The 115343-nt window shown below is 38.0% G+C and carries 120 protein-coding genes and 1 riboswitch (1 of these 121 running past the window's edge); of the genes, 89 read left to right on the top strand and 31 right to left on the bottom strand.

The features are described from left to right. Nucleotides 1–78 precede the first annotated feature (78 nt). The 5 genes from ACH6EI_RS14825 to ACH6EI_RS14805 all read left to right on the top strand — a co-directional run bounded on the left by ACH6EI_RS14825 (nucleotide 79) and on the right by ACH6EI_RS14805 (nucleotide 4980). Nucleotides 79–597, top strand: coding sequence for a hypothetical protein (locus tag ACH6EI_RS14825; RefSeq protein ID WP_033578762.1), 519 nt, complete (start codon nucleotides 79–81; stop codon nucleotides 595–597). A 61-nt stretch (nucleotides 598–658) separates the two neighbouring features. Beyond that, on the top strand, nucleotides 659–1135 hold the full coding sequence (locus tag ACH6EI_RS14820; RefSeq protein ID WP_028413651.1) for a glutathione peroxidase: 477 nt from the start codon (nucleotides 659–661) through the stop codon (nucleotides 1133–1135). A 124-nt stretch (nucleotides 1136–1259) separates the two neighbouring features. Continuing rightward, nucleotides 1260–1913: an HD domain-containing protein gene (locus ACH6EI_RS14815; protein WP_028413650.1), complete on the top strand. Its 654-nt coding sequence runs from the start codon at nucleotides 1260–1262 to the stop codon at nucleotides 1911–1913. Further along, a complete protein-coding gene (locus ACH6EI_RS14810) occupies nucleotides 1894–3792 on the top strand; it encodes an ABC-F family ATP-binding cassette domain-containing protein (RefSeq protein ID WP_028413649.1) in 1899 nt (632 codons plus the stop codon). The genes ACH6EI_RS14815 and ACH6EI_RS14810 overlap by 20 nt, the downstream gene beginning before the upstream one ends. Nucleotides 3793–3855: 63 nt before the next feature. Next, entirely contained in the window at nucleotides 3856–4980 is a 1125-nt protein-coding gene (locus ACH6EI_RS14805; RefSeq protein ID WP_028413648.1) for a conserved virulence factor C family protein, read from the top strand. Between the two features lie 30 nt (nucleotides 4981–5010). Here the strand turns inward: ACH6EI_RS14805 and ACH6EI_RS14800 are convergent, their stop codons facing one another. After that, on the bottom strand, nucleotides 5011–5895 hold the full coding sequence (locus tag ACH6EI_RS14800; RefSeq protein ID WP_028413647.1) for a polysaccharide deacetylase family protein: 885 nt from the start codon (nucleotides 5893–5895) through the stop codon (nucleotides 5011–5013). A gap of 240 nt (nucleotides 5896–6135) precedes the next feature. On the opposite strand from ACH6EI_RS14800, the gene ACH6EI_RS14795 reads away from it, so the two are divergent. From ACH6EI_RS14795 to rarD, 14 genes are all read left to right on the top strand, one after another. Further along, a complete protein-coding gene (locus tag ACH6EI_RS14795) occupies nucleotides 6136–6573 on the top strand; it encodes a BrxA/BrxB family bacilliredoxin (protein ID WP_013056693.1) in 438 nt (145 codons plus the stop codon). A gap of 134 nt (nucleotides 6574–6707) precedes the next feature. Beyond that, nucleotides 6708–7487 carry a class I SAM-dependent methyltransferase gene (locus ACH6EI_RS14790; RefSeq protein ID WP_028413646.1) on the top strand — a complete coding sequence of 260 codons (780 nt, stop codon included), beginning with the start codon at nucleotides 6708–6710 and terminating at the stop codon, nucleotides 7485–7487. 380 nt (nucleotides 7488–7867) lie between these two features. Next, entirely contained in the window at nucleotides 7868–8470 is a 603-nt protein-coding gene (locus ACH6EI_RS14785; protein WP_028408800.1) for a YpjP family protein, read from the top strand. A 188-nt stretch (nucleotides 8471–8658) separates the two neighbouring features. After that, on the top strand, nucleotides 8659–8973 hold the full coding sequence (locus ACH6EI_RS14780) for a thioredoxin family protein (protein ID WP_013056696.1): 315 nt from the start codon (nucleotides 8659–8661) through the stop codon (nucleotides 8971–8973). Between the two features lie 90 nt (nucleotides 8974–9063). Then, a riboswitch (cobalamin riboswitch) is annotated at nucleotides 9064–9196 on the top strand. A 259-nt stretch (nucleotides 9197–9455) separates the two neighbouring features. Beyond that, nucleotides 9456–10415 carry an ABC transporter substrate-binding protein gene (locus tag ACH6EI_RS14775; protein ID WP_028413644.1) on the top strand — a complete coding sequence of 320 codons (960 nt, stop codon included), beginning with the start codon at nucleotides 9456–9458 and terminating at the stop codon, nucleotides 10413–10415. An 88-nt stretch (nucleotides 10416–10503) separates the two neighbouring features. Then, nucleotides 10504–11112, top strand: a complete 609-nt coding sequence (locus ACH6EI_RS14770; RefSeq protein WP_028413643.1) for an adenosylcobinamide amidohydrolase — start codon at nucleotides 10504–10506, stop codon at nucleotides 11110–11112. A gap of 4 nt (nucleotides 11113–11116) precedes the next feature. After that, the gene (gene cbiB, locus ACH6EI_RS14765; RefSeq protein ID WP_028413642.1) at nucleotides 11117–12103 is read left to right on the top strand and encodes an adenosylcobinamide-phosphate synthase CbiB; all 987 of its coding nucleotides are present in this window, start codon (nucleotides 11117–11119) and stop codon (nucleotides 12101–12103) included. Beyond that, the gene (gene cobD / locus ACH6EI_RS14760) at nucleotides 12078–13157 is read left to right on the top strand and encodes a threonine-phosphate decarboxylase CobD (RefSeq protein WP_028413641.1); all 1080 of its coding nucleotides are present in this window, start codon (nucleotides 12078–12080) and stop codon (nucleotides 13155–13157) included. Before cbiB ends, cobD begins: the two co-directional genes overlap by 26 nt. Further along, nucleotides 13154–13714 (top strand): bifunctional adenosylcobinamide kinase/adenosylcobinamide-phosphate guanylyltransferase, encoded by a 561-nt coding sequence (locus tag ACH6EI_RS14755; RefSeq protein WP_028413640.1) that lies wholly within the window; start codon nucleotides 13154–13156, stop codon nucleotides 13712–13714. The genes cobD and ACH6EI_RS14755 overlap by 4 nt, the downstream gene beginning before the upstream one ends. Then, nucleotides 13711–14484 carry an adenosylcobinamide-GDP ribazoletransferase gene (cobS, locus tag ACH6EI_RS14750; protein ID WP_028413639.1) on the top strand — a complete coding sequence of 258 codons (774 nt, stop codon included), beginning with the start codon at nucleotides 13711–13713 and terminating at the stop codon, nucleotides 14482–14484. The genes ACH6EI_RS14755 and cobS overlap by 4 nt, the downstream gene beginning before the upstream one ends. Beyond that, nucleotides 14442–15056 (top strand): histidine phosphatase family protein, encoded by a 615-nt coding sequence (locus ACH6EI_RS14745; protein ID WP_028413638.1) that lies wholly within the window; start codon nucleotides 14442–14444, stop codon nucleotides 15054–15056. The genes cobS and ACH6EI_RS14745 overlap by 43 nt, the downstream gene beginning before the upstream one ends. Beyond that, nucleotides 15008–15433, top strand: a complete 426-nt coding sequence (locus tag ACH6EI_RS14740; RefSeq protein ID WP_028413637.1) for a bifunctional adenosylcobinamide kinase/adenosylcobinamide-phosphate guanylyltransferase — start codon at nucleotides 15008–15010, stop codon at nucleotides 15431–15433. The genes ACH6EI_RS14745 and ACH6EI_RS14740 overlap by 49 nt, the downstream gene beginning before the upstream one ends. Then, nucleotides 15430–15999: a cob(I)yrinic acid a,c-diamide adenosyltransferase gene (locus tag ACH6EI_RS14735; protein ID WP_028413636.1), complete on the top strand. Its 570-nt coding sequence runs from the start codon at nucleotides 15430–15432 to the stop codon at nucleotides 15997–15999. The genes ACH6EI_RS14740 and ACH6EI_RS14735 overlap by 4 nt, the downstream gene beginning before the upstream one ends. A 144-nt stretch (nucleotides 16000–16143) precedes the next feature. Beyond that, nucleotides 16144–17070, top strand: coding sequence for an EamA family transporter RarD (gene rarD, locus ACH6EI_RS14730; RefSeq protein ID WP_028413635.1), 927 nt, complete (start codon nucleotides 16144–16146; stop codon nucleotides 17068–17070). Between the two features lie 91 nt (nucleotides 17071–17161). Here the strand turns inward: rarD and ACH6EI_RS14725 are convergent, their stop codons facing one another. Continuing rightward, on the bottom strand, nucleotides 17162–17488 hold the full coding sequence (locus tag ACH6EI_RS14725) for a MerR family transcriptional regulator (RefSeq protein WP_013082852.1): 327 nt from the start codon (nucleotides 17486–17488) through the stop codon (nucleotides 17162–17164). A 294-nt stretch (nucleotides 17489–17782) separates the two neighbouring features. Between ACH6EI_RS14725 and ACH6EI_RS14720 the strand changes: the two genes are divergently transcribed. After that, entirely contained in the window at nucleotides 17783–17941 is a 159-nt protein-coding gene (locus ACH6EI_RS14720) for a hypothetical protein (RefSeq protein WP_013056708.1), read from the top strand. A 32-nt stretch (nucleotides 17942–17973) separates the two neighbouring features. On the opposite strand, the gene ACH6EI_RS14715 is transcribed toward ACH6EI_RS14720, so the two are convergent. Then, nucleotides 17974–18894 carry a CobW family GTP-binding protein gene (locus ACH6EI_RS14715; RefSeq protein WP_014460454.1) on the bottom strand — a complete coding sequence of 307 codons (921 nt, stop codon included), beginning with the start codon at nucleotides 18892–18894 and terminating at the stop codon, nucleotides 17974–17976. A 251-nt stretch (nucleotides 18895–19145) separates the two neighbouring features. Here ACH6EI_RS14715 and panE point away from each other — a divergent pair, with 251 nt between their 5' ends. After that, complete coding sequence (panE, locus tag ACH6EI_RS14710; protein WP_028413634.1) at nucleotides 19146–20075, top strand: 2-dehydropantoate 2-reductase; 930 nt, start codon at nucleotides 19146–19148, stop codon at nucleotides 20073–20075. Continuing rightward, nucleotides 20075–20875: a GIY-YIG nuclease family protein gene (locus ACH6EI_RS14705; protein ID WP_028413633.1), complete on the top strand. Its 801-nt coding sequence runs from the start codon at nucleotides 20075–20077 to the stop codon at nucleotides 20873–20875. Before panE ends, ACH6EI_RS14705 begins: the two co-directional genes overlap by 1 nt. 50 nt (nucleotides 20876–20925) lie before the next feature. Here ACH6EI_RS14705 and ACH6EI_RS14700 read toward each other — a convergent pair whose 3' ends face one another. Then, nucleotides 20926–21237 carry a hypothetical protein gene (locus ACH6EI_RS14700; RefSeq protein ID WP_016763842.1) on the bottom strand — a complete coding sequence of 104 codons (312 nt, stop codon included), beginning with the start codon at nucleotides 21235–21237 and terminating at the stop codon, nucleotides 20926–20928. Nucleotides 21238–21480: 243 nt separating this feature from the next. Between ACH6EI_RS14700 and ACH6EI_RS14695 the strand changes: the two genes are divergently transcribed. The 4 genes from ACH6EI_RS14695 to proC are packed head-to-tail and all read left to right on the top strand — an operon-like array spanning nucleotide 21481 to nucleotide 24255. Further along, nucleotides 21481–22368: a 5'-3' exonuclease gene (locus ACH6EI_RS14695; protein WP_028413632.1), complete on the top strand. Its 888-nt coding sequence runs from the start codon at nucleotides 21481–21483 to the stop codon at nucleotides 22366–22368. 46 nt (nucleotides 22369–22414) lie between these two features. Then, nucleotides 22415–22762: a YojF family protein gene (locus ACH6EI_RS14690; RefSeq protein ID WP_013056714.1), complete on the top strand. Its 348-nt coding sequence runs from the start codon at nucleotides 22415–22417 to the stop codon at nucleotides 22760–22762. 23 nt (nucleotides 22763–22785) lie between these two features. Next, nucleotides 22786–23448, top strand: a complete 663-nt coding sequence (bshB2, locus tag ACH6EI_RS14685; RefSeq protein WP_013056715.1) for a bacillithiol biosynthesis deacetylase BshB2 — start codon at nucleotides 22786–22788, stop codon at nucleotides 23446–23448. Nucleotides 23449–23451: 3 nt separating this feature from the next. Beyond that, a complete protein-coding gene (gene proC / locus ACH6EI_RS14680) occupies nucleotides 23452–24255 on the top strand; it encodes a pyrroline-5-carboxylate reductase (RefSeq protein ID WP_028413631.1) in 804 nt (267 codons plus the stop codon). Nucleotides 24256–24414: 159 nt separating this feature from the next. Here proC and ACH6EI_RS14675 read toward each other — a convergent pair whose 3' ends face one another. Further along, complete coding sequence (locus tag ACH6EI_RS14675) at nucleotides 24415–24813, bottom strand: thiol-disulfide oxidoreductase DCC family protein (protein WP_028413630.1); 399 nt, start codon at nucleotides 24811–24813, stop codon at nucleotides 24415–24417. Nucleotides 24814–24962: 149 nt separating this feature from the next. On the opposite strand from ACH6EI_RS14675, the gene ACH6EI_RS14670 reads away from it, so the two are divergent. Next, nucleotides 24963–25529 carry an RNA polymerase sigma factor gene (locus ACH6EI_RS14670; RefSeq protein WP_028413629.1) on the top strand — a complete coding sequence of 189 codons (567 nt, stop codon included), beginning with the start codon at nucleotides 24963–24965 and terminating at the stop codon, nucleotides 25527–25529. Further along, on the top strand, nucleotides 25526–26287 hold the full coding sequence (locus tag ACH6EI_RS14665) for an anti-sigma factor (protein ID WP_028413628.1): 762 nt from the start codon (nucleotides 25526–25528) through the stop codon (nucleotides 26285–26287). Before ACH6EI_RS14670 ends, ACH6EI_RS14665 begins: the two co-directional genes overlap by 4 nt. Nucleotides 26288–26329: 42 nt before the next feature. Here ACH6EI_RS14665 and ACH6EI_RS14660 read toward each other — a convergent pair whose 3' ends face one another. Next, the gene (locus ACH6EI_RS14660) at nucleotides 26330–26764 is read right to left on the bottom strand and encodes an Hsp20/alpha crystallin family protein (RefSeq protein WP_013082862.1); all 435 of its coding nucleotides are present in this window, start codon (nucleotides 26762–26764) and stop codon (nucleotides 26330–26332) included. Between the two features lie 229 nt (nucleotides 26765–26993). On the opposite strand from ACH6EI_RS14660, the gene ACH6EI_RS14655 reads away from it, so the two are divergent. Both ACH6EI_RS14655 and ACH6EI_RS14650 read left to right on the top strand, forming a co-directional pair. Further along, the gene (locus ACH6EI_RS14655; protein WP_013056721.1) at nucleotides 26994–27374 is read left to right on the top strand and encodes a replication termination protein; all 381 of its coding nucleotides are present in this window, start codon (nucleotides 26994–26996) and stop codon (nucleotides 27372–27374) included. 374 nt (nucleotides 27375–27748) lie between these two features. Next, nucleotides 27749–28027 (top strand): AbrB/MazE/SpoVT family DNA-binding domain-containing protein, encoded by a 279-nt coding sequence (locus tag ACH6EI_RS14650; RefSeq protein ID WP_025752053.1) that lies wholly within the window; start codon nucleotides 27749–27751, stop codon nucleotides 28025–28027. An 86-nt stretch (nucleotides 28028–28113) separates the two neighbouring features. Here ACH6EI_RS14650 and ACH6EI_RS14645 read toward each other — a convergent pair whose 3' ends face one another. Then, nucleotides 28114–29487: an MATE family efflux transporter gene (locus ACH6EI_RS14645; RefSeq protein ID WP_099330871.1), complete on the bottom strand. Its 1374-nt coding sequence runs from the start codon at nucleotides 29485–29487 to the stop codon at nucleotides 28114–28116. 219 nt (nucleotides 29488–29706) lie between these two features. On the opposite strand from ACH6EI_RS14645, the gene ACH6EI_RS14640 reads away from it, so the two are divergent. Further along, a complete protein-coding gene (locus ACH6EI_RS14640; RefSeq protein WP_099330872.1) occupies nucleotides 29707–30459 on the top strand; it encodes an SDR family NAD(P)-dependent oxidoreductase in 753 nt (250 codons plus the stop codon). A 31-nt stretch (nucleotides 30460–30490) separates the two neighbouring features. Here ACH6EI_RS14640 and ACH6EI_RS14635 read toward each other — a convergent pair whose 3' ends face one another. After that, nucleotides 30491–32002 (bottom strand): phytoene desaturase family protein, encoded by a 1512-nt coding sequence (locus ACH6EI_RS14635; protein WP_028413625.1) that lies wholly within the window; start codon nucleotides 32000–32002, stop codon nucleotides 30491–30493. Nucleotides 32003–32138: 136 nt separating this feature from the next. Between ACH6EI_RS14635 and ACH6EI_RS14630 the strand changes: the two genes are divergently transcribed. Further along, nucleotides 32139–33242, top strand: coding sequence for a glycosyltransferase family 2 protein (locus tag ACH6EI_RS14630; protein ID WP_099330873.1), 1104 nt, complete (start codon nucleotides 32139–32141; stop codon nucleotides 33240–33242). Beyond that, a complete protein-coding gene (locus ACH6EI_RS14625) occupies nucleotides 33185–33703 on the top strand; it encodes a glycosyl-4,4'-diaponeurosporenoate acyltransferase CrtO family protein (protein ID WP_226313290.1) in 519 nt (172 codons plus the stop codon). Before ACH6EI_RS14630 ends, ACH6EI_RS14625 begins: the two co-directional genes overlap by 58 nt. Here ACH6EI_RS14625 and ACH6EI_RS14620 read toward each other — a convergent pair. Then, entirely contained in the window at nucleotides 33700–34152 is a 453-nt protein-coding gene (locus tag ACH6EI_RS14620) for a hypothetical protein (protein ID WP_013056728.1), read from the bottom strand. The genes ACH6EI_RS14625 and ACH6EI_RS14620 overlap by 4 nt on opposite strands. A gap of 669 nt (nucleotides 34153–34821) precedes the next feature. Here ACH6EI_RS14620 and ltaS point away from each other — a divergent pair. From ltaS to ACH6EI_RS14605, 3 genes are all read left to right on the top strand, one after another. After that, a complete protein-coding gene (ltaS, locus tag ACH6EI_RS14615) occupies nucleotides 34822–36759 on the top strand; it encodes a lipoteichoic acid synthase (RefSeq protein WP_013056729.1) in 1938 nt (645 codons plus the stop codon). Nucleotides 36760–36924: 165 nt separating this feature from the next. Then, nucleotides 36925–37569 carry a 5-bromo-4-chloroindolyl phosphate hydrolysis family protein gene (locus tag ACH6EI_RS14610; protein ID WP_028413622.1) on the top strand — a complete coding sequence of 215 codons (645 nt, stop codon included), beginning with the start codon at nucleotides 36925–36927 and terminating at the stop codon, nucleotides 37567–37569. Nucleotides 37570–37593: 24 nt separating this feature from the next. After that, the gene (locus ACH6EI_RS14605; RefSeq protein WP_028413621.1) at nucleotides 37594–38739 is read left to right on the top strand and encodes a toxic anion resistance protein; all 1146 of its coding nucleotides are present in this window, start codon (nucleotides 37594–37596) and stop codon (nucleotides 38737–38739) included. A 46-nt stretch (nucleotides 38740–38785) separates the two neighbouring features. On the opposite strand, the gene ACH6EI_RS14600 is transcribed toward ACH6EI_RS14605, so the two are convergent. Then, on the bottom strand, nucleotides 38786–39361 hold the full coding sequence (locus ACH6EI_RS14600) for a hypothetical protein (RefSeq protein WP_028413620.1): 576 nt from the start codon (nucleotides 39359–39361) through the stop codon (nucleotides 38786–38788). Nucleotides 39362–39382: 21 nt separating this feature from the next. Further along, nucleotides 39383–39892, bottom strand: coding sequence for a hypothetical protein (locus ACH6EI_RS14595; RefSeq protein ID WP_028413619.1), 510 nt, complete (start codon nucleotides 39890–39892; stop codon nucleotides 39383–39385). 138 nt (nucleotides 39893–40030) lie between these two features. Between ACH6EI_RS14595 and ACH6EI_RS14590 the strand changes: the two genes are divergently transcribed. Next, a complete protein-coding gene (locus ACH6EI_RS14590) occupies nucleotides 40031–40174 on the top strand; it encodes a hypothetical protein (RefSeq protein ID WP_165573406.1) in 144 nt (47 codons plus the stop codon). Continuing rightward, on the top strand, nucleotides 40175–40942 hold the full coding sequence (locus ACH6EI_RS14585) for a polysaccharide deacetylase family protein (RefSeq protein ID WP_028413618.1): 768 nt from the start codon (nucleotides 40175–40177) through the stop codon (nucleotides 40940–40942). Between the two features lie 39 nt (nucleotides 40943–40981). On the opposite strand, the gene ACH6EI_RS14580 is transcribed toward ACH6EI_RS14585, so the two are convergent. Both ACH6EI_RS14580 and ACH6EI_RS14575 read right to left on the bottom strand, forming a co-directional pair. Further along, a complete protein-coding gene (locus ACH6EI_RS14580) occupies nucleotides 40982–42460 on the bottom strand; it encodes a potassium/proton antiporter (protein ID WP_028413617.1) in 1479 nt (492 codons plus the stop codon). A gap of 164 nt (nucleotides 42461–42624) precedes the next feature. Continuing rightward, nucleotides 42625–44001 (bottom strand): M28 family peptidase, encoded by a 1377-nt coding sequence (locus ACH6EI_RS14575; RefSeq protein ID WP_028413616.1) that lies wholly within the window; start codon nucleotides 43999–44001, stop codon nucleotides 42625–42627. 325 nt (nucleotides 44002–44326) lie between these two features. Here ACH6EI_RS14575 and ACH6EI_RS14570 point away from each other — a divergent pair, with 325 nt between their 5' ends. The 7 genes from ACH6EI_RS14570 (at nucleotide 44327) to ACH6EI_RS14540 (ending at nucleotide 54586) form a co-directional block, all read left to right on the top strand. Then, nucleotides 44327–45610: an ATP-binding protein gene (locus tag ACH6EI_RS14570; RefSeq protein ID WP_397377522.1), complete on the top strand. Its 1284-nt coding sequence runs from the start codon at nucleotides 44327–44329 to the stop codon at nucleotides 45608–45610. A 104-nt stretch (nucleotides 45611–45714) separates the two neighbouring features. Then, complete coding sequence (locus tag ACH6EI_RS14565) at nucleotides 45715–46083, top strand: hypothetical protein (protein WP_013056739.1); 369 nt, start codon at nucleotides 45715–45717, stop codon at nucleotides 46081–46083. Between the two features lie 252 nt (nucleotides 46084–46335). After that, nucleotides 46336–47730, top strand: coding sequence for an L-cystine transporter (locus ACH6EI_RS14560; protein ID WP_028413614.1), 1395 nt, complete (start codon nucleotides 46336–46338; stop codon nucleotides 47728–47730). 175 nt (nucleotides 47731–47905) lie between these two features. Next, nucleotides 47906–50791 (top strand): type I pullulanase, encoded by a 2886-nt coding sequence (gene pulA / locus ACH6EI_RS14555; RefSeq protein WP_028413613.1) that lies wholly within the window; start codon nucleotides 47906–47908, stop codon nucleotides 50789–50791. Between the two features lie 128 nt (nucleotides 50792–50919). After that, on the top strand, nucleotides 50920–52413 hold the full coding sequence (locus ACH6EI_RS14550) for an aldehyde dehydrogenase family protein (protein ID WP_013082880.1): 1494 nt from the start codon (nucleotides 50920–50922) through the stop codon (nucleotides 52411–52413). A 107-nt stretch (nucleotides 52414–52520) separates the two neighbouring features. Beyond that, complete coding sequence (locus ACH6EI_RS14545; protein ID WP_080963438.1) at nucleotides 52521–53807, top strand: cytochrome P450; 1287 nt, start codon at nucleotides 52521–52523, stop codon at nucleotides 53805–53807. Between the two features lie 119 nt (nucleotides 53808–53926). Then, on the top strand, nucleotides 53927–54586 hold the full coding sequence (locus ACH6EI_RS14540; RefSeq protein WP_028413611.1) for a serine/threonine-protein kinase: 660 nt from the start codon (nucleotides 53927–53929) through the stop codon (nucleotides 54584–54586). A gap of 13 nt (nucleotides 54587–54599) precedes the next feature. Here the strand turns inward: ACH6EI_RS14540 and ACH6EI_RS14535 are convergent, their stop codons facing one another. Then, on the bottom strand, nucleotides 54600–54878 hold the full coding sequence (locus ACH6EI_RS14535; protein ID WP_014460422.1) for a hypothetical protein: 279 nt from the start codon (nucleotides 54876–54878) through the stop codon (nucleotides 54600–54602). A 140-nt stretch (nucleotides 54879–55018) separates the two neighbouring features. Between ACH6EI_RS14535 and ACH6EI_RS14530 the strand changes: the two genes are divergently transcribed. From ACH6EI_RS14530 to motB, 3 genes are all read left to right on the top strand, one after another. Continuing rightward, the gene (locus ACH6EI_RS14530; RefSeq protein ID WP_014460421.1) at nucleotides 55019–55162 is read left to right on the top strand and encodes a hypothetical protein; all 144 of its coding nucleotides are present in this window, start codon (nucleotides 55019–55021) and stop codon (nucleotides 55160–55162) included. Nucleotides 55163–55291: 129 nt separating this feature from the next. Further along, a complete protein-coding gene (gene motA / locus ACH6EI_RS14525) occupies nucleotides 55292–56086 on the top strand; it encodes a flagellar motor stator protein MotA (protein WP_013056745.1) in 795 nt (264 codons plus the stop codon). Next, entirely contained in the window at nucleotides 56079–56912 is an 834-nt protein-coding gene (motB, locus tag ACH6EI_RS14520) for a flagellar motor protein MotB (protein ID WP_028413610.1), read from the top strand. Before motA ends, motB begins: the two co-directional genes overlap by 8 nt. Before the next feature lie 35 nt (nucleotides 56913–56947). Here the strand turns inward: motB and ACH6EI_RS14515 are convergent, their stop codons facing one another. Beyond that, nucleotides 56948–57280 (bottom strand): hypothetical protein, encoded by a 333-nt coding sequence (locus ACH6EI_RS14515; protein ID WP_013056747.1) that lies wholly within the window; start codon nucleotides 57278–57280, stop codon nucleotides 56948–56950. A 199-nt stretch (nucleotides 57281–57479) separates the two neighbouring features. Here ACH6EI_RS14515 and ACH6EI_RS14510 point away from each other — a divergent pair, with 199 nt between their 5' ends. Together ACH6EI_RS14510 and ACH6EI_RS14505 are read left to right on the top strand one after the other, a co-directional pair. Beyond that, on the top strand, nucleotides 57480–58433 hold the full coding sequence (locus ACH6EI_RS14510; protein WP_028413609.1) for an NAD(P)/FAD-dependent oxidoreductase: 954 nt from the start codon (nucleotides 57480–57482) through the stop codon (nucleotides 58431–58433). A 19-nt stretch (nucleotides 58434–58452) separates the two neighbouring features. Beyond that, a complete protein-coding gene (locus ACH6EI_RS14505; RefSeq protein WP_028413608.1) occupies nucleotides 58453–59148 on the top strand; it encodes a YqjF family protein in 696 nt (231 codons plus the stop codon). A 3-nt stretch (nucleotides 59149–59151) separates the two neighbouring features. Here the strand turns inward: ACH6EI_RS14505 and msrA are convergent, their stop codons facing one another. Next, nucleotides 59152–60057: a peptide-methionine (S)-S-oxide reductase MsrA gene (gene msrA / locus ACH6EI_RS14500; protein WP_033578792.1), complete on the bottom strand. Its 906-nt coding sequence runs from the start codon at nucleotides 60055–60057 to the stop codon at nucleotides 59152–59154. 323 nt (nucleotides 60058–60380) lie between these two features. On the opposite strand from msrA, the gene nhaC reads away from it, so the two are divergent. Next, nucleotides 60381–61787, top strand: a complete 1407-nt coding sequence (nhaC, locus tag ACH6EI_RS14495; protein ID WP_028413606.1) for a Na+/H+ antiporter NhaC — start codon at nucleotides 60381–60383, stop codon at nucleotides 61785–61787. 179 nt (nucleotides 61788–61966) lie between these two features. Here the strand turns inward: nhaC and ACH6EI_RS14490 are convergent, their stop codons facing one another. Next, entirely contained in the window at nucleotides 61967–62620 is a 654-nt protein-coding gene (locus ACH6EI_RS14490) for a GntR family transcriptional regulator (protein ID WP_034327794.1), read from the bottom strand. 364 nt (nucleotides 62621–62984) lie between these two features. Here ACH6EI_RS14490 and ACH6EI_RS14485 point away from each other — a divergent pair, with 364 nt between their 5' ends. From ACH6EI_RS14485 to ACH6EI_RS14450, 8 genes are all read left to right on the top strand, one after another. After that, the gene (locus ACH6EI_RS14485) at nucleotides 62985–64397 is read left to right on the top strand and encodes an amino acid permease (RefSeq protein WP_028413604.1); all 1413 of its coding nucleotides are present in this window, start codon (nucleotides 62985–62987) and stop codon (nucleotides 64395–64397) included. 297 nt (nucleotides 64398–64694) lie between these two features. Beyond that, nucleotides 64695–65696, top strand: a complete 1002-nt coding sequence (locus ACH6EI_RS14480) for an acyltransferase family protein (RefSeq protein WP_028413603.1) — start codon at nucleotides 64695–64697, stop codon at nucleotides 65694–65696. Nucleotides 65697–65721: 25 nt separating this feature from the next. Next, nucleotides 65722–66597 carry a peptidylprolyl isomerase gene (locus ACH6EI_RS14475; RefSeq protein WP_028413602.1) on the top strand — a complete coding sequence of 292 codons (876 nt, stop codon included), beginning with the start codon at nucleotides 65722–65724 and terminating at the stop codon, nucleotides 66595–66597. 30 nt (nucleotides 66598–66627) lie between these two features. Then, nucleotides 66628–66786 (top strand): hypothetical protein, encoded by a 159-nt coding sequence (locus ACH6EI_RS14470; protein ID WP_155017217.1) that lies wholly within the window; start codon nucleotides 66628–66630, stop codon nucleotides 66784–66786. A gap of 178 nt (nucleotides 66787–66964) precedes the next feature. Continuing rightward, nucleotides 66965–67639, top strand: coding sequence for a response regulator transcription factor (locus tag ACH6EI_RS14465; protein ID WP_028413601.1), 675 nt, complete (start codon nucleotides 66965–66967; stop codon nucleotides 67637–67639). After that, complete coding sequence (locus ACH6EI_RS14460; protein WP_028413600.1) at nucleotides 67629–69056, top strand: sensor histidine kinase; 1428 nt, start codon at nucleotides 67629–67631, stop codon at nucleotides 69054–69056. The genes ACH6EI_RS14465 and ACH6EI_RS14460 overlap by 11 nt, the downstream gene beginning before the upstream one ends. A gap of 376 nt (nucleotides 69057–69432) precedes the next feature. Continuing rightward, nucleotides 69433–70797 (top strand): allantoinase, encoded by a 1365-nt coding sequence (locus ACH6EI_RS14455; RefSeq protein ID WP_098112537.1) that lies wholly within the window; start codon nucleotides 69433–69435, stop codon nucleotides 70795–70797. A 528-nt stretch (nucleotides 70798–71325) separates the two neighbouring features. Beyond that, complete coding sequence (locus tag ACH6EI_RS14450; protein ID WP_028413598.1) at nucleotides 71326–72816, top strand: peptide MFS transporter; 1491 nt, start codon at nucleotides 71326–71328, stop codon at nucleotides 72814–72816. A gap of 29 nt (nucleotides 72817–72845) precedes the next feature. On the opposite strand, the gene ACH6EI_RS14445 is transcribed toward ACH6EI_RS14450, so the two are convergent. Next, nucleotides 72846–73250 carry a hypothetical protein gene (locus ACH6EI_RS14445; protein ID WP_028413597.1) on the bottom strand — a complete coding sequence of 135 codons (405 nt, stop codon included), beginning with the start codon at nucleotides 73248–73250 and terminating at the stop codon, nucleotides 72846–72848. A gap of 498 nt (nucleotides 73251–73748) precedes the next feature. On the opposite strand from ACH6EI_RS14445, the gene ACH6EI_RS14440 reads away from it, so the two are divergent. Together ACH6EI_RS14440 and ACH6EI_RS14435 are read left to right on the top strand one after the other, a co-directional pair. Continuing rightward, on the top strand, nucleotides 73749–75458 hold the full coding sequence (locus tag ACH6EI_RS14440) for an NAD-dependent malic enzyme (RefSeq protein ID WP_034269256.1): 1710 nt from the start codon (nucleotides 73749–73751) through the stop codon (nucleotides 75456–75458). A gap of 143 nt (nucleotides 75459–75601) precedes the next feature. Continuing rightward, nucleotides 75602–76945, top strand: coding sequence for a 2-hydroxycarboxylate transporter family protein (locus tag ACH6EI_RS14435; RefSeq protein ID WP_028413595.1), 1344 nt, complete (start codon nucleotides 75602–75604; stop codon nucleotides 76943–76945). Nucleotides 76946–76993: 48 nt separating this feature from the next. Here ACH6EI_RS14435 and ACH6EI_RS14430 read toward each other — a convergent pair whose 3' ends face one another. Beyond that, a complete protein-coding gene (locus tag ACH6EI_RS14430) occupies nucleotides 76994–77815 on the bottom strand; it encodes a Cof-type HAD-IIB family hydrolase (protein WP_013082899.1) in 822 nt (273 codons plus the stop codon). A 305-nt stretch (nucleotides 77816–78120) separates the two neighbouring features. Continuing rightward, nucleotides 78121–79146, bottom strand: a complete 1026-nt coding sequence (locus ACH6EI_RS14425) for an LLM class flavin-dependent oxidoreductase (RefSeq protein ID WP_108674637.1) — start codon at nucleotides 79144–79146, stop codon at nucleotides 78121–78123. 327 nt (nucleotides 79147–79473) lie between these two features. Between ACH6EI_RS14425 and ACH6EI_RS14420 the strand changes: the two genes are divergently transcribed. From ACH6EI_RS14420 to ACH6EI_RS14365, 12 genes are all read left to right on the top strand, one after another. Then, the gene (locus ACH6EI_RS14420) at nucleotides 79474–80004 is read left to right on the top strand and encodes a hypothetical protein (RefSeq protein WP_028413593.1); all 531 of its coding nucleotides are present in this window, start codon (nucleotides 79474–79476) and stop codon (nucleotides 80002–80004) included. A gap of 10 nt (nucleotides 80005–80014) precedes the next feature. After that, nucleotides 80015–80539, top strand: coding sequence for a GNAT family N-acetyltransferase (locus tag ACH6EI_RS14415; protein WP_028413592.1), 525 nt, complete (start codon nucleotides 80015–80017; stop codon nucleotides 80537–80539). Nucleotides 80540–80565: 26 nt separating this feature from the next. After that, entirely contained in the window at nucleotides 80566–80832 is a 267-nt protein-coding gene (locus ACH6EI_RS14410) for a glutaredoxin family protein (protein WP_028413591.1), read from the top strand. A gap of 69 nt (nucleotides 80833–80901) precedes the next feature. After that, on the top strand, nucleotides 80902–81723 hold the full coding sequence (locus ACH6EI_RS14405) for an amino acid ABC transporter substrate-binding protein (RefSeq protein WP_033578803.1): 822 nt from the start codon (nucleotides 80902–80904) through the stop codon (nucleotides 81721–81723). A 74-nt stretch (nucleotides 81724–81797) separates the two neighbouring features. After that, entirely contained in the window at nucleotides 81798–82496 is a 699-nt protein-coding gene (locus ACH6EI_RS14400; RefSeq protein ID WP_108674638.1) for an amino acid ABC transporter permease, read from the top strand. Between the two features lie 27 nt (nucleotides 82497–82523). Continuing rightward, nucleotides 82524–83234 carry an amino acid ABC transporter permease gene (locus tag ACH6EI_RS14395; RefSeq protein WP_028413588.1) on the top strand — a complete coding sequence of 237 codons (711 nt, stop codon included), beginning with the start codon at nucleotides 82524–82526 and terminating at the stop codon, nucleotides 83232–83234. Further along, nucleotides 83231–84004, top strand: coding sequence for an amino acid ABC transporter ATP-binding protein (locus ACH6EI_RS14390; RefSeq protein WP_028413587.1), 774 nt, complete (start codon nucleotides 83231–83233; stop codon nucleotides 84002–84004). Before ACH6EI_RS14395 ends, ACH6EI_RS14390 begins: the two co-directional genes overlap by 4 nt. A 165-nt stretch (nucleotides 84005–84169) precedes the next feature. Continuing rightward, nucleotides 84170–84892 (top strand): riboflavin kinase, encoded by a 723-nt coding sequence (locus tag ACH6EI_RS14385; protein WP_034327933.1) that lies wholly within the window; start codon nucleotides 84170–84172, stop codon nucleotides 84890–84892. 1 nt (nucleotide 84893) lies between these two features. Next, nucleotides 84894–86216, top strand: a complete 1323-nt coding sequence (locus ACH6EI_RS14380) for an LLM class flavin-dependent oxidoreductase (RefSeq protein ID WP_108674639.1) — start codon at nucleotides 84894–84896, stop codon at nucleotides 86214–86216. 169 nt (nucleotides 86217–86385) lie between these two features. Beyond that, complete coding sequence (locus ACH6EI_RS14375) at nucleotides 86386–86889, top strand: hypothetical protein (protein ID WP_223546550.1); 504 nt, start codon at nucleotides 86386–86388, stop codon at nucleotides 86887–86889. Between the two features lie 96 nt (nucleotides 86890–86985). Next, the gene (locus ACH6EI_RS14370; protein WP_028413583.1) at nucleotides 86986–87987 is read left to right on the top strand and encodes an N-acetylmuramoyl-L-alanine amidase family protein; all 1002 of its coding nucleotides are present in this window, start codon (nucleotides 86986–86988) and stop codon (nucleotides 87985–87987) included. 97 nt (nucleotides 87988–88084) lie between these two features. After that, nucleotides 88085–88264, top strand: coding sequence for a DUF8096 family protein (locus ACH6EI_RS14365; RefSeq protein ID WP_025752091.1), 180 nt, complete (start codon nucleotides 88085–88087; stop codon nucleotides 88262–88264). A 56-nt stretch (nucleotides 88265–88320) separates the two neighbouring features. Here ACH6EI_RS14365 and ACH6EI_RS14360 read toward each other — a convergent pair whose 3' ends face one another. Further along, nucleotides 88321–88701, bottom strand: coding sequence for a plasmid mobilization protein (locus ACH6EI_RS14360; RefSeq protein ID WP_028413582.1), 381 nt, complete (start codon nucleotides 88699–88701; stop codon nucleotides 88321–88323). Nucleotides 88702–89172: 471 nt separating this feature from the next. Between ACH6EI_RS14360 and ACH6EI_RS14355 the strand changes: the two genes are divergently transcribed. Next, complete coding sequence (locus ACH6EI_RS14355; protein ID WP_098112541.1) at nucleotides 89173–91032, top strand: N-acetylmuramoyl-L-alanine amidase; 1860 nt, start codon at nucleotides 89173–89175, stop codon at nucleotides 91030–91032. Between the two features lie 155 nt (nucleotides 91033–91187). Next, complete coding sequence (locus tag ACH6EI_RS14350; RefSeq protein WP_028413580.1) at nucleotides 91188–92090, top strand: GNAT family N-acetyltransferase; 903 nt, start codon at nucleotides 91188–91190, stop codon at nucleotides 92088–92090. Nucleotides 92091–92110: 20 nt separating this feature from the next. Here the strand turns inward: ACH6EI_RS14350 and ACH6EI_RS14345 are convergent, their stop codons facing one another. Together ACH6EI_RS14345 and ACH6EI_RS14340 are read right to left on the bottom strand one after the other, a co-directional pair. Beyond that, nucleotides 92111–92656, bottom strand: a complete 546-nt coding sequence (locus ACH6EI_RS14345; protein WP_028413579.1) for a DUF4825 domain-containing protein — start codon at nucleotides 92654–92656, stop codon at nucleotides 92111–92113. 83 nt (nucleotides 92657–92739) lie between these two features. Then, entirely contained in the window at nucleotides 92740–93471 is a 732-nt protein-coding gene (locus tag ACH6EI_RS14340; protein ID WP_394530672.1) for a ZIP family metal transporter, read from the bottom strand. A 285-nt stretch (nucleotides 93472–93756) separates the two neighbouring features. On the opposite strand from ACH6EI_RS14340, the gene ACH6EI_RS14335 reads away from it, so the two are divergent. After that, a complete protein-coding gene (locus tag ACH6EI_RS14335) occupies nucleotides 93757–94968 on the top strand; it encodes a cytochrome P450 (protein WP_028413577.1) in 1212 nt (403 codons plus the stop codon). A 29-nt stretch (nucleotides 94969–94997) separates the two neighbouring features. Here the strand turns inward: ACH6EI_RS14335 and ACH6EI_RS14330 are convergent, their stop codons facing one another. After that, complete coding sequence (locus ACH6EI_RS14330) at nucleotides 94998–95576, bottom strand: LOG family protein (protein WP_028413576.1); 579 nt, start codon at nucleotides 95574–95576, stop codon at nucleotides 94998–95000. Nucleotides 95577–95884: 308 nt separating this feature from the next. Between ACH6EI_RS14330 and ACH6EI_RS14325 the strand changes: the two genes are divergently transcribed. From ACH6EI_RS14325 to ACH6EI_RS14315, 3 genes are all read left to right on the top strand, one after another. Then, nucleotides 95885–97216, top strand: coding sequence for an NAD-dependent malic enzyme (locus ACH6EI_RS14325; RefSeq protein ID WP_034265658.1), 1332 nt, complete (start codon nucleotides 95885–95887; stop codon nucleotides 97214–97216). 142 nt (nucleotides 97217–97358) lie between these two features. After that, nucleotides 97359–97841, top strand: coding sequence for a PH domain-containing protein (locus ACH6EI_RS14320; RefSeq protein WP_013056785.1), 483 nt, complete (start codon nucleotides 97359–97361; stop codon nucleotides 97839–97841). Further along, nucleotides 97834–99216, top strand: coding sequence for a PH domain-containing protein (locus tag ACH6EI_RS14315; protein WP_223546552.1), 1383 nt, complete (start codon nucleotides 97834–97836; stop codon nucleotides 99214–99216). The genes ACH6EI_RS14320 and ACH6EI_RS14315 overlap by 8 nt, the downstream gene beginning before the upstream one ends. 31 nt (nucleotides 99217–99247) lie before the next feature. Here the strand turns inward: ACH6EI_RS14315 and ACH6EI_RS14310 are convergent, their stop codons facing one another. Continuing rightward, on the bottom strand, nucleotides 99248–100606 hold the full coding sequence (locus ACH6EI_RS14310) for a D-serine ammonia-lyase (RefSeq protein ID WP_108674640.1): 1359 nt from the start codon (nucleotides 100604–100606) through the stop codon (nucleotides 99248–99250). A 162-nt stretch (nucleotides 100607–100768) separates the two neighbouring features. On the opposite strand from ACH6EI_RS14310, the gene ACH6EI_RS14305 reads away from it, so the two are divergent. Both ACH6EI_RS14305 and ACH6EI_RS14300 read left to right on the top strand, forming a co-directional pair. Then, the gene (locus ACH6EI_RS14305; RefSeq protein WP_028413572.1) at nucleotides 100769–100978 is read left to right on the top strand and encodes a cysteine-rich CWC family protein; all 210 of its coding nucleotides are present in this window, start codon (nucleotides 100769–100771) and stop codon (nucleotides 100976–100978) included. A gap of 1 nt (nucleotide 100979) precedes the next feature. Continuing rightward, a complete protein-coding gene (locus ACH6EI_RS14300) occupies nucleotides 100980–101918 on the top strand; it encodes a carbohydrate kinase family protein (RefSeq protein ID WP_028413571.1) in 939 nt (312 codons plus the stop codon). A 24-nt stretch (nucleotides 101919–101942) separates the two neighbouring features. On the opposite strand, the gene cyoE is transcribed toward ACH6EI_RS14300, so the two are convergent. Then, nucleotides 101943–102860: a heme o synthase gene (gene cyoE, locus ACH6EI_RS14295; RefSeq protein WP_013056789.1), complete on the bottom strand. Its 918-nt coding sequence runs from the start codon at nucleotides 102858–102860 to the stop codon at nucleotides 101943–101945. Nucleotides 102861–103251: 391 nt separating this feature from the next. Here cyoE and ACH6EI_RS14290 point away from each other — a divergent pair, with 391 nt between their 5' ends. The 4 genes from ACH6EI_RS14290 to ACH6EI_RS14275 all read left to right on the top strand — a co-directional run bounded on the left by ACH6EI_RS14290 (nucleotide 103252) and on the right by ACH6EI_RS14275 (nucleotide 105774). Beyond that, a complete protein-coding gene (locus ACH6EI_RS14290; protein WP_397377503.1) occupies nucleotides 103252–103866 on the top strand; it encodes a poly-gamma-glutamate hydrolase family protein in 615 nt (204 codons plus the stop codon). A 95-nt stretch (nucleotides 103867–103961) separates the two neighbouring features. Further along, entirely contained in the window at nucleotides 103962–104138 is a 177-nt protein-coding gene (locus tag ACH6EI_RS14285; protein WP_165573411.1) for a hypothetical protein, read from the top strand. Between the two features lie 68 nt (nucleotides 104139–104206). Then, nucleotides 104207–104815: a methyltransferase gene (locus ACH6EI_RS14280; protein WP_028413569.1), complete on the top strand. Its 609-nt coding sequence runs from the start codon at nucleotides 104207–104209 to the stop codon at nucleotides 104813–104815. Between the two features lie 524 nt (nucleotides 104816–105339). Then, nucleotides 105340–105774 carry a MerR family transcriptional regulator gene (locus ACH6EI_RS14275; protein WP_028413568.1) on the top strand — a complete coding sequence of 145 codons (435 nt, stop codon included), beginning with the start codon at nucleotides 105340–105342 and terminating at the stop codon, nucleotides 105772–105774. Nucleotides 105775–105834: 60 nt separating this feature from the next. Here ACH6EI_RS14275 and ACH6EI_RS14270 read toward each other — a convergent pair whose 3' ends face one another. From ACH6EI_RS14270 to ACH6EI_RS14260, 3 genes are all read right to left on the bottom strand, one after another. After that, nucleotides 105835–106047: a hypothetical protein gene (locus ACH6EI_RS14270; protein ID WP_028413567.1), complete on the bottom strand. Its 213-nt coding sequence runs from the start codon at nucleotides 106045–106047 to the stop codon at nucleotides 105835–105837. 129 nt (nucleotides 106048–106176) lie between these two features. After that, on the bottom strand, nucleotides 106177–106323 hold the full coding sequence (locus ACH6EI_RS14265; RefSeq protein WP_098626789.1) for a hypothetical protein: 147 nt from the start codon (nucleotides 106321–106323) through the stop codon (nucleotides 106177–106179). Nucleotides 106324–106463: 140 nt separating this feature from the next. Further along, nucleotides 106464–106772, bottom strand: coding sequence for a hypothetical protein (locus ACH6EI_RS14260; RefSeq protein ID WP_028413566.1), 309 nt, complete (start codon nucleotides 106770–106772; stop codon nucleotides 106464–106466). Between the two features lie 221 nt (nucleotides 106773–106993). Here ACH6EI_RS14260 and ACH6EI_RS14255 point away from each other — a divergent pair, with 221 nt between their 5' ends. Both ACH6EI_RS14255 and ACH6EI_RS14250 read left to right on the top strand, forming a co-directional pair. After that, nucleotides 106994–107353, top strand: coding sequence for a hypothetical protein (locus tag ACH6EI_RS14255; RefSeq protein ID WP_028413565.1), 360 nt, complete (start codon nucleotides 106994–106996; stop codon nucleotides 107351–107353). Between the two features lie 77 nt (nucleotides 107354–107430). Then, on the top strand, nucleotides 107431–107610 hold the full coding sequence (locus ACH6EI_RS14250) for a small acid-soluble spore protein H (protein WP_028413564.1): 180 nt from the start codon (nucleotides 107431–107433) through the stop codon (nucleotides 107608–107610). 72 nt (nucleotides 107611–107682) lie between these two features. Here the strand turns inward: ACH6EI_RS14250 and ACH6EI_RS14245 are convergent, their stop codons facing one another. After that, the gene (locus ACH6EI_RS14245; RefSeq protein WP_028413563.1) at nucleotides 107683–108753 is read right to left on the bottom strand and encodes a DUF3900 domain-containing protein; all 1071 of its coding nucleotides are present in this window, start codon (nucleotides 108751–108753) and stop codon (nucleotides 107683–107685) included. Between the two features lie 160 nt (nucleotides 108754–108913). Continuing rightward, nucleotides 108914–109816, bottom strand: a complete 903-nt coding sequence (gene gltC / locus ACH6EI_RS14240) for a glutamate biosynthesis transcriptional regulator GltC (protein ID WP_013056801.1) — start codon at nucleotides 109814–109816, stop codon at nucleotides 108914–108916. Between the two features lie 134 nt (nucleotides 109817–109950). Between gltC and gltB the strand changes: the two genes are divergently transcribed. Further along, nucleotides 109951–114504: a glutamate synthase large subunit gene (gene gltB / locus ACH6EI_RS14235; RefSeq protein ID WP_028413562.1), complete on the top strand. Its 4554-nt coding sequence runs from the start codon at nucleotides 109951–109953 to the stop codon at nucleotides 114502–114504. Between the two features lie 16 nt (nucleotides 114505–114520). Then, nucleotides 114521–115343 carry the 5' portion of a glutamate synthase small subunit gene (gene gltD, locus ACH6EI_RS14230; protein WP_108674641.1) on the top strand. 659 nt of this gene lie beyond the right edge of the window, so 823 of the gene's 1482 nt are visible here — the first part of the coding sequence; the start codon lies at nucleotides 114521–114523; its stop codon lies off the right edge, out of view.

Genomic DNA, 115343 nt, shown 5'->3' with positions numbered 1-115343 from the left:
AGGTATGTTATGAATTAATTTGGCAAGAAAGAAGAAGAGCTGACTGTTCGTATTTTATAAAAAAAGGAAGTAGTTGAAATGTTTGATCCAATTGTATTTGATAATTTAAAAGTGGTTGTAGAAGGAGAGATCTATGATCTTGACTTATCTGGGCAAGTATCTGTTACAAATCGCGAAGATTTTGTAGACTTAGCTCAGTTTACTCGAACGTACCGCATTTCTTTTCAACAGCATTTTTGCTGTACCGCGTCGCTAACTTTATCAACCGACTTAGATAATATTCATGCGGAATTAACGCCTTCCCGTGTAGAAAAACCAGGTTGTACAGTTTATATTCATTTTCAGCTGAAAAAACAAAAACCGTTTGAAGAAGCTGAGTTTAGAAACATACAGGAAATGTGTGAAAGGATCTGGGGAACAACAAGAGTGGTTAAGCAGCGTATTACTCATGAAGTTGGAGGAAACGAATATGAAAACAATATTGCGGTAACCTTTAACCGATTCATTTACGAAGATCAAGTAGGAGATTTAATCGAAATGATTGATTATATGCTGCAAACGACTGACCAGCTAAAGGTTCTTTACGACAAATCATAAGAGCGTTTCAGTTGTACTCTAGAAATAAAGTGAATTACAATAGAGAAAAGGAGGCGTTTTAATGAGCGTGTATGAATACTCTGCAAAAACAATTAAAGACGAAGACGTATCACTATCTAACTATCAAGGTGACGTACTGTTGATTGTGAATACAGCTAGCAAATGCGGCTTCACCCCTCAATATAAAGATTTACAGGCGCTGTATGAAGAAGAAAAAGAAAACGGTCTAACGGTTCTAGGTTTTCCTTGCAATCAGTTCGGTGGTCAAGAGCCAGGAAGTTCAAATGATATTGAACAATTTTGCGAGTTAAACTACGGCGTTTCGTTTCCAATGTTTGCAAAAGTAGATGTAAAAGGTGAGCATGCACATCCGTTATTTGCATACTTAACGGAACAAGCACCTGGCCTGCTAGGTTCTAAAGCGATAAAGTGGAATTTCACAAAGTTTTTAGTGAATCGTCAAGGTGAAGTCGTGAAGCGATACGCACCTCAAACTGCACCAAAAGATATTCAAAAAGATATAAAAGAATTGCTGTAAAAGCAGGTGGATCTCCATCTGTTTTTTATTTTTCAGCCAGGGTTTTCAAAGGGTGCTCAGCTGTCAGTGAGACGAGCGCCTTACTTTGTGCTAAAATAATGGTGGATATAATTGAGGTGAGCAAATGAACAAAATAGAAAAGACGGAAAAGTGGGTTCAAGCAAAGCTTGCGCATGACACGACGGGACATGACTGGCAGCATATCGATCGCGTGCGTCGAAATGCAGTGCTTTTATATAAAAAAGAAGGCGGCAACCGGGAAGTTATTGAACTAGCCGCGCTTTTACACGATGTGGTAGATGATAAGCTAGTGGAAGATGTTGAAAAAGCGTATGAAGAAGTGCGGGAGTGGCTGAAGAGTCAGCGCGTAGAAGAAGAGAACTGCAAGCATATCGTTCATATTTTACAAACGATGTCATATAAAGGCGGCAACCGTCCGGCTATGGCCACGCTTGAAGGTCAAGTTGTTCAAGATGCAGATCGCTTAGATGCAATTGGTGCGATTGGTATCGCACGTACGTTTATGTATGCAGGTTCTAAAGGCACGGCTCTGTATGACGAAAACATTGCTGTACGAAGTGAGATGACAGAGGAAGAATACAGACACGGAAAATCAACGGCTATTGCTCATTTTTATGAAAAGTTGTTAAAGCTGACTGCGTTAATGAATACTCAAACAGCACGGTCTCTAGCGCAAGAGCGACATACATATATGAAAGAATTTTTAGTTCAATTTAAGAAAGAGTGGAATTATCATTATGAAAATGCTGACTGTTGAAAACTTAACAAAAACATATGGAGAAAAAGAGCTGTTTCATCAGCTAACGTTTACAATTACGGAAAATGAGCGAATCGGCTTAATTGGTGTAAACGGAACAGGAAAATCGACGCTTCTTAAAATTATCGCAGGTCTAGAGCTGGGAGATGAAGGGGATATTATTCATGCTAAAGACTACAGCGTGACATATTTACCTCAGCATCCGGATTTTGATGAAGACTTAACGGTTTTAGAGCAAGTTTTCAGCGGAGATACGCCCCTTCTTAATTTATTAAAAAACTATGAGCTGGCTCTGTATGCGTTAGAGCAAGATTCTGCAAACGAGAAGAACCAGCAGACACTGTATGATTTACAGCAGAAAATGGATGCGATGAACGCGTGGGAAGCCAATTCTAACGCACAGTCGATCTTAACGAAGCTGGGAATTTCAAATATGAGTGCAAAAATTGGTGAGCTTTCAGGTGGACAGAAAAAGCGCGTGTCAATTGCCCAAAGCCTAATTCAAACACCTGATTTATTAATTTTGGATGAGCCGACTAACCACTTGGATTATGAGACGGTTAAATGGCTCGAAGAATATTTATCCAAATATCAAGGAGCCGTATTGCTTGTTACTCATGATCGCTATTTCTTGGATGCTGTTACAAACCGAATTTTTGAGTTAGACGGTGGAAATTTATATAGCTATAAAGGAAACTATGCTGCTTTTCTAGAAGGAAAAGCGATTCGAGAAGAGCAGGAAAAAGCAACTCAAGCAAAATTAAGTAACTTATATCGCAATGAATTGGCTTGGATTCGCCGAGGAGCAAAAGCGCGTACGACTAAACAAAAAGCGCGTATTCAGCGATTTGATGAATTAGAAGGAAAACTCGATTCTTCTGAAAAAGAATCACTAGATTTAAGTTTAGCAGGCAGCCGCCTTGGGAAAAAAGTGTTTGAATTAAAAGATGTGTCTAAGACGTATGAAAATAAAATCATTCTTTCAGACTTTACGCACATCGTGAAAAAACAAGACCGAATTGGAATTGTCGGTAAGAACGGAAGCGGAAAGTCTACCCTGTTGAATATGATTGCAGGACGCATTGAGCCGGACAGCGGTGAAATTGACAGAGGACAAACGGTTAAAATTGCTTACTATACTCAAGAAAGCGATGATATGGACTTGAATCAACGCATGCTTGATTATATTAAAGAATCGGCAGAAGTTGTTCATACGACGGATGGGAAAATGATCTCTGCATCGCAAATGCTTGAGAGATTTCTATTTCCTTCACATACGCACGGAACACCGATTCAAAAGTTGTCCGGAGGAGAGCGCCGTCGTTTATATTTATTGAAATTGTTGATGACATCGCCAAATGTTTTACTGCTAGATGAGCCGACTAATGATTTGGATACTCAAACGCTAACGGTGCTTGAAGACTACCTCGAAGAATTTCCAGGTGTTGTTATCACGGTATCACATGATCGCTATTTCTTAGATAAAGTAGCAGATTACTTACTTGTCTTTGAAGGAGAAGGAAACATTTCGACTTATTTTGGCGCTTATACAGATCAATTAGAAGAAGCGGTGAAAAAGAAGCAGGCAATGGCTCAGCAGGCTAAAGTGAAAGAAGAAAAGCCAAAACAGCCGGAGAAAACGAAAAAGCGTCGCTTAACGTATAAAGAACAAAAAGAATGGGAAGAAATCGAAGATCATATTGCAGCAAAAGAAGAAGAAATTGAACGCTTAACAAGTGAAATTGAACAGGTGGGCAGCGATTATACAAAAGCGCATAACCTATCGTTAGAACAAGAAAAAGCAAATGAAGAATTAAATGCACTGCTTGATCGCTGGGCAGAGCTTTCAGAGCTGATTGAAGAAATTGAAAACGCGTAAACAAGTCGTTAGACTGAGTATAAGCCACATGCTACAATTTTAATGAGAGGAGTACGATACGATATGAACATTAAATCAATTGAGCCAACGCCAAGTCCGAATACAATGAAAATTAATTTAGACGAAGTGCTATCAGGCGGAAAAAGCAATAACTATACGGAAAAAAATGCTGAAGCAGCGCCTGAAGTTGTTCAAGACATCTTGAAAGTAGAAGGGGTAAAAGGAGTCTATCACGTAGCGGACTTCTTAGCAGTAGAGCGAAATGCTAAATATGACTGGAAGCAAATTTTGCCGCAAGTTCGTGCAGCGTTTGGTGAAGATTTGCAGAGTAACAGCGAACAGCACAAAATGAATGAGCATTTTGGTGAGGTCAATGTGTCCGTTCAAATGTTCAAAAACGTACCAATGCAAGTTAAGCTAACGGATGGAAATGAAGAAAAGCGATTTGGTCTGCCTGAACGATTCGCAAAAGCGGTAGCAGAGCTTCAAAGCTTTTCAGATAATGTAGTGTTAGAACGGAAATGGAAAGAACAAGGCGTTCGTTACGGAGAGTTAGCGGCTATCGGAGACGAAGTAGTGGAAGAATTAGCAGCAGCATATCCGCAAGAAAGATTAACTCGCCTTGTAGCCAATGCACAAGAAGAAAAAGAAGGCGGAAAAACGGTACAGCCGCGTAAAACCTATAAAGTTACAGAAGAGATGCTAGAAGACAACGATTGGTCAGTGCGCTATGCCCATTTAGAACAAATGGATCCAACAGAAGCTGATTTAGACGTTTTAAATAAAGCGCTTGATGATGAAAAAGCATCTATTCGCCGCTTAGCTACGGTCTACTTAGGAATGATTGAATCAAAAGCGGTACTGCCTTATTTATACAAAGCATTAAAAGATAAATCAGTCACTGTGCGCCGTACTGCTGGAGACTGCATGTCGGATTTAGGTTTTGAAGAAGGTATTCCGGCAATGTGTGAAGCCCTTGGTGATAAAAACAAGCTTGTGCGCTGGCGTGCAGCGATGTATTTATACGAGGTAGGGGATGAGACGGCTCTTCCTGCATTAAAAGCAGCAGAGAATGACAAAGAATTTGAGGTAGATTTACAAATCAAGCTAGCGATTGAACGTATCGAAGGCGGAGAAGAAGCAAAAGGTTCTGTTTGGAAACAAATGACGGAAAGCAGAAAAGCATAAAAAAAGATCATTCACTTGAATGATCTTTTTTTATGACTGTTTTGCAGCGGGAGTTGGAAACTGCATAGGCTGCATCGTGTTATCAATTTTAATAGGCTGATAACCGGACTGTTTTAAGTAAGTCAAAATAGTCGGTAGAGACTGTGCCGTAAAGGATTTGTCATGAAATAAAATGACGGGTGTTCTTCCGTTGGAGTTAACCCCTTGAATATGAGGTTCAAGGCCCTGAATAATTCTAGGTGCAGAACGAAGTGCCCAGTCTTCACTGTCTACATTCCAGTCCCATAATTTAAAGTGGCTTAGCAACTCTGTACGGTGCGGCTCTTTTAAATAAGGAACGCTGCCGTAAGGAACGCGGATTAACTTACTGTCAACACCGGTTACTTTCTTAACTGTCGCTTGACACTCCTGCATTTCTTTTAACGCGGCGCCGTCTTCACTATACATGACATGAATATCATGAGAGACGCCGTGACAGCCGATGGCATGTCCTTCCTGTGCTACTTTTTTAGCAATTTCAGGGTGAGCGTCAATTTGATACTTTAACATAAAGAAAGTTGCTTTTACGTTATATTGACGCAAAGCATCTAAAATGTGAAGGGTATCAGGCGTTGGACCATCGTCAAACGTAAGGTAAACAGGCTGTGTAAGAGCTTGATTTTGATCGTTCACGGTATTTCCTACATACATATTATGGTGAAGTGTATTAAGCAGCTTCTCAGGTTGTGCTGAAGATGCAGCTTCTTTCAGCGGCAATGCAGTAGATGCTAAGACTTGCTGAGATGCAGCGGATTCACTTCCTTTGGCTTCTGTAATAAAAAATAAAGAAGCGACAATCACTAACACTAAAGACAAAAATGCATAAAATCGTTTGTTTGGCTTAAATCGTTTGTTCGGTTTAAATCGCTGGTTCAATTTGAAAATCCTTTCTACTAAACTACTATTTACTACTATAGTACAAAAAATGGAATATTAATAGTAAAAATCGACATTTTTATGGAAAAAAATTAGATGATATGACCCGGTTTTAATCTTTTTTGTCAAATGAAAAAGGAGAACGGGACAGCGATAAGGATTTGAAGAGTGAGTAGCTAGATTTTTCCTGGTTTTTATAGTATGCTTTTAGCGTGAATGATTGTTAGGAGGAATGTTAATATGTCAATGGCATATGAAGAATATATGCGTCAGTTAGTTAAACCAATGCGTCAAGAATTAACTCAAGCCGGTTATGAAGAATTAACAACAGAGGAAGCCGTAGTTGATTTTATGGAAAACGTAGAAGGAACAACTTTTGTTGTCGTTAATTCAGTTTGTGGATGCGCTGCTGGTTTAGCACGTCCTGCAGCAACGCAAGCGTACTTACAGTCTGAGCAAAAACCAGATCAAGTGGTAACTGTTTTTGCCGGTCAAGATAAGGAAGCAACAGCTAAAATGCGTGAATATTTTGGGGACATTGAGCCTTCATCACCGTCTATGGCACTTTTAAAAGGAAAAGAAGTTGTTCATTTTATTCCTCGACATGAAATTGAAGGTCAGCCGTTAGAAGTTATTTTTGAAAACATTTTAAATGGCTTTAAGCAGCACTGTTCATAAAATGTCCTGCTTTTGTCACATCTAGTATATAGATTTTTAAAGAAAAATCGCATATACTTTATAAGAAAAAGGATGTCTATCGGCATCCTTTTTCTTTATGTAAATAGCCAAACAGTGTAGGGGGAGTTATGAAAGTGATTGTTACGACTGCTGGTCGAACAAATGAACAGATGATTGTAAAAGCCAAACAAGTAGCCGCTGATTTAAGTATACCTTTTGTAACAAGAGAGAAGAAATCTGTTGCAGATCTTCAAAATCTTGAAGCGGCAGACGTGCTGGTTGTCGGTAAAAATAGAGTAGAATTGCACGTCCAAAGTGAAGAAGAACCTATTTTTTTTCATCCAAATTCCGCTATGTTTAGAGTGAAGAGATGGCTGCGGGGAGAACGTGATCCGTTTATTGAAGCTGCTGGTTTAGAAAAAGGAATGAGCGTGCTTGACTGTACACTTGGTCTTGCATCGGATAGTATGATGGCGAGCGTGGCGGTAGGGAAAAGTGGGAAAGTTGTCGGACTAGAAGGCAACCGCTATGTAGCTTATTTAGTCAAACAAGGACTTTTAAATTGGGAAAGTGACGTACAAGAGTTGAATGATGCAATGAAGCGTATAAACGTGGTTCATCAAAATTTTGAATCGTTTTTGGCGTGTTGTGAAGATAATTCTTTTGATGTTGTCTACTTTGATCCTATGTTTCAAGAACAAATTGAGGAATCGAATGGAATTAACGGTATTAAAGCAATAGCACTGTATACCACGCTGACGCCAATGGCTATACAAGAAGCAAAAAGAGTAGCCAAACAAAAGGTCGTGCTAAAAGATCATTGGAAAAGCAGTCGTTTTAAAGAGCATGGATTTACTGTGCAAAAACGAAAAACATCAAAATTTCATTACGGGACAATTGATATACAAAAATAACCAAAAAAGTAAAATTAATTACGCTCATTGAAAAGACTTCCAAAACCTTTTAGGAATTAAAAAGTTTTGGAAGTTTTTTTTATGAATTTCATCTAAAGTTCATAAAAGTATGATATATTTTTGAACATAAAAATACTTTTGTGTTTAAGCATCCAGCAAAAAAGGAATATCTTGTATAGGTTTCCGCTCGGTGTGACAACCTCAAACAGAAGAAGGAAGGTGGTAACTGAAAAGTCGTCAAATGCCCGTAGACAGCATAAATGAATAAGCAAATATAGGTAAAAAATTAATAAGTATGTTACAATACCTAGTGAGTTATGATAATGAATTTTACAATATGAAAAGACCATATGGGAAAAGATGAGAAAGGAAAGATACGAATGCCTAGATGGATAAAAAGAATGCTAATTGTATTTATTACAGTATTTACATTTGGGCTTGTCACTCCACCAGAATATTTATACGTTGATGATGCAAAAGCGGACAAGCAACATAAAGCAGGGTATGTAAGAGAAACAACTCCTGTCACAGCTGTTATAGAAGATATTCATTTGCCATATGAAGAACCAAAATATGAAGACGTTTCATCATTTGTTACGTATGCAATGGAATCAGCTGAAAAACAGTCAGTGGAAAAATTCGGAACAAAAATTGGACCTGTCATTGAAGATGAATTTCGTCTAGCAGTGTTACCTAAAATTGAAGAAGTGCTGACCGACATTGGCACTGAACGTGAACAGTCGATTCAGAATCTCGAGATAAGCGAGCACCCTGCTGCTGGCTACGGTGAAAAGATTTTCCATGTATATGACCGGGAAACCGGTCAGGACTTAATACGGTTTCATGTACGGCGTGAAAATCCTCCAAAAGATGGATACTGGTTTAATTTTCACTATCATGCGGCCGCAGATAATTTTCAAAAGCATTATGATTTAGGGAAAATTTATTGGAACCGAAACATGCCGCCTAAGTGGTTCAGCTGATAATAGACACAACATTCTACAATTTCGAAATGTTAGCTTTTTTAAGCTAGCATTTTTTTACGTCTAAAACCGTTATGGTCTAAATAAGCTGAAACATTAGCACAACGATAAAAAAATCGTTTATAATGAAGTCAGACTTCTTACTATAGAATTGTAGGAAGCAACGAATAGACGCTGGAGGTAACACAATGAAACAATTTACGGAAGAAAAACAATTTCGCGAACAAATTAAGAATGAAACACTAAGCGTTGGGATTTTTACGACAACGTGGTGTCCTGATTGCAAACGTTTGGATATGTTTATTGATGAAATCGTTGACGAAAATACAGATAAAGCATGGTTTAAAATTGACAAGGATGAGTTTGAAGAACTTTCTGCTGAAAACAATGTAATGGGTATTCCTTCTCTTCTTGTATATAAAAACGGTGAAAAAATTGCGCACCTGCACAGTGCAAATGCTAAAACGCCTGAAGCGGTCCGTGAATTTTTAGCAACTCTTTAATTCCCTAAGCTGCGAGAGCATTCTCGCAGCTTTTTTTGTGAGAATGGCTATTTCCATTTTTCGATGAGTGGGGTATACTAGGACAAGTGAATAATCGTAAAGCAATAAGGTCTCAATTTAAAGATTGAGTGAAAAGGGAAGTCTGGTGAAAAACCAGCGCGGTCCCGCCACTGTAAGCGCTTTGTGCGTAAGTCAGGAGACCTGCCTTATTGTTAGCTGTGAAACCTTCGAGGAAGGGTGAAGCAGGGTAATGAACATACATATCAAGTATAGTGAACGGATTCTTTTCCTGCTTATCTTGACGTTACCTGCTTTGCTTTCAATTGAAAGTAAAGCTTTTTTATTTTGAAGCTGCTGCCGAGCAGTATACATAGTCAAAGCGGAAAAAACGGGATAGCGCTGCTTTTTGCATGATCATTTGCTTTTTCTTTAACGTGGAGGTTTCGTATTCACAATGAACAATATATAGGGGGAGTATTTAGATGAAAAAATGGCTTTCGTATTCCATTATTGCGCTGTTAGTCATCGTACTTGCTGCATGCGGTGCAGGCAGCCAAAGCAACAGTGATAAAAAAACGAAGCAAGATACAGAACAAACGTCACAAGCTGCGTTTCCAGTGAAGGTAAAAGACGCGCGTGATAAAGAAATTACGTTGAAAAAACAGCCTAAGAAAATTGTTTCATTAATGCCAAGTAATACGGAGATTGTATATGCCCTTGGCCTTGAAAAAGAATTAGTCGGTGTCACAAGCAACGATGATTATCCTAAAAGCGTAAAGAAAAAAGCGCAGGTGGGAGATATGAACGTTAATGCAGAAAAAGTTATTGCTTTAAATCCTGATTTAGTGCTGGCACACGCTTCAAGTATGGGCGTTTCAGATGAAGTATTTAAACAAATTGAAAGTGCGGGTATTCCGGTATTTGTTGTAAAAGATTCAACAACGTTTGATACGGTTTATGATTCTATTACGCAAATTGGTAAATTAACGGGTAAAACAAAAGAAGCTAATCAAACAATTAAAGACATGAAAGAAAAAGTAGCTTCAATTGAGAAAAAAGCAAAAACGATTTCAAAAGAAGATCGTAAAAAAGTATGGATAGAGGTATCGGGAGCTCCTGAGATTTATACAACAGGAAAAGGTACGTTCATGAACGAAATGCTTACTATGATCGGTGCTGATAACGTAGCGGCTAGTGAAAAGGGTTGGGTTAAGTTTTCTGAAGAGCAAGTTGTTAAGTTAAACCCTGACGTTATTATCGCAACGTATGATGCAGACAAAAATGAGATTATGAAGCGTCCCGCTTGGAGCAGCATGACTGCTGTAAAAGAGGGGAATATTGAAAAGGTTGATCAAAACAAAATCAACCGCTTAGGACCTCGTATTGTAGATGGCTTAGAGGACTTAGCAAAAGCAGTATACCCTGAGGTGTACAATAAATAAAAAGAGGGACCATATTCCAGTTCGAATCGAAAAGGGGATTGGTCCCTTTTCACATCTTAAAATTGAAGAACGGCCTGAGCTTTTAATCATGAAAACCGAGACTTCTTATAAAACATACAGCTCAGGCGTTTTAGGAACAGGCATCACGGAAACGGACACCTTTTACAATCGATTTGTTCATAAAGACTATTATTCAGATACTCCTTCTTTAGAGTATGAGCAATATTTGATGAAAGAAAATGTGCGCCATGAGCAAATCGTAGGGTTGATGACAGCGGTTTGGTTAAAAGAAAGAGCGATTTACTGTTATGAAGGCTACGGAGTAAGAGTAGCTTCCGTGATAACGGCTGGAGTAGGAAACGCAGTGGATATTACAGCTGACGAAGCTGTCCCTTTCTATTCCTCTCCCGGTACAATTAATATGTTTTTTTTCGTGGAAGGCAGGCTTACGGATGCGGCGTTTTTACAGCTTTTTATTGCCGCTACAGAAGCCAAAACAAAAACGCTGTCACAGCTGGGTGTCATAGATCCAGCTACAAAGACGATTGCTACGGGAACATCTACGGACAGTATCTCAGTTGCAGCGTCTCAGCAAGGACCATTATATGAATATGCAGGCTCTATGACCGCTTTAGGTCAAGCGGTAGCCAAGCTGGTAAAAATAAGCTTAGAGCAGGCACTTAAGGAAAAGAGGTGAAGAAATGAGTATTGCACAAGCGATGATTGCACACCTGACAGCCATGACGATTGCTCTACTCATTGACCGAATCATAGGTGACCCAGAAAATTGGCCGCATCCCGTTCGCTGGTTTGGCAAGTGGATTTATTGGATGGATTCCAGATTAAATAAAGGCGCAGGAAAACGATTCAAAGGATTGCTTCTTGTGATAAGTATGGTGGTGCTCGCAGGAGTTATTCCTTTTTTATTCCTTCATGCTTTGTACGGAGTTCATTTTATACTAGGTGTTTTAGTAGAGGGCGTAATGATTGCGACTACTATATCCACTCGTTCCTTAAGCGAAGCTGCTTATAAGGTGCAAAAGCCGCTTCAGCTAGGAGATATGGAGAAAGCTAGATATGAAGTAAGCATGATTGTGGGACGAGATACGGACCGTTTATCAGAAGGAGAAATTGCCAGAGCGACGGTAGAGACCGTGGCTGAAAATACAAGTGATGGTATTACAGCTCCGCTTTTTTATGCATTTATAGGAGGGGGAGCCCTAGCCTTTTTTTACCGAGCTATTAACACATGCGATTCAATGGTTGGGTATAAAAATGACCGCTACTTTCTGTTCGGCTATTTTAGTGCAAAAACCGATGACGTATTAAACTATATTCCAAGTCGGTTAACTGCAGTGGTGATGACCGCTGTTAATGTAGCAAAAAGCCAATATTCTCTTTGGCATGTAACGAGTTTGATTAAGCGCGATGCTAAGAAGCATCCAAGTCCAAATAGCGGATACGGGGAAAGTGCAGTGGCTGCCCTTTTAGGTATTCAACTCGGCGGGCTTAATACATATAAAGGCATAGAATCTAATCGTGCAAAAATGGGCGAACCACTCATTCCCCTGCAACCCGGTCATATTGAACAAGCTGTTTTCATTATGAAAAGGACGGTCTATGCTACGTGGTTATTCTATCTTTTGTTAGGAGGAGTTATTAGTGCTATTACCTACACATGGAGCTAACCCCAATGTCTTTTTAAAAGCAATAGGGGCCGAGAATTTGTCGCATCTAAAAGACTTTAGCGTAAACACAAATCCTTTAGGGGCTCCCCTTGTTCTTCACGAAAAGTGGAACGAATTCAAGGAAGCTGCGTTTAGTTACCCTGATCCTGAAGTAACAGAACTAAAAAATAAACTTGCAGCTCATCATCATGTTTCCGCTGCCCAAGTGCTGCCCACAAATGGGGCCGCTGAAGCTTTTTTCCTTATTGCTTCTTTATTTTCAGGAGAGAAAGCGGGGATTGTACAGCCGACGTTTGTCGAATACGAACAGGCAAGTAAAGCGTATGGATGTGAAGTGACATACGTTCCTTTAGCTGAAGAAAATGGCTGGAGCTGGGATATAGAGTTGATTATGAGTATTCTTCCGGATATAAAAGTACTATGGATTTGTCACCCAAATAATCCAACGGGCGTTATGTATAGTCACGAGGAATGGATGAAAGTAGTAAAAGCTGCTGCTCATCATGGTACATACTTAATAATTGATGAAGCATTTATTGATTTTGTCGAACATCAGCCTTCATTTGATTCTCTTATTCTAAACTATGAACATCTCATTGTTGTGCGTTCGATGACAAAGATGTTTAATATTGCGGGGCTTCGCCTTGGCTATATTTTGGCAAATGAAAAAATTATTAGCAAGATGTCTAAAAAACAACCTCCTTGGAGTGTAAACGGATTGTCGCAGCAAGTAGGGATGATATGTGTAGATGAAAAAGATTTTGTGAAAAAAACCGTACATTATATTAAACAAGAACGAAAACGGATCTTGAGTCAACTAGAAGAATGGGGGCTTTTGGTTTCTCCGTCTCAAACAAACTATTATCTTTGCAGCGTTCCGTCTTCTATTAAAACGCGCGACTGGCTTATCTATTTAGCAAGCCGCGGTGTGGTAGCTCGGCATACTGAAAACTTCCCATTTTTAAATGGACGCTATATCCGTTTGGCTGTGAAAACGAAAGAAGAAAATGACTATTTACTTAACGTAATCAAACAAGGACTCGATGAAATATGATCATCTTTATTAGCGGAGGGGTTCGAAGCGGCAAATCACGTGCAGCGGAGAACATGGTTCAAACTTTTTGTACAAAGCGCGCTGTTTATATTGCCACAAGCCGGCAAACAGATAGTGAAATGCAAAAACGTATCCAGCTTCATCAAACAGAACGTCAAGCGGCGAACACGCCTTGGGCAACGATCGAGCAGTCTGTAGATTTACAACAAATTCTTCCAAACCTTCGAAGTGATGATACTATACTCTTGGATTGTGTCACAAACTGGCTTGCCAATGAGCTTTTTTTAACCGAAAAAAGGTGGCAAACAAAAGAAGGTAAACAAGAGGTTTTTCGTCAGATGATAGAAGCGCTCGATAAGCTGTTTGCGCAGTCTCAGACGGTCGTGCTAGTATCTAATGAACTGTTTGAAGCGGGCGTGTTAGAGGAGCCGACATATAGCTATATGCATATGTTAGGGAAATTACATCAGTATATTGTAGAAAAAGCAGATGTGGCTATTTGTGTAGAAGCGGGACTTTCCCGTTTTAAAAAAGGAAAGGAATGTGTAAGCAAATGAAAGAATGGATAGCCATACTACGAATCTCTCTTCAGTTTTTTACGATCTTACCACTGGCTAAAACCGTTCAATGGACTGAAAAAAGAACGGCACGCTCACTTTTTGTTCTGCCTTGGATTGGCATATTACTAGGTTTAATGTTTTATAGCTTTTTACAGCTGCTTCACTATTCACCTATCACTGCTATTGTTAGCAGTATTTTAGTTTTGCTTTTGCCGCTTGTTTTAACGGGTGGTCTTCATGTAGACGGGTGGATGGATGTAAGTGATGCGTATTTTTCCCATCAGTCAAAGGAAAAGAAACTGCAGATTTTAAGCGATCCGCACGTTGGGTCTTTTGCTATTCTTTCTCTTATTGTTCTGCTTCTGCTGCGCTTTAGTGCAATCTATGAATTAACGTCTCTTTCTTCTTTATCGGTTTGGGCATGTATAACCGTCTTTACACTTCCAAGAATCGGAGCCGCTTTCTTAGTTATGAGAGATAAGCCCGCTAAAGATACGGGGCTTGCTGCTTATTTTCAAAAAGGAGTCACCAAATGGTCTATTTATGCATTTATCGTCATGAGCCTATTCTTAGTTGCTATTTTCATTGTTTTTATAGACAATAAATTCATTATCTTTTTCTTTGCCGGTTTTTTATGGCTCTGGATACGGTTTTATCGTTCGCAGTTTGGTGGCGTAACAGGAGATGTTATAGGTGCAACCATTGAAGGAGGAGAAACGTTTTTATGGATAATTCTTTGGTTATCACATGTATTCGCCATGGCATGACGCTTGAAAATCAACAAAAAAAATATATAGGGTGGAGTGATCCGCCTTTAAGTATAGAAGGGAAAAATGAATTAAAAGAGCTTTCTCTAGAGCCGGAGCTCGTTATTTCCAGTGACTTAAAAAGAGCGCTAGAAACAAGTTCAATTGTTTTTCCTAAATCTCAGGTGATTAAAAGGGAAAGTTGGCGTGAGCTGCATTTTGGAGATTGGGAAGAGAAGACGTATGAAGATTTAAAAAACATACGGGCATATAGAAATTGGATCGATCACTGGGCAGAACATACGCCTCCGAATGGTGAAAGCTTCTCAGGGTTTTCAAACCGAGTTTGGGAAGCTTGGGAAGAAGCGGTCGATTTGGCGGCTAGTCAGCAATTGCGTCACATTGCTATTGTTTCACACGGCGGACCACTGCGTTTACTTGCGTCCCATTTTAAACAGACAGCGTCGCTTTGGGATGTTTCTTTTTCTTATGGAGAAGGTTTTTCAGTAACGTGCACATACAAACAGGCAAAGGAGAGAAGAGCATGCATTTCGTATTCGGCGGTGCATTTACCGGCAAAAGAAAATGGGTGAAGCAGCAGTATGCCAGTAAGTCGATAAAATGGCATTGTTTGTATGAAGACCCCGTTTTACCGGCCATTGAGTTTGAAGAAAGTTACATTGTGCTAGAAGGATTTGAGCACTATGTTAAGGAATTAATACATAGCGAGCTGGAGGCTCCGCATCTTGTTGTTAAAAAGGTCATACAGAAGTGGAGAGACAGCGGTGTATGGGAACAGTTAATAGTGATTGGAACTGAAGTCGGCAAAGGCATTGTTCCTTTAGATCCAATAGAGCGGCAGTGGAGAGATGAATGCGGGTATGCGTATCAGCATTTGGCGGCACATGCCCAGAAAGTAGATCACATTTGGTACGGAATTGCTAATCGATTGAAGGAGGAAATACAATGAACATTTACACAAAAACAGGGGACAAAGGGCAGACAAGCTTGATTGGAGGAAGAGTAAACAAAGATGATATTCGAGTGGAAGCATACGGGACGATTGATGAGCTAAATGGCTTTGTAGGTCAAGCGATTTATCAGCTGGATGAAGCAACATTAAAAGATGTAAAAGAAGAGCTAATTACGATTCAGCATGAGCTTTTTGACTGTGGAAGTGATTTAGCATTTGCAAAAGATGATCATCCGTACAAAGTAACGAATGACATGATAGCAGTACTTGAAAAGCGCATTGATGTCTATATGTCAGAAGCGCCGGCCATTGAGCGTTTTATTTTACCTGGAGGCACACCTGCAGCGACAACGCTTCATATTTGTCGGACGATTACACGCCGCGCAGAACGGCTTGTTGTTGGCGTGCAGCGTGAGCATAAAATTAATGTGGCGGTGCTTCAGTATTTAAATCGTTTATCCGATTATTTCTTTGCTGCGGCTCGAATCGCTAACGCGCGAGAAAATGTACAAGACGTAGAGTATATTCGCAGTGCCAAAGTATTTAAACAACCTAAAAAATAATGTATAAAAAACGGTCGAGCTAAAAGCGATCGTTTTTTTTTTTTTTTTTTTGAGCTATTTCGATAGGCAAAATAAAGCTATAAAAAAGAGGTAAATGCATCTATAATGATAAGAGACAGAGAGATAAAGAAAAGAGGTTGAGAAATGAATCAAGATTCTAAACGAGCAGGTATTGTTTATACAGCCAGCGCTTACGTTATGTGGGGGCTTTTTCCGCTTTACTGGAAGCTTCTTGGCGAGGTGAATGCGAATGAAATACTCGCTCACCGCGTTATATGGTCATTTATTTTTATGCTTTTACTTTTGCTTGTGACAAAGCAAATGAGTTCTTTAAAGAAGACGCTTGGTTTATTATTTCGTAATACGAAACAAGCGGTCATTTTATTTGTGGCTTCAGTGCTAATCAGCATCAACTGGTTCGTTTACATTTGGGCGGTTAACCATAATCATATTATTGAAACAAGTTTAGGTTACTACATCAATCCGCTCGTTAGTATTTTGCTTGGCATAGTCGTTTTAAAAGAGAAGCTTAATTTTTGGCAAGGTGCTTCTGTTGGATTGGCTGCTATAGGTGTTATCGTTATGACAGTTACATACGGACATATCCCATGGGTATCATTAAGCTTAGCGTTTAGCTTTGGTTTGTACGGTCTTGTAAAAAAGACTATTCAGTTAGAAGCAAAAGTAGGATTAACGATTGAAACGATGATGGTTGCACCTATTGCAGTTATTTATTTTATTTTTCTTTTAGTGAAAGGATCTTCAAGTTTTTCCCTTCAGTCGCTTGATGTGAGTGCTCTTTTAATTGGAGGCGGTGTTGCTACAGCTATGCCACTATTGTATTTCGCTAAAGGAGCCCCGCTTATTCCGCTATCGATGGTCGGTTTTTTGCAGTACATTGCTCCTACCATGACGCTTTTATTAGGGGTATTCGTGTATCACGAACCGTTTTCTAGCGTGGAAATGATTGCCTTTTTGTTCATTTGGGGCGGGTCGGTTATGTTCATTTTATCTAAAACTAAGTTCATGAGCTCTCATCAGCCGAAATTCTTTAAAGGGCGTTCAGCTTAACGGACAAAAAAGCGGATATCTTTAGATATGCGCTTTTTTGTCTGCTGTAAAGAAATAAAAACGGAGACGGAAAAGTCACCGTATGTATACTTTATAGCTTCCGCTTGAAATGAGCGTTCAACTGACCTTGAAGCATTTGGTTTTTTACTTCTTTCATTTTTCTCGCTTCATCTTTTTTAGCCAGTTCTGTGCGTATTTCACTCGTTTGAACTCCTTCTTCTATACGATCGGCAATATCCATTAATCGTTCGACGTCTGAAAACGAATATTTCCGGATACCCGTATTGGTTCGGTCCGGAAAGAGCAGGCTTCTTTTCTCATAGTAGCGAATTTGTCTTTCTGATAAACCGGTTAATTCTTTTACAATCCCAATAGACATGACTTTTTTATCTCGATATGACGCTTCATTCGTAGACAATCTCCCTCACCCCTGAGTACGTAGTAGTATGTTATTATAAAGGAAAAAAATACAAAAAATTATAACATGTAATACATTCTAACATATATATGTTATATTTTTGAATTACTATGTGAGAAAAAGTGACATAAATAATGAAATAGGGAAAAGAGTCCTATAAACTAATGATTAACTCGATCCCAAGTGGTTAACCATACAGGATAAAGCCTTGTGGTTAATCACTTGCTTTCAAAATGATGAATAGAAAATAAATGTGAGAATATACATAAATTCTAAAAGGGAAGGGCGTTTTACATGGCTGTGCAACAATTGAAAAAAGAAGAGATTATTGAGCTGGCAAAAGAAATTATTGAACTCGATTTGAAAAGAGATGAAAAATTTGAAGAATTGACAGAGTTAGCCGGAAATCGTGCATATGAAATTTTGCGCAGAGTACAAAATGCCTGTTTATAAGTAATAAAAAAATCCCGCCTAGAGCGGGATTTTTAATGAGATTGCTGTTCAAGATTAAATAATTCTTGTTTCATCTTAGCGTGATCGAGGTTTTCACCTATAAAGACAAGAGTGGTGGGCAGCTTCATCATTTCTTTCATATATAGAGGCATGCCGTATGAATATTGAAACGAATACGTATCATTCGAATGAGTGAAGCGCATGTAGCCTTTAATGCGATAAATGGTATCTGGCATTTGGCGCAGCCAATTTTCAAATAATTCAAGATCCACTTTTTTCGTAAACTCATATACAAATGTTTTCAAATGAAGATGATCTTCAACATGAGCCTTATGGTGCGGCTGTTTTTGAGACAGCTGAGCTTTTTGAATCACATCAAGCTTCACGCGGGAAAATGTCGTTAATAATGTCCTTGCACTAGCGTTAATGGATTGAATCTCAAAAAGAAGGGAAGACTTTTCTGACTCAGACAGCATGTCCGTTTTATTTAATAAAATTACATCCCCATGTTTTACTTGTTCTTGAAGAAGTTTTTGAAGTTGAATGCTTAAGGAACCACGTTCTTTCCATCTTGTCGCATCCAGTGTGGTGATAATACTTTTAATCGTAACTTGATGCGCAAAAAGAGGAGACATACAAGCATCTAATACTTCAATGGGATGGGCAACTCCCGTTGTTTCTATATAGATAGCATCCAATGTGTTCTCCTGTAAAAGTGAATGAAGCTGCGTTTCAAATTGACCTTGAATCGTACAGCACACGCAGCCATTTAGCAATTCTTTTAACGGCGTGTCTTCTTCTACTTCATTTGAGTCAATCGAAACTTGGCCAAGCTCATTCATCACAACAGCAATATTGCGATTACGATCTTTTTCTTGCTGAAGCAGCTGTTTAAGCAACGTTGTTTTTCCGCTTCCTAAAAATCCAGATAAAATGTAGATTTCTGTTTTCATTTCAGTCTCTCCTATGTAAATAACATTATTTAAATCGGAATTTTTCCGATTAAGGGTTGGTAAATCGTATATCCAAGAGGGGATAAATGTCTAAACGTAAATTTTTATGCTTTTTTGTATTCATTATAACAACTTTAAAAGCGCTATGGCTATCTTTTGTAGAAAACTCAAAATACAATGAAATAAGAATATTATAAAATTTCAAACTAGCTGTGCTACAATAAAAGAAAAAGAAAAGGGGAGCAAAAGTTATGCGAATATTAGTTTTAGGCGCAGGCGGCGTTGGCGGTTATTTTGGAGGCAGGCTTGTGGAAAAAGGAGAAGATGTTACTTTCCTTGTCAGAGAACGCAGAAAAAAAGAGCTGGAACAAAACGGACTTGTGATTAAAAGTGCACACGGTGACTTCACTTCACCTGTACAAGCTATTACAAAATCTGAGGTAAAAGGACCTTATGATGTTATTTTGTTCACAACGAAGGCTTATCATCTTACACAAGCAATTGAAGATGTCCGTCCTTTTGTAGGGAATCAGACCGTTGTAATACCTTTGTTAAACGGTATGGCTCATGTCGCTCCATTGCAGGAAGCTTTTGGGGAAGAGAAAGTCATTGGAGGGCTGTGCTTTATTGAAACTACTTTAAACCAAGATGGAGAGGTCGTCCAGACGAGTCCTGCTCACAGACTTGTATTTGGTGAATTTAAGCAGAAGGACACAGAACGATTACAACTGATTGAGCAAGCGTTCAGTGGTACAAAAGCTTCGTTTGTGAAAAGTTCATATATTGAACAGGATATGTGGCATAAGTATTTGTTTATTACGGTTATGTCAGGCATGACTACTCTTATGCGCGCACCTGTTGGACCAGTTTTAGCAGCAAAAGGCGGGCGTCAATTTGTGCAAGAACTTTTTAAAGAAGTGGAAAATATTATGATGGCCTACGATGCACCATTAGCCGAAGGAATCATTGAACAGCATATGAATACGATGGACAAAATGACGTATGACATGAAGTCATCGATGCAGCGCGACATGGAAAAAAGCTCTCAAATTGAAGGAGACCACCTTCAAGGATATTTGCTGAAGTTAGCTGAAAAATCGTCTATACACGTACCGCTTCTTCAAACTGTACATACGCATCTAAAAGTATATGAAGAAATGTTAAAAGGTTATCAAAAATAATGACAGCAAAAATTGATTTAGCAGTCATGCAAGTATTGCAAAAGCTGCTAAGTACAGCAGAAATGGGACAATTACCTTCCGCTCCTGGCATTTATTTTTTCTTTGATGAACCCGGCCGGCTTTTGTATATCGGAACCACGACGGGCTCTCTATCAGAAAGAGTAAGAGCTCACGTTGCAGGAAAAGGTGTTAGCAATACAAAAAAATTCCACAAAGAAATTCATGCGGTTGGATATATTGAAGTTCATGGATTAAAAAAAGAATTAGATATGTTGAGAACGATGCTTGTGAATGGTTATTTTCCAAAATACAATAAACAAGATGTAAAAAGAGAAAATGAATACGACATTTACACCGTTCACGGCAGAGTCCTCAGGGATACAGGAGTTAACAAGAAAAAAGTCTCTAAGCGAAAAACGGTGCTAAAGCCAACGTTAAAAGAGATAGAGATTCGTCAAGAAAACAGCGATATTACATATGCACGAGTCGCAAATATGAATGCTGAAGATCGAGTGAAAAAATTGTGGTCTTGTCAAGAAGCAGGAGCGCAGCTACATCTTCCGGAGTCGAAAGTGTTAGCAATAAGTGACCGGCTCTTAAAAGAACAGTATACATTTCAGCGAGATATGAAAAAGAATATGATGTTTACGATGCGGGATTTAGTTGTTATTCAAGTGTTGTTAAATTTAAATCCGACTCATGATTTGAAAAAGAGAGAAATAAAGGAAGCCATCAGTTTAGTGCGTAAATTTGGCATAGAAGAAGCTCTTCGCATCTCTGAAAAATTACTCAAAACGTAATAAAATCCATGATCATTGTGATCATGGATTTTATCATTTATCATTCGCGCTTAAGCTAATTCGTCAATAACTTTTGGTAGAGCCATAATGGAAATAACGCAAAGTGAACTGACAACTTGATGCATTTCAAAAATGGCAATGATGAATAACATCAGTGATATATATAATTGAAGGCCTTTTAATCCCCACGGCTTGCGATCGAAAAAAAAGTCGCTAAGTACAAATACAAAGAAAATGAGCGAACTGAACAAAATAATCATGGATGTAGACATGGAACGATCATAAGCAATGATAAATAACAAAGCGAGAAGCGACACAACAGATATAACTTTTAATGTTTTAATCATCGTGTTTTTATTCACTTTTTTCACCTTCATTTGTAGGATTGATCTTTCATCCTCATTTTATAGGATAGTCAAAAGTTCTAAAAGTCAAACGAATAAATCATAACAACAATTTAACATCTTTATACTACATTTACATTGAGAGAAAAAAATGGGCGGGTTTTGAGCTTTGTGCACTTCATTGACGCGTGCAAAGAACAAGTGCTATAGTATGTTTGCTCTAAAAGCTAAAGGAGCAAAGTTTTCAAAGGACGTGACTATGTGAACGAAACACTATTAGTAATTGATGGATTTAATTTATTAAGCCGCTGTTATTTTGCTACTTCTTATGGAAGAGATGAAGCAGCGTTGACAAGAAACAGTAAGGGCCAATTTACGAATGCCCTGAGAGTAACGATTCAAAAAATGCATGCATTGATTCACCAATATGAGCCAAGCCATATTTTCGTCGCTTGGGATGTTAAACGCGAGGATACAAAACGTAAAGATACATACGCTTTATATAAGCAAACAAGAGCAGAGCTGCCTGATCCGCTGATTCAGCAGTACGAAACGTTAAAGCAATTTTTTGATACAGTAGGCATTTATCAAATGTCATTGTCTTCTTATGAAGCAGATGATTTAATTGGAGCACTTGCAAGCAAGTGGAGTAAGGAAAAGCAAAGTCCAGGGTACATCTATAGCAACGACCGAGACTTGCTTCAGCTCCTAGATCAACATATTTCGCAAATTATTGCTAAAAAGCAGGTTGGCGATCTTGTTTATGGCTTTAAGCACTTTCAAGAAGAATATAATATTCATCCTCGTCAATGGGTGGACGTAAAAGCATTGCTTGGTGACAAATCTGATAATATTCCGGGCGTTCCAGGTGTAGGAGAAAAAGCCGCACTGCCTCTTATTCAACAATATGGCTCTATCCATGAAATTTATGCACAAATTGAACAATTAGATCCAGCTTTTAATCGTTACAAAAAAAAGCTAGCAGAAGGAAAAGAACTAGGTATGCTTAGCCGTGAACTCGCTGAGATTATTATAGACATTCAAGAAATCAGTATGTTGAATTGGGAAGAATTAACATTTATGTATGATTATGAACGATGGAATAAAGAAATTCAAAGTCTAGAACTAAACATTAGGATTCGCTCCTGATTTTTAGTACAATACAATTTATGAACATGAGAAAGGAGTAACAAGCGTGCAACCAATTCATAAAGAAACAGTTCAAAAAAAAATACAAACATTTTTAAATAAAGACGTATATGTACACCTTGAAACGACAAACGGTGCATATGCTTCACACGTAAATGAAAAAGTAATGACAGTTGGGGCTTTTATTCGCAATGGTAAAGTCACTATTTCAAACGGAAAGATAACTGGAGAAGGTCCTTATCGTGTAGGTCTTCAAATTGATTTAGGATGGATTTATGCAGAGGGATTAACAGATTGGGAAATTGATGAAGAAGGCAGACTTCTTTTAGCAGGGCATGACTTTGAAGGTCGTTTAGCAGTTGCCCTTCAATTAAGTGAACATCCGTTTTCATAACAGAAAAGAGAGGAGAATAGAACATGGAAGAAAGATTATTAATTGTATTTCCGCATCCTGACGATGAAGCATATGGAGCAGCAGGAATGATCACGCAAGCTAGACAAAAAGGAACGCCCGTTACATATGCTTGTGTTACGCTAGGTGAAATGGGACGAAACATGGGTAGACCGCTGTTTGCTAACCGTGAAACTCTACCTCAAATCCGAAAAAAAGAACTTTTAGATTTAGCAAACGTTTTAGACATTCAAGACTTGCGTATGCTAGGGCTTCGTGATAAAACGCTAGAATTTCTTGATATTGATGTTTTTGCAGATAAAATTGAAGAAATTATTAACGATGTAAAGCCGACTCACATTTTAACGCATTACCCTGGCTTTGCAGTACACCCTGATCATAATGCCACGGGAGCAGCTACGATCCAAGCGGTAAAACGTATGCCAAAAGAAAAGCGTCCGGTTGTTTGGTGTCATGCGTTTTCAAAAGATCGTATTGAACATATTGGAGAACCAGATGTTATTTTTGATGTAACAGCGATGAAAGATAAAAAAATTGAAGCGTTAAAAGCCCATCGTTCTCAAACAGAAGGAATGATGAACGCAATTGACTTCGATCGCTTATCTGACTATCCGCAAATGGAACGTCTATTAACAAGAGAAGAATTCTGGACATATAACTGGGAGTAACAGATGAAAAAACAGCGAATTTTATTTATTGGAGCAGGACGAATGGCTGAAGCCGTAGCGGCTGGCTTGGTTACGAGCAGCGCTGATAGTATTGAGGCAGTGGTGATGTCAAACAACGGAGATATCGGTCGGTTACAGCGAGTTGAAAAAACGTACGGCGTACAAACGACGCAAAATTGGCGCCAAGAAGTTGACAATTCGGATGTTATTATTTTAGCGATGCCTCCCGAGGCGCATCCTTCCGTTCTCAAGGAACTTTCGACTCATTTAAATCAGCAATTTGTTGTAACGTTAGCTGCAGGAATTGGTCCGAGTTATTTAGAAAACCACCTTCCTCAGGAAACGCCTGTCGCTTGGATTATGCCAAATACAGCTGCTATGATTGGGCAATCGATGTCCCTGTATACACTTGGAACTTCTGCAACAAAAGAGCATAAAGAAGTGCTTCAAATGATTTTAAAAGGAATTGGTGAAGCGCATGAGTGTTCAGAAAAAGAAGTACATGAGCTAACGGCTGTAACTGGCAGTGCACCTGCGTTTTTATATTATTTTGCAGAATCGTTAATTGATGCAACGACTGCTTACGGTGTGGACGAAAAAACAGCCAAAGATTTAGTTATTCAAATGATGTATGGCTCTGTACAAATGCTGCATGAAACCAAAGATCCTGCGTCTTTAAGAGAGCAAGTAACAACTCCAGGCGGCGCTACTGCCGAAGGATTAAAAGTGATGAAAGAACAAGACTTTTTCTTAACAATGAAGCAGGCAATTGAAGCAACGAATAAAAAAGCAATGGGTGGAAGCTAAAAAAGCTCATACAACCATATGTTAGATAAAAAATCCGAACTATAGTTCAGCATTCTTTCATTAGAATGTTGAATCAGTTCGGATTTTTTTATGAATAGACTTTCTTAACATAAAAATATGCCTCTTTGGAATCGTTTTTTCTCTATGTGCCGAGCTTTTTTAGTCATCGACAAATCGCTTTTTTGTATCAGAAGTTGGGAGCATGCAGTGCTGCTGTTTGCCAAACCACTTATATCGGTTGCGAGCGATCCAGTTGTATACGATATCTCGAATAGGCGCAGGAATGATAATAAGTGCATATAAAAATTTAACGGGTCCATCTAAGCGCTTGGCGATTTTTAAAGCAGCCGTTGATTTTATATATCTTTGTTTTCCATGGATATATACAATGCTGTCTAATTGCTCAGGAAGTAAGCCGTGAGAGGCGAGCTGCTGCTTTCCGAAATCTGATTGAAGAGAGGCGAAAGAAAACAAAGCTTGTTCATCATGTTTAATAATAAATTGAACACTGCTGTTACATAAATTACATATGCCATCAAAAAGAATCAAATGTTTCATTGGACAATTTCGCTCCTATTCCATAAAAAAAGTATAATTACTTGTCATTTTTGAAAAATAAAGGTACGTTTAAAAGATGTGAAAGTGATCCAAATGCAAAGGTAATTCGATTATATAATAAGGACTCATAAGAGTTAAAGGAGAAGGGTATGAAAGAGCAAAACGACGTTGTCTTATACAATAGAATAAAAGAACAAGACAAAAAAGCCCTTGAACTGCTGTATGACAAGTACGAGCGAATTCTTTATTCGTTTGTATACCGGTTAACAAATAGCTCTGATATTGCTGAAGAAGCTGTTCAAGAAGTATTTATTAAGCTGTGGAGAGGAAAGGGAGTTTACAGCGATGAAAAAGGGAAGTTTTCATCATGGCTGTTTACGATTACAAGAAACACCGCGATTGATATGGTGAGAAAAAGAAAAAACGATCCTATTTTCTCAGAAGAAATTTTTGATTTTATTGAAGATGATCATCCTCAGATTGACGAGCATCTTCAGTGGAAAGAAGAACAGCAGAGAGTACGGCACGCTGTATCAAAATTGTCTGAAGACCAAAAAAAGATTATTCAATCCGTTTATTTTAAGGGATTAACGCAGCAAAAAGTAGCAGAAGAGCAGCAAATCCCATTAGGAACAGTAAAGGGTAGGGTGCGATTAGCGTTGCGGAAATTAAAAACATATTTAGGTACCGATGCAGAAGGGAGAGCTGATTCATGAGTATGTGCGATAAACTAATTGATTACTATAATGATCAGTTGACTTCCCATGAGAAAAAAGAGTTTGAAATGCACTTGAAAAACTGTCAAAGCTGTCAGGATGAACTAAAAGAACTGGAGGAAGTTCTTGGAGATCTAACGTATTTGACACCAGAGCAATCTCCTCCTCCAGAAATGAAACAGCGAATACTTGCAAATGTATTCGAAGAAGATCAAGGTGAGACAAAGAGAGAATCAATAGCTTTAAAAAATGAAAAACAATATGCTGCGTCTAAGAAATCAAATAAAAAATCCGTCATTATTGGATTAGCTGCGGCACTTATTTTATCCCTTGTAGGAAACAGCTACTTTCTGTTGAAAGATGGAGACAAAGGCAAACAAGAACCAAATGTTTCGGTTGCTCCTCAAAATGAACCTCTTACATCTGAGAAAACGATGAAGCTGCAGGCAGAGCCGAATGTTTCTGGTGAAGCAACAGCATCTCTGACGAAAAAAGGTGGAAATTTAAATGTGGTCATTCAAGCGAATAACTTGAAAAATGTAAAAGGGAATGAAGTCTATCAGGTATGGCTCATAAAAGGTGATAAGCCTCACCCGGCAGGTGCTTTTGTAACAGATAAAAATGGAAATGGGACAGTGGTCTATACGATGAGCCAAAAAGAACAGAGTGAAAAGTGGGATGTTATGGCCATTACTTTAGAACCGAACGCGAATAATAAGACGCCAAAAGGAAACGTTGTGTTAAGTTCAGCGCTCTAACAAAAACCCTTCTGCTAGCAGAAGGGTTTTTGTTACGTGCAGTTAATCATCTTCAAACTGTATAGCAATGGTTTGATCATTTTCTATCTTATTCAGTCGAATTTCCAATAAACCATTTTTGTACTTAGCGCGAACTGGTTCGTCCGTGTAGTGAAAAGGAAGTTTGACCGTGCGAGAAAATACGCCTGTATGGCGTTCGTTCAGTTTTAGCTTTTGTTTAGATGCTTCATAAGCATAAGGAACGTTCCCTTCAACGGTTAATATATTTGCGTCCAACTTAATTTGAATGTCGTTAGTGGAATGTAGTCCAGGAACTTCAACGACGATAATGCCTTCTTTATCGGTTTCATATAAATCGACGTTTGGAAATCGCTTTGGCAAGATGTGATTTAAATCGCTCCAAAAGTGATTTCCAAGCATATCTTCTACCTTATGCTGAATTGAACCCCAATCAATCTCTTCATATTTTTTACTCAAAGGAACCCCTCCTTATATTCACGTAAATTCCTTCTATATATATGAAAAAAAGAAAATTCAATGCCTGCTTACAAAGAATGAGAAAAATGCGTAAATAAGTGAAAAAATGTGAGGAAAAAAAGAGATTTTGAATGAAAAAGAAGGATTATGTAGAATAAAAAAAGTATAATTACGTATAGAGCTTTCTATTATTCTAAATGAAAGCAAGTATGTGAAGGGGGAAGTTGAGATGAGAGAAAAGCGTACATCCAGTGGTTTTCTATTAAAACAACGTGCTTTCTTAAAATTATATATGATTACAATGACGGAGCAAGAGCGTCTGTATGGCCTTCGGTTATTAGATGTGTTGAGAGATGAATTTCGACCTTTTGGATTCAAACCTAATCATTCTGAGGTATACAAAGCTCTTCATGACTTGATTGAAGACGGTGTCCTCAAACAGGTGAAGCGTAAAAAAGAAGGAATGAAGCTTCAAGAAGTGGTTTATTATACATTTACAAATGAGGGAGAAGAGAAAGCTAAATTATATAAAAAACAATTAAAAGTAGAGCTGGAGCGGTGTGAAGCTATGATTCAAAAAGCTATTCGTGACAACTTCGGGTCCAAATGAACGTGTCTTTAGTTAGAAAAGACACGTTTTTTCTATAGCTGATTTTGTCGTCTTATGTCGGAATAAAAGTTATAAAATGGGTACAAAGTAGTGTAAAAGATGGATATATAGTTATATTATGGATAAAATACACACTTTTAACATATATGGATGAATTCGATTTTAAAGATTATGCACTATTCATAAATAGTGTACGAATTGATATGATACAAAGTGTATATAAATCTATTTAATACGTTATTTGCCATATTTTAAGAACTTATAAACCGTTATCAGACCATCATTCAAGCATTTTGGTTTTAGCAACTCTGACGAATTTGACTAGATTTGTATCGAGAAGATATTATTTGTTTACTATGAAAGGAATGGATTTTATGAAGTCTACAGGAATTGTAAGAAAAGTAGATGAATTGGGTCGCGTAGTAATTCCTATTGAATTGCGCCGTATTTTAAATATCAACACAGGTGATCCAGTAGAAATATATGTTGATGAAGATATTATTATTTTACAAAAGTATAGCCCGTATGGTGCTTGCTTAGTAACTGGGGAAATTACGCGTGAAAACTTAACCTTTGGTAATGGAAACGTTGTGTTAAGTAAAAAAGGTGCGGAACAACTTTTACAAGAGTTAGAGCGTACCTTAAATAAATAAGAAGTTTTAGGTCTTAGTATAAGGAAGAATATCCATCCATCTTTGAACCAAAAAAGAACGTTCTTTTGAGAACGTTCTTTTTTGGTTTAAGCCGTTCGAGAAGATTTATCCTCCTCTAGCAGCTGCTTTTTTTGTATTTTTATCAAACGATACGCAAGTCCTGTTGCTCCTGCAGCGAGCCCAGCAATTAGTCCAACCCAATAGCCAAACGCCTGCAAATCGGTGTATTTTGCTAACACAATGCCTAAAGGTAGACCAATTACCCAATAAGATACCAAGGACATTAAAAAGGTTACATTTACATCCTTATATCCTCGCAGCGCACCTTGAATAGGAGCTTGAAGAGCATCAGAAAGCTGAAAGAAAATTGCATAAATCAAAAAGTGAGAAGTTAATGCCAGTACCTCTGCATCTTTTGTATATAAAGATGCTACGGATTCTCGAAGAGTAAATAAAAGACCTGCGCAAACAAAAGCCATGCCAACAGCAATTGTTATACCAATTCTGCTATAGCTTCGTGCATCCTGATTCCGTTTAGCACCCGCTTCAAATCCTACAACGATTGTTAAAGCCATCGAAATACTCAGTGGAATCATATAGAGAAATGAGGCGAAATTAATAGCTGCTTGGTGAGAAGCGATTGTAATGGTATTATATGAGCTCATAAACAGCGTGACAGCTGAAAAAATACTTGTTTCGAAAAATACGGAAAAACCGATAGGTAAACCAATTTTTAATATTTCTTTCCAGGTAGAAAATGAGATACGGTGAAATTTTTTAAATAAACCGAAGCTAGAAAAAGGCTCTTTTTTATGAATAATTAAAATCGATATGACAAGTATGCACCAATATGTGATGGCCGTTGCATAACCAGAGCCTACTCCACCCAAGTGAGGGAAGCCCAGCTTACCGAAGATTAATACATAGTTTAAAGCCACATTAATCGGAAGCCCTAAAATGGTGACCAGCATAGACGTACGAGTTTGCCCTAAAGCATCAATAAAGTTTCGTAAAACCGTATAAATAAAAAGCGGAATAATACCAAAAGATAAAGCGATTAAATACTGTTTGGCAATGCGCATCACGTTTGCTTCTAAATTCATTCCTTTTAAGATAGGACTAACAACAAAAAAGCCGATTAAAATGATAACAGCGGCCATTAAAATGGAGACATAAAGCCCTTGAATGACAGAGAACGGAACTTTTTTCTTTTGATTAGCTCCCACCAGCTGTGCAACAATTGGCGTAATAGACATTAAAATTCCGCTTAGCCCTGTAAAAACAGGCACCCATAAGCTCGAACCAATTGCTACCCCTGCCAAGTCATCTGCACTAACTCTTCCTGACATCATCGTATCAAAAAAAGTCATTGAAAACATTCCAAACTGGGTGACCAATATCGGAAATAAAATAAAAACGAACTGCTTAACTTTTTGAGACGTTGAAAACGTTTGTTGCATTAAAAAACCCCCAATTTGAAAACATTTACACCAAAAAGCATTATATCACGCAAAGGCTTGTTTTTGCTAAGAGTTCTGATAATAAATTCAAAGAATGTATCCATAAAGAACACACTTTGAAAGGAAGTAAAAGGTAAAGTAGTATATGATTTTAATTTTGAGACGCGGTGGGATATGATAGAAAGTATAGTAGTTATCATTTAACGTGGAGGGATACGTGTGGATTTACAGTTGCAAAGCAAAAATGTACTCATTACCGGTGGATCAAAAGGGATTGGGAAAGCTATAGCTGCTTTGTTTATTCAAGAAGGAGCAAACGTTGGAATTGCTGCAAGAGGAGAGGAAGCATTACAGCATGCACAGTCAGAATTAGAAAACGTACGTACATATACAGCAGATCTAACAAACGAAGCGGATAGAGTTGCGTTAATTAAGAAATTCATTAACGACTTTGGGAGTATTGATATTTTAATTAATAACGCTGGAGGAAGTAATGGAAGCACGGCAATGGAAACAGATTTATCTCTTTTTCAGGAAGCGATGGAGCTAAACTACTTTTCAGCTGTCCACTTGAGTAAATTAGCAGCGGCACATATGACAAAAGGTGGGTCCATCATTAACGTTACCTCTATTTTTGGGAGAGAAAGTGGAGGGAAAGTCACGTACAATAACGCAAAAGCAGCGCTTATCAGCTTTACAAAGTCGTTTGCAGATGAAATGATTTCTAAAGGAATTCGTGTAAATGGAGTAGCGCCTGGAAGCATCTTGCATGAAACGGGTAATTGGAAAAAAAGAATGGATGAAAATCCGGAAAAGATTAAGCAGTTTGTTGAAAATGAAATACCAGCAGGGCGCTTTGGAGAGCCAGAAGAAGTGGCAAACGCCGTTGTTTTTTTAGCATCTTCTCAAGCTTCATGGATAGTAGGTGCGACATTAAACGTAGACGGTGGACAGTCAAAAATGAACTTTTAAAAAAAGTGCAGGAATTTCCTGCACTTTTTCATTATCCAATATCTTTTTGCATACGAGGAATTTGAAAATCTTCATTAATCGCGTCCGCTGTAAGCTGACCTGATAATGTCACCATTGGCACGCCGCCTCCAGGGTGTGTAGAGCCTCCTACAAAATAAAGGTTAGAAAGAAGCTGACTTCTTGCCGGAATTTTAAACCCTCCATTTTTCTTACGGTCAGTTGCTACGCCATAAATGGACCCACCGTTAGCGCCGTAAAGCTCTTGGATATCGTTAGGAGTAAACGTATATTCAAACTCGATGCTGGAACGTAAGTCTTCTAATCCCATTGCCTCAAGCTTTTTTAGTACGACATCACGGTAGCGGTCTTTTAATGCAGCCCAGTCGTCGCCTTCTTTTAAAGGAGGTACATGAGTAAGAACGAACAGGTTTTCTTTTCCTTCAGGAGCTTGCGTAGGGTCTGATTTAGACGATACGCCAATGTAAATTGTCGGATCCATGGCTACTTGACCTTTGTTAAAGATTGTATCAAACTCTTCTTTCTGATCCTTTGAGAAGAAGAAATTATGATGTTGAAGCTGTTTGTACTGTTTGTTAACCCCTAATAAAAGAACAAGGCCAGAAACAGTAGGTTCAAATTTTGCAAGCTGCTGAGTTTGCTTAGCTGCTTGCGCATGATTTTTTAATAAATAGCGGTAAGTTGGAATGGCTTCTAGATTAGATACCACAACATCTGCTGATAGGCTTTCACCGTTTTCTAGTGTAATTCCAGTTGCCTTTGCTCCGCTTGTTGTGATTTCTTTTACCGGCGTATTTAGATGCACAGTGACGCCAAGTTCTTGAAGGAGCTTATCCATCGCTTCAGCAATTTTGTACATTCCGCCTTTTACGTAATAAATACCTAATCCTAGCTGAACGTGAGCAAGCTGTGTTAATACAGCCGGTGCATGATAAGGAGAAGAGCCGATGTACATAATTAAAAAATTAAACAATTGACGCAAATGTTTGTTTGAAAAATATTTGCGTGTAGTAGCATCCATAGATCTCATTGGATCCATTTGAAGCAGTTCTTTTACCGTGTGCATCGTTCGTAAATCGTGCAGTCCAGATAAACTTTTTTTATAAAAACTTTTTAAGTTCGATTCGTACATTTTATTTGCATAAGATAAATAGTCAAAAAAACCTTCAATGTCTTCTGGAGCAAGTTCTTGAAGCTGCTGAAGCATGCGAGGAAGGTCACTGGTCAAATCAATTTGTGTTCCATCTTGGAAAAAAGTTCTCCACTGAGGCTCAATTCGTTCTATTGTCAAGTAGTCGTGGATATTGCGACCTGCACTGTCAAACAGCTGCTCTAGCACCCACGGCATTGTTAAAATAGAAGGTCCCGTATCGAAAGAAAACCCTTTGCCGCTGCGAATATTTAACTTACCGCCAATTCGCTCGCTTTTTTCAACGACTGTTACATCATATCCATCAGCTGACAGACGAATAGCAGCTGACAGACCACCTAAACCTGCGCCTACAACAATTACTTTCTTTTTCATCTTTTTCCTCCTTATAAAACAAAAGCGAGTTGTCAACAATGTGTATAAAATGACTTCACGCAAAATAAAAATAGGTCTACAACTTTTTATTTTGTCCAGTTCGCTAATTTTCATACGTGAAGGAAAGGAGAAAGAGATGTCTTTTTTACTGGTTGCTCTTGTCTTGACAGGTACGCTTGTCATCACTATCCCTACATTTAAACGTGTAAAAATAGTAAGAAACGATATGTCATGTTTGTCCATTATTATTCCAGCTAGAAATGAAGAAAAAAACCTTACCTTTTTATTGCAGTCACTCCAGTTACAGAACGCTGACTTTGAAGTGATTGTTGTAGATGACAACTCAACAGATCATACTGAGCGGGTAGCCAAAGCATTTGGCGTGAAAGTAGTGCACCCGGGGACACTTCCAGCTGGATGGTTAGGAAAGTCATGGGCATGCTGGAATGGAGCAAGAGAAGCAAAAGGCTCGTTGCTTTTGTTTTTAGATGCTGATCTTACAGTAGAGAAAGACGGAATTGAAAAAGTATTTTTCTACTATCAACAGCAAGGGGGGGTGCTGTCGGTTCATCCTTATCATCTTGTTAAGAGGCCTTATGAAATGTTTTCTGCTTTATTTCACTATGTTACGTTTGCATCGATTGGCGCTTTTCACCCCTTTAAAAATTGGAAAAGTCCTTCCGTCGGTTTCGGGCAGTGCTTGCTTTGCAGCGCAGCCTCCTACTTTCAAAGCAGAGGCCACGAAGGGATAAAAAAAGAAGTGGTTGAAAATATGGCACTGGTTGAGAAAATGAGCAAACAAGGTGAATTTATTACGTGTATGAGTGGACAAGGAGCTCTTTCCATGCGCATGTATCCAGATGGTATGAAAAGCCTGATAAGAGGGTGGAGTAAAAGCTTTGCTTCAGGTGCGGGGAAAACGGAAGCCATTTATTTATTTCTAGTAAGTTTATGGCTTACTAGCATGATTAATTATGTTCTTTTTTTACCTACTCTATGGAATCAACATGCAGGCTTGGCAATTAGCAGTTATGTTTGCTATGTCAGTCTCTTATTTAATAGCTTAAGAAAAATAGGTTCGTTTACTTTTTTTTCTTTGTGCTTATTTCCTATTCACGTGCTGTTTTTTCTGGGCCTATTCGTATGGTCTTTCATCCAAACAGCGGTGAGAAAGCAAGTTAAATGGAAAGAACGCAGCATATCTATAGAAGAAGAAAAAAAGAAGAAAGTGATAAAATGACAGGTGCTCAGCTCTTAATTAATATCATGGCATGGTTTGTGATTCACATGTTCATCGCCTACAGGTGCGCAAAAATTTCTGCCTTTTATTTAAAAAAAGACCTTGCGCTGTTTAAGGTTCACAGCTGGGAAACAGTTGGAATATATAAAAAATTCGGGGTGCACCGATGGAAAACCTGGCTTCCTGATGCAGGAAAGCTATTTAAACGAGGGTTTTATAAAAAGAAATGGGAGAGTAGAACGAAGGAATATGCACAGCTTTTTTTAATGGAAACAAATCGAGCAGAGTTAACTCACTGGATCAGCATACTTCCTTCTATTCTTTTTTTTATATGGAACTCTCCTTCTATAGGTGTTTGGATGGTTATTTATGCGATTATTGCAAACGTACCGTTTATTTTGGTTCAACGATATAATCGAATACGGATTCATCAAGTCGTTTTAAAACTCAAACGAAATTAATTAACATGCCTTTGGCTCCGAGTAGGGGCCTCGGTTTTTATCTTTTTCTCCTTATTTGAAGACAATAATTTCTTGGATAAAAGAAAAAAAGAAGCAAAGGCGATATAAATACTAAAAAACACTAAAAATCCCCATAAGCCTGCTATGGCATCATCAAATTCCATGTTGCCCCGGGTAGTAATTCCTTGCTGAATTTCAATAGCAAAAACTAAGACAAGCATAACGGTAAGAGTATAGATAAAAGAAATAGCTGTAATACTAAATTTCCATTTTGACAATAATTTAAAGATCATATAAACGCTTAAAAACGTGAGCAGTCCAATAATGCCAATAATCCAGAAGTGAAGTTCTTTATCTGAAAGAGAAAATCCTAGTAAATAAAAAATATAAATTAATCCATCGTGCAATACATTAATAATATTTGTAATGAAAACAATACATTCTTTCATTTTTTCTCCTTTATAAAAATGTAAGACGTTTAAACTTCTAGGTATACAAGTATACGTAGCCCGTACTCATTCCAATTTTATATAAAAAATGCACTTTCTAGATCAAATATTAAAGAGATCTGAAATTTCAAATAATATTTATAATTTATATTATAAACAAAAAGGTAAAAAAATAAAAATTTTCGATGCAAACTGACACATTTTTTTCATATTTAAAGAAAGAAATAACTCAGAATATGTGGTTTACTGTAGAAAGAAAAGAAAATAAGAGGCATTGATATAACAAATATTCACAAGTGCTTTTATGCATTCTCTTGTAAAGCAGAAGGAAAACTAAGGCAAGTGTTAAATTTATATGTATAGTGGACAAAATAAAAAATAAATATAAAATAGTGAAACCTAAAGAGAAGCTGTCCGTATTAAATAGTGAGAAGAAAAAAGCGCAGGATATATTTGTGTTTGAAAGCCGATAGAGCTGGGAATAAGAAAGTAGTTATTTTCTCACGTTTGGTGAAAATTATACGTAGCGGTGTTGACAATTTTTTTTAAAGAGTTAAAATGTGAAAGAACAGATTAGCTCTCTTACATTTTTTGTAAGGGAGATTTCTTTTTACATTTACTATAAAAATAAAAGTGAGCTTAAATTTCAATAGAGACAGAGGTGGGAATATGAAACAGCTCATGACAAACGGTAAAAATATTTTTTCGAAACAGCTGCCGTTATTTCTAATTGCAGTTTTGTTGTTTTGGATTAAAACGTATACCGTTTATCGTATCGAATTTAACTTAGGGCTAGATAATTTTATGCAAAAGTTCTTACTTTTCATAAACCCAATTGGTTCGGCAATTTTCTTTTTTGCCATTGCATTACTATTTAAAGGGCGCGGAAAAGTACGAGCACTGCTTGGAATGAATTTTTTACTTTCATTCATCCTGTACGCAAATGTAGTGTACTATCGCTTCTTTAATGATTTTATTACTGTTCCTGTATTGACTCAGTCAAACAACTTTGGTCAATTAGGCGGCAGTGCCATGGCTTTAATCAGCCCAACTGATATTTTATACTTCACAGATTTCTTTATTCTTTTAGTTTTAGTACTATGGAAAAAAGTTGACTTACCAGCAACAATTAGTCGACGTACTGTGACAGGTGTATTTTTATCAGGGATTTTATTCTTAAGTGCCAACATTGCACTAGCGGAAATGGATCGTCCTCAACTATTAACGAGAACATTTGACCGCAACTATTTAGTAAAATATTTAGGAACGTATAACTATACGATCTATGACATCATCCAGAGCTCGAAATCTTCAGCACAGCGCGCGCTAGCAGATAGCAGTGATGTGGCTGAGGTAGAGAACTATGCAAAAGCAACGTATGCTGAGCCGAACAAAGAATATTTCGGTCAAGCAAAAGGCAAAAACGTTATCTATATTTCATTAGAATCACTTCAGTCATTTATGATTGGTTATAAGTTAAATGGTGAAGAAGTAACGCCATTCTTAAATTCACTATTAAAAGATCAGAACACAATGTATTTCGATAACTTCTTCCATCAAACAGGGCAAGGTAAAACGTCAGATGCTGAATTCATGATGGAGAACTCATTATTCGGCTTACCTCAGGGTTCTGTATTTACAACAAAAGCAAATAACACCTATCAGTCGCTATCTGGTATTCTAGATCAGCAAGGCTATACAACATCTGTGTTCCACGGAAATGGAAAATCGTTCTGGAACCGTGATGAGATGTATAAATCAATGGGTGTAGAAAAATTCTTTGATTCAGCTTATTACAATATGTCAGACGAAGATACGCTGAACTATGGTTTAAAAGATAAACCATTCTTTAAAGAATCAATGCCGTACCTAAAAGGCTTAAAGCAGCCATTTAGCGCGAAGTTCATTACGTTATCAAACCACTTCCCTTATCCATTAGATAAGGAAGACCAAACGATTGGACCTCATAATACGGGAGATAAGTCAGTTGACCAATACTTCCAAACGGCTCGTTATTTAGATGAATCAATCAAGCAATTCTTTGAGGACTTACAGGCCTCTGGCTTAGCAGACAATACGATGGTTGTGATGTACGGTGACCACTATGGTATTTCTGAAAACCATAAGCGTGCAATGGGCAAAGTAATGGGTAAAAACATCAATGATTTTGAACAAGCTCAACTGCAGCGCGTACCATTATTTATTACTTCACCAGGCCTTAAAGGCGGCGTAAATCATACGTATGGTGGAGATGTAGATGTTCGTCCAACAGTGATGCATTTATTAGGTCTTGATACAAAAGACTATATTGACTTTGGTACAGACTTATTATCAAAAGAACATCAGCAAGTTGTACCTTTCCGTAACGGTGATTTTGTTACACCGAAGGTAACAAAAGTTGATCAGAAAGTGTATGACAACGCAACGGGCAAGCAGCTTTCAGATAAGGAAGCGAAACAGTATGATAAGTATGATGAACTAGTTAAGAAAAAGCTAGAACTATCAGATAAACTTGTTTACGGAGACTTACTCCGCTTTCATACACCAGAAGGGTTCAAACCAATTGAACGTTCGAAGTATGATTACAACAAGCGCGAAGATCAATAAAAAACAGGCAGCTATAAAAGCTGCCTGTTTTTTTGTTTTGTGAAACTTTTAAGGGATTTATCCGTATATAAATTATAACAGTAATCGTTTTAAGAGATGGGAAGACAATGGTATAATATGTATACGTTTAAAAGTTCGGTCACATTTAAGATAGGAGTGAAAGCGATGAAAGTCGTTCGAATCATAAAAAAGATTCTTGCCATTTGGGTAACAGGAGCAGTAGCCGTTCCGGTCAGCTATTTTGGATTCAGTACCACGATGATTCAATCCGTTGGCATTAGTATAGGAGTAATGGTCGTGATGAGCCTGTTTTTTATTATGAGCAGTGCTCGACGTCATTATCAAAATCCATATAGAGAAGAAATTGCATACGTGCGTCATCAAGTAAAAGAGGCAAGAAAGCAATTAAGAACCATTGGAAGCTATCGTTTTAAAATTCGGTCTGTTCATATGTGGACAGAACTTTCTAAACTATACAAAGTAGGCAAAAGCATCATTGAAATGGTAGAAAAAGAGCCCGCACGATATAAAGATGTTCAGCCCTTTTTTACGAACTACTTACAATCAACGGTTACCGTCATTGAAAGGTATATGTTTTTATTATCAAAACCAACGAAAAGCATAGAAGTAAAAGAAAGTCTTCATGAAGCGGAAGACATGCTGCGCGGGTTATCAGGGAAGTATGAGCATTTATTAACAAATGCTCTTTCACAAGATAAGCTGACATTAGATGTAGAGCTTAAAGTGCTAAAGCAAGCATTTGAAGAAGAGCAGCCGTATATACCGACAGCTACTAATCGCACAAAGTAATGTAAATGCAAAGGATGGGATTTTATGATGAAAGAATATGATCAAAATAAATCGTTAGATGCGCTGCTTGATGATCCTTTTGCTTCGCCTACCCCGCAGTTACAACCGGATACTCGCGCTGCAAAAAGAAACACATACGATGATTTGACACCGGAATATCAGGAAAAAGCGCAGAAAATCGCAAATCAAATTGATTATAAAAATCAGCAGGCTATCTTACAGTACGGGGTAGCAGCTCAGTCAGAACTATCTCAGTTTTCTCAATCTGTACTACAGCATGTTCAAACGAAAGATACGGGACCAGTAGGAGACGTTATAGGAGATTTGATGAGTAAGATTCGCCAAGTAAATCCCGATGACTTTTCTTCAAAGAAAAAAGGAGTCATCGGTCGATTGTTTTCAGGAGTCTCTAGGCCTATTCAAAATTTATTAACAAAATATCAAAGCATTAATGTTGAAATTGATAAAATTGCAGATAAGTTAGAGCGCTCAAAACAAATGCTGTATCGAGACATTACAATGTTAGATAGCTTATATGATAAAAATAAACAGTTTTACGAGGCGCTTAACGTCTACATTGCAGCGGCAGAATACAAGTTAGTGGCGCTGCAGAATGAAACGCTGCCCCAGCTTCAGCAAACAGCCTCTCAAAAAAATGACTACTTAATGGCTCAGGAGGTCAATGATTTAAATCAATTTATCAATAGGCTAGAAAAACGAGTGCACGATTTAAAGCTGAGCCGTCAAATTGCCATTCAAAGTGCACCGCAGATTCGATTAATTCAAGAAGTCAATCAGACCCTTGTGGAAAAAATTCAAAGCTCTATTTTAACAGCTATTCCACTTTGGAAAAATCAAGTAGTCATCGCAACCACTTTATTACGCCAAAAGAAAGCAATGGAAGCCCAAAAACAAGTATCTAAGACAACAAACGACTTGCTTACTAAAAATTCAGAGCTGCTCAAGCAGAATACAATTGAAGTAGCTCGTGAAAACGAGGCGGGGATTGTCGATATCGAAACATTGAAAAAAACGCAGTCCGACTTGATTACTACGTTAGAAGAAGTACTAAAGATACAAGAAGAAGGGCGTACGAAGCGTACCGAGGCAGAATCAGAGCTGTATCAAATGGAAAAAGATTTAAAAACTAAACTGTTAGATATGAAATAAAGAAAAAGTCGGTTTACACACTTTGTAAACCGACTTTTTTTCTGATTTATGCATTTTGAAGCGTTCTCGCCATTTCCAAAAGCGGAGTTAAATCCCTTTCGGATTTAGGAGCAAAGATCGTTAATCGGAAAGTAGGGTGTTGATTTTGCTTTCGAACAAGAAAGCCGTATGCATTACTTTTATCATCGGACGCTTTGTACGCAGCTTCTATCTCTAAGCTAGAGTGAATGAGGTGCGTGTCAAGGGAAGCCACTTCCGAAAAGCCAGCTCTTAAAATTTCTTTTGTTTCTTTCTTCAGCTCCTCTACACTTTTATTTGAGGGAAACACTTCAATCCGCATCCACAAAGCATCATTTTTTTTATTGTAAATGACATCTTTTCGGGGCTCTTCTTCTGTAAACTCGTATCCTTCTAGTACGTAAAGCGTATAGTTTTGATTACTGCTTCTTTTAAGATAACCAACATCTGTTCTGCTGCTTCCTTTGTAAGGATAGGTGAAGTTTTGCTGTGGCAAGCGTTCTCTTGGAATTTCTTTTTGTGTGTTGATAAGCTCTTCGCGAAAAGCAGTTGAGCAGCCACTCATCAAACATATAAAACAAACAAGAAATATCTTTTTTTTCATAGCTGGCTTCCTTATCTATTTTCATTCATGCGTTTTTACTGAGTCAACAATTGAAATTAACTTTTTTTCATCATCAGAATTTTTAGCCGTAACCATCGTGATTTTTAAAGCAGGGTGCCCCTTTGTTTCTCTTAATACATATAGTTTTGCCGTTTCTTTTTTACTCCCAGACATAGATGCAAACACAACGGGTTGAATAAATGGGAATGTAGAAGAAATTTTTAACGATTTTCCAAACTGGTCATCAAACAATTCTTTTGAACGACCTAGATATGATTTGCTTGTACTTTCTTTCCCGGAAAGGACTTCAATTCGCATCCACGTATAGGGAGTCTTGGTTGAAAAAAGAATATCTTTTCCATTTTCTTCTTTTTGAAGCGTATATTCACCGGGCAATGAAAGAGAATATCCTTGTTCGCTTACGGTGAGCTGCTGATGTTTCTCGTTGCTTTCACTGATTGCTTTAACAGAAGGCAGTATAACCATGGTTCCGCTTATTATTAACAGAAGCGCTAAATAAAATTTTCGCATGTATATATCTCCTATTCAAAACGCTAGACAGCGTGTAATTGCTATATAAAAATGTTTTGCCATGTGAGAACCCGTAGGTTTATTTTTGACTTTTTGGTAAACCTAAAAACACAATCAATTAGTAATGGAGAGAAGACTATGAAAAACCGTAAATCAACTTCTACAGCTAATCGCCGTCAACAGCGCGTGTGTTTGGGTAATGAACGATTATTTGCAGTTGGTATTAAAGCGTTTATTGACAATACGCATGAATCACACCTAGACAAAAAAGGAGGTCATTGAGTGAAATGGTGCTTGTCAATTATTATTATTGTTTCCATTAATTTCTACGGTATTCAGGTGGATGCTGCAAAGAAGAGCAGATTTTATTATGAAAGAAAAGGAGATATCGTGTGGGAAGTTCCCATGAAAGATGAGAAGTTAATTGCGCTTACATTTGATGATGGACCAGATCCTAAATATACGCCGACTATTTTAAATTTATTGCAAAAGTACGGTGCCAAAGCAACTTTTTTTGTAGTCGGCGATCGAATAACGTCGTTTCCCAAGCTTGCTCAAAGAGAAGTTCGTGAAGGTCATGAACTTGCTAATCATACATATAGCCATTTGAAAGTAAGGGGCCAGGAAGTAGAGAGAATTGAACAAGAAATTGAAAAAGCGGATGAACGTATACAAGCTATTACAGGAATAAAACCTTACCTGTTTCGTCCGCCTACTGGCTATTATGACGATCGGGTAGTAAAAGCTGCTAAAAATCAGCAGTATACGATTATTCTTTGGTCTTGGCATCAAGATACATTTGATTGGAGAAATCCAGGCGTCGATAAAATTGTAAGTCAAGTGCTTAACCATGCCAGGTCAGGAGATATTGTATTGTTTCATGATACGGGAGGAGATCGAACCCAAACCATTGAAGCATTAAAACAAATTTTACCGAAGTTAAAGGAAGAGGGGTATAAATTTGTCACGGTCTCAGAACTTTTAAAACATCATCCCAATTATAAATCTCTTTATTTGATGCAACAGCAAAAACAGCACTCCGTTCAATAAGCGGGTGCTGTTTTTCCAGTAAAAGCTTTAGCCAATCTTTTAACTGGTTTTTCCTTCTCTTTCGTCCCCATCAGACGTATTTTTTTGGAAAAATGCTTTTACTTTATCTCGTTTTTTCTTTGAAATAAGAATATATAATGTATCACCTGCAAAAATTTGTGTATTTCCTCTAGGTGTAAGTAATTTATCATCTCGAATAACAGCAGTCACTAAAATATCTTCAGGGAGGTGAAGTTCTTCAAGCGATTTTCCTGATATATCTGCATGTTCCACGAGCTTCAACTCAATCATTTCATTTTTGGTTTTGCCCATCGAAACAAGCTCGAGACTGTGAGGAACCGTCTCTTTTTCACCTTGAGAAAGGTTTAGAAATTTGGCTAAAGGAGCGATTGTTGCTCCTTGAAGAAGAGCGGAAGTTAAGACAACAAAGAAAACGACGTTAAAAATGAGCGTGCTGTTCTCCAAACCTGCCATCATAGGATAAGTAGCCAATACAATTGGAACAGCTCCTTTTAAACCGGCCCAAGAAATAAACAGTTTTTCTTTGGATGAGTATTTAGCAAACATCATCGAAAGAAATACGCCGAGTGGACGAGCGACAAACATAAGTAAAAGAGATAACAGTATACCCTGCCAAATAATATCTAGCAGTTGATTAGGAAAGACAAGAAGGCCGAGTAAAATAAACATTAAAATTTGCATCATCCATGCAAAACCTTCGTTAAAGCGGACAATTGTGTGACGATAAGTTAGATCTGCATTTCCTACTACCACTGCCATTACATATACAGCAAGTAGACCGCTTGCTTCTACAAATGTGGAAATTCCATAGGTCAAGGCGGCCAATGACAATGTAAGAACAGGATAAAGTCCTGAAGAATCCAAATTAATTCGATTAATAATCCAAACGGATGCTTTTCCAAGTACTAAACCAAGTAATAGTCCGATTCCCATTTGCCAAAAGAAATTAAGGATTAATGAGAGGATTGGAGAGTCTGGATGTTGAATTAATTCAATAATAGAAACGGTTAAGAAGATGGCCATCGGATCATTGGAACCAGATTCTGCTTCTAGCGTGGAGTTTAGTTTTTGGCGGATGTTCTGTGTCCCGAGTACAGAGAACACGGCTGCAGCATCTGTAGAGCCAACGATTGCCCCAAATAAAAAGCCTTCAAGCCAAGTAACGCCTAAAATATATTTGGCAAGTACGCCGGTTAAAACTGTCGTAATGAGGACTCCGAAAGTAGCTAATGAAACGGAAGGGCGAACAACGCGTTTGACATCTTTCCATTTGGTCTGCACGCCTCCATCAAAAAGAATAATGATAAGCGCTAATATTCCGAATCCTTGTGTTAAAAGAGCATTGTCAAAGTAGATGTAGTGGCTAACAACCATTCCTACGATGATAAAAAGTACGAGCGAAGGGACCCCAAGGCGAGTAGAGAACTTTGCAGTAAGTACCCCTATGACAAGGAGAATAGATAATAAAAGAATTGAATGGTCTACCGTAAAATCCAAAAAATACACCTCTTTTGTTCAAAATTTTTATGTAAGCATTAAGCGAGGTTCCTCTATGATAATTGTAGCATAATGGATTTAAAACCTTGAGAAATCTGCTTATCAAAAAAAGAGATGCATAAACATCTCTTTTTTGGTCATGTATGAATAACGGGGATAGATTATTATTTGACATCTTGCTCGTGATAAAGATGAGGTGCTTTAAATGTTGCTCTCTTTTTATCGGAAGAACCTTGTTGATCGGGACGGGAACGATCGTAAATAGCTGTTCCAACAATCTCAGCCACATCTTGAAGTTTTTCTTTGCTTATTTTATCAAGGGTATCTTCAGGGGAATGATACCAAGGTTCAGACGGACTGTGAATAAATAGAGCAGCCGGTATTCCTGCCTCTGCAAAAGGAACATGATCACTTCGGCCGCCAGCTTGGAATGGCGTAGGTGATCCATTTAATCTTGTACTTGAAGCTTGAGCTAATTCTGTGACAAGGTTTGGTGTTCCATCAGCTGTATTCATCACTAAATCTCCCGCATCTCGACTTCCTACCATGTCTAAATTAAACATTCCAACAATACGATTTTTCTCATCTTCAGATAACTCACTAACATAATGCTCGGATCCTAGTAAGCCTACTTCTTCAGCTCCGAATGTAACAAATCGCAGTTCTGTATCAGTAGGAAGACTTTTAAATACGCGAGCTAATTCAAGCACCATTGCTGTTCCAGAAGCATCGTCATTTGCCCCAGGCGCTCCGGCTACAGAATCATGATGAGCGCCTACTACAATAATATCATTTGTTCCTTTTTTCTTAAAAATAGAAGGCTTAGTAGCGGTTACATTATAAGATGTTCGCTCACTTACGACAGCTCCTTCAATTTTTACTGTACCTGAAGGTTTTTCGCCTTTTTGAATAGAAGTAAGAATCTTTTCACCTTCTTCTTTGGTTACAGCAAGAGACGGAATGTAGTTATCATTAGCGCCGCCAAGCGTTCCGTTTAGCTCACCGTCTGTATTATTAAAAATAATGACGGCTGCAGCCCCTTTTTCAGCAGCATTTAATACTTTTTCACCAAAAGTAATAGTGCCTCGCTGAACTAATACAATTTTACCTGTCACATCTTTGTTTGCTAAATTATCTTTTGTACCCAGTCCTCCATCTACAATTTCAGCTGTGACATTTCCATTGGTGGTATAAGTAAAAGTTGTTGGAGAGTAGCTGGTACCGTTTACGCTTAGTGAAAAACTAGCTGCTGGTGTGTAACCGGTAAATGTAAAAGGCTCTACTGCGCTCTCATAGCCTAGTTTAGACAAACGCTTTTGAACAAATGTAGCAGCTTCGCGTTCAGATTCAGTTCCTGCCACACGAGGTTTTTTTGAGAGATACGCAATGTCTTGATAAATTTTCTCGGAATTTACTTTTTTTAATACTTTTTGTTCAGAACTTTGATTGTGAGAAACATTTGCAGAAGTAGAAGCTTGTACACTTGTAAAAGATAAAGTCAAACTTGTTGCTACAGCCAAAGAAATCACGGTTTTTTTCATTAAAATCCCCCTAAATTTATCGATGTAGTTGGTACTATTCGAATTTACAATATTAAGAAAATACAAAAAAGAGCATTATTACCTAAATGTTCCAGAGTATTCCATATCTAAATTCCTATTTTGATAGAAAAAATAATTCAAATAAAATGAAAATGCGGAAACAAATAAAGGGGATAAAAGAAACTGTGTCAAAAGTAATAAAAAAAGGTATTAGATAAGAATAAAAAAATAAGGTAAACTAGTTTAAAAGTAAGAAGAATGTTCAGAACTTAATTGATGAGACATAGAGAGTGTTCACGTAAAAAACAAAGGCTGGTGGGAAATATTGATAAAAAATAGGGAGGGTGTACGAAAAGCAGCGGCGGTTGCTGGTCTTCTGGTTGTAGGGGTGTACATCGTCTTTCAAACAATGGCATTTTTTAAAGGAGCATATGCTCTTAGCAGTTTGATAAAAGATAGTTTACTAGTGGGCATAACGGCTGGCACGTTTTATTTACTTCATAAGCGTTCGGTTCATACACAGGTGTCTGATGAACAGTATCAGCTTGCTACATTAATAAACTCAATGCCAGATTTTATTTGTTTTAAAGATGGAGCTGGCAAATGGTTGGCGGTGAACGATTTTGGAAGAGAACTTTATCATTTAAAGGGTATTGATTACAGGGGTAAAACCGATGCAGAACTTGGAGAGCTTGTGCCGTTCTTTCAAGCCGCTTTCTTACACTGTATTTCATCGGATGAAGAAGCTTGGAGAAAAAAGGAAAAGGTACGCATGGAAGAAGCATTTGAAATACCAAACGGCGAGGTCAAAACATTTGATGTTATTAAAGTACCTGTGTTTTTTGATGATGGCTCAAGAAAAGCTCTTATCACGATTGGACGAGATATCACTCAGCAAAAGCTTGCAGAAGCGCTTCTGATAAAAAAGGAAAAGCTTTCTGTAGTAGGCGAATTAGCTGCTGGAATTGCCCATGAAATTAGAAATCCGCTTACGAGTATTAAAGGGTTTGTTCAGCTCATGAAAGAAACAGACCGATCCGCGGTAGGGTATGCTAATATCATGCTTGATGAGCTGGAACGAATTAATGGTATTGTCAGTGAAATGCTCCTGTTGTCAAAACCTGAAAGTGAACATTTTCGCGTGTTTTCTCTTACAGAAGCGGTTAAGTATGTAATGAGTTTAACTTCCCATGAAGCTTTATTGAAAAACATTGACTTCTTATACGATGAACAAACAAGTAAAGCTAGTGTGTATGGAAATAAAAATCACCTTATTCAAGTATTACTTAATGTTTTTAAAAACGCAATTGAAGCCATGGATAAGCCTGGGAATATTTACATTACAATCAAAACAGCGCAGGATGACCATATTTTTATAGAAGTTAGAGATGAAGGAGTAGGAATTTCTAAAGACCGTCTAGAACATATAGGAGAACCGTTTTTTACTTTAAAAGAAAAAGGAATGGGGCTTGGATTAACAATCAGCTCCAAAATTATTCATGATCATCACGGTACCCTGCGGATTGAGAGTGAACAGAACAAAGGGACGATTGTTAAAATCCGACTGCCTCTGTATGTAAAAGATACGGCGGTTTTTGCAAGCAAATGAAATGTTGTAAACGAAAAGTAATGAAAACGTCATCCATTTCTTATTGCTAAACGCAGCCGTACATGATGTAATAAAAGAAACGAACATGTCAGGAAGGTAGCAAAATGAGACGTGCAGATCAAAAAATTATATTACCGTATACACCGGAAAATTTAAGAATGCTATTGCTTCAAGTATGTGACGGAGAAAATCCGTTTTCCCATCAAGACCTTGCGTATTGGTGTGATAAATATACTCTCCATTATTATGAGTATGAAGCGGATGAAACGCAGTGGATGAATGATATGCAGCAGACAGATAATAGGCAAGATCTAGCTAAATCTTATGCCATTGCTAAAGATATTGGCTGGCAGTGGTACTTTTATATGGCTAGAGGAACGACGCTATCTGATATTCAATATGTCGAGCTTCACGAACTAGAATTACCTAGACATTTGTTTGTAAAATGGCTGAATGAATTATATGAAATGTAATCCTATATATGAATTGTAGTACATCCGGTCTGATGAAAGAAAGGCCATCTCTGGTAACGGAGCAAAAGACCACTGAAGTACATACAAGCGTAAAATAGAAAGCTAAGGAAAATCCTTAGCTTTTTTGTTTTGTCAAAATTATTCAAAAAAACTGTCTTTAGGAAAAAATACAAAACCTAGTTGACTTATTGGTATTGTTGTATTATAAGTAATAGAGACATAAATTATGGAAAAATCACAGGGGGAACATCTATGAATAACTTATTAGTCATTCTAAACATCCTTATTATGCTGGCACTGCTTGCGGGGCTGTTTATGATGCAGAAAAAACATGTATCATTTTCAAAGCGTGTGTTTACGGCGCTTGGACTAGGGATTATTTTTGGCTTTGCTCTTCAGTGGGTGTATGGTCCGACTCATGAAGTAACGATAACGACCGCCGATTGGTTTAGCATTGTAGGAAGCGGATATGTGAAGTTTCTTCAAATGATTGTCATGCCGCTTGTATTTGTGTCGATCGTAGCGGCATTCACTCGCTTAAAATTGACGAGCAACATTGGAAAGATTAGTAGTTTAATTATTGGCATTTTGCTTGTTACAACAGCGATAGCAGCTGCTATTGGTATTTTTACAACGACGAGCTTTAATTTAGAATCTGTCCAAATTACAAAAGGGGAAGCGGAACTTCAGCGCGGAGAGGACTTAGAAAACAATTTATCTAGTCTAGAAGCAAAAACAATCCCGCAGCAAGTAGTAGAATTATTACCAGCTAACCCGTTCCTTGACTTAACAGGCGCACGTTCAACTTCCACGATTGGCGTTGTCATCTTTGCAGCATTTGTGGGAATTGCATATTTAGGCGTGAAGCGTAAAAAGCCAGAGGAAGCAGCGTTATTTTCAAAAATTATTGATACGCTGTATGCAATTGTGATGCGTGTAGTGACGCTAATTCTTCGTTTAACTCCTTATGGGGTACTTGCAATTATGACCAAAACAGTAGCAACGAGTGATGTTGATGCAATTGTTAAACTTGGAAAATTTGTTGTAGCATCATATGTCGCATTGGCAGCTATGTTTATCGTTCACTTAGTTATTCTAACAATCATCGGTGTAAATCCGATCACATATGTTAAGAAAGTATTTCCTGTATTGGCGTTTGCCTTTACTTCTCGTACGAGTGCTGGAGCATTGCCTTTGAATGTTAACACACAAACAAGACAGTTAGGGGTTCCAGAAGGAATTGCGAATTTTGCAGGTTCATTTGGTCTTACAATCGGTCAAAACGGATGCGCTGGAATATATCCAGCTATGTTAGCCGTTATGATTGCACCAACGGTAGGTATTGATCCTTTAACGCCTTCATTTATTTTCACGTTGATTGCCATTGTAGCAATTAGTTCGTTTGGCGTAGCAGGGGTTGGCGGAGGAGCGACATTTGCGGCTTTACTTGTATTATCTTCTATGAATTTGCCCGTAGCGCTAGCAGGCTTATTAATTTCAGTAGAACCACTGATTGATATGGGACGTACGGCACTTAATGTAAGTGGAAGCATGACAGCCGGAGTCGTAACTAGTAAACTAACAAAAGAGTTAGATACAAACGTATACAACGATCAAACCATCTCACCTGAAACAGCAGAAGTGTAAAAGAGATACGGCATCCATAGTTAACATTGTTAACTATGGATTTTTTTTCTTTATCCGCATAAAATAGGAAAAAATACTTATGATAACGCTTTCAAAAAAGGTTATAGTGAAAAATGTGTACGTACTTTATTTTACGGGAGGGTTTTAATTGAAACGTAGTTGGACTAAATATGCAATGGTACTGACGGCTTTACTCTTACTAGTAAGCTCTTTTTTTAGCCCGTTTATGCAATCGTTTGCATCTGCAGCGGATACCACAAAACTCACGATTCACTATCAGCCTGCTTCAAACGATACAAAAGAATGGGGATTATGGGTTTTTCCTGAAGGAGGAGAAGGGAAGCCTTACGCATTTACAGGGGAAGATCAATTTGGAAAAGTAGCGGAAGTTGAACTACCCGGTACTTATGACAAAGTAGGTTTTATTGTACGAACCGAGTCGTGGGAAAAAGATGGAGGAGACCGCTTCGTTTCAGTGGAGAACGGTGAAGGAGAAGTATGGGTAAAAAGTGGAGATGAACATACATATACGTCTCCTCCTGACGGTGAATATCGAGATTTACCGGAATTTGATAAAGTAAACGTTACCTTAAACTATCATCGGTACGATGGAGATTACAGCGGGTGGAACATTTGGACATGGCCAGGTGATGAAAAAGAAGGCAAGCAAATCGAATTTACGGAAGACACGAATTTTGGGAAGAAAGCAACTTACACAATTAACAGTGGAAGTGGTAATTTATTTGACAAAATTGGTTTTATTGTACGCCATTCTACTAGTGATAGCGATTGGGAAAATAAAGACGGAGGAAACCGCTTTATTACCAAGGTTGGGAAAGATGGGAATGTAGAAGTATGGATTGTTCAAGGGCAAAATCGAATTTATTATGATAGAGCTGTAGTAGATATCACTCGGAAAATCACGAAAGCGACTATGGATGCATTTAATCAAATTACATTAGAAACAAACGTACCGTTCGATTCTTCTAAGAGTGTAGGAGACATTGAAATTGACGGAGCTCAAATTGAGAAAGTGACACCTTATAAAGAGGGAGGAGACTCTGTTACTACTAAAGTTAAAATCATAACAAAACAGCCTCTGGACGTTACAAAAACGTATAAAGTTAAGCAAAAAGGATACGGATCAGCTGATGTAGTCAATGGAAATGTCGTGCGTACGAAAGAATTTGACGAAAAGTATGCATATAGCGGAAACGATTTAGGAAACACATATTCTAAGAAACAAACAAATTTTCGCGTATGGGCTCCAACTGCAAGCGAAGCCAAGCTAGTGACTTATTCGTCATGGAACTCGAAAGCTTTAAAAGAAATTTCTATGACTAAAAGTGAAAAAGGAACGTGGAAAGCGGAGTTAAAAGGAAATCAAGATGAACTAATTTATACGTACAAAGTAAAAATTGGGAACGTCTGGAATGAAGCGGTTGATCCATATGTACGAGCAACAACGGTCAATGGAGATCGCGGAGTCGTCGTAGATTTGGCTAAAACAAATCCGAAAAAGTGGAGTACAAATAAGCCGAAATTTAAAAATCCAGAAGATGCCATTATCTATGAACTGCACGTACGAGATTTATCGTCTCAAAAAGAGAGCGGTATCAAAAACAAAGGAAAATATTTAGGCGTAGCGGAGTGGAATACGAAAGGACCAAATGGAGTAAAAACAGGACTCAGTCATATTAAAGATTTAGGTGTAACGCACGTCCAGTTCCTGCCTATTTACGATTATCGTACGGTGGATGAAACGAAATTAAACGAGCCGCAGTTTAACTGGGGATATGATCCGAAAAATTATAACGTCCCAGAAGGCTCCTATTCAACAAACCCATATAATCCTAAGACTAGAATTATTGAGCTCAAACAAATGATTCAAACGCTTCATGACAAGCAGCTTCGCATGGTAATGGACGTTGTTTATAATCACGTGTATGCAGTGAGTGAGCATAGTTTTGATAAACTAGTTCCAGGCTACTACTTCCGTTATAAAGAAGATGGAACTCTATCCAACGGAACAGGTGTTGGAAACGACACGGCGTCTGAACGGAAAATGGTTCGGAAGTTTATCGTAGATTCTGTTGCGTATTGGGCAAAAGAGTACCACATTGACGGGTTTCGGTTTGATTTAATGGGGATTCACGATACAAAGACAATGAATGAAGTGAGAAAGAAATTAGATGAACTTGATCCTTCCATTATCGTCTTAGGAGAGGGCTGGGATCTAGGAACCGAGCTTGACGCTAAGCTCAAAGCTAACCAGAAAAACGCTCAGGATATGAAGCGCATCGCTCACTTTAATGACGGTATGCGGGATGGTCTTAAAGGCAGCGTATTTTTTGATCATGACAACGGATTTGTGAATGGAAAGCAAGGACAAGAAAAGCTCATACAGCAAAGTATAGCAGCTGGAATTGATTATGATCGTTCAACTGCCACGTATGAAGATCCAGATCAAGTTGTTACGTATGTAGAAGCGCACGATAACCATACGTTATGGGATAAGCTTCAGCTGACGAACCCTGCTGACACCGAGCAAACGAAAAAGCAAATGCACAAGCTTGCTTCTTCTATTATTTTAACATCTCAAGGAATGAACTTTATACATGCAGGTCAAGAGTTTATGAGAACAAAAGGCGGAGACCATAACAGCTATCAGTCACCCGATTCTGTCAATCAGCTAGATTGGAAGCGCCGAGCAGCTTTCAGCCAAGAAGTAAATTACATGAAGGGACTTATTGCGCTTCGAAAGCAATATTCGTCATTTAGAATGACGAGTGCACAGGCTATTCATCAAAATTTACGCTTTGTTGATGCACCAGCAAACGTAGTAGGTTATACGTTAAATGCTAAAGCTAATAAAGATAAAGCAAACGAAATAATGGTGATTCATAATGCAAATAAACAAGCTCAAACGGTTCATTTGCCTTCTAACAGAACGTGGAGATTACTTGTTGACGGCGAGCGGGCCGGAACAAAAACGCTCCGTACGGTGAAAGGAAATACAATAAACGTTTCGCCTCTTTCGACATTTGTACTAGTAAGATAAGTTTTAGATAGCTAGAATGCATGTAGAAAAATTCAGAATATTGTATGCAAAATTGTTGATTTTACTAGATAACATGGTAAAATATTCATTGTTAGCGTTTTCAAAATTCGTGGGGAGGTATGTATTTGATGCAAAATCTTGGAGCGAAAAAAGTTGAAATGAGTCCGAAAGTAGTGGAGTTTTTAAAAGGAGTTAAACAGCTATACATTAATGGCGAATGGGTAGACTCTGTTTCAGGAAAAACGTTTGAAACAGTAAATCCAGCAACGGGTGAAAAGTTGGCAGATGTAGCTGAAGCAAATCCAGAGGATATTGATCGCGCCGTCAGAGCGGCTAGAGAAGCCTTTGATCATGGACCTTGGACAAAGATGTCAGCAGCTGAAAGAAGTCGACTTATTTATAAATTAGCTGATTTAATGGAAACACATCAATTGGAACTTGCGCAGCTTGAAACGCTTGATAACGGAAAACCAATTCGTGAAACATCAAATGCAGACATTCCATTAGCCATCGAACATTTCCGCTACTTTGCAGGGTGGTCAACTAAAATGGTTGGACAAACTATTCCTGTGCAAGGAGCGTATTTTAACTATACGAGATATGAACCAGTAGGAGTTGTTGGCCAAATTATTCCGTGGAACTTCCCGCTTTTAATGGCCGCTTGGAAGCTCGGAGCCGCTTTGGCAACTGGATGTACAATTGTGCTCAAGCCAGCCGAGCAAACGCCTCTTTCTGCACTTTACTTAGCTCGACTAGCCGATGAAGCAGGATTCCCAAAAGGCGTGCTAAACATTGTGCCAGGCTACGGGAAAACAGCAGGTGAACCGCTCGTTCATCATGATCTTGTCGATAAAATTGCTTTTACAGGATCTACTGCTGTCGGAAAAGCAATTATGAAACAAGCTAGCGACTCTTTAAAGCGTGTGACGTTAGAGCTTGGAGGAAAATCACCAAACATTATCCTCCCGGATGCAGACTTAACAAAAGCTGTTCCTGGTGCGCTTTCAGGTATTATGTTTAACCAGGGACAAGTATGTTGTGCTGGAAGTCGTCTGTATGTCCAAAAAAGCTTATATGATAATGTCGTAGCTGATTTAGTTTCTCAAACGAAATCTATTAAACAAGGAAATGGATTAGCTGATGAGACAACAATGGGTCCGCTTGTATCTGCGCAGCAGCAAAAACGAGTGAAAACCTATATTGATAAAGGAATTGAAGAAGGAGCGGAAGTACTCGCAGGAGGAAACATACCGTTTGATCAAGGCTATTTCGTAGAACCGACTATCTTTGCAGATGTCGATCATTCGATGACGATTGCTCGTGAAGAAATCTTTGGTCCGGTTGTAGCTGCTATGCCGTTTGACGATCTTGATGATTTGATTGCCAAAGCAAATGATACAGCATATGGTCTAGCAGCAGGCGTCTGGACACAGGATTTAAAGAAAGCACACTATATTGCTCATGGTATTAAAGCGGGTACAGTTTGGGTGAACTGTTACAACGTATTTGATGCAGCAAGCCCGTTTGGAGGTTATAAGCAGTCGGGAATTGGTCGTGAAATGGGAAGCTATGCGCTTGATAATTACACTGAAGTGAAAAGCGTATGGATCAATATGGAATAATAAGTAAGATTTTTTGTGAAAATCAATAGCATATCTTTGTGTGAAAAAGAGTAGTCTTTAGTGGACTACTCTTTTATTTGTTTAAGTCCCGCATTTTTAGAAAAGGAGTGATAACATTGCCGGTTATACAGGGCCCCTCGTCGTATAAGCTTACCGGTCACCTGCAAAAGTTTAGAGAGAACCCATTGGGTTTTTTGGAAAACTTGACTCAGTATGGAGAAATTGCAACATTTAGAGTTGCGCACAAACGCTTTTATGTAACGAGAGACCCTCAACTTATTAAAGATGTAGTCATTACAAACAGCAAGGCGTTTCAAAAAATTAAACTAACGCATATGTTTAAAACGCTGCTGGGTGAAGAAATGTTATGGACAGATGAAGCATTATACATGAGCCCCATTCAACCCTCACAACTTAAACAACATCTAACTTATAATAAGGAAGCAATCGCAAAAATAATTGAAAAGCATACGGAAACGTGGGAAGAAGGGCAGCTTCGAACGATAGTAAAAGACATAAGACAGATAGTCGTAGCTGTACTCCTTCAACTTGTATTTGGCATTTCGATTGAGGATAAAGACAAAATTCACTATGTTCAAGCGCTTATGAGAAAAAAAGAAAAGTTAGGCAAAATTTATATTCGTCTACCCTTGCACCAGCCTGACTCAGATGAGCAGCTAGAACAACTCCTTTTTGAACGCGTTCAAATGCGTGTTCAAAACAAAACCGAAGGAAATGACTTACTGCAGTGTGTATTAAATTCTCACGGGGAAGACATCGATGAAAGAGAAATATACGAACAGCTAAATTCTATATTCCTTTCGATGTATGAAATGATTACGCACGTATGCAGCTGGTCTATTCATTTACTGTCTCAAAATATTAGGGAGCACCTTCAGCTGCATAAAGAAATTCAAGCCTATGCTAGCGGTGAATCACTTTCAACCAAAAATTTGACCTATATGCGCAAAATAATTGCTGAAAGCATGAGGCTGTATCCGCCTCTTTGGCTATTTGGGCGTCAAGCACGTGAAGATATACAAATAGATGGTTACAGCATTAAAAAAGGGGAGATTATGTTAATTAGCCCTTATATGATGCATCGCCATGAAGATTATTTTTTAGAGCCAAGTGAATTTTTACCTGACCGTTTTGAAAAAGGAGGATCCATTGATGTCCCAAGCTATATGTATATGCCGCTTGGGATTGAGCATCAAGCGGAAAGAGGCATGGACTATATCACTGAAATAGTAACTATTTTTCTGTCAGAAATGACAAAGCGCTTTTTATTTCAACTGACTAAGCCCGAGCCTATTGCTCCGATGGCGGGCGTTATGCTGAATATGAAAGAAGAACTGGATGTGAATGTTCACAAAGTTCACACGCAGTCTTGAATGAACGGGAATCCTTTCCCTCTTTATATCAGGCTGTCAATTTATTGACACATCCTGCATTGAGATTTATCATAGGATAATATTTGATAGAGATTACTGAAGGATTTTTAGAGGGGACTATGGATAAAACAATTAAACAGTTAGTGTCGCTAGTTGAAACATCATTACTAACGCAAGTTAAGATTCAAAGTGAAAGTGACTATGATCCAGTTGAAGTTACGAACAAAACAAAAGAGTGGGTACTTATTGGTAAAGGAAACTATGCCGGTGTGTTTACGCACGAGAATTATCCTGAATTTGTCGTAAAAGTATACGGAAGAGACGTTTATGGTGTAAAAAAAGAAGCGCAAGTGTATAGAAAGCTGGGCGTTCACCCAGCTTATTCTCAACTTTTTCATGAGGGAAAGACGTACTTGATTTTAAAAAGACTTACAGGTGTTACTTTGTATGATGCTGTACAGCGGGGAATAAAGATTCCAGAACAAGTCATAAAAGATGTGAACAAAGCTTTGGACTATGCAAGAAGCCAGGGGTTAAACCCGTATGATGTGCATGGCAAAAATGTCATGATGAAAGATGGAAGAGGATATGTGGTGGATATTTCTGACTTTTATAAGGAGGGTATTGATAAAAAATGGACAGACCTTGTAAAAGCTTATTACACCTTTTATCCGTTTATTGATAAATACCATATCCGCTTGCCGTATCCGCTTTTAAACGTTATCAGAAAAGCATATCGTCTATATCGTAGAATCAAATCAAAAAGGAGTTTCCGCTAAAGGGAACTCCTTTTTAAGATGAAATACAGCGCAGTACGTGCTGCTGTTCAAAAGTTGGTTTTAATTTGAATAGAATGGTTTGTAGTATTTCAGATTGATAGACAAATTTCAGCGTATGTTTAAGGGAAAGAGGATGTAAGAAAGAACGTATTCTTTTTTCAGCATAACGTATCACCTGTTCTTCATAAAATAAAGTACGTGCGGAGATTTTAGCGTGAATATCTTTTGTTAGTTCGATTGTAAACTGGATAATCATTAAATCAGTGTCTTTACAGTATTTTTCTAGTAGCATAATATCACCTCCATTTTGTCAACTCATTTACATAATCTTAATATAAAATTTACAAATGTCAATAAAACACGGAAAAATAAATGGTAAGACTGTTCTTTTTATATGTTGAATAAACAACAACGTTACAGAGGTGAGTAAAGTTGAATATTAACGTCGGGTTTGCAATTTTAGCTGATATTGATAATAAGATGACGGCTGCTATTTATGTGGAAAATCAAATTGTAGCGATTATAGCTGGACCTTCAGATATTCTGTATGAAAAGTTGAAAAAAGTGTTTTTATAATAGAGAAAAGATGTAATTGTAAATATGATTCATAAAAAGCTTAAAAATTCTATGAAATAGTCGAAATAAAAGATGAGGATAAAATACACAAAAAGAAAGAACAGGAAGTTAAGGATAGGAGAATTACATATGGATAAAACATCTTTTATTGGACTGATTTTAGGAATAGCCTCTCTTATTGTAGGCATGTTTTTCAAAGGGGTTAATCCATCTGTGTTAGGAAATCCGGCTGCTATTTTAATTATTATTGTCGGAACCGTCGGAGCAGTAGTGATTGCATTTCCTTCAAATGAAATCAAAAGAGTCCCAAAACTGTTTGGTGTCCTGTTTAAAGAACAAAAAATGCTGCAGCCCGTTGATTTAGTATCCATGTTTTCAGAATGGGGACAAGTTGTTCGAAAAGAAGGGTTACTATCACTTGAAGCCCAAATTATTGATGTAGATGACCCTTTCTTAAAAAATGGTTTGAATTTAGCTATTGATGGTCAAAGTGCGGATTATATACGAGACGTGTTGTCTGAAGAAATTGATGCTATGGAAGAGAGACATCAAACGGGTGCAAGTATTTTCGCTTTAGCAGGTACATATGCTCCAACTCTGGGTGTACTTGGAGCTGTTATAGGGTTAATTGCTGCGCTTGGGAACATGGAAGATACGGATACGCTAGGACATGCGATCAGCGCGGCGTTTGTTGCTACGCTTCTTGGTATTTTTACTGGGTATGTACTATGGCATCCGTTTGCAAATAAACTGAAGCGTAAATCGAAACATGAAGTAAAGGTAAAGTATATGATGATCGAAGGAGTGCTTTCACTTCTAGAAGGAGAAACACCGAAAGTAATTGAGCAAAAGCTGGCTTCCTATTTGCCAACAGCGGAACGTAAAAAGCTTCTTCAAGAAAGCGAAGTGGGCATAAATGAGTAGACGCAGAAAACGAAAGCATGAAGAGGACCATGTTGACGAAAGCTGGCTGCTTCCTTACTCAGATTTGCTTACACTTTTACTTGCTTTATTCATTGTATTGTTTGCAATGAGCTCAGTGGATGCGCAAAAATTTAAAAACCTTTCCCGCGCATTTAATGAAGCGTTCGTTGGAGGAACGGGCGTGATGGAATTTCAATCTCTGCAGGAATCTGAAGAAGCGGTTCAGCCTTCAAATACTCCTGCAGCTAAAAGTACGGAAAAAACAAATGAAGTAGAGACAGCTCCCAATCAGTCTCCTGCTTCTTCACAATCGTTAACGAGCGAACAAAAGGAGCAAACCATTCGAGAAGCTGATCAAGAAGAGCTTCAGCAAATTCAATCTAAAATTAATGCGTATATTCAAAAGAAAAACTTAACAAATCAATTGCAGACTTCGCTAACAGATGAAGGTCTCTTAATTTCCATTCGAGACAATGTATTGTTTGATTCGGGAAGAGCACAAGTTCGGAGTGAAGATACAAAAATCGCAAATGATATTTCAGAGCTTTTGGTGATTGATCCTCCTCGTAATATTATTATTAGCGGTCACACCGATAACGTACCTATTCGGAACGCTGGTTTTGAATCCAACTGGGAGTTAAGCGTGATGAGAGCCGTTAACTTTATGAAAGCTATCTTAAAAAACGATAAGCTTAATCCAAGCATGTTCAGTGCAAAAGGGTTTGGAGAGTTCAAACCCGTGACATCTAACAATACAGCAGAGGGGCAAGCGAAAAATAGAAGGGTTGAAATATTGATTACTCCTCGTACAATTAAACAGCCGTAAAAGCAGGACTGCTTTTACGGCTGTTTTTCTATGTGTTATAAAGCTAAGAGTCTTCTCTTCTCAAAGTTTCCTCGTACTAGTTTGAGATCCATTCCATCTAAAATCAAATCAATGAGAGCGCCTTTAAAGACATCCGCTGTTTTTTTCTTATCATTGGACTGCAAATATTGCACGCGATACCACTTGTCTTCAACTTGAAAGTACATAAAACGACCGTGTGTAAAGTCAATCCAGAACTTTGTAGGTTGTCCATTGAGATTTTTATAAACATATCCCCAGCTTCGTCCTTGGTGAGCGTCCTTCATTTTAGGGCGAGCTGTATTAAATACTTCGTAATATACTTTGTGCTTAATATCATAGAGCATCATGTGACGGTCCTCCTATCTATAGACGTGCTAGCAGGTAAAGATATATTTGTATACAACAAGTATATTAAGATGAAAAGAATCGTAGACTATTTTTTTGAGACAAGCAGGAGCGAAGGTAAATGAAAAAGACAGTTTAAATTAGCTCAATTATTCCGCTTTTTTTATACTGTAAGTAAATGAGTTAAATAAGGAGGAAAAAATGAAACGAGTAGGAATAGTAGGTGCAGGAATGACCGGCCTTACAGCTGCGGCTGAATTACAAAAAGCAGGAATAGAGGTCTTTCTTCTTGATAAGGGCAAAAGTGTAGGGGGACGAATGGCTACACGAAGAGTAGGGGATGGAAAAGCAGATCACGGAGCTCAATTTTTTACAGTGAGATCCGATGAATTTCAGCAAGCCGTAAATAAATGGATAGCTGATAGAAAGGTTAAGAAGTGGTTTGGTGAGCATCACCCTCGTTATCAAAGTATAAATGGCATGAATGCATTAGCTAAATATTTAGCAAAAGATCTACGCGTATACTTGAATCGAAAAGTTCAAACCATTGACTTTCAAAACGGAAGGTACCAGCTGTATACAGAAGAAAATGAGATTTTTGAAGCGACTGATATCATTCTTACACCTCCGTCTCCTCAGGTTATTGAGGTATTTAATAATAGTAAGCTGCAAGCGGACCAATCTATTCTTAAAACACTTAAATTTAGTCCCTGCTTGGTTGCTATCGTGGAGCTTTACACAGAGATGCTGTATAGTGATCATGGTCAAATCACAAATCCATCTAGCACAATCCAAAGAATTGTTAATCATGAGCAAAAAGGAATATCAAAGACGCCCGTTCTTAGCATATATATGAATAAAGACTGGTCAGAAAAACATTTTGATGAACATGAACGTGAGTTGCTGCCGATGATAAAAAATGAAATAAAAGAATGGATAGGTGCAAATCATATTAAAAGCATCCAGATAAAGAAATGGCGCTATGCAGAGGTTGAACAAGTTCTTCATCAGCCCTTTGCTAAAATTATGCCGTCGCTACTGGTGGCAGGAGATGCTTTTTTAAGAAGGGAAGACGAGACGAATCACTCACGGTTAGAGAGCGCATATTTGTCAGGCAAATCGGCAGCCGCTGAATTAATGGAAAAGAACATCTAGAAAAAGGAGGGACCAAGAAGTGAAAAATAATTGGATAATGAAACAAACGTGGAAAGATTTACTGTTTATTCATTGGCCTGTAGATCCGGCATTTTTGGCTTCTTTATTGCCGAGTCAGTTAGAGCCTGACACCTATAATGGTCAAGCGTGGATTGCGCTTGTGCCTTTTACGATGACAGACATTCGATTCAAAGGAACGCCCGCCGTGCCCATCTTTTCACGGCTATATGAGCTAAATGTGCGTACCTATGTTACATATAAAGGGGAAAAAGGCGTTTATTTTTTTAGTTTAGACGCAAGCAATCCACTAGGAGTATGGATTGCTCGTCAGTTTTTTCACTTGCCTTATTACCACGCTGCTATGACATTCAACAAAACTCAGAACTATATTTCTTTTCAGTCAGTTCGAACGCACAGAGACTCAAAAAAAGAGCGAGTAAAGCTTACATATAGAGGTACTTCTCCCTCCTATCGCAGTAGAAAAGGAGAATTAGCTCATTGGCTTACAGAGCGCTATTGCTTATTTACCACTCACCAAGGAAATGTCTACAGAGGAGACCTTTATCATGATCCTTGGGAGCTGCAAAAAGGAGAGTGTGAAATAAGAGATGATTCTATCACTCAGCCTTTTTTGCGTCCGGCGGACTATCATAATTTAACTGTACACTACGCAAAGAAAGTAACTGCTTATTTTTACCCGTTTAAGAAAGTATAGGCATCAAAATAAAATTAAAAAATCTTCATAGCCTTCTTCTTTAAGCTTCTCTTTTGGAATAAAGCGAAGAGCCGCAGAATTTACTTGATAGTATTCGCTGTTTTCTTCTGTTAAAAGTAAACCAAGATAGTTATCTCCTTCTTTGCTTTTTAGCGCTGTTGAATGCTGAGCCGGCACTTTTTTTATGTTTCCGTATAAGATAGGACGCTTAAAAATGGGCCAGCCTGTATGAGAAGGAAGCTGATCTGACGTTTTGAACAGTGCTTCTCCAGTTAGAAGGTCAACGTAAATTCCTTTTTTTTTGTTATTCCAATATAAATTTGTAAAAGGGGGTTCGGTTCCGTTTTCCTGCGTAACAAAATATTGCATAGGCGTTAGGAACTTTTTAAGGTAAGAGCGGTCCTTGGGCCAATGCTGCGTCAGAAAATCAGTTCGCCCCGAGCCTTCTTTGTATAATTTATAGTGAAATGCATTTTTTCGATAATAATCCTGCTGCTGTTCTTCTGCTTCGTAAAAAGAAGAAAAAGGTAAAATAGGTGTGACGATAGGGTTCTTAAAACGTCCGCTTTGGGCGAGCTTTCTTTTAGAATCGAGAGCCACTTCTTTTTGCTTTTCGTTATGATAAAAAATAATGGCTCGATACGATGGTCCGCGGTCTGAAAACTGTCCGGCGGAATCCGTAGGGTCAATTTGCTGCCAATACAGGTTAAGCAGCTCTTCAAACGTAATTTGAGAAGGATCCCATACAATTTGCACGGCCTCTACGTACTCGCTTTCCTGTTTAGCTTCAGAAGCGATTTGTTCATCTCTAGCGTAGCCCGAGCGGATACTAATGATTCCTGTAAGCTGATCAAAAGGAGCGACCATGCACCAAAAGCATCCTCCTGCAAACGTTGCATATTCTTTCATGTTACTTTCCTCTTTTCGTTGAATAAAATAAATGAAAATATATTTATATATTAAAATGTATAAACAAACAGAAAGCGCTTTATAACGTGTCTTGTAAGAAAGCACACTCTTATGGTATTATGACCACTGGATAAAAGAAAGATGGCTTATTGTTTACGCGAGTATCCTTATTTTATGTTCTTAAAAAGATGCAGTTTATTGTTTAAGTACTCATAGAAATACATACGTTGGAGCAGTAAGAGGAACAATTAAAAAATAAGGACGTTTTGCTCTTAAACGATACCACATTCCAGAATCTACATACCAGTTTAGGAGGAGCTAGTTTGAACACAACCCGTTTACCATCTATGTGGGAAATAATGATTGTGCTTGCTTTATTTTTAGCTGTTGTTATTTCGTTTGCAACTGTTTTTGATTTACCTATTCAGCTCGCTTTATTTATTTCATGGTTTATTGTTATGGCGCTAGGAGTACGACTTGGGTATACGTATAATCAGCTGCAAGGGGCCATTACAAGAGGAATATCAAACGGCTTAGAAGCTATTTTAATTTTATTAGCCGTCGGTACGTTAATTGGAACATGGATTGCCGGAGGAGTTGTTCCTTCTCTTATTTATTTTGGATTAGAGTTTATTAATCCAACATTCTTTTTACTTGCTACACTTATCATTTGCTCTATTACCTCGATTTCAACAGGAACATCTTGGGGAACGGTTGGTACAGCCGGAATCGCGATGATGGGAATCGGACAAGGCTTAGGTATGCCGCTTCCTTTAGTAGCTGGAGCCGTGATTTCAGGAGCTTATTTTGGAGACAAGCTTTCTCCTCTTTCTGATAGTACCATTTTATCTGCGTCAATGGCCCGAGTGAACGTTATCGATCACGTAAAAGCAATGTTAGTATTGGATATTCCTGCTTATCTCATTACGGCAGTATTATTTACGGTAACAGGGTTTATGTATGGGGGAAAAGATTTTGATGCTGGACGGGTAGAAGAATTAAAATCTTCGCTGTTGGATACATTTCACATCAGCGGGTGGATGCTGATTCCGGCTTTGGCTGTCATTGTCCTTTTAGCATTAAAGAAACCTTCTCTTCCAGCAATTGCGGTTGGTTCATTATTAGGAATTATATGGGCAGTTGTCTTTCAACATATGGATGTGGCGAGCGCATTTAATACGGCTTATGAAGGATTTAAAATTAATACCGACAACACATTTTTAAGTGAGCTATTAAATCGTGGCGGAATTTTAAGCATGGTCGGTTCTATTATTGTCATTATTTTTGGACTAGGATTTGGCGGGTTATTAGATGAGCTCGGCGTCTTAGAAGTCCTGCTATCTAAATTTGAAAAAATTCTTGTCAATTCAGGAAACGTTACGGCTTCTACTATTTTCGTTGGATTATTAGGAAATATATTTGGTTGTGCGATGTATGTTTCATTAATTTTAACACCGAAAATTATGGAGAAAAGTTACGATAAGTTAAGAATACAGCGTCTAGTGCTTGCCCGTAACTCAGAAGTAGGGGGAACCTTAACTTCTGGAATGGTTCCGTGGACGGATAACGGTGTATTTCTAGCTACAACGCTTGGGATCTCTACATTCGCTTATCTGCCGTTTATGTGGCTCAGTTTTGTCTCTATTATTTTGGCGATTGTTTACGGATATACAGGGAAATTCATTTGGTACGTAAAAGAAGAAAAACAGCGTTCTGCTATAGCAAAATAAAAGAGGCTGGGACAAAAGAGTTTTAGTTGAAGAAAAATCCGAACGATGAATTGAGATTCTTAATGAAGAATCAACTTCGTTCGGATTTTTTCATTGGTATGATAAACGTAGGTTTCATGTATTTCGTTTCTTCTAGCTGTTGATCGAATTGATTTAGTCATGTCTCGAGTTCTTTTTGATCAAATCATTTCTGGGTATTCGATTTTCCAGTGAACATTTTGAAGGTAAAGCTGAACATCGGCCTTTTTTTTCTGCTGCAGAAGTTTTAGAATATGGCGGTGATGTTCATTCATTACGCGTAAAATGGCGTATAGCTCTTTGGTGTCATCGCTAAAGTACGTTTGTCTGATGAATCCGTCTTGTAAAGACATAAGCTGTTCTTTTAAGGTCACATTATCGCATCGGTTCAAATATACTCGATGAAAATACGTTTGATATTTTTGATAATCCTGATAATTTTCTGATTCAATCGAAACATCGATTTTTTTAATAAGCTCATCCATCTTCGTAAAATCTTCTTCAGTTAAGTGATCAATCGACAAGGCAGCTGCCAGACCATCTAAAGCACCGACGATTTCAAATACTTCTAGTTTTTTGTGTGTATCAATTTCCTTTACAGTAAACCCTCTGCGCGGTCTGTATTCTAATAGGTTGTCTGAAGCTAATTTAATAAGCGCTTCTCTTACAGGCGTTCGGCTGACATTCAGCTGAGAACAAATACTGGCTTCATTTATTTTGTCGTTAGGCAGCAGTGTACCGTCTTGAATTTGACTTGCTATGTAGTTATATACATGATCCTTTAATGAATGATAAATCATAGGCCCCTTGTTCATTGTTTCCCCCTAAAATAAATATCGCATCAGCCGTTCCTTCTCTTCATGTCATGGTGACGAAAGAGTATAAAAATAGCATGAAAGAACGTACGGGTGTAAAAATAATCATATCATATCACTTCATTTAATCTTAGTTAGAATATAAAAAATAGAATTATTGAAATATTTTTTACTATTCATTGTTGTAAAAAATCTGAAAAATGATATAATCGTAAAAAGATTTAAGAAGTGTATATTGTATACAATATACAAAATTCGTACATATCGAAGAAATAGAGCCTATTCCTGAAGAGAAGAGACTATAGAGAATATGTAAAAAAACCAAGTTTTTGGATGGGTTTACTATAAAAAAAGGAGGTACATAATGGGTGAGAATACAACATCTATGAATCAGTTACAAAGAAAAATGAAAAGCCGTCATTTATTTATGATTTCCCTTGGCGGTGTTATCGGTACGGGGTTGTTTCTTAATTCTGGCTATACAATTAATGCAGCAGGTCCTGGGGGAACGCTCCTTGCTTATTTAATCGGTGGATTAATTATGTATTTAGTCATGATATGTCTAGGGGAGCTAAGCGTAGCAATGCCTGTGTCAGGATCATTTCAAGTATACGCTACAAAGTTTATAGGGCCGGGAACTGGTTTTGCGGTGGGCTGGCTCTACTGGCTGACTTGGGTAGTATCTGTCGGTTCGGAGTTTACAGCGTCTGGGCTGCTTATGCAAAGATGGTTTCCTGACGTTTCGGTTTGGATATGGAGCGCGCTGTTTGCTCTTTTATTATTTGGTTTAAATGCAACATCTGTACGTTTTTTCGGCGAAACAGAATTTTGGTTTTCAAGTATTAAAGTATTAACGATTATTGTATTTATTATTTTAGGCGCAGCAGCGATGTTTGGATTCATTCCCCTTAGCGGTCATGAAAAAGCGCCGATGCTTTCTCATTTTACAGGAGAGGGCGGTTTATTTCCAAATGGACTTATGCCTGTATTAATTACGATGGTTTCCGTAAGTTTTGCTTTTTCAGGAACAGAATTAATTGGTATTACGGCGGGAGAAACCGAAGATCCAGAAAAGAACATACCTCGAGCCATTAAAAATATCATTTGGCGTACATTCTTCTTCTTTATCGGCGCCATGTTTGTACTATCTGGGTTGATCTCATGGAAACAAGCAGGAGTGTTAGAAAGTCCTTTTGTGACGGTGTTTGATCAAATAGGTATTCCTTATGCAGCAGATATTATGAACTTGGTTATTTTAACAGCTTTACTATCAAACGCTAATGCAGGCTTATATGCATGCTCGAGAATGCTCTGGTCATTATCCGATCAAAAAATGGTTAGCAGCTGGCTAGGGAAAGTAACGTCTAAAGGAGTTCCATTTAATTCGTTGCTTATCAGCATGGGAGTGGCTTGTCTGTCCTTGCTGTCAAGCGTGGTTGCACCAACTACTGTTTACTTAGTATTAGTTTCTATTTCTGGATTTGCGGTGGTAGCTGTATGGATGGCTATTGCAGCTTCTCATTTTATGTTCAGAAGACGCTATATTAAAGAAGGAAATGATGTATCAAAGCTTGTTTACAAAGCTCCTTTATATCCTCTCGTTCCTATCTTAGCATTCGTTTTATGCTTTGCTGCTTGTGTAGGACTTGCTTTTGATAAGAGTCAGCGTATCGCATTATACTGCGGTATCCCATTTGTCCTTTTTTGTTATCTGTTTTATTATTTAAAAAGTAAAAAAGAAAACGGAAAAGGTGACAGTCAGCCTATAGCAAAATAAAAAGCAGAAGACCTAGGTCTTCTGCTTTTTTTTGCATACAAAAACACCCTATCCATCCGTACTGGTTAAGTGTCCCGCAACAAGCGAAATTGAATTGGATAGGGTGCGTATCTATATAGTAGAGAAAGAGGCGCCATTTGTCAAACTTATTTAGCGGCGCCTTATTTAAAAATAGAAAAAAGAAAAGTTTTCACTGTTTTTTCATTTTCACTATGTATAGTAAGGGATGTAAAGAAAAGATATTCGCAGCAGCACGTCGTACAAATCCATAGAACGTAAAAGAAAGGAGGAAGTCAAATGGCTAAGCGGGATGCGTATTTTGATAACGTGAAATTTATCTTAATTGTACTGGTAGTGTTTGGCCATTTGTTAACTCCCTTCATTAATGATGAACAGTGGTTACGAACACTCTACATATTTATTTATACTTTTCATATGCCAGCGTTTATTTTAATAAGCGGATATTTTGCAAAAGGATACCGAAAGAAAGGATATATGTGGAAGATGGCGAAGAAAGTATTACTTCCTTATATTATCTTTCAACTTATCTATGCGGTATATGATTATAAACTGTATGATGAATCGTCATTTGAAGTTTCAGTATTTCAGCCAGCTTGGTCACTGTGGTTTTTACTAAGTTTATTTTGTTGGAATGCGATGCTGTTCATTTTTACAAAGATCAAATATCCTTTAGCTGTCGCGGCAGTTTTAGGAATTATGATTGGCTTATGTGAACCGCTAGAAACAACGTTAAGTCTTTCTAGAACATTTGTATTCTTCCCCTTCTTCTTAGCAGGGTTTTATATGAAAAAAGAACATTTTAAAAAGTTGACGTCTGTTTCTTGTAAGAAAATAGCTGGAGGCACATTGCTCATTATTGCTCTGTGGATCCAGTACGTAGCACCGGATTTTGAGAAGGAGTGGCTATTTGGTTCAAAATCTTATGCCTCCTTAGGTGTAAATCAAGTAGAGGGAATGATCATTCGTACACTATTTTATAGCATCAGCTTAGCAATGACGGTTTCCTTTTTAGCTTTGACCCCTACACAGACGATGTCTTTTACATCTCGAGGTGCTCAAACCTTTTATGTGTATTTGCTACATGGATTTCTGATTAAATATATTCGCTTATCTTCTTTTGGAGACTGGATAGAAAGTGTACAAGGATACAGCATTCTTTTGATTGGAGCTTGTGGAGTGGCGTGGCTGTTGTCGAGTAAATACGTATCTACGATTGCAAGGCCTTTAATTGAGCTTAAACCGTTACCAACGCGCAAAAGTTTAAGTTTAGGTAAGTAATGAGAAATGGAAAAGGAGTTTAATGATGTCTAAAAACAAAATAATTATGATTATCGCAGCCGTTGTCATTATTGCTGCAGTAGCTATTGGTGCCGTAGCAATGAATAAATCAAAGGTAGTTGCTACCGTTGGTGATGAAAAAATCACAAAAGATCAGCTGTATGATGCTCTTCTTGCTCAAGGAGGATCAAGCGTCCTTGATTCACTAATCGAACAAAAAGTCATTTCAAAAGAAGCAGCTAAACAAAATATTAAAGTAACCGATAAAGAAATTAATGCTGAATTAGAAAACCTTAAAAGTCAGTACGGTGGAGAAGATGCACTAAATCAAGCATTAGCATCTAGCGGTGTAAAATTGTCAGAGCTGAAAAAAGATTTAAAGACGAATATTGAAGCAAAAAAAATGGTCGAGTCGACTATTAATATTAAAGATAGTGAAATAAAATCGTACTTTAATCAAAATAAAGATTCACTAGCTACAGAAGCACAGGTAAAAGCTAGTCATATCTTAGTAGCAGACGAAAAAACAGCAAAAGAAGTAAAGGCAAAGCTTGATAAAGGAGAAGATTTTGCAAAGCTAGCAAAAGAATATTCAACGGATACAGCTTCTAAATCAGATGGCGGAAACCTTGGATACTTCAAAAAAGGCGATATGGTCGAAGCTTTTGCCAACAAAGCATTTTCAATGAAGGTAAATGAAGTAAGTGATCCTGTTAAAACAGAATACGGTTACCATATTATTAAAGTAACAGGCAAAAAAGAAGCGCAAAAAGCAACATATGAAAACAGCAAAGCAAAAATCAAGCAAACGCTGCTTGATCAAAAATACCAAACAGAGTATCCAACATGGTTACAAAAGCTAAAGAAAAAGTATGATATTACAAACAAACTTGATTCATAAATAATACCTTAACGAAATGAGGGGATGGATATGAAACAAACAGCGTCTTATAGCAAATTAGAAAAAATCGTCGAACAATTGAAGCACAGAGGTGTACGAGCTGAAATATGCCGGCGTGTTGTAAAGGTCACAGAAACTGTTAATGGATCAAATCCTTCATATTCAAATCAAATCGTTAGTCATTCATAAAAGTACAAAAGACGCGAACGGCTGAACAGCAGTTTGCTCTCGTTCTTAATACAGGTAGGGAAAATTAAAATGAAAAGAGATCAGTAGAGGCAGCTTGTTTCTGCTGATTCTTTTTGTATAATAAAGTAAACAAAAGGATGCAGGGAAATGTATCAAACGAAGGAAGGAGTTACGCAGAATGAACGTACTGCTAGCAGAAGATGATTTGCAGCTAGGTGAATTAGTTAGTTATATGCTGAAGAAAAAAGGAGGCTATAACGTCGAATGGGTGACGGAAGGGAATGATGCATATGACTATGCATCTGAAGCACATTATGATGTGTTAATTCTTGACTGGATGATGCCCAATGGAGACGGAATCGATGTATGTAAACGTCTAAGAAAAGAAGGATACGCCGGGGCCATTCTTATGTTAACAGCAAAAGATGCGGTTCAAGATCGTATACAAGGCTTAGATGCGGGAGCGGATGATTACGTTATTAAGCCATTTGAAATTGACGAGCTGCTTGCAAGGCTTCGCGCTTTGGCTCGTCGTAATTATGCACCAATTTTAGAAGAAGAAGTAGAGATTGCCAGCATGATATTAAAAAGAGCAAGTCAAACCGTGCAGTTTGACGAGGAGTTTATTCAATTAAGTCCTCGTGAATTTCAACTGCTAGATTTTTTAGTAAAAAACAAAGGACAAGTTCTTTCCCGGGATATTATTTTAGACAGGGTATGGGGATATGAATCAGATGTTTCGATTAAAACGATTGATGCGACGGTTAAACTTTTGCGAAAAAAACTAGAGAAATTTAACAAACAAGATCTTATTCAAAGCATTCGCGGAGTAGGCTACAAAATTGAAAGCTAAACTTCTTACGAGGGCTAAACAGAAAGTAAAACAAAAAGTAAAGCAAGATTTATTCAGCCAGACGCAAAATCGTTTAACATTCCGATACAGCGCATTGCTAATGCTGTTTCTGCTTTTATTCGTATTTATTGTTTATGCATTGGTGTATGTGGTTGTATCCAATAGTCAGCAGCAAAACTTAAATAGCATGTTAAAACAAGAGTCTCGAATTGTCCAAAGCATCTTAATTAAACAAGCGGTAAACAGTTCGAATCAACAGTCGAAAGAAGAGTATAAAAACATTGTCGTAGCCGGTGAAGACCAGTTTTTTTATTATGTCATCAGTCCTGAAGGGGACCTTATTATGGGCAACGAAGCGAGTGAGCGTCTTCGCTCTAACTTGTTAGATTTAATTGATGGATGGATCCCTATTGAAAACGAAGTGCGAAAAGAACGAATAAAAGCCCCGCGTCCTAGTTTTGAGCACATCGAAGGAGTAAAAGGGCAAAACGGGGAAGGCAAAATAGATATTGATTTAATGATGGCGGGGGAACCTATTTTTTATAAAGGCCAATTTTTAGGGATGCTTTATATTGGAAAAGACGTTTCGTTTCTTTATCAGCTGTTAAAGTGGCTCCTCATTATTATGCTGAGCCTTACGGTACTGTTTGTAGGAGTAGCCATTTATATCAGCCGCTTAATGTCAAAACGTGCCATGGTCCCAATTGAAACAGCTTTCCAAAAGCAAAAAGAATTTGTGGCGGATGCATCCCATGAGCTAAGGACACCGCTTAGCGTTATGCTTTCTTCTATCAACGCTTTAGAAATGCAGGAGGAAGTAACAGAAGATCCCTTCTCTAAAAAATTAATTAATAATATGAAAGCTGAAGTGAAGCGGATGACGAGTCTCGTCAGTGATTTACTTACGCTTGCACGCTCAGACTCTAATAAAGTAGAAAAAGCAATGATGCCATTTGATATTACAGATGCGGTACAAAAGGTAATGGAATCGGTTGAAACTCTAGCGATTTCTAAACATATTGATTTGCAGCTGGATACGCCTGAAAAATTAGTCGTAACTGGAGATCAAGAGCGTCTCACTCAGCTGATTTACATTTTGTTAGACAATGCGATTAAATATACGACTCCTCATGGAAGTGTAAACATTCAAGTGGTTCAGCACGGGAGTGAATGTACATTAAAAGTACGTGATACAGGGGTTGGAATTCATCCCGACGAAAAGGATCGAATCTTCGACCGCTTTTATCGTGCTGATAAATCCCGATCCCGTCAAATGGGAGGTCACGGGCTAGGCCTAGCAATCGCTAAATGGATCGTAGAAACACATAAAGGCAAAATTGATGTAGAAAGTGAACAAGAAAAAGGAAGTACATTTACAGTAAGGTTGCCAATGTCACAAAAAGTAAAAAAGAGTTAAAAGAGACTGTGACAAAATTAGTTGAAGGAAGATCCGAACGAGTTTGATTCTTGATGGAGAATCAAACTCGTTCGGATTTTTTTATGGTTAGAGTGGAGGTAGGTTTCATTTATCCAATTTGTTCGTCCGTTGATTTAGTTATGTCTCCATCTCTTTTCAGTTAGTGAAAGTGACCAAATGAAAAAGAAAAGTTTAGACAAAATGGCGAATGAAAAAATCGGATAATTCAGTTATATTAACTGGCGTAATAATCAGTCTGTGTGTCAGGGTTCTTTACAATGATAAAGACTTTTTAAAGGAAACAGTGCATGATAGAACAATAGCAGACTACTTCGTTTAACAAAAAGATGAAGTAAGTAAAGGGGAGTTTGATAATATGTACGATTTAATTATTCGGGATGGTTCGGTCGTATTAGAAGACGAAATAGTAAAAGCGGACATAGGTGTTAAAAAAGGAAAGATTGCAGAAATAGCGCAAGGTGTTAGCATACCAGCAAAAAAATACGTAGATGCTAAAGGCAAATATGTTCTGCCTGGAATGATTGATATTCATGTGCATTTTGATGAACCGAGCCGAGACCATTGGGAAGGGTTTGACTACGGTTCAGCATCTATGGCCGCAGGAGGCTGCACTACATATTTTGATATGCCTTTAAACGGCGTTCCTCCTACCGTAACAGAAGCAGCGCTGTGGGAAAAGAAAAAGCTGGCTGATCAAAAGTCAGTAGTAGATTACGGTCTATGGGGAGGGTTGGTTCCTGGTAATAAAGAAGAATTAGCCAAAATGGCTCATTCGGGTGTAATAGGTTTTAAAGCATTTATGTCAGAAGCAGGTTCTGAATTTGATTTCTCAGATGACCTCACATTATACGAAGGAATGAAAGAGATTGCAAAACTAAATAAAGTGCTTGCCCTGCATGCTGAAAGAAATGACTTAATACAAAAGCTTGAACAGGCTAAACAGAAGCAAAAGCAAACGGCTATTAAAGATTATTTAGAAACGCGACCGGTTGTAGCAGAAGTAAACGCAGTAAAGCAAGCGCTTGAGTACGGTGAAGAAACGGGATGTCCGCTTCACTTTGTACACATTAGCAGCTATGAAGCAGTGCAGCTTATTACGGAAGCAAAGAAGAATGGAATGAACGTTACGCTGGAAACTTGTCCGCATTATTTACTTTTTACAGAGGAAGACTTTGAAGAAATTGGCGTAACGGCTAAGTGTGCACCTCCTCTTCGCAGCAGGAGTCAAAAAGAAAAATTATGGGCATGTATTCAATCAGAAGAAGTAGATATGATTTCTTCGGATCATTCTCCTTGCCCGATTGAGTTAAAAACAGCTCATCAGAATGATTTATTTAAAGTTTGGGGTGGAATATCAGGCGGTCAGTACTCTTTGCAAGCAATGATTAGTGAAGGAGCGATCACTAGAGGGATTTCTCTTTCTCACATTTCAAAGCTTGTATCAACCAATCCAGCTAAACGATTCGGCTTATATCCCAAAAAAGGAAGCATTTTGCTAGGAGCCGATGCGGATTTGGTTATCGTTGATCTTAATCAAACTGAAAAAGTGACAAAAGAAGGAATGGTTTTCAAACATAAGCACAGTATATATGAAGGAACGGTATTTAATAGCGTTATTTTAACTACCATTAATAGAGGAACGATTGTATACACTAAAGAAGAAGGTGTGTTTCCTCTTCACAAAGGACAAATGGTAAATGGTGAATACGTAAAATTGTAGGCACAGTGAAAAAAGAGATGAAAAATAAACCTTTTATCTCTTTTTTTACATAAAAAAATGAGGATGACTTATATTAAAAGTATTACATAGGTGAAAAAAGAGTATCTACTATAACAAAAGAGACATTTTTAAAGAAGGTTTTATTATTTTAAAAAAGTATATTTTTGATTGAGGGAAGCATAATTTAAAAAGAATAAAGCTTCTTTTTAAATATAAAGAAAAATTTCCCAAAAAGAAAAATATTATCTGGTTGTATGAAAAGTAGATAATCAGATGCTTTGTAATCAAGGGTTTTGTATAAAAAAATTTTCAAAAAGATATTTTAAGAAAGGAAATCTTGATTTAAAGCTTTTTATAGGTGCAATTTTATAATGAAAAACCGTATATTATGCACTCATTGTAAAATTCTGATATTGACAGAATCATTTTATAAGAATAAAATTTTCTTGTTTCTATTTTTTTATATCATCATAATTTTTTGACAGTTTTGTCTATGGTGGTTTACGGTTGAAAGAGAGGTTAAGGAATATGTCAGTAGAGAGAGAAAAAGTGTATGAAACAGTTCCTCAAAAAGGATTCTTCGGACATCCTAAAGGTTTATTTACCTTGTTCTTTACAGAATTCTGGGAGCGTTTTTCATACTATGGAATGCGTGCGCTACTTGTATTGTACATGTACGATACAATTGCAAACGGTGGATTAGGAATGGAACAAGGAACCGCTTTAGCGATCTTTTCTATTTATGGTTCTCTTGTTTATATGTCTGGAATTATTGGCGGTTGGATTGCAGACCGCATTTTAGGTACGTCTAATACGGTGTTTTACGGCGGTATATTTATTATGCTCGGACATCTAGTGCTTGCATTGCCAGCAGGTGTAACGGCGCTGTTTATTTCAATGTTCTTGATTATCATTGGAACAGGTTTATTAAAACCAAACGTTTCAAGCGTTGTGGGCGATATGTATAGCCCGACTGATAACCGTCGAGATGCTGGATTTAGTATCTTCTATATGGGTGTAAATGCTGGAGCATTTATCGCGCCGCTAGTTGTTTCAACAGTAGGTGAAAAGTATAACTACCACTTAGGTTTTGGAATCGCGGCAGTAGGAATGCTTTTAGGCCTAATCGTATTTATGGCTACACGAGGTAAAAACCTAGGGCGTGCAGGTAGACAAGTTCCAAACCCTTTAAAACCAGAAGAGCGCAAAAAAGTTTTTGGTACTATTGCACTTGCTGTAGTTGTACTTGCTATCTTTATTGTACTGACTTCTTTAGCAGGTATTTTAACAGTTGAAGGCGTTATTTTATTTGTAAGTATTTTAGCGATTGTTATTCCAATTATTTACTTTGTGGTTATGTATAAGAGTCCCAAGACAACAGCTGATGAGCGTTCACGCGTATTAGCTTATATCCCTCTTTTTATTTCTGGAGTAATGTTCTGGGCAATTCAAGAGCAGGGGTCAACAATTTTAGCAACGTATGCAAAAGATCATACACAGCTAACGTATGGCGGCTTTAAAATTCCAGTTGGCTGGTTCCAATCGTTAAATCCGTTATTTATTATTATATTTGCCCCAGTTTTTGCAGCAATTTGGGTGAAATTAGGAAACAGACAGCCTTCTACACCAAAGAAGTTTTCATTAGGACTTTTATTTGCAGGGCTTTCTTTCCTTGTCATGGTTATCCCGGCTAGTATTCATGGAAACGAAACGTTAGCGAGCCCGCTATGGCTAGTATTAAGCTTCTTCTTAGTTGTAGTTGGAGAGCTTTGTTTATCACCAGTAGGGCTATCAACTACAACAAAACTAGCACCTGCAGCGTTTTCTGCTCAGACAATGAGTTTATGGTTCTTAACAAGCGCAGCGGCGCAGGCAATCAATGCTCAGCTTGTTCAATACTATGAAAACATTTCGCAAGTTGTTTATTTTGCTGCATTGGGCGGAGTGTCGGTCATTTTAGGTGTAATTGTACTAATGATTTCGCCAAAAATTCAGCGTTTAATGAAAGGTGTTCAATAAAAAAAACCGTCCTTAAGGGCGGTTTTTTTTTATGATTTATTTGAAAAAATATTCATGAAGGAGGCGTATGTCTGATCGTCCTCACCCTCATAGAACGCAAGATTTAAAAGTCTGTTAAGTTCGTTTGTTGATTTTTCAGTTTCTGCAATAATTTGATGCATATGAGCAATCTTAGACATGGATCCGTTGCCATAAGCATTTTTAATTTGATTTAATGTTAAATGAAGCGATAAGACCTCTCGGCGAAGAGCTTGTCTTAATTCAGAGGAAGCAGGGATAAAAAAGCGTTTATAAAAATAACTGGCTTCTTCAAACACCAATTCTCCATTCTCTAGCTCTTTAGCCGCAATTTCTTTAATCTCTTGATCGTCTAATCGACTGGCCGCTTCTTCGATAAGAAATCCAAAAATAATAGCTGTATCTGGTTTTAACATATAATAACCTCCATTATTATAAAAAAGAACTATGTAGTTTATATGTATAGATAGAAAGGAAAAAATATTCATAGTAATTCACTAATCAGCATAGACAAAAAAATAAAAAATATTCTTTTATAGGCAAACTAAAATTATTTCAAAATAAATTTTTTATAATTAAACATTTTTTCCATATTAAAGGATTATTTTGACTTTCCAAAAGAGATGAATAGAATAAAGAGGGTTCTTAGTACCTATATAAAAAGAAAATTGATAAAAAATATTAAATTCAGAAATTTCTACCTCTTTATAACTAAAAAATTGCTCTACTAAAATAGTTGACAGCAGAAATAGATAGGCATAAAATATACTATTGTCAAATGAATTAGCAAGCTATTCATAAAAAGTTAACGGACATTTGAATAATATGAGTAATATCCATATAAGGTATCAATTACTTAAATCTAACCAACTTGTATGCTTGTCATACAAGTCTACAGAAAGGAAGATAGTCGTATGCGTAACGTATTTTTTACAGATAATGAAACAATTGAAACGACTTTACGTGGGAAAGAAATTTTAGGAGCTCCAATGTTAAACAAAGGAGTAGCTTTTACAAAAGAAGAGCGTAAAACGTTAGGATTAGAAGGTTTACTTCCTCCAATGACTTTAAGTTTAGATGAGCAGGCAAAACGTGCATATGAGCAGTTTTTAGCTCAGGCAGATAACCTTGGTAAGAATGTGTATTTAAACGATTTACAGAACCGTAATGCTGTATTATTTTATCGTTTATTGCAAGATCACTTAAAAGAAATGCTTCCGGTTGTTTATACACCAACAGTTGGACAAGCAATCCAAGAATACAGCCACGAATATCGCCGTCCGGGTGGCGTATACTTGTCAATCGATAATGTAGAAGGCATTGAAGAAGCTCTTAAAAATATCGATGCAAATAGTGAAGACATTGATTTAATGGTTATTACAGATTCAGAAAGTATTTTAGGAATTGGTGACTGGGGCGTTGGTGGTATTAATATTGCTATCGGTAAATTAGCCGTGTACACAGCTGCAGCAGGAATCGATCCAAGCAGAGTACTTCCAGTTGTTCTTGATGTAGGAACAAACAATGAAAAATTATTAAATGATCCTTTATATATCGGAAACCGCCATGAACGTATCCGCGGTGAGCGCTATGATCATTTCGTAGATCAATTTATTTCAAAATCTCTTGAAATATTCCCTAATGCACTGTTACACTGGGAAGATTTCGGTAATGTAAATGCTCGTAATATTATTAACAAGTACGGAAAAGAAATTCTAACGTTTAATGATGATATTCAAGGCACAGGTGCCGTAACGCTTGCCGCTATTTTCTCAGCAGTTCAAGTGTCTAAAATGCCACTTCGTGACCACCGTGTTTTAATCTTTGGACCAGGTACAGCAGGTATCGGTATTGCAGATCAAGTACGTGATGCAATGGTATTAGACGGGATCACAGAAGATGAAGCATACAAAAACTTCTGGGCAGTCGATTTCCGAGGCCTTTTAACAGATGACATGGACGACTTATTAGGTTTCCAAACGCCTTATGCACGAAAAGCAGAAGAAGTGAAGGACTGGAACCGTGAAGAAGACAAAATTTCTCTTTTAGAAGTTGTCAGACAAGTTAAGCCAACAATCTTAATTGGTACGTCTGGTGTAGCAGGCGCATTCTCAGAAGAAATCGTAAAAGAAATGGCGAAGCATGTAGAACGCCCAGCTATTTTACCAATGTCAAATCCAACTCCGCTTGCGGAAGCTACTCCTGAAAACCTATTAAATTGGACAGAAGGAAAAGCACTTGTAGCGACTGGAAGTCCGTTTGAACCAGTTAACTACGATGGTGTGGAATATGAAATTGGTCAATCTAATAATGCTTTTGTTTTCCCTGGTCTTGGTCTTGGATCAATCGTGGTAAAAGCAGAAGTTATTACAGACAGCATGTTCGCAGCATGTGCACACGCTGTAGCTCAAATGGTAGACAGCAGCAAACCAGGAGCTTCATTACTACCACGCGTAGAAGAATTACGTGAAGTATCATATAACGTTGCTTTAGCGGTTGCTAACGCAGCAATTAAAGATGGCGTTGCAAAAGAAGTTCCAACAGATGTAAAAGCGGCAGTAAAAGCAGCAATGTGGGAACCAACATACAAAGAAATTAAAGCTTTAGAAACGGTAAATGCTTAATTTTTAGATAGAAAAAGCACAGCTTCTGAAAAAAGAAGCTGTGCTTTTTTTAGTTACAAAAAGAATTCTTAAGTTACATAACGTATATAGTTTTTTTAAACTTGTGTATGATTCTCTATATTAGAACCACAGGGGGTTATGAGATGAATACAGCACGTAAATTGGAAACGTTTACTCAAGATTCACAGCCTGAAAATAAGGGTTTTTGGAACCGAATCAACAATATTAAAGTAGGAGTTATTCCTCTACCGCTATACGTTTTACTTGCATTAATTGTATATGGCGCGGCCGTTTACAACGAACTTCCTCCAGATATGATTGGCGGATTTGCGATTATTATGGTAATGGGAATGCTGCTTGGTGATTTAGGATTAAAAATTCCGATTTTAAAAGATATTGGCGGACCAGCTATTTTATCACTGCTTGTACCTTCCGTATTAGTTTTTTATAATGTTTTAAATCCCGCGTCTATGGAAGCGGTAACAACTTTGATGAAAACATCAAACTTTTTATACCTTTATATTTCTTGTTTAGTAGCCGGAAGTATTCTGGGCATGAACCGTAAAGTTTTAATTCAAGGCTTTACACGTATGTTCGTACCGCTTGTGTTAGGTACGCTAGCCGCTGTAGCTGCAGGCGTAGCCGTTGGGATGTTATTTGGTTACGGAGCAAAACATACATTTTTCTATATTGTTGTACCAATCATTGGAGGAGGAATTGGTGAAGGTATTTTACCGCTTTCACTTGCTTATTCTCAAATTTTAGGTAGTTCAGCAGAATCTTTTGTGTCGCAAATGATTCCAGCTGCTGTTATTGGAAACATCGTTGCTATCGTATGTGCTGGCTTAATGAAACGTCTAGGAGAGAAAAAGCCAGAATTAACAGGTAATGGAGTTCTTGTGAAGACAAAAGGCGGAGATGGCATCTCAGAAGATACAAATATCAAGAAACCAGTAGATTTTTCGTTAATGGGCGCAGGTCTTTTAATTGCATGTAGTTTCTTTATTTTTGGAGGCTTAGCACATAAGTTTTTAGGAATTCCAGGTCCAGTTTTAATGATTGTAGCGGCAACGCTAGTCAAATGTTTACAAGTAATGCCTGCTAAGATGGAGCAAGGTGCTTACCATATGTACAAATTCATTTCTACGAGCTTGACATGGCCGTTAATGGTAGGCCTAGGAATTTTGTATATTCCTCTTGAAGATGTAGTGAAAATTGTGACACCAGGTTATGTAGTCGTATGTGCAGCAGTTGTTATGGCTATGGTAGCAACCGGTTATTTTGTAGGTAAAATGATGAAAATGCATCCGGTGGATGCAGCAATTGTAACCGGCTGTCACAGCGGTTTAGGAGGTACGGGAGACGTAGCGATTTTATCAGCTTCCAACCGTATGTCACTTATGCCATTTGCTCAAGTAGCAACAAGACTTGGAGGCGCTTCCACTGTTATTTTAGCTACGCTTCTTATGAAACTTTTAGGAGTATAAAATCAAAACAAAAAAGCAGCTCGGTTCGTACGAGCTGCTTTTTTTGTCTTATGAAACACTAACAGGTTTTAAGATGAATTCTTCCACAACTTTTGCCACACCGTCGTTCATGTTTGTATCTGTTACGTGGTTGGCTTTTTCTTTAATATCTTCAGGAGCATTTCCCATTGCTACGCCAAGTCCAGCAAATTCAATCATGGCAAGGTCATTATAACTGTCGCCAATAGCAATCACTTCATCGCGTGTAATGCCAAGCTGCTGAATTAATAAATGTAAGCTTGTCCCTTTTGTGACACCTTCTTCTGTGAATTCAAGGAAGTATGGTTTAGAGCGCATTACGCTTAGCTCTCCTTGAAGCTGCTTTTGAAGTTTCTTTTCAACGTGAACCAGCATTTCCGGTTCTGCAAGCATGAGTACTTTTACAACAGGTTCTGTAACGGCATCAGTAAAAGATGAAACAACACGGATCGGCAGACCTGTAATGTCACTTTCAATATCCGTAAATTTATTTTCTACTTCTGTTATAATTTCATCTCCAACGTACGTATGAATTAAAACTCCTTCTTCGCGGCTAATATCGTCGAGACGTGCAACGGTTCTCGGAGATAATGTGCTGCTAAATAGCTCTTCATTTGTTAAGCAATTAATAATTTTCGCCCCGTTAAACGATAAAATAAAGCTTCCGTACTTTTCTAACTCCAGTTCTTTGGCGATGTGAACCATTCCGTAAGTTGGTCGGCCAGAAGCAAGTACAACTTTTACTCCCGATTCTTGCGCCTTCATTAATGCTTCTTTTGTGCGCGGAGAAATAGTGTGATCATCGCATAATAGTGTATCATCCAAATCTAAAACAATCATTTTGTAAGGCATAATTTTAAATTCCCTTCTTCTACTAGACTCATATCTTCATATGGTACTATAAAAAAACGTTTGATTCAATTTAATGATTTTTTGAAAAAAAGAAGCATGCGTATACTTTGTTTGAACGCCTCGTAAGTAGATGAAACAAAGAACTTGAGACATAGCTAAAACAGCCCAATCAATAGCTAAAAGCAATTAAACACATGAAAGCTACGTTTACCATGACAACGAAAAAATACGAAGTAATAATCAATCATTTTGATTATTACTTCGTATTTTACTTCGACTAAAATTCTTTTAATTCAGCCTCTTGATTAGTAAGCTGCTAGAGTTTGATTCGTTTTCTGAGCATCTCCTTCACTGAAAGCTTCTTTTAAGAGCGTATAAGACCGCTTTTTTTGTTCAAAATCTTGAAGAGCAGTAAGAATAATAAATTCATCAATAGAAAATGCCTGTTTCAAAGCTTGGAGCTTTTGACGAACGGTTTCTTTTGTACCGTATATGACGTTTGATTCTTTTTCTTCAATTCGATAGCTTTCTTTAGACTGCTGACCAAATTCTTCCGCTTTTTCTTTGGTGCCTATTGTAGCGGATTTCCCATTTTGTAAGTATACTTTAAATATTTTTGTGCTGGATGCTAATGCTTTTGCTTCTTCTACGGTATCCGCTACGATGACGGAAAGGGCAACGAAAAGCGAGCGTGCATGGGATGAAACGTGCTGATTATAGACGGAAATCGCTTCTTCTAGCACTTTTTGATCACCATTAATGAATTGAGCAAATACATAAGGAAGATTTAGAGATGCCGCTAGCTCTGCGCTTGAAGCACTTGCTCCCAGTAAAAACATATCTGCTGCTTTTTGGGGCCTTGGATAGGCTTTTAAACCGTAAAGAGGGTGATCTTCCGGCAGCGTATCGTTTAGGTATTGTTTAAGTTCTATCAGTTTGTCTGTTAAGGACTTAGTGGGCTGAGAGTTTTGTTGCAAGGCTTGAGTAGAATGAGGTAGTCCTCCTGGTGCTCTGCCGATTCCAAGATCGATGCGATTTGGAGATAATGAGGCTAAAACGTTAAAATTTTCTGCTACTTTATAAGGGCTGTAGTGTTGAAGCATAACACCGCCTGAGCCGATACGGATATGATGTGTTTTGGCGAGCAGGTGAGAAATTAACACTTCGGGTGATGATCCTACAACATGTTCAGAGTCATGATGCTCCGCTACCCAAAAACGGTGGTAGCCAAGTTCTTCTGCTAGCTGAGCTAATTGAATGGTATGCTGAAATGCATCTTCAGCACGCTCACCTTCATAACGCGGGCTTTGATCTAAAATACTTAATTTCACTGAAAACACTCCTTAAAGTTGATAAAAAAGGTAAGAATAATTGGGATTAATTTTAGCAAAGGACTTTCCAGATGAAAAGAGTTTTTTTAAAGAAAAATATTTTTTGAAAAATAAGTTGACTTTGCCATTTTGAGGCTATATAGTTGAATCATCAAATAGAAAAGCCGATAAAACAACTTGGATAAATAAGAATTGAGTGAGTATGTTTCAAAGACACTTCACTTCATTCTCCGGTTTTATCAAAGAAACAGTTAAAGCTGATTGGTCTACCAAAGGCTCCTGAGGAAACTCTAGGAGCCTTTTTGCTGTAAAAAGGAGGGGGAAAAGGTGAGCGATGTATGTATTTTATATAACGGAAGCTCTCATAATTATCAACAAATAGCCTCAGTGAAAGATGAGCTAGAAGCTTGCTTAACCTCAAAAGGAGTGCACGCCGAAGCTATCTCGTATCATGATGTACACGCTTTGAAGCAGGAAGCGCAGAAAGAAGTAAAGGCATTTATTTCAAAAATGAACCAAGCTAAAAGCATTGTCGTTCTGTTATCGGGAGTAAATGAAACATACGTAGAATCTTTTGAACGGCTAACAAAAATATTGCCAGAAGATTTATTGTATAAAAAAATACTTCTGCCAATTCTTATTGGTGAAAATGTGAATTCTTTACTAAAAGCTAAGTATGATTTAAAACTTTTAGCGTCTTTTTTAGGTAGACCTTACTGGCTCAGCAGTCTTTTTCTACTGCATGAATACGTCTCTTTTACAGGTATTAACAATGCGAATGCCAAAAGTCGTTTAAAGGAAGCGGTGGATGAGCTGATTTACAAAGGTAATCTATCCCTTCAAACATTTATAAAATGAGGTGAAGAAAATGAGTGAATTATTTCGATTAGCTACCGTAGAAGATGCTGAAGAACTGTTGGATTTAACGCTTCGAGCATATGAGCCGATTCGAAAGCTAGGAATTAAATTTCCTGCTGCGACGGCAACGATTCAACTTGTAAAAGAAAACATTCAAAACAGCCGCTGCTACGTGCTGGAAAGTGATGAAAAAATCGTAGCTACGATTACAGCAAGAACGTATAAAGAAATAACGAACTGGCCTTTCTTATGGTGGTTTGCGGTAGATCCTTTGCTTAAAAAGAAAGGAGTAGGTTCTAAACTCTTAACGTGGGTTGAAGAAACGGTTATTCGAGATCAACTGGGGGCTCCTGCTGTTACATTAGCTACTTCTGATCGACACCCATGGCTGATTCCTATGTATGAAAGAAAAGGGTATGAACGCTTTTTTGAAGTCGATCAAGGAGAAGAAGGAAAAGGCGTATTCTTAAGGAAGATCTTACATCCCGAAAGATATGAGTTAGAAAAACACAAGGAGTTACAACAAGCTAATTAATCATTTAAAAGAAAAGAGGAGAAACCATGTCAGTAAAAATTTTATTATGGAATCGAAAAGGTTGTCATCATTGCGAAGAACTAAAAGCATATTTTCATGAAAAAGGCCATCAATATGAAAGTATCGATGTAGAAGGAAAAGATTATTTGCGAGATCTACTTGAAATTAAATACGGTATTCGTCATGTACCGGTCGTTGAAATTGGAGATAAGGGGCAGTTTAAAGGAGTTATTGAAAAAGATTATGAACAAATAGAAAAGTTGATTGAAGACTATTCACCAATCGTTAAATAGCTGCAACATCCATTTTATTAACTCGTTAAAACAATAAATTATTTTGAGACATAGTGAGGGACCAAACACATGAAAAAACTACAGCTGACAGCTATCTTTTTATCACTTCTTTTATTATTAGCCGCTTGCGGAACACCCAATAAAGAAACAGCAGCTAACGCAAGCAAAGACAAAGTGCAAAAAATTATTGTAGGAACGGGTACGCAATTTCCCAACATTTGCTTTCTTGACAATAAAGGAAATCTAACGGGGTATGACGTAGAGCTTGTTAAAGAAATAGACAAACGTCTTCCAAACTATAAGTTTGAATTCAAAACGATGGATTTTTCTAATTTACTTTTGAGCTTGGAATCCAACAAAATTGATTTAGTCGCCCATCAGATGGAAGTGAATGAAGAAAGAAAACAAAAGTTCCTGTTTAATAAAGAACCTTATAATATCTTTCCGCTACATGTAGTTGTAAATGAAAAAAATACGTCAATTAAATCAATTAAAGATTTGAGCGGTAAAAAGGTAATTGTAGGAGCAACGAGTAACTCTGCTAACTTAATCGATAAGTACAACAAAGAACATGGAAATAAAATTGATATCGTTTATTCAGGTCAAGGATCTGATGATACAAAAACGCAGCTAAAAACAGGACGTGCGGACGCTACAATTAGTACGCCGTTTGCAGTTGACTTTGTCAATAAGCAAGCGGACGCAGAGCAAAAAGTTGTGGGACCTGCTATTTCAAATTCAAAAGTATATTTTATGCTTCGAAAAAATGAAACAGGTTTACAAAAAGATGTTGATAAAGCGCTAAAAGAAATAAAAGAAGACGGAACATTGACAAAATTAAGCAAAAAATGGCTAGGAGAAGATTATACAAAAGCAGCTGGAAATAACTAAATCACTTACTGTGACCCAAGCCTTGAACTTGGGTCCTTTCGCTACCTGTAGAGGGAAACAAAGGAGAGAAAAAGATGGGAAAAGCATTTGATATAGAGCTGATTTTCACCTCTATTCCTCAATTATTATCTTATTTGCATATTACAATTTGGATTTTGGTTGCTTCACTTTTGATTGGCAGTACCTTGGGATTGTTTATTGCCCTGCCTCGTATTTATAAAGTACCGGTGTTAAGTCAATTAGCAGCAATTTATATTTCTTTTATGAGGGGGACGCCTATTTTAATTCAATTATTTTTAGTTTTTTACGGGGTACCTGCCCTCTTACAATTGATTCATATTGACGTTTCTAGAATGGCTCCGCTCGTATTTGTGATTATCACATATTCACTGAGCACGGCGGCGTCTTTTTCTGAAATGATGCGCGGTGCCATTAATAGTGTAGATAAAGGGCAAACTGAAGCAGCGTATAGTGTAGGAATGACCGGAAAACAAACGTTCACTCGAATTGTGCTGCCGCAAGCTCTCGTTGTAGCATTTCCTAACTTTGGAAACCTTGTGATTGGTTCCTTAAAAGATACGTCTTTAGCCTTTACCATTGGTGTCATGGATATGATGGGAAGAGGAGATACCATTATCGCAGCAACGGCTCATGCAGTTGAAGTATATATTGCACTTGCCATTATTTATTATTTTGTAGCCATTATATTAGAGAAATTTTTTATGAAATCCGAACAGAAGCTGCAAAAACACGATCAGCCTGTTCATGTATAAAACGAGCTTACTAAAAGAGGTGTAAACATGATTATTGACGTACCGTTTATATGGACAGCATTTGTAGAAATTTTGAAGGCATTACCTTTAACACTCCTTATTACCATCTGTCCATTACTAGGCGGATTGCTTATTGGTATTGCTGTTGCGGCTGTGAGAATTAATTCAGTAAAAATAATAACGCCTATTGCCAACGTATACGTATCATTTTTTCGAGGAACGCCTGCCATTCTTCATATTATGGTTATTTATCTAGGGTTCCCGCTATTGATTAATAAACTATCAAGCTACTATGGGTGGGGCTTCAATGCAAACAGCATTCCTATTGTCGTATTTGTATTAATCGCTTTGTCTTTTACAGCGGGAGCTTATATGTCAGAGATCATTCGCTCTGGTTTGTTAGCGGTAGAAAAAGGACAAATTGAGGCTGCGTATTCCATTGGAATGAATCGTTTTCAATCGATGAAACGAATTGTTTTCCCTCAGGCGTTTGCTTTATCTTTACCAAATTTATGCAATATCTTCATTGGCTTTTTGCATACGTCTTCTATCGCATTCATCGTCTCACAAAAAGAGTTAAACGGTGCAGCTAATATCGTAGCTTCAAATAATCTTAAGTTTTTAGAAGCCTATATTGCTGCTGCCCTTATTTATTGGATGCTGACGATGTTAATAGAAGGAATAACAGCGCTGCTTGAACGAAAATTAACGGTTTATAATCGAGGAGGGGTTGTATGATTACATTAACAAATATTAAAAAAACATTTGGTCAACATACAGTATTGGACGGTATTGATTTAGTTGTTAAAAAAGGGGACGTTGTGACCATTTTAGGGCCGAGTGGCTCTGGAAAGACTACGTTTTTACGCTGCATTAATTTCTTAGAAAAAGCAGATGAAGGAGAAGTTTCGATCGATCAATTTACGGTGCAGTGCCAAAAGCCAAACCGCAAAGATATTTTAACTCTTCGCCAAAAAACAACGATGGTTTTTCAGCAATACAATTTGTTTAAACACAAAACCGTTATTGAAAATATTATGGAGGGGCTAGTTATTGTTCAAAAGCTGCCAAAGGAAGAAGCAAAACAACGAAGTTTAGACGTCCTTGAAAAAGTTGGGCTTGCTGAAAAAGCAAATGCGTATCCAAGTCAGTTATCAGGAGGTCAACAGCAGCGAGTGGGTATCGCTAGAGCGCTTGCTTTAAATCCTGAAGTCATTTTATTTGATGAGCCAACGTCTGCTTTGGACCCTGAACTGGTGGGTGAAGTACTGTCTGTTATTCGTAAAATTGCTGAAGAAGGAATTACGATGATTATTGTTACGCACGAAATGAGTTTTGCCCGTGAAGTCTCTAATCACGTGGTGTTTATGGACGGAGGAAAGATTGTCGAACAAGGTCATCCTGAAGAAATATTTTTAAACCCAAAAGAAGATCGAACAAAGCAATTTTTCAAGCGTATTAACCCAACGCATTCGCCTTACTCTTATGTTTATGAAAAAACAATCTAATATTTTAATTTAAAACCCACTTGACTCATAGGAATAATAAGTATATGATAAAATCATCAAATTAAACAAACCGACTAGATCACTAGAGGTTCTTTGCACAATGTCACGCATTGTGCAAAGAACCTTTTATTTTTAACTAGACTTAAGGGAAGAAGGGTGAACGTAGTGAATAGAGGAGCATTAAAAGCTAAAACAAGCAAAAAACTTATTATAAAAGGCCTGGTTGTACCTGGACGGCAGCAAGGAAGACATTTGGGTTTTCCAACAGCTAATATAGATACTCAGCATGAGGAATTAAAAAATGGCGTGTATGGTGTCCTCGTTCATCTGCGGGGACTTGATCATATAGGAGTTATGAATGTAGGCGTTAAGCCGACATTTGGATCGGAACTATCTAAAACATTTGAGGTTCATATTTTGGATTTTAACGACGTTATTTATGGAGAGACAGTTCAATGCGACGTGATCTTTCGGGTGCGAGGAGAGAAAAAGTTCCCTTCTATTGAGTTTTTAAAGCATCAAATTAAAGCGGATACGCTGCAAGTTAAGCAAAGATTTCAACATATGGGCTATGTATCTAGTGAACATACAGCTTCCAAGCTAGGGCAAGCGCGGTATTTAAATCTTCCTGATCTACAGTTTTTTAATTGGTGCCACAGTCAATTCAGAGTCAATAAAGGGATTTACAATACAATTGATCAATGGTTTTATGACGCAGGAATTGAAAATATTCACCCTAGAAGAGTTCACGTTATTGCTTTTTTGCAATTTGCACAGGAAGGAAATGAAAGAAAGACCGAAAAAGAAGGAGTCCTTCGCTTTGGAGCAGGTGGTTTGACCAATCAATTACGAGAATTTATGAATGGATATGAAAAAGGAGAATGGTAATATGACAATAAAAAGACAATTAAAGATAGGGGCTATTATTCATGGAGTGGGAGGAAACATGGGGGCATGGAGACACCCTGAAATTTTGTCAGATGCCAGCGTTAATTTCGGTTTTTACAAGCAGCAGGCTCAAAAAGCGGAAGAAGGAAAATTTGATTTAGTGTTCATTGCCGATGGGTTATATATTAATGAAAAATCGCTTCCGCATTTTTTGAATCGTTTTGAACCTCTCACTATTCTATCAGCACTTGCTTCTGTCACTTCTCATATTGGTTTAGTTGGCACTCTATCGACTTCGTATAGCGAGCCGTTTACGGTGGCTAGACAATTTGCTTCACTTGATCATATTAGCAGCGGCCGAGCAGGGTGGAATGTTGTAACATCTCCATTGGAAGGATCTGCGCTTAACTATGGAAAAGAGCACCCCACTCATGATAAACGTTATAGAATAGCTGAAGAGTTTCTAGAGGTAACGAAGGGATTATGGGATTCTTGGGAAGATGATGCATTTATTCGAAATAAAGAAACCGGACAATTTTTTGAAGAGAAAAAGCTGCATCGCTTGCACCACAAAGGGGAATTTTTTTCTGTAGAAGGTCCGTTAAACATTGGCCGCTCAGCTCAGGGGCAGCCCGTAGTGTTTCAAGCAGGCTCCTCTGAAAGCGGAAAAGATTTAGCAGCGAAAACGGCTGACGCAGTGTTTACGGGACAAGATAATTTAGAAGAAGCGAAAGCTTTTTACCAAGATGTAAAATCAAGAGCCGTAGCGCAAGGACGCAATGAAAACGAACTTTTAATTTTCCCGGGAATAGGTCCTATCATTGGCAGTACAACCGAAGAAGCCGAAAGAAAATATGAAGAACTTGCTCAATTGGTAACAATTGAACATGCGCTCAACTATTTAGGACGTTTTTTCGATCATTTTGATTTTTCACAGTTTCCATTAGATGAGGCGTTTCCTGATTTAGGGGATATCGGAAGTAATAGTTTCCGCAGTACAACTGATAAAATCAAAGAAAACGCTAAAAAACATAAGTGGACACTGCGAGAAGTGGCGCTGCGAATTGCTACACCTAAAACACAATTTATTGGGACGCCAGAGCATATCGCTAATTTGATGCAACAGTGGTTTGAAGAAAAAGGAGCTGACGGCTTTATTATTCATTCAAGCGTTCCGCATGGCTTAGATGACTTTGTTGAACACGTCGTACCGATACTGCAAGAAAGAGGCCTGTATCGTACAGAATACGAAGGGAGTACGTTAAGAAGTAACTTGCAATTGAATGTTCCTAAAAATCGTTACACACAGGTGAAAGTTAACTGAAGTGGATTAAAAGAGACTCGAAGGAGTCTCTTTTTTTAATATTTTTAATATTAAAAATATGGTAAAATTATTTTTGTAGGTTATTCGTTTCAGTTCATAAGGCCTAAAGGGTTTTGAATACCCGGAAAGGAGTCAAATGGAAAAAAGACATAAAAGTAAGAAGAAGCGTATGATCATTTCGATATCTTTATCCGTTCTTTTAGTCGGAGGAGGAGCGACAGGATGGATATTGTACCAAAACGGAAAAATTCCTTTTTTATCACAGCAAAGTATAAAGGCAAGTGCCATTAAGGTGAATCAACAAAAAGTTGATAAGCTGGAAAGCAGCGATCAGCAGGCAAAAGATTTTATAGCTGAACATCATGACGTACTAAATGATTTGACGGGGTGGAGTGCCATTGAGCACCCAGACTGGCCTGCCGTACAAGAAGAAGCGGCAGCCATTAAAAATACCATTGGCACGATTGAAGTAAAAGATTCTGTTTTAAAGAAAGACTTTCAGCATATGGAGAAGCTTGCTGGACAGCTAGAGCAGACGAAAGATCAAGCAATGTTAAAAGAACTTCATCGTTATTTTCATGACTTAGATGTTGTGATCAATGAAGACGATGGATCAAATACATATTTTGATGTTACCAGCTATGGTAAATCAGTTGTAAAGACTTCTAAATGAGCCATAGCAAAAAGCTTTATACATAAAAGTAGTTTTGTATAACAAACGTCTTCGCTTATTTATGCATATGCTAGGAATAAGGAGGAGACAGGTTATATGAAAAAAATTTATTTAGATGCAGGTCACGGAGGGGCAGATCTAGGAGCCGTAGCCAGCGGGTTATATGAAAAAGACGTAGTGTTAGCTGTTCAACAGTACATCATCTCTTTTCTTTCTACTCACTATCAAGGATTTTCTCTTTGCACAACGCGTACAACCGATGTGTTTTTGTCATTAAATGAACGGGTCAACAAAGCCAATGTGTGGGGGGCTGATATATACTTATCTATTCATATAAATTCAGGTGGCGAAACGGGATATGAAGATTTTATTTATAGCAAAAATATAAATAACCAAACCATTGTGTTACGAAACGATATTCACGATCATGTGAAATTTGTTCTCGCTAAATACAATCACTCTAACCGAGGCAGGAAATTAGCTAATTATAGTGTGTTAAGGCGTTCATATATGCCGTCTGTATTAACTGAAATTGGGTTTATTGATACAGAACACGATGCAAAGCTCTTAAAAAATCCTCAATTTCTAAAAGATATGGGGGTGGCATATGCAAAAGGGATTGCGCAGTTTTTAAACTTAGAGCCTAAATCTACAAATTCTGTGGGAGATCCTGACGAGGAAGGGTTTCTAAAGCCTACTTTTTTATATAAACCTTTATGGATAAAAACAACCGAGGATAAGGAGACGTATAAGTATATCAATATGTCAGAGAGAACAGGTTATTTAAAAAAGAATACCCTCTTTCAAGTTTATAGTGAAACGCATGCAGCCTGGATAATTGATGGAGAACATTTTATTGAAAAAAAAGATACAATCATTGAAGGAGAAACTATCACAACTGCGGAATTAACAAAAGAGAATATGGAAACATTAAAAGTGTTTGTGACGAAAGAAAAGTTAGAAACAGCGGTAACCTTTTCTGAAGAAGGAGCTGCGGTAGCCATCTTTACACTTCACGATAAAAAAATATTGAATGTAAAAGCATTTTTAGATAGAGAAAAATGGTGGTACAAAGCTGAACGGATAAAAACATCGTGAAGAAACCTGCTTGTTTTTTTGAAGCTTTCACCCTAGTAATTTTACTTATTTTTGATAGAATATAAAGAGCTGAATCGTAAAGATGTATAAAGGTGTGATGGAGATGGAAGAGCAACAAGAAGCGATTGATTTAACAAAAGTATATGTATATGAGGAGTTTCCGGATAAAGTTGCAGGCAGATGCGATAACTGTGGACATGTGAAATTTAAAAGCTTAGTAAAAGACTTTATTTTTATCCGTACATGCGCAAAGTGCGGCATGAAAAAAAGTATTTAAATCCCTACTTCTTTATAAAAAACGCTCTTTTCTAAAATGAAAAGAGCGTTTTTTCTCTATTTAACGTATAAATGATCGCTAAGCTGCTCTGAAATAGTTTCTACATCTTCTTGCACATGTTTTTGTTTTTTCATCATTTCTAACAGGATTTGTTCAAGGTTCTGTGAATGATTTTGCTTATCTTTTGGTTTATGTAAATACTTTGCGATTTGATGCATATTATTGCTTAGCCGGCTTAGCTCAGACTCAATTTTTCGCAGGTTAACTAATAGTTCCACACCTGCTTCTTTGCCGATTAAAGGCGGCTTAACTTTTCCATCCATAATAAATTTTCGAATGAGAGACGTTCGTTTTAAATTATAGTGTTCAATAAGTTCCTCTAATTTTTCTTTTTCTTCTTCATTCAACTTAATTGCTGGAATGCTGTGTCCTCTCATAAGGTATCTCCTTTCAAGAGCAGTTCTTGCTGCGTTCAATCATATGTAAACATTCTCTTGTCTTTAATAATAGCAACCTTTTCCATGGTTAACTATGGTGAAAAGTTACTAAAATGTCGAACGTACAGTCTGTTAAAAAACTGGTAAATTAAGAAATTTGGTTTAGTAATAGTTGAATTATAGAAGTAATGTCATTATCTACAATATTGCTGCTTTATTAAAAAGGCAGCCAAAGGGATGAATATACCGCCTTTGTACTCACCATTTTTGAAAGCGCAGCTTTAAAGAAGAGGGATGGTTTTTATCATTTTTTCCTCCTACCACATCTTTCCTCCTAGTAACTCTGTCGAATCTTCTAGACTATTGTCTCAAGGGAATAGAAAGAAAGAAGACGAAATGGTTGAGAACGAGGTAAAGTCATATTATGTCTTTATTTACCTCATTTACATACTTTACGGGGGAGGAATACGTTTGAAACTAAAAAAACGATTTAAACTAAACAAGATAGGGGCAGCCATGCTTGCGGCTGGGGTGATATGTACAGGTTATACGCCTATTCATATGCTACAAGCGCCTCTAGTCGCTCAGGCTGCAGAGAATCAGTCGGACTCTTTGGAGCTAGCATTTGCACAAGCATCTAAAGAATTTGGTGTGCCAGCTTCGCTTTTAAAAGCAATTTCCTACAACAAGTCGCGCTGGGAAAGTCATAATGGAAAACCCAGCGCAGCCGGGGGATACGGCCTGATGCATTTAACAGACATCCCTTCTTTAGAAGATGGAAAAGGAAATGGAGCTGCGCCTTCAAAGCCAGCATATGACAAACAGCAAACGCTCTCCTTAGCTGCTAAGCTGCTTAAATCAGATAAAGAAAGATTAAAAAATGACCCTGTGCAAAATATTCGTGGTGGCGCTGCTGTACTAGCTTTTATTGCAAAGGACAAAAATGGAAACGTACCGTCTACTGATCAGAAATGGTACGACGCAGTCGCCGCTTACAGTTCTTCTCAAGATAAAGAAAACGCTCAAGTATTTGCCGATGATGTATATGAAACGCTGGAAAAAGGGGCAGAGCGTACAACATCAGATGGACAGCATCTTAAAATTTCTCCTCAACATATAGGTATGTCGATTCCTCGTGCTGAAAATTCCAATACGAATAAAGCGGATTGTCCGGCATCTTTAAAATGTGAATATATTCCTGCTTTTTACGGGAAATTCAGCGAAAGTCCTTCAGATTACGGAAACTATGATATTGCAAATCGTCAAAAATCAGATGTTCGCTATATTGTTATTCACGATACAGAAGTAAGTTATGACGGAACCATTGATTTGTTTGCTAACCCTAATAGAGCAGCTGCAAACTATGTCATACGTTCAAGTGATGGCCACATTGCACAGATGATCCATAACAAAGATGTAGCATGGCATGCAGGAAACTGGTATTTTAATACGCACAGTATTGGAATCGAACATGAAGGGTTCGCCCTTGAAGGATCCACGTGGTTTACAGAAGAAATGTACCGTTCTTCAGCAAGACTCGTACGCCACCTTGCCAAAGAATATCATATTCCATTAGACCGAGCTCATATTATCGGTCATGACGAGGTACCGGGTTTGTCTCCTAAGGCTCAATCAGGTATGCATTCGGATCCCGGGCCGTTTTGGGATTGGGGGCACTATATGGATTTAGTAGGAAGCCCAGTCGAGCGCCAGCATACAAGCAAACTAGCCGTTACAATTAATCCCGTCTTTGAAAACAATCAGCCAGAGGTATCAGATGCACCAAAGCAGCCGGCCAACTTTGTGTATTTGCATCAAGCTCCGAGCAATGATTCACCGCTACTGAATGAGCCTGCAGCTTCAGGGCCAGGAACGAAACAAACGTTAGACTGGGGAAGCAAAGCTGTAACGGGCCAAACGTACGCAGTGGCTGAGACAAAAGGAGAATGGACAGCGATTTGGTACGGAGGACAAAAAGCCTGGTTTTACAATCCGCATAATAAAAATACGAGTAAAGGTACGGGCATATTATTAACGCCAAAAGCAGGAAAAGAAGGCATTCAAGTGTACGGAGGAGCTTTCCCGGAAGCTTCAGCCTATCCTTCTGATATCCCGGTTAAAGACATGGTCCCACTTCAGTATACAATCTCTCCGGATCAGGTGTACGTAGGGGTAGAAAAAGTAAGGAGTGACTATTACTATGCACCCACTTTTACAACAAATCCAAACGATCACAAAATGATTGTGGGAAAAGATGAATATTATCAAATTTATTTTAATCACCGCTATGCGTTTGTGAAAGCTTCGGATGTAGAGATTAAAAAACAATAGAATAGAGTGTTAAAAGAAAGGAAGAGACAGGGTGTATAAAGGGTTTGTTTCTTCCTTTCCTTTTTAAAACCACAAAAATTCAGAATGTTATTGATGATTTTTCCTTATAATGGTTTTTTAGCTTATTATCTTTTTAAAAAAGGAAGGAATGTCCTGTGATTATAATTAAGCCTTTAAGTCAGTGTTCTTTTTCTGATGCGCTAGAAGCATTTAATAAGGGTTTTGAAGATTATTACATTCCGGTTGAGATGTCACTAGATCAATTCATTTGTAGGTTTGGTGTGGATCGTTTATCTGTCGAGCATTCTTTTGTAGCTTTTTATAATGACACACCAGCTGGAATTATGTTAAATGGAATAAAAAGAGTCAAAGGAAAGAAACATGCTTGGAATGGAGGTACAAGTGTAGCATTCCTTTACCGAAAAATGGGAATTGGTGAAGCCTTACTAAAAGCTACACTTGAGAAATATCAGCAGCAAGGAGTAGTGGAAGCCAGTCTGGAAGCATTTACAGTCAATAAAAAAGCCATTCACCTTTATGAGAAATATGGATATGAAATTGTAGATACGCTTTTCTTTCTAAAGCATAGAGGTAGTTTTCCCGCTTCTTTACTTAAAAAGAAGAATCAGCTTGCGTATTCGTTAAAGCGAAGGCTTGCAAAAGATATTCAGAACCTACCCTTTTATACATACGACGTTCCGTGGAAAAATCAATTTGACTGTATTTGTGATGGAGAATCGTTTATTGCGTTGAATGAAAGAAACGAAGAAGTTGGCTATCTATTATTTCAAAAGAATTTTTCTTCCATAGGCATCGTGAATTCCGTTACTTTTTATCAAGGAAGCGTTAAGGAACATATCTCAAATTCAGAGGACGTTCTGGCCTTTTTATTAGCAACCATTTTTAATATGTATGGACCAATTGCTTACAATACACATAATGTACCTGAAAAAGGAAATAGCTTACTCGTGAAAATGTTAAAATCATTTGGTTTTCAAGATTTATATACAGATGAAGGAATCAAACTTGAGCAGGTGTTTATGAAAAAACAACTTTAAAAAGCGGCAATGGGCCGCTTTTACTGCATTTCCGTAATTGGATGTGCATCATAAAATTCCTCGATTTTTTCTTGCTGCCCTTCGTATTTTGCTTTCCATGCTTGAGTCCCGTCCTTATAATTGCGCAGATCTGTTCCGTAGAAGTCGGTTAACTCTTTTCGAGTAATCGTGATTGTCTGAGGAACAGTCGTGTTAATAGTAAAGTGAACGCTGTCAACATTTTGTACGGCAGAAAGTAAAATGGTTGCGTTATGTAAAAGTGTACGTTTAGTTTTAACAGACGTCCAGCTTTTTTCAAACGCATGCTGATTATCTGTTGCAGCGTAGTTAATTGCTAAGTAGTAAGGTTTTTGCGCATTTTGAAAAGTTATACCTTTTAAATAAACGTGTCCTGGAAGTTTATTTGTTATTTCTTCTATTGAAGTATCACGTTTTAAAGAAGAAGTATGATGAATAGAAGAAGCAGAGACTCTTTCAGCAGACAGATTATTATGAGGTGCATAGGCACACCCTGATAGGCAAGTGAGCACTATACAAAGTGTAAGAGAAGCATCTATTTTTTTCATAATGGTAACTCCTTTTGTTTATATCTACTTGTAAAGACGAAAGACCTACACTTTTTGTTTCATACAAAATATAAATTTATTCATTAAAAAGACAGATAATCCAAAATAATAGAAGTTAATAACCCTAATGAAGCAATAAAACCAATAACAGGACCACCTTCTTCAAAAGCTTCCGGCAACATCGTAGAAGCAACCATGGCCACAATTCCACCACCGGCAAATGAGGCAATAAAGCCCATCATGTTTGGGGTAGCGTCTTGAAGAAATAGATATCCAATCCAAGAGCAAAGAGCTGATATAAAGAAGACCGAAAGCCATAATGAAAAAATTTTCTTTCGCTTATATTGGCTTTTTAGTAGTCCGCTTGTCCCGGAGATTCCTTCCGGTATATTGCTGATAAAAATAGAAACAACAAGCACCCAGCTAACGTGGTGCTGTTCAATCAAACTTGCGCCAATCATTAGTGATTCAGGTATAGCATCCATAATGGTACCAATAAAAATGGCTAGTCCTGAGCTAGCTGGGACAAGGTGGTTTGAACGTTTTCTTTTGTGAGCACCTTTTTTAGCTAAAGACATATCAAGAAGAGTAAAAAGTGCTGCGCCTGTTAAGAAGCCTAAAGAAGAAGCAATAATTCCCGCTTCTTTTACCGAATCTTGAATGAGCTCGTAAGCAGCAGCTCCTAACAAAACGCCCGTGCCAAAAGCCATAATATAAGCAGTCAACTGTTTTTTTAAAGGTACAAAAATAGCTATAATAGCTCCAATTAATACAGCTGAGCCTGAGACACCACCCCACATAAGGGCATCTATCACATGAGATCCCTACTTTCTTGCGTACTTATTTGTAGTGTAACCATCTATGTGATTATTATGAAACAAGATAAAAGAACTAAAAAAATGGAAAAGAATCACTGATTTAGACCTTAAATAAAATAAGTCTTCTGTATAATTGACAAAATTTTCTGATTATGTCCGTTGAAAGTGAAAAAACCTTGTGATAGTCTGATCAAAAGATATAAAGATGGAAAAAAATTCTTTCATCTGTAGAAGGTCAAAAAACTTAATGAGGTCACTTTTAAACGAAAGAAGGAAGACGAGATGAATCCAAAAGCAGTGAAAAGAGAAAATCGTTATGCTAACTTAATTCCTATGCAAGAAATTAAATCCGTTGAACAGCAGCTTTACCCATTTGATATTTATAACAGTCTGCGTCAAGAAGCACCTATTCGTTACGATGAAAGCCGAAACTGCTGGGATGTATTTGATTATGAAACAGTAAAGTATATTTTAAAAAACCCGTCGCTTTTTTCATCCAAACGAGCAATGGAAGAACGCCAAGAAAGTATCTTAATGATGGATCCTCCAAAACACACAAAATTACGAAACTTAGTGAATAAAGCTTTTACACCAAGAGCTATTCAGCACTTGGAGGGTCATATTGAAGAGATTGCAGATTATTTATTAGATGAAGTAAGCAGCAAAAAAAAGTTTGATATAGTAGAAGATTTTGCTGGACCACTGCCGATTATTGTAATAGCTGAGCTGCTAGGAGTACCTATACAAGATCGAGCGCTGTTTAAAAAGTACTCCGATGACTTAGTGAGCGGTGCTGAAAATAATTCAGACGAAGCTTTTGCGAAAATGATGCAAAAGCGTAATGAAGGGGTGCTTTTTTTACAAGGGTATTTTAAAGAAATTATCGCTGAGCGTCAGAGAAAGAAACAAGAAGATCTGATTTCGCTGCTTTTAGAAGCAGAAATTGACGGCGAACATTTAACAGAAGAGGAAGTACTAGGGTTTTGTATTCTATTGCTAGTAGCAGGCAATGAAACAACAACAAACTTAATTACGAACGGAGTCCGGTATATGACAGAAGACGTAGACATACAGAATGAAGTTCGTCAAGACATATCCCTAGTTCCGAATCTCGTGGAAGAAACGCTCCGCTATTATCCTCCTATTCAAGCGATTGGACGCATAGCCGCTGAAGATGTAGAACTTGGAGAGTGTAAAATTAAAAAAGGGCAGCAGGTAATTAGCTGGGCAGCAAGTGCAAATAGAGATTCAGCTAAGTTTGAACGGTCTAACACTTTTGTCGTGCGTCGTAAAACGAATCCTCACGTAAGCTTTGGTTTTGGCATCCATTTTTGCTTAGGAGCACCGTTAGCAAGAATGGAAGGGAAAATTGCCTTTGCTAAATTACTAGAAAAAGGGGAATTTTCCAAAGTTCAGAATCAGTCTTTAAAGCCAATAGATAGCCCTTTTGTTTTTGGGGTAAAAAAATATGAAATTACTTTTGACAACGCCTGAAAAGCGAGCGCAAATGATGCGCTTGCTTTTTAGCGTTCAGTCTTCCATTTTTGGTCCTCTGAAGGAGACGTATAGGTGTCCATTGAAGAGATAAGCTGTTCGGGAGTATCAGAAATATTGATGAGACGAATAGCAGAATCCGTAGAAAATCCTTCATCTACTGCATGCTGAACCATTTGCATAAGGGGGTTGTAGTAGCCGTTTACATTTAATAACCCCACTGGTTTTTTATGTATGCCAATTTGAGCCCAGCAAAGAGCTTCAAACAGCTCTTCAAATGTCCCGAAACCTCCAGGAAGGGCAATATAAGCATCTGCTAACTCGTGCATAGTTGCTTTTCGCTCGTGCATGCTCTCTACTTCGATGAGTTCTGTCAGCGCGGTATGAACAATTTCACCGCTAAACAAACCGCGGGGCATAATACCAATGACTTCGCCCCCATGTTCAAGCATTTCATTTGCGACTTCTCCCATCAGGCCCATTCGTGAGCCTCCGTAAATCAGCCGGTAGTTTTCTTGGGCCATGTAGCGTCCTAGCGAGACGGCGGCCTCTTTATATTCTGTTTTTATTCCTGCGCTTGATCCTGCAAACACACAAATTGATTTCAATTTCTTCACTCCTTTGTTTCTTCTCTATATAAGTCTTTTCTGTTTATGAACAACAAAATCCTTCTTAATAATTTATGAATTTTCACAATGTCATCGCTTGATTATTCTAAAAACTTTGCTTATAATCAAAGCGAAACATCTGTTTGAAAGCGTTATCTATTTCTTTTCTTTTGATGAAAAAGAGAGTACGCATAGATCTACTTGTAAGATAAGTAGATAATATGAACTTATGGGAGATTGGACCGTTTTAAACGCTTCATTAGTAAGTATACGTACTTGCAGGATTAGGACAAGGGGGATATGGGGATATGATGAATAATTTAATACGCACATTAATGGTACAAACACCGACTGTACCAGGAAACTTAGGAAGAGTAGCAACAGCCATTGGAAATGTTGGAGGAGACATTGGCGAGGTTGAAACCGTTAAAGTAGGACATAACTACACGATGAGAAGTATTACGGTTCAAGTAGAAAGTGAAGACCAGCTTGAGGAATTGCTTGAAGCGGTTCGCAGTTTAGAAGGCATTACTTTACATACAGTATCAGATGAAGTTCTTCATGCGCATGAAGGCGGTAAAATTCAAATGAAAAGCAAAATGAAAATTGAGTCGATCGCTGACTTAAGAAGAGTATATACACCAGGTGTAGCAAACGTTTGCCGTGCTATTCAAGAACAGCCCGACAAAGCTAAAATTTATACGAGCATTGGAAACACGGTTGCGATTGTAACGGATGGTACCGCTATACTAGGACTAGGGAATATTGGTCCAGTTGCAGGAATGCCTGTTATGGAAGGAAAAGCTGCGTTATTTGATCAGCTTGCCAGTGTAAACGCTATCCCTATTTTGTTGAATGTAAATGAGCCGGAAGAAATCATTCAAACGGTTAAAAATATTTCACCAGGATTTGGCGGTATTTTACTAGAAGATATAGGGTCGCCTCACTGCTTTGAAATTGAAGAACGTTTAAAAGAAGAGCTAGATATTCCAGTTATGCATGATGATCAACACGGAACAGCAGTTGTGACGCTAGCAGCAGCTATCTCAGCTTGTCGCAGCACAGGTGTGAATTTGAAAGAAGCAAAAGTAGGGCAGATTGGTTTAGGAGCTGCTGGTATCGCTACTTGCAGAATGTTCATGGCTTACGGTGTCAAACAGGTGATAGGAGCTGATAAGTCTCCTGAAGCGAATGAGCGCTTGGTCAGCTACGGTGGAAAAGTAGCGGATTCATTAGAAGAGCTTATGGAGAACTGTGATATTGTTATTGCGACAACAGGTGTACCTGGCTTAATACAGAAAGAATGGATTCGAAAAGGGCAAATCATTTTAGCACTTTCTAATCCAAAACCAGAAATTGAACCTGAAGATGCTCTTGAAGCAGGAGCTATTTATGCTACTGACGGAAGGTCAGTGAATAATGTGCTTGGATTCCCAGGTATTTTCAGAGGAGTATTAAATGCGGGAGTGCGTGATATTACGCATACGATGCTTGTAGCTGCAGCTGAAGCCATTGCAAATTCAACGCGTCCAGGCGATTTAGTTCCTCACCCTCTTAATCTAGCTGTACACGAAGCAGTATCTGAAGCAGTTGAAAGAGCGGCTGTTGCACACGGAGAGAAAGACGGCGTTTATCGATAACAAACAAGGCTGCCTCGAAATAGGCAGCCTTGTTTGTTTTTTATCAAAAAATAATAAGAAAATAGTAAACGATGAAACTTTTTTCCTTTTTTAACGTAATATAGTAATAGAAATAGTAAAAAAGGTAGAGAAAGGAGTTTTTATGGAGTTTGAACATTTAAAGGGCAAATTGCCCCTCGAGGCTAAAAAAGCGATGCGCTGGCAATCCATTTTTACGCATAGCCTGTGGCTTCTGGCAACAGCGGGTTATTTTCTACTCGTTCATTTTTTTGATTGGTGGTCAATTATTGGATGGATATCAGCTGGACTATTAGTCGTGAGCTTTATCATATATACAATTATAGCTCCAAATGTATATATGAATGTATATTCATATGAAGTAACAGATACTCAAATTGATGTGCAAAGAGGGCTCTTCATCTGGTATCATACGAAAATTCCCCTTGTGAAAGTACAGCACGTTGAAACGTTGACAGGGCCGATTTTTCGAAAATTTGACTTGGCATCTGTTAAAATCATCACAGCAGCTGGAAGCGTCGAAATTCCTGCACTCGTACAAAGAGATGCTGAAGCACTGCGAGAGTATATTGCTAGACTAGCAGAGGTAGATGATGAAGATGAGTAAGCGGCTGCATCCGCTATATATTGCAATAGCATTTATTGAACATATAAAAAATAATATCCTGCCTTTTGTGTTTGTATTTATCGTCAATCGGCACCTGTTGTTTACATATTGGTGGGCAACGCTATTAGCGGGAGGCGTAGTCGCTTTATTTGCTTTTTTTACCTGGAGGGAATTTCGTTATGAAGTAACGGAAACGGAAGTGCGTCTGTATAAAGGGATTTTTAAAAAAGAAAAACGATTTATTCAACGAAATCGCATTCAATCGATTCAGTTAGATCAGCCGTTTGTCTTTAGAATTCTTCGCTTAGCCCGGCTTCGTATTGACACGGCCAGCAGCGGTACGGATGCTGAAATTGATTTATCTGGTATTTCACTAAAAGAAGCGCACCATCTTAAAGATACGTTAAAGCTGTCAGGGAGTCAGCCGGAAATAACAGAAAAAAGTCCTGAACGTATGATGAAAGTGTCGGTGAAACAGCTGGCGTTAGCTGCTGCGTTTTCCGGGAATTTTGGCTATATATTTGCTGCTCTTGGTTTTCTCTATCAGTATATTGATACGTATATCAACCGCTGGGTGAAGACAGCTTACGAAGAAGTGATTCATCAATCGATGCTTGGTTTATTTGTATTAGTCGCTGCAATTGTGGTGCTTGCTTATTTGTTGTCTATCGTTTTATATGTGATACGATTTGGCGGTTTTACAGTGGAACGCTACGATCATTATCTACATATTAAATACGGACTATTAAATAAGAAATCCCTTACGATTCCTTTTCATAAAATACAGGCTGTTACGATAGAGGAAGGGTTGGTTCGACGCTTATTTGGATGGTCTTCCGTTTCGTTAAATGTCGTAACCTCTGATTTAAAAGAAAAGGTCTATTTACACCCGTTTATCCAGCAAAAAGAGATTTCATCGTTAATGAACGTATATGTCCCGCACTACGAATATATAAAGTGTCCAAGAAATACAGCTATTCAATATGCATGGTACCCATTACTATTACCGCTCTTGTTATTTGTAGCGGCAGGGATTGGCATCAGCTTTTGGAAATCAATGTTCGTGTGGGTTATTGCTGTGCTATGCCTTGCATATGTACTTATTCACTGGTTGGGCTATCGCCAAGGCGGCTTAATGATGAACGAGGTATTTGTCGCTATTCGCTCACAGTTTTTAACACGAAAAACAACGATTATTAGAAGGAAGAAAGTGGAGCAAATTGAGGTGTTTGCAGGCACCTTTTTATGGAAAAAAGGATACAGGAAAATAAAAATTTCAACTATGGGTACAAGCGGCAGCTATAAATCGGGATATTTTCCATTTGAAATTTGGCATCCTATCTTTCTGCAAGCTACTTCTTCTAAAAAGGCATGAAGAACATCATTGTTCTTCATGCCTTTTGACGTTATCTATTCATTAAATTTTTTCCTTGCTCGTAATAGCTATTCATCACGTCAGCGGGCACCATACTGCCTCCAGTTGACCATACAAGGTGAGTAGCTTTTGACATATCGTTTTCTAGTGCTTGCGCTTGTATATAGGAAGACCCGCTTTCCATCAGGTGAAGAGGCCCTTGTAAACCAGCCGCTGCTGAAGGTTCTATATACATATTTTCACGATTGGCTAGCTCATAAATAAATCGGAAAAGCTGATCATCTTCTACAGTATAAATTCCGCTAATAAGCGATTTTATCGTTTCGCCTACAAAGCTAGATGGCCTTCCTACAGCTAGTCCATCGGCAGCTGTTATGTTATCAAGTCCAATATCGGTAACGGAAATGCCATCATGCAGCTCGGTCATTAATCCGAGCAGCATGCAAGGAGAGTGAGTAGGTTCAGCAAAAAAGCAGTGAACATGATCACCGTATATTGCTTTTAATCCAAACGTAATACCGCCAGGACCTCCCCCTACTCCGCAAGGTAAATAGACAAATAAAGGATGTTCAGCGTCTACTTGAATTTGCAGCTCGGCTAGCTGCTTTTCCAAGCGTAAGGCAGCGACGGAATAACCAAGAAATAAATCTCTAGACTGCTCATCGTCAATAAAATGACAGGCGGGGTCTGCTTCGGCTTGCTTTCGTCCTTCTTCCACGGCTTTTCCGTAGTCAGACTGATATTCAATAACGGTTACGCCTTTCGAACGAAGCAAATCTTTTTTCCATTTCTTCGCATCGGCTGACATATGGACGGTGACGTTAAAGCCGAGAGCGGCGCTTATAATACCAATGCTTAAACCTAAATTACCGGTAGATCCTACTGCAATAGAATAAGAAGAAAATAACTTTTTACATCGTTCTTCAGCTAGAAGAGCATAGCTGTCTTCTTCGGTAAGCAGCCCTTCTTTGGTAGCAAGACTTTCAGCAAATTTTAATACTTCATAAATGCCGCCTCTTGCTTTAATAGAACCTGATATAGGAAGATCGTGATCGCATTTCATCAATAATTTTCCTTGCAGCTCGTTATTCATTTGTTGATTTAAATAGTCTTTCATGTATGCAATTTCTTGAAGAGGTGATTCAATGATTCCTTTTGATGCTTTTAGCTCCGGAAAAGCGATTTGAAGAAAAGAAGAAAAGCGAGAAAGTCGCTCTTTTGCATCTTTTATATCTTTGGTATGTAAAGAAAGAGACGAAAGTGCTTCTTGAGCAGGTTTTAAATAAGGATTTATCCAAAGTATTTCCTGTTTATTGATTAAAGGTGTTAATAAAGGATATTCACGCATCCATGTAGCAAGGGGTTTTTGGTGAAATAAATGTATCGTCATAAAGGCTCCTTTCTCAATATGTTATTTCCTTTATATGTATAGTATCAAGAATAGAAGAAGTTGAAAACGAAAATATCAAAAAGCAGAAAGCGCATTTTAACTGCCTCTTGTATACTAATAAAGATAACTTATACAACTGCATAGAAAAAAGGAGAGGAATTTATGGCATTTTCAGGCGATGATAGCAGATGTCCTATCTGCGAAGAGAAAAATAACTGTGCTTCTGTACAAGGCAGAGAAATAGAAAAGTGTTGGTGCATGCAGAAAGTTTTTACTCCTGATTTGTTTAAACAAATTCCTTTGGAAAGCAGAGGGAAAGCGTGTGTATGCGTCAAATGCGTTGCGAGACAGAAGGAAGAAGGTGGGGATTAACGTGAAAAAAGGAATTATTTCATACGGTGAGGCATTTATTGATTTTATCGCTAAAAATGAATCTAACACTGACTTTGACCCTTTTTTAGGAGGCACAACCGTTAATGTAGCAGTTGGAGTTCAGAAGTTAGGAGCAAAAGCATCTTATATCTGCAAGTTAGGGAGTGATGAAACAAGTGATTTTGTAAGAAAGAAGCTTTTAATTGAAGGAGTAAACCAAAGCGGCTGTGTAACTTCGGTGACGAAAAAAGTTTGTGAAGTGTATGTACATAAAAGTAAAGAAGGAGATCGTTACTTTCATTCCTACATAGATTCTACCCCTCATGAGCAAGTGTATAAATATGAGCTGCAGGAAGCTCTATTTGAGAAGGCAGCGATTTTTTATTTTGGATCAGGCACTTTGTTTCATCCGATTTCCCAGGAAACTACAAGAGAAGCTGTGAGGCTCGCAAAAAAATATCTTATGCTGGTAGCTTTTGATCCGAATATTCGAATGAAAAGATGGGAAAGTGAAGCAGCATGTAGAAATATTGTAACATCGTTTTTGTACGAAACAGATATTTTGAAAATCTCTCAAGATGAGCTCCTATTTTTGATGAATTCAACAGATCTGGCAGAAAGCCTAGAAAAACTGAGAGCGTATCATATTCCGTTCGTATGGGTCACTCAAGGAGAAAAGGGCGCAGTAGCCGTTACTGCAAATCAAATGCTTCATGTGAGTGCAAAGAAAGTACAGGCGATAGATACAACAGGAGCGGGTGATGCATTTATGGCAGGAATTCTCTGGTGTATTCATGAAAAAGGTTTGCCTGAAAGTGAGGAGTCATGTAAGCAGTACACAATGTTTGCCAACGCGTTAGGTGGAGCAGTTTCGGCGAGATACGGAGGAATGATTTCGCTTAAAGCAAAAGATGTATCTAATATAAAAGCAGGTAGCTGATAGCTACCTGCTTTTGAGCATTTATTATTTAAAAAATGACAGTATAATCATAAGGGCAAAAATAATCGTAAGATGGTTCAATGAGAACACAAACATTAAAGTAGCCCATTTTGTATCTTCTAATTTTTTAAATCCAACAATTCCAAGAAGCATCCACACGAGTGTTAAACCGAACATTGTAAATGCGATAATTTTACTAAACGATAAAAATAAGAACGATGCCGCTAGTAAAATAACTAGGTATACAAGCGTTTGGACTTTGGAACGACGGATACCTTTTACTACAGGAAGCATTGGTACACCTGCGGCTTTATATTCCTCAAGTCTTCTAATCGCAATAGCGTAGAAGTGAGGAGGCTGCCATAAAAACATAAATACAAACAATCCAATTGCTACCGGATGAAATAAGTCTGGTGAAATAGCGGCCCAGCCAATGATTGGAGGCATAGCTCCAGAAATACTTCCGACTTCGGTATTATAAATGGTTGTACGTTTTGTAAGCATAGTATAAGGCACTACATAAAAGAAAAATCCTAAAATACCCATAATGGCGGCCATGTTAGAAACTAAAAATAAAATACCTACACCAATAACAAATAAAGCCAGTCCTAACCATAGAGCAAATTTAGGGTTGACCGCTCCTGTTACCGTCGGTCTGTCTTTTGTACGTTTCATGATTGCATCGATATCACGGTCATAGAAGTTATTAACTGCCCCAGCTCCTCCTACGACAAAGGATGTCCCAATTAAAGCCAAAATAATGATAGGAATTTGTGTCACAAAGCTTAAGTCATTAACAGCAATTGCGAGACAAAGCCCAGCAACCATTCCTAGTGAGTTCGATTTAATAATCCCAGTTTTTATAATAGCACTGATTACTTCCCGGGAAAAATACTGATTGATAGGAAGTGATTCCTTTGTGATAACTTCGGTATTTTTCACAGCAATTCTCCTTTTTGAGCTTATTCTTACATGAATAAACCTAATCTTTATTAATCAACTAAACTATTTTAACAAAAAAATATCGTAATTACATCAAGGTTGCTCGTAAAATTTGTTAACATTCCTTGAACTTTTTTAAAAAACAAAGAAAAATGTCGAATTTCCGACTGAAAATAAGTACATCCTTTATTATAAGATAAAAATGGAATGCTTAAAAACGAAAATTTTGACTATCTGGTGAACTTTTAACGAGCAAGAAACTCGAACTTAATCGTACCATATTTATTGGTAATTGCAATCACATAGTATGTGATGAAAGAAAAGATGTGGTACATTAAAGAAAGAACTAATAAGTTTATTTACTATGTCTTATTCACAAGGAGGATATATGATGCCAGATAAATATGCTAGCTTCTCTGAACTTGCCTCTTATGAAGTATACAACCAAGACTACAAAATTCAATTTGAAATCAGACCTTCTAACATTATTATGCTCGCGATACACGGCGGAGGTATCGAAACTGGAACATCCGAACTTGCTGTTGGCCTAGCGGGCAACGAATACTCGTACTATTTATTTGAAGGGTTAAAGAAATCAGGAAATGCCGATCTTCATATCACATCCACTCATTTTGATGAACCTCATGCGTTAACGATTATATCAAAAGAAGACTATGCAGTATCTTTTCATGGATACAACGACAAAAGTGAAAAGCATACTAAAATCGGCGGTGCTGACAAAGCGTTAAGGTCCAAAGTACATGAAGCGCTTGTTTCTAAAGGCTTTAGTACAGAAATTTTATCAGATCAAGATCCTGTTTCCGGTACCAGCCCTAGAAATATAACCAATAAAACAGCTAGGCGGATGGGTGTGCAAATTGAGATAAGTAAAGGGCAAAGAGAAGCTTTTTTTTCAACTAACACGAGAAATGAACGTAAAAATTCGAAAACCCAGGAATTTTTTGAGTATATATCAGCTATTAGAAGTGCATTTCCTCTTAGATAAATCAGATACGTTTAGTATTTATTAAACAGGTTAGATTTATTACGGACATGTTTGTGGTATACATATAGTAACTACATAAACTGGAGGAGATAATCATGAAAAAGTTTGACCAAGAAGATACCCTAGAACGACTTAAAGCCTCTTATCGATATTTAAAAAGCATAGACATACCAGAAATCAGCACATTAGATGATCAAAAACGAGCGGAAGCTGTGCAGTTAATCGAAGAGATTGGTCTTAAAATATCAGAAATGCGCGTAAAAGTAGAGTGAGTAAAAAGAGAAAGAAGGACATCTGTCCTTCTTTCTCTTTTTCGACAACTATAAACAGGAGATTGGCCATGAATGAACAATATTATGACGCTTTATTAAATATAAAAACAACGGGAGAACAAAAGGGATTTAATGATTCATTTCATTACCATCGTTATGAACCCACGCCTTATAGTGCATTAGAAGCACTTTTCAGTCAGTATGAGCTAACAAGCAGCGATAGAATTGTCGACTTCGGGTGTGGGAAAGGAAGGCTGAATTTTTATGTGAACTACCTATGTAATGCCACCGCTGTAGGGATAGAAATGAATGAGCACTTCTATGAGCAGGCCATAGATAATCAGAGGCGCTATTTAAAAAAAGCCAAGGGCCGAAAAAGTCATATTTATTTTCAGTGTTGTTTAGCCCAGGAATATAAGATTCACCCACTAGACAACTGCTTTTATTTTTTTAATCCTTTTTCAGTTCAAATTTTTATCCAAGTAGTGAACAATATTTTGCTTTCGTGGGAAGAGAATAAGCGCGAGATTGATTTAATTTTGTATTATAGTTCAGAGGATTATCTTCATCATCTCGAAAAACACCCTTCTTTCATTTTAAAAGAAGAGGTAATGCTGCCAGAGTTGAATCGTAAAAATCCATATGAACGGTTTTTGATTTATAAAGTAGCTTATTAAGACGACTTATTTACTATTTCATAAAGGTGTATCGTCGCTCGTTCTATTTAACAAATCAGCAGGGGCTAGAAAAAGACCTGCTGATTTTATTTATAACTTTTTAGAAATTAAAGCATAACACTTTATTATGTAAGCGCTTTCTGTTATAATGAAACTAGGTTGGATAGCATGCGTGGCTATCGGTGTACTCAGCGCAGGCGGGGCTAGTACAGAAAGAGAAGGCTACATACAAGTTAATAAACATTTAGTCGATAGAAATAAGAAGTCTCAAAAACAAATTTATTAATTTGTATGCTAAATCGTAAATTAACAGAAACGGCATTTATGATAAGGTTTTAGAGAAAAGAACCCAGCATATACTGTATAAGCAATTTTTTTACTCTAAAAAAGGGTGAAGAAATTGCTTATTTATTTTTAAATAAGTGCACAGCTGTTCAGATTTGTTTTGAGATATCTAGCGTTAGTGTATAATAGTAAAAAGTACGAAAAGTTGACATTGTTAATTGATTAAAGGGGATTTAAAAATGAGTGAACTAAAAATAGATGATGTAGCGAAGCAAAGCGGTTTAACAAAACGTACGATTCGTTATTATGAACAAATTGGACTGATGCCAGCACCTCCAAGAAGTGAAGGTGGATTTCGTCTGTACACGGAAGAACACGTAGAATTCTTAAAGAAAATTACGAATGCCAAAGAAGTCATGGGTTTTTCACTTCAAGAATTACAGGAATTTCTTGCTTTAAGTGATACTCTTGAAATACAAAAGATGGATTATAGGCAAGTGAAAGGAACAAGTCAACAAAAAGAAAAGTTAGAGCGAGTGTTACATACGGTAGAAGAGCAGCTCAAGCTGATTGAACAGAAAAAGAAAAACATCTTAAAAGTAGAGTCTGACCTTCTGTCACTGAGAGATCGTGCTAAGGCTGCAATTGTAAAATTCGAGCAGGAAGAATCATAAAAAGCAGGCGCATTCACCAGAAGAGTGCGTCTGCTTTTATGTGTTTTATAGGGAATTTATTTATGATTGTGAAGAGTTTTCTTCTAGCTGTACCCCTAAAAGAAGTAGAATAGCCTGTATCCCGTCGGCTTTTCCGCTGTGAAAGCTTCTTGTTTCAGCATCCAAAGCTTCATTTACAGATTCCATCATATTTGATTCGTATAAGTCTAAAATCAATTGTTTTCCTTCCGGACTCAAATGCAGCTGCCCGCGTTCCTTCATTTTAAACTTCAACTTCTTCAACTCCCTTTCCCATAATACTATCAGTATACAAAATTAATAACATTTACGTAAACGTTAATTTTTGTATGTGGACAGAAGAACGTATTAAGTATAGGTACTAAGTGAGGGGAGAGATACTGGTTATCCTTTGCTTGTTTTAATGTTTGTCAGCTTATAGCCGCAAGCTGAGCATATATAGATAACGTTTTGATTGGACTGAGCAGTTAAAACGGTAGCGAGCTCTTTTTGAGAATGACAGTTAGGACAAATAACAACAGGGGATTTCATGTGATTTTCTCCTTTTCTTTTTTATAGTCGAATTTTATTTTATGTAAAGTTTAATCAAATATCCTTCGTGCTATCAAAAACGACGGAAGATATGTAAAAAGCATTCTCGCTCAAAAGAAACGGGAATGCTTAAGGTAAGTTTAAAATCCGTCCTGGCTTGCTGTAAATGGAATGTTAAGTCTTCTTTCTACATTGCGTAAGCGCTGATTTAATCTGTTTATACGGTCAGTATGTCGCTCCACAATTCGATTTAAACGAGTAATTTCTCTGACTTGCTCCTCATTTTGTCTCTCAAGAGCACGAATTCTTCGTTCAAATCCTCCAAGATTTTGAAGCTGCTGTCTTTCATCGTATTCTTCATGCTGTGGTACGTAAGGGGGATAGTATTGTTGAACTGAGTAATCAACTTGCTGAGGAATATATCCAGGGTTGAAATAATAAGGGTTCATTAGGGCACCGCTCCTTTTAAATAGTAACTTCAAATCAAACACGATATAACGTATGCGAAGATAAGAAAAATGCTATAGGCACATACCTAAAGACATTCTGTATTTTAAAAAAGGAAAGTATTTTTAAGAGGAAAAAGGAGATAGCAAACCCTTTCTTGAATATGCAAAATAGAAAAGCTTCTTTTTTAGACACTTTATTTAAGAAAGAGGGAAAGTGACCGATGGCTCAAGGGAAACAAAAACCAGCACCTAAAATAGAAGAATCAAAAGCTCCGCCTGCAAAGAAACAAAAGCCGAAGAGCCGCAGCACCAAAAAAGCTCCGCCTCCTACATCGCCCTGGGTAAAAGCTGCTTCCATTTTATCTAACATTGATTTCATTCGTTTGTTTCGCGTGCTGTTTCTTGCTTTGGCGGTTGGTTTTATTGTGTATCAATATATTTTACTTACAAAAGGGGTCTTCATCAAAACATACGTAGACCTTTGGCATCATCACAAAATGATCTTGCTAGCTGGAGCTGCATTTATTATCTATACTTCTTTCATCTTTTACCTTGGCTACCGCACCGCTAAAAAGCGCTAGAACGATTATAAACGGCGAATATCATCCATTCTTTAAGCAAACCTTATATGTATATCAGCATAGAGGGGGGAAGAAACGTGGACAAGCAGCGAGCAAAACAAATTGCTGATTCACCCGTTATGGCTAACGTTACGTATAACGATACGGCCGTTTATATTCAACATGTAAGCGAAGAAAATGATACGGCAAGAATTTATCCGCTAGGTCAGCCGGAAAATGAACAAAATGTTGCGGTGAGTCAATTAGTAGAGAATTAAGGTGGATAAATAGAGCTACTAGTTCAGTTAAATAAAAGGAAGAGAGCAGATACACAGCTCTCTTCCTTTTATTTATTCTTCCCATTTCTTACTGTTAATCTTCTCAATAATCCCGTGCAAATCACCAGGCTTATGAAACTCAATCGGAGACGCGCCTTTTTCAAACAGAATCGATTCCGCTTCAATTAACGCCACGTAGCGTCCGTTCACTTTCGCTAAGTGAATATTCTCCCCAAAATCAGCTAACAGTCCTTTAATCTCGGTTTCGCCAAGCTTCATTTTTAGCTCGGCATCAGGCGTATGCTCGACGATATGAGCAGCGGCTTCCATGACTTGATGGGTATCCAAACGTTCTTGAAGCTCACGCTTTTCGCTTGTTGCCCACAGTTCCATGTCTGATTCAAACTGTTCAAGCTCTACGCTTTCTGCTTCAAGCGTTTCGCTGACGTGTTCACGCACCATATCCATCACTTGTGTTTTCATAATCTCAGGCATGGGCTCGTTGTAATCAATGAATTTCAAAAAGTCTTCAAAATAACGGGCGTGAGACGCTTGGTGGATAACGAGTTCGCTTTCTTCCACCATGCCTTCTTCAGGCATGTATGGGTATTGAATGGATTTCATGTTTTTAGTAGTAATCGCCATTTCTACGTGACGAATAAGGGTTGATTCATCTGAAATTGAAGCCACTTTTGGTTCGAAGTCACATTTTAAAATAAACACAAAAGCATGATCAAAATATTTTCTTGGAACAGCAGATACCACTAAAAATGCTCCTCCTCGAACGGCTGCAGTATCAAGGTACGCATTGATAAACTGTTCGCTGTTTTCTTCAAATTCTTCTTTGGTTGTGGCAAAACGAGTGCGGTGAAATAAATTATAATTAGGGTTTGAGTCGAGAGCGTGTCCCGGTTCAACTATAAAATACCCGAGCTTTGTAGGCACTTGTTCTGCTTTGGGGTGTCGCTCTACTTTGCGCTTTACAATTTTTTTAAATTCACCGTCTAAAAAATCTTTAATGGAACTTTCTTCATATTCTTCCGTATCAAGCGTTTGAAAATGCTTATATTGTTTAGAGGCCTGTTCTTCTTTTCCTTCTACTTGTATTACGTAAAATGATAAAAAATTAATTTTAAAATCCATAGCAGTCACCTTGTTTCTTTTTAGTCAGTTACTTCAGTATAAGAAAGAGTCTGGTAAGCGTCAATGCCTGTTAGCTTTAGGGGAAAAAGATCTATTTATACAATTGATCAGCTGAGGAATAGTGTGTAAAGCAAAGAATAGGAGAGGCAGGGGGCCTCTCTTATTTATACTGTTCCAAACGTTCAAAAAAGGTTTTGACAAACTTATAAAAAATTTTATCAGAAGGTGCTAAATCACGATTTCTAGGAATAATCATTCCGACTGTCCGCTGAAGCTGCGGCGTATGAATAGGAAGTTTAGTCGTAAAACGAGGAGTCGTTTCAGACACTGTACTTTCAGGAAGAAGCGTCACGCCAATTCCTGCAGATACAAGACCTTTAATCGCATCTAAATCTTCTCCTTCAGATGAAATATTGGGCATGAATCCTGCTTGTTTGCAAGCGTCAAAGGCCATTTTATGTAAAATGAATCCTTTTGGAAATAGCACAAAATCTTCATTTCTTAAATCCCGCAGCCGAATGTTATCCCGTTCAGCGAGCGGGTGATGAGAAGGAACAAGGGCTAAAAGATTTTCAGTGAATAGAATATGCCCTTCAATACTCTGATCTTCTACAGGTACAGGGCCTAAAAAAGCGATATTGATATCTCTTTTTTTAACCGATTCAATTAAAAATTTGTACGAACCTTGTCTAAGATGAAAAGCAACATTTGGGTGTTCTTCTTTAAAGGCTGATATAATAGTAGGAAGAAGGTGACTAGCAAGACTTGTTGGAAATCCGATTTTAATCGTTCCTCTTTCGGGATCCAAGTATTCATCAATTTGTTCTTTCGCATAGTCAATAGCTTTCATAGCCGTCTCCGTATGCTCAAGAAAGACTTTTCCTATTGCTGTTAACTTGACATTTCTTCCTTCACGTTTGAATAAACTAACACCTAGCTCAGATTCCAGGTTCGCAATTTGACGGCTGATTGCTGATTGAGCTACATGCAGATATTCTGCCGCCTCAGATACGTGTTCTCTTTTTGCAACTTCCATAAAATAGCGTAATTGACGCAGTTCCATAAGCATCCTCCATCTATATATATCAAAATTAGATTGGTTTTATCTAAATTATATATTGTTTATATTGATTTGAAAACTTACAATGTAAACAGGTGATCTTAAAAAGATAAAGAAAACGAACGGGGGAGAAGAAGATGACATACAATCAAATGCCAAAAGCTCAAGGTCTCTACCGTCCTGAATTTGAGCACGATGCATGTGGAATCGGACTATACGCTCAATTGAAAGGCGTAGCGTCACATGATATCGTTAAAAAAGGACTAAACATGCTTTGCCAGCTTGACCATCGAGGCGGACAGGGAAGTGATCCGCTAACAGGAGATGGAGCTGGATTAATGGTACAAATTCCACACGCGTTCTTTAAAAAGACATGCGTTGAACTGAACTTGCCAGAAAACGGTCGTTATGGAGTTGGAATGATCTTTTTCTCAAATAATGAAGACGAGCGTCGAGAAATTGAAGCTTATATTAATAAATTAATTGAAGAAGAGGGACAAACGTTATTAGGTTGGAGAACTGTGCCTGTAAATGTCGGAAAAATCGGAAAAGTTGCAAAAGAAAGCTGTCCATACGTACGACAAGTATTTATTGGGGCAAATGACAGTATTCAAGATGACTTAGCGTTTGAGCGCAAGCTATATGTTATTCGTAAGCAAGCGGAAAATTGGGCGCAGGCACGTCAAAACCGTTTTTATTTTACAAGTCTTTCAAGCAGAACAATTGTGTACAAAGGGTTGTTAACACCTGAACAAGTGGATGCTTTTTATCTTGACCTACAAGATGAAGACTTTACTTCAGCGTTTGCTTTAGTGCATTCTCGCTTTAGCACAAACACGTTCCCAAGCTGGGAAAGAGCACATCCAAACCGTTATTTAATTCACAACGGTGAAATCAATACGCTTCGCGGTAATCAAAACTGGATGAGAGCGCGTGAACAGCAGTTTGTTTCGGACGCATTTGGTAAGGATTTGCCGAAGGTTCTTCCAATTTTAGATGCTGAAGGAAGCGACTCATCCATGTTAGATAATGCGCTAGAGTTCTTTGTATTGGCCGGCCGCAAGCCAGCCCATGCAGCGATGATGCTTATTCCAGAGCCTTGGTCTGAGAATCCGCACATGTCAAAAGAAAAACGTGCTTTCTATGAGTATCATAGCGCATTAATGGAGCCATGGGATGGTCCGACTGCTATTTCGTTTACGGATGGAAAGCAAATCGGTGCTATTTTAGACCGTAACGGTTTACGTCCAGCTCGCTATTATGTTACAAAAGATGATTACATCATACTTTCATCAGAAGTAGGCGTCATTGATGTTGAAGATGAAAATGTGTTATATAAAGATCGTTTAAGCCCAGGTAAAATGCTTCTAATCGATTTAGAAGAAGGCCGAATTATTTCAGATGAAGAAATTAAATCTGAAATGGCACAGGCTGAGCCTTATCAAGAATGGTTAGATGAACAGCTGGTAACGTTGCCAGAAGTGCAGGAAGAAAAATCTGAATACTTCGATGATTTGGTCATTCGCCAGAAGTCATTTGGCTACACGTATGAAGATATTCATAAATATTTAGTTCCAGTTATTACAGAAGGAAAAGATCCGCTTGGTTCAATGGGTAATGATACTCCATTAGCCGTGTTGTCTGATCGTCCTCAATCGCTGTTCAATTACTTTAAGCAGCTGTTTGCTCAAGTAACGAACCCACCGATTGACGCTATTCGTGAACAGTTGGTTACATCAACAATGACGTTGCTTGGTGCAGAAGGGAATTTACTGCATCCAACCAAAGAAAACATTCATCGAATTCAGCTTGAGACGCCGGTTTTAACAAACAATCAAACTCATCAGCTGAAGTCTGCCATTCATCCAGATTTCAAAAGTGCTGTTATTTCTGCGGTGTTCACAAATGATTTAAAAGAAGATCTTGATCGCGTATTTGCTGAAGCTGAAGCGGCAATTAACGCAGGCGCTAGCATTCTTGTTCTGACAGACCGTGAAGCGGGAGCTCACTCTGTAGCCATTCCAGCTTTATTAGCGGTCAGTGGGCTGCACCAGCACCTAGTGCGAAAAGGAAACCGTACAAAGGCGAGCATTGTAGTGGAAACAGGAGAAGCGCGCGAAGTGCACCATTTTGCAGCACTGATTGGTTACGGAGCAGACGCAATTAATCCATATCTTACTTTTGCAACATATCAAAATGAAATTAACGCAGGTACGTTGAACGTATCGTATGACTATGCTGTTGAGAAATATGTAAAAGCCGTTACTGAAGGTGTTGTAAAAGTAATGTCTAAAATGGGCATTTCAACGGTGCAAAGTTATCGGGGCGCACAAATTTTTGAAGCAGTTGGAATCAGTGCAGAGGTTATCGAGCAATATTTTACAGGTACTGCCTCGCAACTTGGCGGTATCGGTTTAGATGTTATTGCAAAAGAAGCGAAAACGCGTCACGACAATGCTTATGTTGAAACAATTGAGCAAACGTTAGAGTCAGGAAGCGACTTCCAGTGGAGACACACGGGCGAGCATCATGCGTTTAATCCAAAAACAATTCACACGCTGCAGTGGGCTTGCCGTAAGGGAGATTACAGCTTATTTAAAAAATTCTCTGAATCGGCTAATGAAGAACGCATCGGTTTCTTGCGCAACCTATTCTCGTTTAATGGAACGCGTTCATCTATCTCCATTGATGAAGTGGAATCAGTTGATTCGATTGTAAAACGTTTTAAATCAGGTGCTATGTCGTTTGGATCTTTAAGTCAAGAAGCTCATGAAACATTAGCGATTGCGATGAACCGTTTAGGCGCACGCAGTAACAGTGGAGAAGGTGGCGAGCACCCTAGCCGCTACACTGTGGATGAAAATGGAGATAATCGCCGCAGTGCGATTAAACAGATTGCTTCTGGCCGTTTTGGAGTGAAAAGTCATTACCTTGTGAATGCGGATGAGCTTCAAATTAAAATGGCACAAGGTGCAAAACCCGGAGAAGGCGGTCAGCTTCCAGGAAACAAAGTATATCCATGGGTAGCAGATGTGCGTGGATCAACGCCAGGAGTAGGCTTAATTTCACCTCCTCCACACCACGATATTTACTCGATTGAAGATTTAGCACAGCTTATTCATGACTTAAAAAATATAAACCGTGATGCACGAATCAGCGTCAAACTCGTTTCAAAAGCAGGAGTAGGAACGATTGCTGCCGGAGTAGCAAAAGGAGTAGCGGACGTTATCGTTATTAGCGGCTACGACGGAGGTACGGGAGCATCTCCAAAAACAAGTATTAAACATACGGGACTACCGTGGGAACTGGGCTTAGCGGAAGCTCATCAAACGCTTATGTTAAACGGTCTTCGCGAAAAGGTAGTGCTTGAAACAGACGGGAAATTAATGACGGGTAAAGATGTAGTCATGGCAGCACTTTTAGGAGCAGAAGAGTTTGGTTTTGCTACGGCGCCTTTAATTGTTTTAGGCTGTATCATGATGCGTGCGTGTCACTTAGATACATGTCCAGTTGGAGTGGCGACGCAAAACCCAGAGCTTCGTAAAAAGTTCCTAGGAGAAGCGGATCACATCGTTAACTATATGAAATTTGTTGCACAAGAAGTACGCGAAATTATGGCTGAACTTGGATTTAAAACAGTAGATGAAATGGTTGGACGTACAGACGTATTAAGCGTTAGCGAACGTGCAAAAAATCACTGGAAGGCGCAGCACTTAGACTTAACAACTCTTTTATATCAAGCTGAAGGTGTACGTACTTTTAAAACACCTCAAAACCATAAAATTGACGAATCTCTTGATATGCAAAAAATCTTGCCAGCGGTACAGCAAGCAATCGAGCATAAGTATCAAGTCGAGTTAGAACTGCCAATTTCTAATATTAACCGTGTAGCTGGAACAATTGTAGGAAGTGAAGTTACAAAACGTTACGGTGAGAAAGGTCTGCCAGAAGATACGATTACTCTTCGATTCACTGGCTCTGCAGGACAAAGTTTTGGTGCATTTGTTCCAAAAGGAATGTCTATGTATCTAACTGGAGATGCAAATGATTATATCGGAAAAGGGTTATCAGGAGGTAAAATCATCGTTGCTCCACCTAAGGAAACAACAGCTGTGTCAGGTGAAAATGTTATCGTCGGGAACGTGGCATTTTACGGTGCAACAAGCGGTGAAGCTTATGTTAGCGGGCTAGCAGGAGAACGTTTTGCGGTTCGTAACAGCGGTGTGAACGTAGTGGTTGAAGGAATTGGCGATCATGGCTGTGAATATATGACTGGCGGACGCGTTGTCGTATTAGGTGATGTAGGTAAAAACTTCGGTGCGGGAATGTCTGGCGGTATTGCTTACGTATTTGCTGATGATCAAGAAGCATTCAAAAACCTTTGTAATAAAGACATGATTGGGTTTGAGAGCTTAAAAGGCGAAGAAGCAGAAGAAGTAAAAGAGATGATTGCAAATCACCTAAAATATACTGACAGTCATAAAGCAGCATTTGTATTAGAAAATTGGGAAGAATCGCTTTCGAAATTTGTAAAAGTGATTCCGAATGATTATAAACGCATGATGAATCGCATTGAAGAGCAAAAAGCAGCTGGGTTAACGGAAGAAGAAGCAGCTATGAGTGCGTTTGAGGAAAATGCAAAACAAGAAAAGAAAGCATCGGCAAAACAACAAGAAGCGGTAGCTCAGTAAGAAAGGGGAGAGTACGATGGGAAAACCAACAGGATTTATGGAAATCAAACGTGAAAAAGGGAAGGAACGTGACCCGTTAAAACGTTTAGGTGATTGGAAAGAGTATGCTGCTCCTTTATCTGATGAAGCGCTAAGCCGTCAAGGAGCACGATGTATGGATTGTGGCACACCTTTTTGCCACATGGGAATGGATATTAATGCTTTTACTTCTGGATGTCCAATCTATAACTTAATTCCAGAGTGGAATGATTTAGTTTATAAAGGACGCTGGAAAGAAGCTTTAGAGCGTTTAATGAAAACGAACAACTTCCCGGAGTTTACAGGACGCGTTTGTCCTGCTCCGTGTGAAGGTTCCTGTACGCTTGCTATTTCAGATCCAGCGGTTTCGATCAAGAATATCGAACGCGCTATTATTGATAAAGGCTTTGAGAATGGGTGGATTACTCCGCGTATTCCGGAGAAAAGAACAGGCAAAAAAATTGCTGTTATTGGCTCTGGGCCAGCAGGCTTAGCGAGCGCAGATCAGCTGAATCAAGCGGGTCATTCAGTAACGGTATATGAAAGAGCAGATCGTGCCGGTGGTTTATTAACATATGGAATTCCGAATATGAAGCTAGATAAAGAAGTAGTGGAAAGACGTGTTCGCTTATTGACACAAGAAGGTATTGATTTTGTAACGAATACGGAAGTTGGAAAAGACATTACTGCTGAAGAGTTAAAAGAACAATATGATGCTGTCATTTTGTGTACAGGAGCTCAGAAGCAAAGAGATCTAGTATTAGAAGGCCGTGAAGCAAAAGGAGTTCACTTTGCAATGGACTACTTAACAACTTCAACAA

It is taken from the genome of Priestia sp. JSM ZJ58 (genome assembly GCF_044383985.1).
Lineage (GTDB): Bacteria > Bacillota > Bacilli > Bacillales > Bacillaceae_H > Priestia > Priestia zanthoxyli.
Note: the sequence above shows the minus strand (reverse complement) of the source record. Positions and strands in the feature narration are given on the sequence as shown.

Bases quoted from the DNA above. Each gene is read 5' to 3' on its own strand.
- ACH6EI_RS14825 (WP_033578762.1), top strand. From the start codon at position 79: ATGTTTGATCCAATTGTATTTGATAATTTAAAAGTGGTTGTAGAAGGA.
- ACH6EI_RS14820 (WP_028413651.1), top strand. From the start codon at position 659: ATGAGCGTGTATGAATACTCTGCAAAAACAATTAAAGACGAAGACGTA.
- ACH6EI_RS14815 (WP_028413650.1), top strand. From the start codon at position 1,260: ATGAACAAAATAGAAAAGACGGAAAAGTGGGTTCAAGCAAAGCTTGCG.
- ACH6EI_RS14810 (WP_028413649.1), top strand. From the start codon at position 1,894: ATGAAAATGCTGACTGTTGAAAACTTAACAAAAACATATGGAGAAAAA.
- ACH6EI_RS14805 (WP_028413648.1), top strand. From the start codon at position 3,856: ATGAACATTAAATCAATTGAGCCAACGCCAAGTCCGAATACAATGAAA.
- ACH6EI_RS14795 (WP_013056693.1), top strand. From the start codon at position 6,136: ATGTCAATGGCATATGAAGAATATATGCGTCAGTTAGTTAAACCAATG.
- ACH6EI_RS14785 (WP_028408800.1), top strand. From the start codon at position 7,868: ATGCCTAGATGGATAAAAAGAATGCTAATTGTATTTATTACAGTATTT.
- ACH6EI_RS14780 (WP_013056696.1), top strand. From the start codon at position 8,659: ATGAAACAATTTACGGAAGAAAAACAATTTCGCGAACAAATTAAGAAT.
- ACH6EI_RS14775 (WP_028413644.1), top strand. From the start codon at position 9,456: ATGAAAAAATGGCTTTCGTATTCCATTATTGCGCTGTTAGTCATCGTA.
- ACH6EI_RS14770 (WP_028413643.1), top strand. From the start codon at position 10,504: ATGAAAACCGAGACTTCTTATAAAACATACAGCTCAGGCGTTTTAGGA.
- cbiB (WP_028413642.1), top strand. From the start codon at position 11,117: ATGAGTATTGCACAAGCGATGATTGCACACCTGACAGCCATGACGATT.
- ACH6EI_RS14755 (WP_028413640.1), top strand. From the start codon at position 13,154: ATGATCATCTTTATTAGCGGAGGGGTTCGAAGCGGCAAATCACGTGCA.
- cobS (WP_028413639.1), top strand. From the start codon at position 13,711: ATGAAAGAATGGATAGCCATACTACGAATCTCTCTTCAGTTTTTTACG.
- ACH6EI_RS14745 (WP_028413638.1), top strand. From the start codon at position 14,442: ATGGATAATTCTTTGGTTATCACATGTATTCGCCATGGCATGACGCTT.
- ACH6EI_RS14740 (WP_028413637.1), top strand. From the start codon at position 15,008: ATGCATTTCGTATTCGGCGGTGCATTTACCGGCAAAAGAAAATGGGTG.
- ACH6EI_RS14735 (WP_028413636.1), top strand. From the start codon at position 15,430: ATGAACATTTACACAAAAACAGGGGACAAAGGGCAGACAAGCTTGATT.
- rarD (WP_028413635.1), top strand. From the start codon at position 16,144: ATGAATCAAGATTCTAAACGAGCAGGTATTGTTTATACAGCCAGCGCT.
- ACH6EI_RS14720 (WP_013056708.1), top strand. From the start codon at position 17,783: ATGGCTGTGCAACAATTGAAAAAAGAAGAGATTATTGAGCTGGCAAAA.
- ACH6EI_RS14715 (WP_014460454.1), bottom strand. From the start codon at position 18,894: ATGAAAACAGAAATCTACATTTTATCTGGATTTTTAGGAAGCGGAAAA.
- panE (WP_028413634.1), top strand. From the start codon at position 19,146: ATGCGAATATTAGTTTTAGGCGCAGGCGGCGTTGGCGGTTATTTTGGA.
- ACH6EI_RS14705 (WP_028413633.1), top strand. From the start codon at position 20,075: ATGACAGCAAAAATTGATTTAGCAGTCATGCAAGTATTGCAAAAGCTG.
- bshB2 (WP_013056715.1), top strand. From the start codon at position 22,786: ATGGAAGAAAGATTATTAATTGTATTTCCGCATCCTGACGATGAAGCA.
- proC (WP_028413631.1), top strand. From the start codon at position 23,452: ATGAAAAAACAGCGAATTTTATTTATTGGAGCAGGACGAATGGCTGAA.
- ACH6EI_RS14675 (WP_028413630.1), bottom strand. From the start codon at position 24,813: ATGAAACATTTGATTCTTTTTGATGGCATATGTAATTTATGTAACAGC.
- ACH6EI_RS14670 (WP_028413629.1), top strand. From the start codon at position 24,963: ATGAAAGAGCAAAACGACGTTGTCTTATACAATAGAATAAAAGAACAA.
- ACH6EI_RS14665 (WP_028413628.1), top strand. From the start codon at position 25,526: ATGAGTATGTGCGATAAACTAATTGATTACTATAATGATCAGTTGACT.
- ACH6EI_RS14655 (WP_013056721.1), top strand. From the start codon at position 26,994: ATGAGAGAAAAGCGTACATCCAGTGGTTTTCTATTAAAACAACGTGCT.
- ACH6EI_RS14650 (WP_025752053.1), top strand. From the start codon at position 27,749: ATGAAGTCTACAGGAATTGTAAGAAAAGTAGATGAATTGGGTCGCGTA.
- ACH6EI_RS14645 (WP_099330871.1), bottom strand. From the start codon at position 29,487: ATGCAACAAACGTTTTCAACGTCTCAAAAAGTTAAGCAGTTCGTTTTT.
- ACH6EI_RS14635 (WP_028413625.1), bottom strand. From the start codon at position 32,002: ATGAAAAAGAAAGTAATTGTTGTAGGCGCAGGTTTAGGTGGTCTGTCA.
- ACH6EI_RS14630 (WP_099330873.1), top strand. From the start codon at position 32,139: ATGTCTTTTTTACTGGTTGCTCTTGTCTTGACAGGTACGCTTGTCATC.
- ACH6EI_RS14625 (WP_226313290.1), top strand. From the start codon at position 33,185: ATGGAAAGAACGCAGCATATCTATAGAAGAAGAAAAAAAGAAGAAAGT.
- ACH6EI_RS14620 (WP_013056728.1), bottom strand. From the start codon at position 34,152: ATGAAAGAATGTATTGTTTTCATTACAAATATTATTAATGTATTGCAC.
- ltaS (WP_013056729.1), top strand. From the start codon at position 34,822: ATGAAACAGCTCATGACAAACGGTAAAAATATTTTTTCGAAACAGCTG.
- ACH6EI_RS14610 (WP_028413622.1), top strand. From the start codon at position 36,925: ATGAAAGTCGTTCGAATCATAAAAAAGATTCTTGCCATTTGGGTAACA.
- ACH6EI_RS14605 (WP_028413621.1), top strand. From the start codon at position 37,594: ATGATGAAAGAATATGATCAAAATAAATCGTTAGATGCGCTGCTTGAT.
- ACH6EI_RS14600 (WP_028413620.1), bottom strand. From the start codon at position 39,361: ATGAAAAAAAAGATATTTCTTGTTTGTTTTATATGTTTGATGAGTGGC.
- ACH6EI_RS14595 (WP_028413619.1), bottom strand. From the start codon at position 39,892: ATGCGAAAATTTTATTTAGCGCTTCTGTTAATAATAAGCGGAACCATG.
- ACH6EI_RS14590 (WP_165573406.1), top strand. From the start codon at position 40,031: ATGAAAAACCGTAAATCAACTTCTACAGCTAATCGCCGTCAACAGCGC.
- ACH6EI_RS14575 (WP_028413616.1), bottom strand. From the start codon at position 44,001: ATGAAAAAAACCGTGATTTCTTTGGCTGTAGCAACAAGTTTGACTTTA.
- ACH6EI_RS14565 (WP_013056739.1), top strand. From the start codon at position 45,715: ATGAGACGTGCAGATCAAAAAATTATATTACCGTATACACCGGAAAAT.
- ACH6EI_RS14560 (WP_028413614.1), top strand. From the start codon at position 46,336: ATGAATAACTTATTAGTCATTCTAAACATCCTTATTATGCTGGCACTG.
- pulA (WP_028413613.1), top strand. From the start codon at position 47,906: ATGGTACTGACGGCTTTACTCTTACTAGTAAGCTCTTTTTTTAGCCCG.
- ACH6EI_RS14550 (WP_013082880.1), top strand. From the start codon at position 50,920: ATGCAAAATCTTGGAGCGAAAAAAGTTGAAATGAGTCCGAAAGTAGTG.
- ACH6EI_RS14540 (WP_028413611.1), top strand. From the start codon at position 53,927: ATGGATAAAACAATTAAACAGTTAGTGTCGCTAGTTGAAACATCATTA.
- ACH6EI_RS14535 (WP_014460422.1), bottom strand. From the start codon at position 54,878: ATGCTACTAGAAAAATACTGTAAAGACACTGATTTAATGATTATCCAG.
- motA (WP_013056745.1), top strand. From the start codon at position 55,292: ATGGATAAAACATCTTTTATTGGACTGATTTTAGGAATAGCCTCTCTT.
- motB (WP_028413610.1), top strand. From the start codon at position 56,079: ATGAGTAGACGCAGAAAACGAAAGCATGAAGAGGACCATGTTGACGAA.
- ACH6EI_RS14515 (WP_013056747.1), bottom strand. From the start codon at position 57,280: ATGATGCTCTATGATATTAAGCACAAAGTATATTACGAAGTATTTAAT.
- ACH6EI_RS14510 (WP_028413609.1), top strand. From the start codon at position 57,480: ATGAAACGAGTAGGAATAGTAGGTGCAGGAATGACCGGCCTTACAGCT.
- msrA (WP_033578792.1), bottom strand. From the start codon at position 60,057: ATGAAAGAATATGCAACGTTTGCAGGAGGATGCTTTTGGTGCATGGTC.
- ACH6EI_RS14490 (WP_034327794.1), bottom strand. From the start codon at position 62,620: ATGAACAAGGGGCCTATGATTTATCATTCATTAAAGGATCATGTATAT.
- ACH6EI_RS14485 (WP_028413604.1), top strand. From the start codon at position 62,985: ATGGGTGAGAATACAACATCTATGAATCAGTTACAAAGAAAAATGAAA.
- ACH6EI_RS14480 (WP_028413603.1), top strand. From the start codon at position 64,695: ATGGCTAAGCGGGATGCGTATTTTGATAACGTGAAATTTATCTTAATT.
- ACH6EI_RS14475 (WP_028413602.1), top strand. From the start codon at position 65,722: ATGTCTAAAAACAAAATAATTATGATTATCGCAGCCGTTGTCATTATT.
- ACH6EI_RS14470 (WP_155017217.1), top strand. From the start codon at position 66,628: ATGAAACAAACAGCGTCTTATAGCAAATTAGAAAAAATCGTCGAACAA.
- ACH6EI_RS14465 (WP_028413601.1), top strand. From the start codon at position 66,965: ATGAACGTACTGCTAGCAGAAGATGATTTGCAGCTAGGTGAATTAGTT.
- ACH6EI_RS14455 (WP_098112537.1), top strand. From the start codon at position 69,433: ATGTACGATTTAATTATTCGGGATGGTTCGGTCGTATTAGAAGACGAA.
- ACH6EI_RS14450 (WP_028413598.1), top strand. From the start codon at position 71,326: ATGTCAGTAGAGAGAGAAAAAGTGTATGAAACAGTTCCTCAAAAAGGA.
- ACH6EI_RS14445 (WP_028413597.1), bottom strand. From the start codon at position 73,250: ATGTTAAAACCAGATACAGCTATTATTTTTGGATTTCTTATCGAAGAA.
- ACH6EI_RS14440 (WP_034269256.1), top strand. From the start codon at position 73,749: ATGCGTAACGTATTTTTTACAGATAATGAAACAATTGAAACGACTTTA.
- ACH6EI_RS14435 (WP_028413595.1), top strand. From the start codon at position 75,602: ATGAATACAGCACGTAAATTGGAAACGTTTACTCAAGATTCACAGCCT.
- ACH6EI_RS14430 (WP_013082899.1), bottom strand. From the start codon at position 77,815: ATGCCTTACAAAATGATTGTTTTAGATTTGGATGATACACTATTATGC.
- ACH6EI_RS14415 (WP_028413592.1), top strand. From the start codon at position 80,015: ATGAGTGAATTATTTCGATTAGCTACCGTAGAAGATGCTGAAGAACTG.
- ACH6EI_RS14410 (WP_028413591.1), top strand. From the start codon at position 80,566: ATGTCAGTAAAAATTTTATTATGGAATCGAAAAGGTTGTCATCATTGC.
- ACH6EI_RS14405 (WP_033578803.1), top strand. From the start codon at position 80,902: ATGAAAAAACTACAGCTGACAGCTATCTTTTTATCACTTCTTTTATTA.
- ACH6EI_RS14400 (WP_108674638.1), top strand. From the start codon at position 81,798: ATGGGAAAAGCATTTGATATAGAGCTGATTTTCACCTCTATTCCTCAA.
- ACH6EI_RS14395 (WP_028413588.1), top strand. From the start codon at position 82,524: ATGATTATTGACGTACCGTTTATATGGACAGCATTTGTAGAAATTTTG.
- ACH6EI_RS14390 (WP_028413587.1), top strand. From the start codon at position 83,231: ATGATTACATTAACAAATATTAAAAAAACATTTGGTCAACATACAGTA.
- ACH6EI_RS14380 (WP_108674639.1), top strand. From the start codon at position 84,894: ATGACAATAAAAAGACAATTAAAGATAGGGGCTATTATTCATGGAGTG.
- ACH6EI_RS14375 (WP_223546550.1), top strand. From the start codon at position 86,386: ATGATCATTTCGATATCTTTATCCGTTCTTTTAGTCGGAGGAGGAGCG.
- ACH6EI_RS14370 (WP_028413583.1), top strand. From the start codon at position 86,986: ATGAAAAAAATTTATTTAGATGCAGGTCACGGAGGGGCAGATCTAGGA.
- ACH6EI_RS14365 (WP_025752091.1), top strand. From the start codon at position 88,085: ATGGAGATGGAAGAGCAACAAGAAGCGATTGATTTAACAAAAGTATAT.
- ACH6EI_RS14360 (WP_028413582.1), bottom strand. From the start codon at position 88,701: ATGAGAGGACACAGCATTCCAGCAATTAAGTTGAATGAAGAAGAAAAA.
- ACH6EI_RS14345 (WP_028413579.1), bottom strand. From the start codon at position 92,656: ATGAAAAAAATAGATGCTTCTCTTACACTTTGTATAGTGCTCACTTGC.
- ACH6EI_RS14335 (WP_028413577.1), top strand. From the start codon at position 93,757: ATGAATCCAAAAGCAGTGAAAAGAGAAAATCGTTATGCTAACTTAATT.
- ACH6EI_RS14325 (WP_034265658.1), top strand. From the start codon at position 95,885: ATGATGAATAATTTAATACGCACATTAATGGTACAAACACCGACTGTA.
- ACH6EI_RS14320 (WP_013056785.1), top strand. From the start codon at position 97,359: ATGGAGTTTGAACATTTAAAGGGCAAATTGCCCCTCGAGGCTAAAAAA.
- ACH6EI_RS14315 (WP_223546552.1), top strand. From the start codon at position 97,834: ATGAGTAAGCGGCTGCATCCGCTATATATTGCAATAGCATTTATTGAA.
- ACH6EI_RS14310 (WP_108674640.1), bottom strand. From the start codon at position 100,606: ATGACGATACATTTATTTCACCAAAAACCCCTTGCTACATGGATGCGT.
- ACH6EI_RS14305 (WP_028413572.1), top strand. From the start codon at position 100,769: ATGGCATTTTCAGGCGATGATAGCAGATGTCCTATCTGCGAAGAGAAA.
- ACH6EI_RS14290 (WP_397377503.1), top strand. From the start codon at position 103,252: ATGCCAGATAAATATGCTAGCTTCTCTGAACTTGCCTCTTATGAAGTA.
- ACH6EI_RS14285 (WP_165573411.1), top strand. From the start codon at position 103,962: ATGAAAAAGTTTGACCAAGAAGATACCCTAGAACGACTTAAAGCCTCT.
- ACH6EI_RS14280 (WP_028413569.1), top strand. From the start codon at position 104,207: ATGAATGAACAATATTATGACGCTTTATTAAATATAAAAACAACGGGA.
- ACH6EI_RS14275 (WP_028413568.1), top strand. From the start codon at position 105,340: ATGAGTGAACTAAAAATAGATGATGTAGCGAAGCAAAGCGGTTTAACA.
- ACH6EI_RS14265 (WP_098626789.1), bottom strand. From the start codon at position 106,323: ATGAAATCCCCTGTTGTTATTTGTCCTAACTGTCATTCTCAAAAAGAG.
- ACH6EI_RS14260 (WP_028413566.1), bottom strand. From the start codon at position 106,772: ATGAACCCTTATTATTTCAACCCTGGATATATTCCTCAGCAAGTTGAT.
- ACH6EI_RS14255 (WP_028413565.1), top strand. From the start codon at position 106,994: ATGGCTCAAGGGAAACAAAAACCAGCACCTAAAATAGAAGAATCAAAA.
- ACH6EI_RS14245 (WP_028413563.1), bottom strand. From the start codon at position 108,753: ATGGATTTTAAAATTAATTTTTTATCATTTTACGTAATACAAGTAGAA.
- gltC (WP_013056801.1), bottom strand. From the start codon at position 109,816: ATGGAACTGCGTCAATTACGCTATTTTATGGAAGTTGCAAAAAGAGAA.
- gltB (WP_028413562.1), top strand. From the start codon at position 109,951: ATGACATACAATCAAATGCCAAAAGCTCAAGGTCTCTACCGTCCTGAA.